Raw genomic sequence first — 115,343 nt, 5'->3', positions numbered from 1 at the left:
GGTAGCTATAAGCGTAATAATGCTAGTTTGGTTTACCGTGATTTGATTTTTCTTGACTATGATGAAATAGAAACAGGCGTAAACCTACCTAAAATCGTTTCTGAGACACTTTGGGAGTACAGTTATATTATTTATCCAACGATTAAACACACACCCAAGAAGCCCCGTTATCGTCTTGTTGTGAAGCCTAGTGACGTAATGACTGAAGCGACTTATCAACAAGTGGTCAAGGAGATAGCCGATAAGATTGGACTGCCTTTTGATTTAGCTAGTCTTACCTGGTCGCAATTACAAGGCTTACCCGTTACAACAGGCGACCCAGAGGACTATCAGCGCTCTGTGAACCGTGGTCTTGATTATCCTGTTCCTAAAAACGGTAGCACACCAAACAGACAGGTTGTTACTACTTACACGCCACGCCCTAGAAGTCAGCGTTCTATTACCATGAGGGTCATAGATACCTTGTTTAATGGTTTTGGAGACGAAGGCGGGCGCAACGTGGCCTTAACTAAGTTTGTTGGCTTGCTATTTAATAAGTGGGTTGATTGTGATATAGAAACAGCTTATGAGTTGGTACAAATAGCTAACAGCGTGACAACTAACCCCCTACCAGAGAGGGAGCTAGATAGGACTTTTGAAAGTATAGCAAGAGCAGAATTTAGAAAGAGAGGATAGAATCATAGAAAAGGAAGAATTGAAAAGCCTGGAAAGTAAAATCTTAGAGGCGCGTGAGAATGAGCAACCGCCCAAGACCATGAGAGAGCTAGAAAACCGTATCTTTCAAGCTGGTGAACAATGGCGGGAAGAACACACGGAAACCAAAATAAATGAAAGTACAGGGGACGTTACCGAAAAGGTGGCCATGCCCCAGGTTTTCACAGTTGCCAAAATGCTAAGCGAAATTATCACCTTTACTTTTATCAGTAAAAGCAACGTACCTGATTATAGCCTACTCTATATCTATGATTTAGATGAGGGCATATATACGGCTAGTAATGACCTATTTAACCGATTTTGTAAGACTTTTGACGTGAGGATTAAGCCTAGGGAATGGCCCCAGATTAAGCTAATGGTTAGGACATTGACAAGGATAAAGAAACCGCTGGAGAGCGCCTACTTTATCCCTGTACAGAATGGCATTATTGACTTAAGGACTAAGGAGCTACTTCCTTTCAGTCCTAAATATGTGATTACAAGTAAAATCAGTACAGCTTACCACGCGCCTAAGCGGGTCCCAACCGATAGGGAAGGGAAGACATTTGACGATTGGTTAAACTCAATCGCTTGCAATGATAGTGAACTAGTAACCTTGTTTTGGCAGATTATCCTGGAGGCTATCAATCCAAACCATACACGGAATAAGTTTGCTATCTTTTACGGGGACGGTAACAACGGAAAAGGGACGTTTCAGCGGTTTCTTATCAATCTGATAGGAGAAAGTAACGTATCAGCATTGAAGCCCGTCCAGTTTGCTGAAAAGCATAACCTGGAAACGCTAGTAGGTAAAGTTTGCAATATTGGAGACGAGGCACCTAATGAATACTTAAAAAATCCGTCTGACCTAATGAGTATTACCAGCGGGGACACCGTGCTAGTCAATCCAAAGGGGCGCCCAGCTTTTGAAGCGACCTTCAAACTCTTTAATGTCTTTTCAGGAAACTATATTCCCAACGGTGGAAATAAGACAAAGGGCTGGTATAGGCGTATTATGATTGTCCCATTTAATGCTGACTTTAACGGTGAGAAAGAAAAGCCCTGGATTAAAAATGATTTTTTAGGCGAAAAAGAGGTGCTAGAGTATGCCCTTTATAAAGCTATCAACCAGGAGTCGTTTACTCATTTTATCGAACCGCAGGCAGTCAAAGGCCTGTTAGAGGAATACCAGGAAGATAATGATTACTTGTTATCTTGGGTAAAACATGAGTACATGGAAAGAGGTTGGCACGAGCTGGACGTAGTCCCCGTTTTTATCGCTACAAGATCCTTGAAGCATTATGCTGAAGATATGGGAATACCTAAGCCAAATGTTTACGGTGCTGGTAAGGAGACAATCAGGCACTTACAACAGCTAACACAAAATAAGTACCAACTCAAAAAAGCGCGTGTAAAGGTTGAAGATCTTGACAAGTTAGACCCTTTGGAGTTTGAGAGACCGAAACTGGGGAGAGTAAATCACGCTATAACAAAAAAAGAATAATGTTGACCTTCTTTTGATGATCTAAACCCTTGTGGCAGTAAGGCGGGGCTATGTTACCTAGAAGGTAACAAAATCACTAAAGAAGGTAACAAATTGAAAAAAAGGAGCTAAAAAATGAAAATCAAACTATTTTATCAAAAACACAATGAATCACTAGATGATTTTGAATATCGGGTCAATCTCTTTACTCTATCAGTATCTGTAATAGATATCAAATTTTCAGAAGCAACTTATGGCAATTATGAGGATATGAGTACTACAACTTCTTTATTGGTCTCGTACAGGTAACTAGTATGAAACTAAAACTACACACACGAGGTGGTAACACCATCACCGTACAAGGAGACCGCACCCTTTATGATGAATTGGTTGAGATTCTCCTATCTGGCCGACAACCTAACTGGGTAAAGACTCCTTCTGGCACCATCAATTTATCAGAAATTATAGCAATCACAAAGGAGAAATAACATGAGAACATTTTCAGATACACCTAAAACATTTACATTTCACTATACTTTTAGAGACTTTGACACTGCACAAGTAGCTTGTCATGCTATCTTAGGTTACATGACTGGTACTTATGAGCAACCAGTGATTGACGCAACTTATCACAATGATGATCAAGGTGGTCATGCTAATCAGTTAGTCTTAAAATATGTTGAAGACAGAAAGTTAAGCAAGGTCTTCAAGCGTATCTGTGACAGCTTTAAGGACTATTACAACCAACCTGAGGATATGACGGATGAAGAACTTGATGACGTAGCTCAAGAAACTGAGTTACTAAAGGAGGTTGAAAGTACTGACAAGAAGCGCGTGGTTCCTTTATTTGACAATAGCCAAGAGAAAGCGGACAAACAAGACATATTCATGGCTTTCATCTCAGACCACAACCAACTCGCCGAACACGTTTCCATGAATTATAAAAAGATGACTCAAGAGGATTTAGGAGCTGTACTTGAATCTATCAGCCAAGGCTTTAATTATTTGTATGATATGGCTATTGAGGGTGAGTTACTGGTTAAATAAACAATCAGAGGGATTTCCCTCTTTTTGTCGTTTATCAATAGTTTTGGGTTATTTGAATACTAAGGAGAAAAGATGTTAGAACTAGCTATTGAGAGTATCATTAAACCAATGAAGAAACAGGAAAAGACTAGAGTTACAGGAACAATAAATGACCAATCTATCACCATAGACCTAGATAACCTAATCGTCCATTATGAGGGGCAAGAATTCTTACTTGAAACGATACCAGGAACTTATGGTGGTAAGCGCTACTTCTTCCTGTGTCCTGACTGTGAGAGACGTTGTAGAAAGTTATTTAAGGCTTCTCATGCCTTTGCTTGTGGTACTTGTCAGAAGCTTCATCAAGCGACACTCAATCGAAGTAAGACAGATTGTCAATACTATTGGCAACTAGCCTTTAAAGAGTGTCTGAAAGTAGATTCAAAAGCAAAACACAAACATGGTTATTATAGTTATGATGACTTTCCTAAGCGTCCAAAGTACATGAGAATGACTAAATACTTATATCATTGGAAGAGATTCCATTACTATATGGATAAGGGGGACAAATACTGGCTATAACATTCGGAAAAACAGATAGCTGTTATCAAAGCTAGATACGTGGATGACTTATCATGGGATGAGATACCCGACAAGCTAGGTTATTCAAGGAATACTGCATTCAAATTACATAGAGAAGCTTTAGAGGTATTAGATGAGCAAGAAGAACGCTATTCGTAAATTAAAAGAGTTTCATAGATGGCAACGTATCGCCAATAGCCTTGATTTAAGCTATAACGAGCGTTACCAGTTTGATATAAAATATCATCCCACGCGCAGAGAACACCTTGAAATAAGCCGAGAATGTGCCTTAGAGGAGCTAGACGCTATCAAGTATGCTATCAACCAACTGTCTAAGATAGACTACAGAAAGATATTGATTGAGTGTTACTTGATTAGTGAGAAAAAAACTCAGCAAGACATCATAGCAGAACTTAACAAAAGTCAAAGTTGGTACTACGAGACTAAGAAAAGAGCTTTGCTTGAATTCGCCCAGAGTTATAGGAATGGTGTGTTAATAACAACAGCATAGGCTCTTGGATATATGCAACTATACAGGTATAGTTTAAAGTGTTATAATAACTAAAAGGAGGTGCTACTATGCACGCTTTAGAAAAAAATACGCAGGTCAACTTTAAAACCAACAGTGATTTACTAGAGAAAGCTAAAGCTATTATCGCAGCCCAAAACCTTGACATGACAGCTAGCTTTAATTTGTTTTTAGAAAACATTGTACAAAATAAAGCCTTACCTTTTGAGACTGACACCGATAAAGAACGAGCTGAACTACTTGCAGGTTTACGAGCTGAAATTGCTAAAAGTTTTGACGATTTAGAGCATGGGCGGGTATACAACGCTAGTGAAGTGAGGGCTAACCTTGGTATCTGATAATAAAACCCATAGCCTTATTATCCCTGAAACCGTACAAGAACAATTACAGGAGATAAAAAGCTATATTGAAACTACTTACTTTTCGGAGCAGGCAGGGGCTAACACCGTCAACAATATTCTTTACGGGCTAGAACGTCTTGAATTTTTCCCAGAAGCAGGATTTAACGCAGATGACAGAGTAGGTGAAACTATTTACCCGCCACATAATACTCGTTGTATTGTTTTAGGGGACTACCTAGCTTTTTATCACATTTTAGAAGACAGAAAAGCCGTTTTTGTATCTTATATTATCCATAGCAAACAAGACTATATCAAACTGTTTAAGAAAAAATAAAAACGCAAGATTTACAGCAAACTAAAAAGCACCTTTATTGGGTGCTAGTTCTTGCCTGCTGAACTCATTGATTGACAGAGTTGTAAATTAAATTTTTGCTTACTTTTTGCTAACTTTGAAGGAAATTTTAATGTCAACTAATGTTGACAAAAAAAGTTTAAAATGTTGATTTAAAGCTATAAAGACTTGTAAAGCAACCTTAAGGAAGTCTCAAAAATACAGTACAACAAAATGCTTTAATTATTACATTACATACTTTAAAAGCCTATTTGATAGGCTTTTTTGTTATATACTTTTTAGTGAGTCATTATATTTAATGAACCAAAAAGATTTTAAACTAACACTAGAATAAAAATCAACACTGTCAGTTTGTAATGAGTAATTTTTTACTTTGTAAAAAGGATATAGTAGAATTAATGTTACAAATACTTGAGAATGATAACTTATCTCGTCGAATCTTATATAACTAAGGAGATTTTATTATGGATCTAAATGATAGATTAAAAATAGAAGAAATGGAAGAGAAATATGATAGCTTCAAACCTAGAATCAATGCATTAGTAGAAGCTATAGATGATTTTCAAAAGCACTATGAAGATTACGTGAAATTAAGAGAATTTTATGGTAGCGAAGACTGGTTTAGACTATCAGAACAAACAGAAAATAATCTCAAATGCGGTGTACTGAGTGAGGATCAGCTCTTTGATTTTATAGGAGAACATAACGAGCTTGTAGGCCAATTTTTAGACATGTCTTCTCAAATGTATCGTCATTTATAATGTCAGTCCTTATTAGTGTTGTTATCCTATAATGAAGACAAAATAAACCTAACTAAAAATGACCAGCCTATAAGGAAGGCTGGTTTTAAGTTTGAGGTAATAAACTGAGTAGCACTTGTGTAATTTGTTGAGGGCTTTCTTTTTTTCCTCGTGTTATCCACATTTGATAGACTCCAAAAATAGCATGACTGAGATAGACACTATAATACAAACGATTGATATCAGACTTTGTTGCATCTGGATTGACCTCAGGTAATTCTTTAGAAAGCATTAATTGTAATTTATTAAGGATGTAGGTCTGAATTTCTTTTGTTCCATTTTGGGTTAAGAGAGCAGCAAATAATGATTCTCTATCTAAGAATTGAAAAATTTCGAGCAAGGCATCTTCTTTTTTAAATTGATTGCGATCAAAAATATATTCGACTTTATTGAAGAGTGACTGTTGGTATTGATCAATCATTTCATATTTATCTTTATAATGAGTATAAAAACTAGAACGACTGATTCCAGCTGTTTTAGTTAGATTAATCGTTGAAATTTCATCGAAGCTCTGATCTTTTAATAACGTAATCATAGCTACTTCAATAGCTCTTTTTGTTTTTTCTCTCCTCGTATCGTTTACCATATTAATTACCCCTTAATATTTTTGTACATTTTTAAACACAGTGTCCAAAAACGAGATTTTTATCTTGAAATTATCTATCATCACTGTATAATATATTTTATCAAAAAAATGAACAATATGTCCAAAATAGGAGAAAAAATGTTAGACGAATTAAAAGCAATCATAAAAAGCCCAAAATTATGGATTACGATGGCTGGGGTTGCACTGATTCCAACGCTATATAATGTTATCTTTCTAAGCTCAATGTGGGATCCTTATGGGAATACTAAAAATTTACCTGTGGCAGTCGTTAACCAAGATAAATCGGCTAAATTAAATGGAAAAACTATTTCAATTGGCAAAGATATGGAGGACAATTTGTCTAAAAATGATAGCTTAGATTTCCATTTTACAACAGCTAAAAGAGCAGAAAAAGAATTAGAAAAGGGTCACTATTATATGGTTATTACCTTTCCTAAAGATCTTTCTAGAAAAGCGACAACTCTCATGACAGAAAAACCAGAAAGGTTAAATATTACTTATAAAACTACTAAGGGGCGTAGTTTTGTAGCTTCAAAAATGAGTGAGACAGCAGCTAATAAACTAAAAGATGAGGTAGCAGAATCTATTACAGGGACTTATACTGAATCAGTTTTTAAAAATATGGGTTCTATGAAAACAGGTATCAATAAAGCTGCTGATGGGAGTCAAGAATTATTAAATGGTTCTAATAAGCTACAGGATGGCAGTCAAACCTTGACAAGTAATTTAGATGTTTTAGCAAGTTCTAGTCAAACTTTTTCTGGAGGAGCTAATAAACTAAATAGTGGAATAAACCTTTATACAGATGGTGTGGGGACCCTATCTAACGGGTTAGAAACATTATCAGATGGTGTTACTGCTTACACAACAGGTGTGCATAAGTTGAGTGAAGGTAGTCAAAAATTAGATGATAAGTCTCAAGCATTGGTGGAAGGATCAGAAAAGTTGATGGATGGTTTACAACAATTGTCACAAGCAACTCAACTAAAACCAGAGCAAGAACGTACTTTGCAGAACCTTTCAGATGGATTAAAGAATCTAAATCAGATTATTACAAATTTACAATCGACAGCAACTACTGATAGCGATACTAATAGTAAGTTATTTAATTTTTTATCAACTATTGAATCAAGTACAAAGGCTTTGATGAATACGGCTGCTGCTGATAAACAAAAGCAAATGACTGCGGTACAATCAACGTCAGCTTTTAAAAGTTTAACCCCTGAACAACAATCTCAAATTACCTCAGCGGTTACTGGAACACCTACTTCAGCTGAGACAATTGCAGCAAATATTTCTTCAAATATAGAAAATATGAAAACTGTGCTTAGTGAAGCATCTAGTTCAACCCCTTCTAATAATAACTCACAAAATCTTCAAACTTTGTCAGGAACAGCTAACAATTTAGTATTAAAAGCTATCTCAGATTTAGATAAAATTCAAAAATTGCCAACGGCTACTAAGCAGTTATATCAAGGTAGTCAAACCTTGACAAAAGGAATCACGGATTATACGAATGCTGTAGGGCAATTACGCAAAGGTGCAGAAACTTTAGATAGTAAATCCAATCAATTGATTTCAGGAACACAAAAAGCAAGTCAGGGAGCTCAAACTTTAGATAGTAAATCGGATCAATTGAGAGATGGAGCGGGGCAATTAGCTAGTGGTTCTGATAGAATTGCAGATGGTTCTAATAAGCTTGCTGGGGGAGGACATCAGTTGACAGATGGGTTGACAGAGTTGTCAGGTGGTGTTTCTCAATTATCAAGTTCTTTGGGGAAAGCTGGGGACCAGTTGTCCATGGTTTCTGTAAATAAAGATAATGCCAATGCAGTATCTAGCCCAGTCACTATCAAGCATGAAGATTATGATAGCGTTGATACGAATGGTGTTGGAATGGCACCATACATGATTTCAGTTGCGTTGATGGTGGTAGCTTTATCAGCCAATGTTATTTTTGCGAAAGCTTTATCTGGCAAAGAGCCAGCTAATCGTTTTAGTTGGGCTAAAAATAAATTATTAATCAATGGATTCATTGCAACTCTAGCAGCAACTATCTTATTTTTTGCAGTTCAATTCATAGGTCTTAAACCAGATTACCCTGGAAAAACCTACTTTATTATCCTATTGACAGCATGGACTTTGATGGCATTAGTAACTGCTTTAGTGGGATGGGATAATAGGTACGGTTCCTTCTTGTCGTTATTAATATTATTATTCCAGCTTGGTTCAAGCGCAGGAACTTACCCAATAGAATTGAGTCCTAAATTCTTTCAAACAATTCAACCATTTTTACCGATGACTTACTCTGTTTCAGGATTAAGAGAGACCATCTCGTTGACGGGAGACGTTAACCATCAATGGAGAATGCTAGTAATCTTTTTAGTATCATCGATGATACTTGCTCTTCTTATTTATCGTAAACAAGAAGATTAATAGAAAGTATCTAGTGATAGACTAACAGTATGATATGGTATGTCAAAGTATTTAGGAGGAGAAGATATGTCTACTTTAACAATAATTATTGCAACATTAACTGCTTTGGAACATTTTTATATTATGTATTTGGAGACGTTAGCCACCCAGTCAAATATGACTGGGAAGATTTTTAGTATGTCTAAAGAAGAGTTGTCATATTTACCCGTTATTAAACTTTTTAAGAATCAAGGTATATACAACGGCTTGATTGGTCTATTCCTCCTTTATGGGTTATATATTTCACAGAATCAAGAAATTGTAGCTATTTTTTTAATCAATGTGTTGCTAGTTGCCGTTTATGGTGCTTTGACAGTTGATAAAAAAATCTTATTAAAACAGGGTGGTTTACCTATATTAGCTCTTTTCACATTCTTATTTTAATACTACTTAGCCGTTCGATTTAGTTGAACGGCTTTTAGTAATCATTTTTTTCTCATAATACAGGTAGTTTAAGTAATTTGTCTTTAAAAATAGTATAATATAACTACGAATTCAAAGAGAGGTGACTTTGGTTATGACTGAGAACTGGTTACATACTAAAGATGGTTCAGATATTTATTATCGTGTCGTTGGTCAAGGTCAACCGATTGTTTTTTTACATGGCAATAGCTTAAGTAGTCGCTATTTTGATAAGCAAATAGCATATTTTTCTAAGTATTACCAGGTTATTGTTATGGATAGTAGAGGGCATGGCAAAAGTCATGCAAAGCTAAATACCATTAGTTTCAGGCAAATAGCAGTGGACTTAAAGGATATCTTAGTTCATTTAGAGATTGATAAAGTTATATTGGTAGGCCATAGCGATGGTGCTAATTTAGCTTTAGTTTTTCAAACGATGTTTCCAGATATGGTTAGAGGGCTTTTGCTTAATTCAGGGAACCTGACTATTCATGGTCAGCGATGGTGGGATATTCTTTTAGTAAGGATTGCCTATAAATTCCTTCACTATTTAGGGAAACTCTTTCCGTATATGAGGCAAAAAGCTCAAGTTATTTCGCTTATGTTGGAGGATTTGAAGATTAGTCCAGCTGATTTACAGCATGTGTCAACTCCTGTAATGGTTTTGGTTGGAAATAAGGACATAATTAAGTTAAATCATTCTAAGAAACTTGCTTCTTATTTTCCAAGGGGGGAGTTTTATTCTTTAGTTGGCTTTGGGCATCACATTATTAAGCAAGATTCCCATGTTTTTAATATTATTGCAAAAAAGTTTATCAACGATACGTTGAAAGGAGAAATTGTTGAAAAAGCTAATTGAAAAAGTCAAATCACTGACTTCTGTGATTAAAATTGTATTTTTTATATCTGTTTTAGTACTTATTATTGTTGAAATGATTCATTTGAAACGAACTATTTCTGTTGAGCAACTAAAGAGTGTTTTTGGGCAATTATCTCCAATGAATCTTTTCTTAATTATCCTTGTGGGGGTTATCGCTGTCTTACCGACAACCGGATATGACTTTGTACTGAATGGACTTTTACGTACAGATAAAAGCAAAAGGTATATTTTACAGACTAGTTGGTGTATCAACACTTTTAATAACTTGTCAGGATTCGGTGGCTTAATCGATATTGGGTTGCGCATGGCTTTTTATGGTAAAAAAGGTCAAGAGAAGAGTGACCTAAGAGAAGTGACTCGTTTTTTACCCTATCTTATTTCTGGTCTGTCATTTATTAGTGTGATTGCCTTAATCATGAGCCATATTTTTCATGCCAAAGCTAGTGTTGATTACTATTATTTGGTATTAATTGGTGCTAGTATGTATTTTCCTGTTATTTATTGGATTTCTGGTCATAAAGGAAGCCATTATTTCGGAGATATGCCATCTAGTACTCGTATAAAATTAGGTGTTGTTTCTTTTTTTGAATGGGGATGTGCAGCCGCAGCATTTATAATTATCGGTTATTTAATGGGCATTCATCTACCAGTTTATAAAATTTTACCACTATTTTGTATTGGTTGTGCCGTGGGGATTGTATCTCTTATTCCCGGTGGATTAGGAAGTTTTGAATTAGTTCTATTTACAGGGTTTGCTGCCGAGGGACTACCTAAAGAAACTGTGGTTGCATGGTTATTACTTTATCGTTTAGCCTACTATATTATTCCATTCTTTGCAGGTATCTATTTCTTTATCCATTATTTAGGTAGTCAAATAAATCAACGGTATGAAAATGTCCCGAAAGAGTTAGTATCAACTGTTCTACAAACCATGGTGAGCCATTTGATGCGTATTTTAGGTGCATTCTTAATATTTTCAACAGCATTTTTTGAAAATATTACTTATATTATGTGGTTGCAGAAGCTAGGCTTGGACCCATTACAAGAGCAAATGTTATGGCAGTTTCCAGGTTTATTGCTGGGGGTTTGTTTTATTCTCTTAGCTAGAACTATTGATCAAAAAGTGAAAAATGCTTTTCCAATTGCTATTATCTGGATTACTTTGACATTGTTTTATCTTAATTTAGGTCATATTAGTTGGCGACTATCTTTCTGGTTTATTTTACTATTGTTAGGCTTATTAGTCATTAAGCCAACTCTCTATAAAAAACAATTTATTTATAGCTGGGAAGAGCGTATTAAGGATGGAGTCATTATCGTTAGTTTAATGGGAGTTCTATTTTATATTGCAGGACTACTATTCCCTATCAGGGCTCATATTACAGGTGGTAGTATTGAACGCCTGCATTATATCATAGCATGGGAGCCGATAGCATTGGCTACGTTGATTCTTACTCTCGTTTATTTATGTTTGGTTAAGATTTTACAAGGAAAATCTTGTCAGATTGGTGATGTGTTCAATGTGGATCGTTATAAAAAACTACTTCAAGCTTATGGTGGCTCTTCGGATAGCGGTTTAGCCTTTTTAAATGATAAAAGGCTCTACTGGTACCAAAAAAATGGAGAAGATTGCGTTGCTTTCCAATTTGTAATTGCCAATAATAAATGTCTTATTATGGGTGAACCAGCCGGTGATGACACTTATATTCGTGAGGCTATTGAATCGTTTATTGATGATGCTGATAAGCTAGACTACGACCTTGTTTTTTACAGTATTGGACAGAAGTTGACACTACTTTTACATGAGTATGGTTTTGACTTTATGAAAGTTGGTGAAGATGCTTTAGTTAATTTAGAAACGTTTACTCTTAAAGGGAATAAGTACAAACCTTTCAGAAATGCCCTAAATAGAGTTGAAAAGGATGGTTTCTATTTCGAAGTTGTACAATCGCCACATAGTCAAGAGCTACTAAATAGTTTGGAAGAGATTTCTAATACTTGGTTAGAAGGACGTCCTGAAAAAGGTTTCTCATTAGGATATTTTAATAAAGATTATTTCCAACAAGCCCCAATAGCTTTGGTAAAAAATGCTGAACACGAAGTTGTTGCTTTTGCTAATATTATGCCAAACTATGAAAAGAGTATTATCTCTATTGATTTAATGCGTCACGATAAACAGAAAATTCCGAATGGCGTTATGGATTTCCTCTTTTTATCATTATTCTCTTATTATCAAGAGAAGGGATACCACTATTTTGATTTGGGGATGGCACCTTTATCAGGAGTTGGTCGCGTTGAAACAAGTTTTGCTAAAGAGAGAATGGCGTATCTTGTCTATCATTTCGGTAGTCATTTCTACTCATTTAATGGTTTACACAAGTATAAGAAGAAGTTTACACCATTGTGGTCGGAACGTTATATTTCTTGTTCTCGTTCGTCCTGGTTAATTTGTGCTATTTGTGCCCTATTAATGGAAGATAGTAAAATTAAGGTTGTTAAATAAGCTTTATTTGGCAATTAAAAAGAGCATGTCATGCGACATGCTCTTTTTAAATCATTTAATACCATTGACTGCTTGAATCTACTTTATAATATGATGTGCTTTTAAATATTGTTTAGCTACTGTAGCTGCTGATTGATGCTTTACAGCTACTTGGTAGTTCATTTCTTGCATTTCTTTTTCAGTGATATGACCAGCAAGTTTATTGAGAGCTTTTTTTACTTGAGGGTATTTTTTAATCGTATCTTGCCTTAGTAGCGGTGCTCCTTGATATGGCGGAAATAGATGCTTATCGTCTTTGAGAATTTGAAGTTGATACTGGATTAATTCACTATCGGTAGAGTAAGCGTCAATAATATTGACATCTTTACTATTGATAGCTTGGTATCGTAAAGCAGGTTCTAAGGTTGAGATATCAAGGTTTAAACCATAATGTTTCTGTAAACCAATACTCCCATCCTCTCTATCCTTAAATTCTAAAGTGAAACCAGCTTTTAGTTTATCTAATTTTTTTAGGTCACTGATATTTTTGAGTTGATTAGCTTCAGCGTAATCTTTTTTAACAGCTACAGCGTAGGTGTTTTGATAAGCCATAGGTGACAAAAGTGACAACTTATCTTGTTTTAAAATACCGTTTTTGGCTAAGTTGTAAACCTGTTTAGGGTTATTACTTACTTTAGGAGGATTTTTAAGTAAACTTGATGTAATAGTACCTGTAAACTCTGGGTAAAGATCAATGTCACCAGATTTTAGGGCTTGATATAAGAAAGTTGTTTTTCCGAAATTAGGTTTAAGCTTAACTTTGATATCTGTCTGATCCTCAATAAGTTCTTTGTACATATTAATTAAAATATCTGGTTCAGTTCCTAACTTCCCTGCAACAGTTATCGTTGCAGTATTTGTTCCAGGCATCCATTTTGGAGCATAGGATAGTCCTAAGCCTGCTAGTAAAAGTATACCAGAAACGGCTATGGTTCGTAATCTAGCCTTTTCTAGTAATCCAATTAAACCACTAAATATAATAGCTAAGACAGCAGAAGAGATTGCCCCTATGAGAATTAGAGAAGGATTGTTGCGATCAATCCCTAACAAAATAAATGATCCAAGGCCACCAGCTCCGATAAGACTAGCTAATGTAGCTGTACCAATAATCATAACAGAGGCAGTTCTAATGCCTGAGATGATAACAGGCATACTTAAAGCTAACTCAAACTTTTTAAGCCTTTCCCAACGTGTCATTCCAAAAGCAGTTGCTGCCTCAATGAGATTAGCATCAATTTGCATCAGTGCTGTTACAGTATTTTGTAAAATTGGAAATAGAGCGTAAATAATTAGTGCAACGACAGCTGGTACAGTTCCAATTCCCATAAAAGGTATAAATAAACCAAGCAAGGCTAAAGAAGGAATTGTTTGAAATATCCCAGTTATCTGAAGGACAACATGACTGATTTTTTTATAATGACTAATGATGATACCGAGTGGAATAGCAATTAAGGTTGCTAAAATAAGTGTTAGTAGTGATAGCTGGAGGTGTTCAATAAGACTTTGAGTCCAATCTCCAAAACGCTCTTGAAAGGTAGTGATTAGTGTTGTCATACTCAGTTCTCCTCTTCAAATAGGGTTCTAACAAATTGGTCAGAGGGATTATTTTGAATTATTTCTGGTCTATCCAATTGCACTATCTTACCTTCCTTAATAACACAAATTCTATCTGCAAGACGCATAGCTTCTTTCATGTCATGGGTGACAAACACTAATGTAATACCCAATTCAGACTGTAATTGTTTGGTGATATCTTGCAATTGACGTCTTGAGATAGGGTCTAAAGCAGAAAATGGCTCATCCATAAGTAGTACCTTAGGTTTAGCAACGATTGCTCGTAAGATACCTATGCGTTGTTGTTCACCACCAGAGAGCTCATGAGGATAGCGATTAAAGTAGTCCTTAGCAGGTAAACCCACCTTATCAAGAAGGTCGCTAGCGGCTTTTTTTTGGTCACCTTTTGACCAGCCCTTCATTTCAGGGATAAGTTCTATATTTTCTCCAACTGTTAAATTAGGGAAAAGTGCAATTTGTTGCAAGACATAACCAGTTTCTAAGCGTAATTGTCGCAAATCAAGTGATGTAATGTTTTCCCCATCTAAAGTAATAGCGCCTTGGCTTGGTTCGATGAGACGATTAATCATCTTGAGGATGGTAGTTTTACCACTGCCACTGGCCCCCACAAGGACAAAGAATTCTCCTCTTTGAATATGGCAACTAATATTATCAATGATGGTATGATCACCATATGATTTACTAACATTTTCAAATGAAATCATGTAATTTACTTTCTAGTGCGTAACGAGTGTAGGTCGTATGATATTAGGGTTATATTAGCATAAAGTAGACATTCAAACAACTATCTGACATTTAAATTGTCAGAAACGATAAACTAGAAGCAAAAACAAACACCTTGCGGTAGACAAGGTGTTTGTTGGAGATTTATGAAAAGAAAAGTTTTAGGATGGTTATAGTATATAAGGCCATGCTTAAACAAGTCTTAAAACGTTTTACTCTGTAAAATAAGTTCATCGAAAAAACGTTTAAGTGAAATTTTACCACCATACATGCTTTTTCCTTGAATAAGTTGTGCCTCATTATGGATATTCTGAAATCCAAACAATGCATTAGCATATTGCAGTGTTAATTCATTTTCAAAATCATCAATGTACAGATGAGCCATATTTATCATAGCTTTTTTAACGGCACGACGAATACGTTGTAAAATGATTTTTTGTTGGTGTTCATCGATAGAAAGTTCTTTTTGAAAATCAAATTGGGCAAAATTTAATTCTTGTTTTAATAAAAGTTCACAGATGTTAAGAATATCTGTGTAGGCTGTCTCTGAAGTAATACCTAAATAACTGAGTATTGAACGGATTTTAGTGAGGTTACTAGTTGTTATAGGCTTTTGATATGATGGCGTATTTTCTAGGAGATTTTGGATTGTATTTAATTTTTTTTGCATTTCGATAGTATCAGTGACACGTTTCACGACGCTTTTTACTTCAATAATATTAATGGGTTTATTAATAAAAAATTCGATTCCTGCTTTATATGCTTCTTGTCGTAAATCATTATCTTTGACTTGGGAAATCATAATAAATTTTAAATCGGAACGCTGTTTATAGATTTTTTGGACTAATGTTACACCGTCTAATATTGGCATTAATAAATCAATCAATACGATATCAACATCTGCAATCAGCAATTCGTTGTATGCCTTACTGGAGACATTATTCACTCTGACTACTGTATTATTGAAATCTTCTTCAATAATATCTTGTAAAATCATAGTGATAGTGGGGTCATCATCAATAATATAGAATTTCACGTATTATCTCCTAACTTAAATCGATTTTTACGGAATAACAGTGTAAATGTTGTTCCATTTGGCTGATTAGGACAAACAGTTATCGTTCCTTGATATTGCTCTTCCATTAAAATACGCACGTGGGATAGCCCGATTCCTCGATAGATATCACCATTAGCATCAAATTTAGTCGAAAATCCAGGTTTGAAAATCATGTGTTTCATTTTATCAGGTATTCCTGGTCCGTTATCACTAATCTCAATTTTAATAAAATCTTCTAATTCTTCTGTGTGAACACTGATTGTACCCTTTTTTTGTTTATCAATAGCTTCTACTGCATTTAAAACGATATTGGAAATAATGGTTAGTAAATAGTAATAGTTTGATATTATCAAATTACATTTATTATTTTCGAGAATAATGATATCTTGATGCCGAAATTGAATAATACTCCTAGTATAAGATAAAACAATTTGAAAGATATCTTTCAATGCCATAGTTGATTCATTTTTTACACTAAAATAGGTTCCTAAGCCTTTAATAATATTTTGGTAATCTTTCTTAACTTCGTGAACGTCCCGCGAAATATCTAGAGAGAGGTGTTGGTATTCTTTAGGTAGGTGATATTTGGATAACTCTTTATCTAATAAATAAGCATTTTTCATGATGTTTTCAATTTCAATGATATTTTTTTGCATAAAATAAACCTCGCTTTTGACGGCTGAAGTTGACCACATAAAATAATAGTATCGACGTTCGTGATCGTCTTTTTGTAAGAGAAGTGATAGATAACTATAAGTATAAGCCACAGCGCAACTAATAAAAGCTCGCAAAAGTGCTATGGCAAATAAAGTAGCGAATATAGTTATAGTATAATTGTTAAACTTTATGAGAAAACTAATTTCTACAAGGTTGGCAAAATAATCACAAATAATGATAGAAAAGAAAAAAGTACCTTTATTACGGTAGGAACGATGCCAATAAATAGTATAAAAGGTGATGCTATAACAAATATAAAACGCCATATCAGTTAAAACGAATTCAATTATTTGATGAATCTCAGCCTCGCCAGCGATACTTAATATGATTCCTCTGAAGATAGGAGAAGCAAAAGTAATTCCTAGACAGAGAAGAATTGGATTAATGTCGTCATTAAAATATAAAAAGACAGGCAAAATGAACAAAGATAAGGTCATAATAAACCCATCAGCAAGTATTGAGATATTTATTTGAGCAGCTAAGGCGATAACTATTGCAGAGATAATAATACGCTGCCTTCTTTCTAGATGTTTTTCTGATAATATATCTAGCATACAAATGTCCTTAAAGTTTTTTTGAAGATTTTTGATGAATTTTGATTTTTTTTGAAAGCGCTATCTACAATAAGAGTATAAAAAAAAAGGAGGCAATAAGCAATGAAAAATTTACGTAACCGTAGTTTTCTTACTTTATTGGATTTTAGTACAGCAGAAGTTGAATTTCTTTTAAAACTTTCAGAAGATTTAAAACGTGCTAAATACGCAGGAATTGAACAACAAAAACTTGTTGGTAAAAATATCGCTTTGATTTTTGAAAAAGATTCTACACGGACACGTTGCGCTTTTGAAGTTGCTGCTCACGATCAAGGAGCTAATGTTACTTATTTAGGTCCAACAGGCAGTCAGATGGGTAAAAAAGAGACCTCAAAAGACACTGCGCGTGTGCTAGGTGGTATGTATGATGGTATTGAGTATCGTGGATTTTCTCAAGAAACAGTTGAGACTTTAGCCGAATTTTCAGGAGTTCCTGTGTGGAATGGTTTAACCGATGCTGATCATCCCACGCAAGTACTAGCCGATTTTCTGACTGCTAAGGAATGCTTACATAAGCCCTATAAAGATATTCGCTTTACGTATGTGGGTGATGGACGTAACAATGTCGCTAATGCCTTGATGATCGGTGCTTCTATTGTAGGCATGACTTATCATTTGGTTTGTCCTAAAGAATTAGAGCCAGATCCTGAACTACTCTCTAAATGTCAAGAAATTGCGAAAACTACTGGTGCTTCTATTGAAATCACTGATGATATTGCAGAAGGTGTCAGAGATTCAGACGTCCTATATACAGATGTTTGGGTTTCAATGGGAGAACCGGATGAAGTTTGGAAAGAAAGAATAGCTCTTTTAGAACCCTATCGTATTACCCAAGAAATGCTTAATATGACAGAAAATCCAAACGTTATTTTCGAGCATTGCTTGCCCTCATTTCATAATATAGATACTAAAGTTGGATACGACATTTATGAAAAATATGGTTTGAAGGAAATGGAAGTATCAGATGAAGTTTTTGAAGGCCCTCACTCAGTTGTTTTCCAAGAAGCTGAAAATCGTATGCATACTATTAAAGCAGTTATGGTAGCAACTTTAGGTGATTAGGAGGAATTTTCATGGCAAAAATTGTTGTTGCACTAGGAGGAAATGCCTTAGGAAATTCTCCAGAAGAACAATTAAGATTAGTAAAACATACTGCAAAATCATTGGTAGCCTTGATAAAAAAGGGACACGAAATTGTTGTAAGTCATGGTAATGGACCACAAGTTGGTGCCATTAATTTAGGAATGAATTTTGCGGCTGAGAGTGGTCAAGGAACTAATTTTCCTTTTCCAGAATGTGGAGCAATGAGCCAAGGATACATAGGCTATCATCTCCAACAGAGCCTTTTAAATGAATTACGTCAAGAAGGAATAAATAAGGAAGTTGCTACAATTATTACCCAAATTGAGGTGGATGAATCAGATCAAGCATTTAGCGCACCTACCAAGCCTATAGGTACCTTTTATGATAAGGAGACATCAGAAAAGATTGCTATAGAGAAAGGGTATACTTTTGTAGAAGACGCTGGACGAGGGTATCGTCGTGTTGTTGCTTCACCTGAACCTAAAAAAATCATCGAAATTAATAGCATTAAAACACTTATTGAAAATGATACCCTAGTTATCGCAGGTGGAGGTGGAGGCATCCCTGTCATTAATAAGGGAGGTTATGAAGGTATTGCAGCTGTTATTGATAAAGACAAATCTAGTGCACTGTTAGCAGGAGAACTAGCTGCGGATCAATTGATTATTCTCACTGCAGTTGATTATGTTTATACTCAATTTGGTAAAGAAAATCAAAAAGCTTTAACAGAGGTTAATGAGAATCAAATGATTGATTACGTTAACCAAGGTGAGTTTGCAAAAGGAAGCATGTTACCTAAAGTAATAGCCTGTATGAGTTTCTTAGATCACAATCCGAAAGGAACAGCCTTAATCACCTCATTAAATGGTTTAGAAGATGCATTAGATGGGAAATTAGGAACACGTATAACTAAGTAATCTCAGATAAGTGCAAAGAAATGATTATTTAACCTTCATCTTTGCACTTTTTCTGATGAAGTCAATCTATTTTTATTATAGAGGAGGCGTGTCATGCCAGAAAAAATGACAAACAGTGAAAACAAAAAGAGTAAAGGTTTTCGAATGCCAGGTGCCTTTACAATATTATTCATTTTAACAATCTTTTCGGTTTTGGCTACATGGTGGATACCTGCTGGGTCCTATTCAAAATTACAATTTGATACAGCATCATCCAAACTAGTAGTAACAGATCCAAATGGTAAGACAGTTCATGTTCCAGCAACGCAAACACAGTTGGATAAGATGAATGTCAAAATTAAAATTAAAGAATTTACTTCTGGTGCTATTAGTAAGCCAGTTTCAGTTCCAAATACTTACAAACGTTTGAAGCAAAATCCGGCAGGCATTGGCTCCGTGACGACTAGTATGGTAAATGGAACCATTGAAGCTGTTGATATTATGGTATTTATCATGGTACTTGGAGGCATGATAGGAGTAGTTAGAAAGAGTGGCGCTTTTGAGTCTGGTCTTCTAGCTTTAACAAAGAAAACCAAAGGTAGAGAGTTTTTATTGATATTTTTAGTTTCCTTATTGATGGTTTTAGGCGGTACTCTATGTGGTATTGAAGAAGAAGCAGTTGCTTTTTATCCTATTTTAGTTCCAATCTTTTTAGCCATGGGTTATGATTCTATCATTTGTGTAGGTGCTATTTTCTTAGCAAGTTCTGTTGGGACATCATTTTCAACAATTAATCCGTTTTCTTCTGTTATTGCTTCAAATGCAGCTGGTATTAGTTTCACAGAAGGCTTATCATGGCGTACAGTAGGGTGTATTGCAGGTGCTATTTTTGTTGTGGTGTATCTATATTGGTATGCTAAAAAAATAAAAGCGAATCCAGAGTTTTCATATTCCTATGAAGATAGAGTAGAATTTAATGCTAAATGGGGCATGACAACTAACCATACCCCCTCACTCTTTACTGTCAGACAAAAAATTATTTTAAGTTTATTTGTTATTTCATTTCCTTTGATGGTTTGGGGAGTAATGTCACAGGGATGGTGGTTTCCAACCATGGCTTCTTCCTTTTTAGCTATTACAATTATTATTATGTTTTTAACAGCAACTGGGGCAAATGGTATTGGAGAAAGGGATGTTGTTGATGAGTTTGTTAATGGTGCATCAAGCCTTGTTGGGGTTTCATTAATCATTGGTTTAGCGCGTGGTATCAATATTATTTTGAACCAAGGTTATATATCAGATACGATGCTTTACACAGCTTCAAAATTAGCTTCACATGTTAGTGGCCCTGTCTTTATCATTGTTATGATGTTTATCTACTTTGTGTTAGGATTTGTTGTTCCATCCTCGTCGGGTTTAGCAGTACTTTCAATGCCAATTCTAGCACCTCTTGCAGATACTGTTGGGATTCCTCGTTCAGTAGTAGTAATGGCTTATCAATTTGGGCAGTATGCAATGTTGTTTTTAGCACCTACTGGACTAGTTATGGCAACCTTGCAGATGTTAGATATGAAGTACTCCCATTGGCTAAAATTTGTGTGGCCGGTTGTTTTATTCCTCCTAATATTTGGTGGCGGTTTGTTAGTTCTACAAGTTTTAATACTTTAAAGATTTCAGCTATTAGTCTCAAAAATATCTGAAGAGATATAATAAATTGAGTTTAAGTTAAATAAAAAAACGATAGGTGTAATCTATCGTTTTTTTATTTCCTTTCTCTAGTCTTTCTTCAATTTTGGAAAGGTGAGCGTAAACTGACTGCCATCATCAGGTTTAGAATCAACCCATATTTTAGCACGGTGTATTGTAGCGATTTGTTTTACTAAAGATAGCCCTAAACCAATTCCAGACTGACTATCCTTGGTTCGAGCAGAGTCCACTTGATAGAAACGGTTCCAAATTTCACTTTGGTCATCAACTGAGATACCTAGACCATTATCTTTAATAGAGAAGACAATTTGATTATCGGACTGTCTTAGACTAATAGAAATATGATTGTTTGTAAATTTAATAGCATTTGAAAATAGATTATCAAAAAGCCGTTTGAGTAGTGTTTGTTGACCTATAATCCAAAGGTCATCTTCGATTTGAGAGTCAAGGTGTATAGGGGTATTATCTAATAATCTACTTGAATCGGATACTAGTTGCTTCATCATAATTGAGAAATTAAGAGGTTCTAACTGAATTGATAATGGATTTTCTGCCTTAGTCAATTCTAGAAGTTGCTCAACTAATTTTTTCATTGATAGTGACTGACGGTGTATAACCTCAAAGGATTCTTTTGCTTCAATTAAATTTTCTGCGTAGTTTTTTCCGTATTCACTTTCAGAAAGTATGACTGTTACAGGAGTCCGTAGTTCATGAGAAACATCATTGTTAAATTGTTTTTCCCGAACAAATGATGATTCAATAGAAGCCAACATAGTATTGATAACAGCTGCTAGCTCAGTTAATTCATTTTCGTTATTTTTTGTGATAATTCGCTTAGTATAGTCCTCATTTTGGGTAATAAATTGAGCGGTTTCAGTAATTTCTTGAATCGGTCTAAAAGCACGCTTTAAAATTAAATAGCCACCAACAGTTATTATAATCAACATAAGAGGAAGAACGATACCCAAACTAAATAACAATTCAGTTAATTGCTTATCCAGTCTGTCAACAGTACGGATAGCACGTAACCACTGATTTTTCCTAGAAATTGGAATATCAACATACTGAAAGGTACGATTCTCCATGGAAAATAGAGATAATTTCTTTTTATGTTTATGTTGATGGTCTAAATCCTTTTTAAATCCTTTTGGAAAACCAGAATAGATAACTTTTCCATTTTGGTCATAGACTGAATAAAATATTCCATCTTCAAAAGCCTCATACCGATGACCTTTAGCTAACGCTTGACTCATTTGCACAGCTTTAGCTTCTAAATTTTTTTCAGATTTGTTTTCAGCAATGCTTTTTGAAATAAAAAATGAACCAATTAATACACCGATAACAAGGATAAAAATAAAAGAGCTGTACCAGAGGGTAATTTGAGTGATGATGCTAGACTTTTTAGGGTAATTTATTTTACTTTGGAATAACATATCCTAAACCTCGTTTAGTTTTTATTAGTGATCCGTCTCGGTTGTTATCTAGTTTTCGACGAAGGTTTTTGATAAGGACATCAATAATATTGGACTCTCCATCATAATCATAATCCCAAACGTGTTCACGAATTTGATGACGAGAGAGGACTTGGTCTCTGTGACGTGCCAAATACTCAAGGACTTCGTATTCCTTAGCTGTTAAATCAATCAAATTGTCGTTTCTCCAAACTTGCTTTGTAGATAAATTGATTGTTATATCTTGAATTTGAATATCATCAGAAGATACTTGTCTATTTGTACGTCGTAACATAGCTCGAATTCGGGCCATGAGTTCTCCAAATTCAAATGGTTTTACAAGGTAATCATCCGCACCAAAATCTAGACCTGCGATACGATCTTCAACGGCATCTCGAGCAGTCAACATGAGAATAGATACTTGACTTCCTTTGTTGCGAAGCAGTTTTAAAAAGGTGAAGCCGTCCATTTTTGGCATCATTACATCTAAGATAATCACATCATATTCTGCCACTGAAACAAATTGTAAGGCTTCTTCACCATTTGAAGCACTGTCAACACTGTAGTGTTGCTTTTTTAAAAGTTTTACAATACTACGGTTCAAGTCAAGCTCATCTTCAACAACAAGGATTTTCATTTTTTGGCCTCCGTATGGCTTTTTTCCATTATATCACAAAAGGGAATGGAGTACTGAGGTCCTATTCCCTTTAATACACTAGTATTAGTCGTGATTTTTATGAGTTGTATTAAGCTTATTTGCCTTTATAAATGATGCTTTATCACTATCAAATTGGGCAATCTTAGGAGTATTTCCATCAAGTAGTTTTACTTTATAAACTAGCTTATTTGATTTGTTATTCGCAAGAGAAATTTCTTTTATTTTTGCATTTTTATATTTTGCTTGAATAGCTTGTAATGCAGTCTGAATATCTTTACTTGGTTGTTTTAATTGGGCATCTTTTGAATTGAGTTGGTTATCTGATGTTGTTGAAAGGATCTTCCCAGAATTAGCATCAATTTTATATTTTTTAGCTATTTTATTATCAATAACTTTGATTTCATAAAAAGGTGTATCACCTTTGGTCTTTAATTCAATTTGTGAAATAAAGCCTGAGCGAGCTTCTTTTTTGGCAGTTTCTAAGGCAGTCTTATAATCGATTTTTGTCGAGATATTCTTTAATGTTTTTAGTGAGTGTTTTTCTCTATGATCGTGATGTTTATCGTGTCCTTCATGCTTATGTTCAAAAGACATGTGTTCTGAGTGATGGTTATGCGCTAATGCAGCTCCGCTTACTCCTATAGCTCCCCAAATACCAAGTAGCGTAATGGAAGCTAACCCTACGTATAATTTATTGCTCATGAATTTTTTAAAGTTGTTTTTATAGTTTGTCATACTGACTTCCTTCTTTCTTTTTTCAAACCTTGGATTAGGTTTGTTACTTCTGAGTATATAGTCGTAAAATGAATCTAAAATGAATTTTTAAAATTAAGAACAATATTTTCAGTTATAAAAAAGTGAGTTTTAAAAGAATGACTAACTACCTGAAGGTAAGAGGTAAATTTATACTTTTTTGTCAGATTTTATTTTTAAAAATAAAAAGCCCAGAAATATTGATTTCATAGGCTTTTTTATATTCAATTATTTAACTTCAGTGAGGGTCTAATAATGTCTATTTTAGCTATTGAAAGCCTTGATATAGCAAGACTTTTATGAATTGTCTTCAAAAGTGTAGAGAAAAATGTAGAGATAACTTAAGCTGTTAATTTAGCAACTTTATCAAGATAAATATTAACTGCTTCAAATTTTCGTTTTGGAGCGATTTCTGCATAGGTATCCATAGTAGTGGATATAGACTGATGCCCCATTCTAGTTTGTAATTCTTTCCAGTTTGCTCCTGCATTCAACATCAAAGAAGCATGAGTGTGACGGAATAAATGAAAACCATAATCAGGTAGTCCAAGTGAGGATAGACGTTTCTTAAGTGTGGCACGCTCATTTCTATCACACATATAATTACCATAAATTGTTGGGAATATCAGGTCGGACTTAGGCAATCCATGCTTTTCAAAATAAGTATTCATCTCGTTATGAAATTCGACGAGTGAAGCAATTGTATCTGAAGGTACAGGGATTCTCCTATTTCCAGCATCGGTTTTGGGAGTTGATTTACAAACCATTTCCCCGTTATTCCTAACTTCTTATTCGCTCTTTTCCATATCAGAGTCTTATTTACAATAATTTCACTTGTTTCTAAATCCAAATCATGAATTTCTAATGCTAGTAATTCATTGATACGGCAAGCTGAAGCGAGTAGAATGTTACAAATGACTTTAAATCTACGATTAGCTCGAGTATTGGTTAAATTTGATAAAAAATTTAACCAACATGCTAAATCGTCATCATGAAGTACCATAATTCGTTTTTTATTGGCTTTTGCCTTTGGAGGTATTTTAACAGTGGATACTGGATTTTTTGACAATCCATAGTTCGTTATTCCGAAGTCGAAAATATCTCTCAACTTATGAATCACAGCTCCGAAATCTTTTGCACTTCCTTTTTCTGCTCGCTTCACCCCAGATTCAACAGATTTCTTAGATTTCTCGGCTAATTCATTAACCCACGACTGAATCTCAGCTGACTCTATTTTATTTGGGCTATAATCGCCAAAACGTGGAATGATGTAGGTGTCAAGATAACCTCTAACACGGTTGAGTGTATTTTCGGATGATACCCAATTTTGATAGTTTTTAAACCACTCTTCAGCAATCTCTTCTAAAGTATTGATTCTTATAACTTCTTTTCGGGCGCTTCCTTGCTCCTCAAAATCCAGTTTAGCTTGAATATACTTTCTATCCAATTGGCGAAGAGTTTTAGCGGTAATAGAGGTAGTGACCTGTTTACCAGTTTTTTTCATCAAGTCCTAGATAAACACCTCTTAAAACGTAGTTGATATCACCATTGTTTTTGGTCTTCTTAATTACTTTTTATTTTTATAGATAATTATTTCAGTTTTCATAATGCCTCTTCATGCAGACAATGAAAAGGCTAAAATAGACTATCCTCTTTTCCTAATTAGATGAATCTATTTTAGCACATTCTTACCTAGTTTTCCAAAAAATCAAGTACATCTGATAGTTTATAATATACAGTTCTAGTACCTTCAATTGGGGGGGCAAGTCGTGGCAAGCCTTTTTTCTCCAACTTTTCAAAGTATTAGGAGAAATATCTAAGAGAACTAATAGCTCCTTTTGTGTCACAATTCCAAATGTAATACGTTGTTTTACCTGTTGCTGAATCAAGCTAACTAGCAGAGTCAGCAGAGTTTCAATATGATTTATTCTTTCAGAGTTCATTTGTATTATCCTTTTTCTTTTAAATATGAGATAATAACAATAGAGATAGGTTTGTTATTTATCTCACTGATTTAGGTCATCACTCCTGCTTTGGTCGGTAGTAGTGATGGCTTTTTTTAGATGTTTAATCGGATTCATTGTGGATAAAAATGCATCTGTCTCAAAGTTATAGTTAAGGATATTTGGATTGGCTTTGTCAAACTGATAGGCAAATTTCTCAATTTGTTCTATTGTATGGCGATTAAAATCTTCTATTGAAAAAGAAATAGATTTGTATTGCACCTTGCCTTGATTTTTAACTTTGAAATGATAGACTACTTTTCTTATCCGCAACATCATTTGGTCCATTGTATCAGTTGCTCTTAGCGAATCACTAACCATTAACTTATACAGTTCCTTGGGTGGGAATATCGAACTGATATGTACTTTTCCCACAAAGCATAGATGTTAGTAAATCGGGCGTGAAATTGCTGAACGTAGGAGTCTGTCACACGAAGAAATTCTTGGTAAGATAATTCTCCCTTGAATTCTTCCATGAAAAGGATTTTTTCTCCCAGATATGTATCAAGCCCACCATTTTGATAGTCACTCCAGACATAGACGTTGTCCACTTCATATTCATCCATCAAGCGGATTTGCTGATAAGACTTTTCACTCCGAGATGCTCCGACGTGATACACCACTTCCATACTTTCCTTAAATCTTGGAGTCGTCCGCAATCGCATTTGATAGTAATGTTCCTTTATGATAAATCTGAGGAACTTGAAGTTATAGTGAGACAATTTTCAAAAAATCTTCATGGTGATTTATATTTAGAAGACCAGTTAATTGATGCTATTAGGAATTTAGAAGTTTATTCTAGAAATTTTAAGAATTTTAAAATTCCACAGTGTCTATCTGATGATGAAGAAAAAGATAGAAAATCGTTGGTTGATTTTATAAATACACATATTTTAGAAGAAATCAGAAGAAAATTTAGAAACAAATTGAAATTTAAGAAGAAAGAGCCTAGTCTTTCCGAACGCCTCAAAAATTTATTTGATTTAATAGGTGAGCTTAATCAGACTAAAATTTTTTCGGACTGTGATAGAGAATTATTAATAACAAAATTAGCTCAAACACGAAATTACTGTACTCATGGTGATTCGAAAGATAAATACCCAAAAATGATAACTGATGTCCATGAGATGTATGAGGCTAAATTGCTTCTTCAAGAAGTTCTGAGATATTATATCTATCAAGAATTAGATATGAAATATAGATACAAAAATTTCTAAAAATAAAATTTTTTCCTAGCGTTATGTAGTTCTGAAAGTAAATTCTTTCCATGCTCGTCGGCTCATTGAAGATTTAAAGGTAACAGTTGGCTTTGGGGAGCGCTCAATGGTATTCCTCGTGAAGATGGATTTGATATTACCGTGGCTTCTGAAATCATGGCGATTTTGTGTTTGGCGACAGACATCAATGACTTGAAAGAACGTTTGGCAAATATTATTATTGCTTATCGTTTTGACCGCAGTCCTGTCTACGTGCGTGATTTGGCGGTGGAAGGTGCTTTGACCCTTATTTTGAAAGATGCTATCAAACCAAACCTTGTCCAAACCATCTATGGCACGCCTGCCTTTGTCCATGGTGGTCCATTTGCTAATATTGCCCACGGATGTAACTCAGTTCTCGCAACAATTACAGCTTTGCGATTGGGCGGCTACACGGTCAAAGAAGCAGGTTTCGGAGTTGACCTCGGATCAGAGAAGTTCATCGCCATTAAGGTACCGAACTTGCTTAAGGCTCATGATGTTTCCGTGGATTTGTGCCAAAATTGGGTGCAGGCTTTATCGTTGCCTTAACAGGTGATGTCATGACCATGCCTGGTTTGCCAAAAGATCCCGCAGCTCTCAACATGGATGTGGCAGCAGACGAGACAGCTATCGGCTTGTTCTAACAAGAATGAATATAAAAAATCCACTCAAAGGCGGATTTTTTGTCTATTCAGATAGTTTCTCAATCGTTCGATAGGCAAGTAAGCCAAGTAGAATACTCAAGATAGGGAACACTGTCTGGAAGATACCAGTGTTGAATGGTGAATTAAAGAGAAAATGGATTCCAAAGCTTGCACCAATCCAAAATACTCCCTGTGCTTTTGACATACCTGTATTTTTCGTGAGAAGGGCTACTAAGCCAATGGCAAAGAGAAGCGTGAAAACCCAATGAACCCAACCAGCTTGACCAACGCGTTCAAGAATGGTTTCAAAGCCGTCTAACTTATTCATGAACATGTCTCTAAATACAAAGGTGATGTCTTCCATGATTTGGAAGCCTAATCCAACAATCATTCCGCTTACCAATGCATTTTTTAGTGTCATTTTTCTACAAATAAGTAGTACAAGTAGAACAGTTAGCCCTTTACCGATTTCTTCTGCCAATGGACCTGAAATAGCTGCGCCCCAGTCTTTTAGGAAATTATCACTAGCTTTAACAATTTCGAGTAGGAAATATCCAATAGCTGTATGTCCCAGTTCAGAAAAAGAGATGCTACCTGTTAAGCCTAAAAGCCAGCTAAGACCTATAACTTGTTTAGAAATGTTATAGCGTTTAGCTAAGTAATATGTCAGTACTAGTAGGGGAATGAGGTAGATAGCGACCAAGGAAATGGTTAGGAGAAAGAGAGGATATTTAGCTTCCATGCCATTTGGCTTACCTAATTCTCCAAAGATAATTTTGCAACCGTTGACAAATCCAATCGTTGCTAAGACGACTAGAAGATAGGTTTTACACATTTGAAATTTTTCTTTCATAGTTTGACCTTTCTGTATTAATAAACTAGTGTATAGATACATTGTATCAAAAAAAAGTACATTTCGTCTATTATTCACCTATTTTTTATCTAAACCTTCTCAGTTATTGTAATGTTTTTTCTGCAACTTGGACTCCATAATAGAGCCGTAACGGAATTGTGTCTAAAATTTTCTTTTTTGCTAGACTAAGGTTGAAAAAAAGAAAAGGAGCATGTTATAGAACAATATGATTTACTGGTCATTGGTTTTGGAAAGGCTGGTAAGAGCTTTGTAGGTAAGCGGCTTTAAAGATTATGAACTAACCCAAGAGGAAGAAGACGCTTTAGAGTTATTTGATAAACAATACTGGCAAGAGTTTCGCAGGGGTGATTTATTTGATAGAGTTAAAATCAAGAAAAAACCCTCTAATCAATTGATTAGGGGGCTTTTTGCATATCCGAATTTCTAAATTTATTTCACAAAAAATGTAGTCATTCGGCTGATTTTTATTGCAATCTACTGAAATTTAAAATTTCAAAAATCGCATGAAATCAATGTTTTTCGTCTCAACTGACGTGTGTTGAATGTCTACTTAACCTCAGTGAAAACAACGTGTTTACGAAGTTTTGGTGAGTATTTTTTCAATTGAAGACGGTCTGGAGTGTTACGTTTGTTTTTTGAAGTAAGGTACAAGCGTTCACCAGATTCTTTATGTTCAAGTGTAATATTTACGCGCATGGTATCTCCCTTCTATTATTTAGCTTCGTTAGCTTTAGCGATTTTACGTCCTTTGTAGTATCCTTTGAGTGATACACGGTGTGAACGTGAGTAATCTCCAGTAGTTTCGTCGAATTGTACAGATGGAGCTGTCAATTTGTAGTGTGTACGACGTTTGTTTTTCTTCGCTTTTGAAGTGTGACGTGCAGGTACTGCCATTTTCTTATTCTTCCTTTCGATGTGTAAGTTTTGATTTTCATCAACTTCACTATGATAACATATCTTTTTTGTAAAGTAAAGTTACTTGACAAAACTTTTTATTTTTACAATTTCATGGTGAAAATACTATCAAACTAAAGCAAATGATATATGCTTGTTTAAAATATAAGAAAAAATGGTAGAATGTTTAAAGAGAAAACTAATCGAAGAGGTAAACTTATGAAACTTCAAAAACCAAAAGGGACTCAGGATATCTTACCTGGAGAATCAGCAAAGTGGCAATACGTTGAAAATGTTATACGCAATCTCTTTAAACAATATCATTATGATGAAATTCGTACACCAATGTTTGAACATTACGAGGTTATTAGTCGCTCAGTTGGGGATACAACGGATATCGTTACAAAAGAGATGTATGATTTTCATGATAAAGGAGATCGTCACATTACGCTTCGTCCAGAAGGAACAGCACCTGTTGTACGTTCTTATGTTGAAAATAAACTATTTGCACCAGAAGTTCAAAAACCAACCAAAATGTATTATATTGGATCAATGTTCCGATATGAGCGCCCACAGGCTGGTCGTTTACGAGAATTTCATCAAGTAGGCGTTGAGTGCTTTGGATCAAATAATCCAGCAACTGATGTCGAAACAATCGCAATGGGACATCATCTATTTGAAGATTTAGGTATCAAAAATGTTAAACTTCATCTTAATAGTTTAGGGAGTCCAGAAAGTCGTCAAGCCTATCGCCAAGCTCTTATTGATTACTTAACACCCATACGTGAACAATTGTCTAAGGATAGTCAACGTCGTTTGAATGAAAATCCATTGCGCGTACTAGACTCTAAGGAGCCAGAAGACAAACTAGCAGTTGAAAATGCTCCTTCTATTTTAGATTATTTAGATGAGTCAAGCCAAGCCCACTTTGATGCTGTGTGTCATATGCTTGATGCTCTAAATATTCCATACATCATTGATACTAATATGGTTCGTGGTCTTGATTATTATAACCATACTATTTTTGAGTTTATCACTGAGATTGAAGATAATGAATTAACGATCTGTGCTGGAGGCCGTTATGACGGCTTAGTATCCTATTTTGGTGGACCAGAAACACCAGCATTTGGTTTTGGATTAGGATTAGAACGCTTGCTCTTAATATTAGATAAGCAAGGGATTTCTTTACCAATAGAAAATACTATAGATCTGTATATAGCTGTATTAGGAACAGAGGCTAATCTAGCTGCCTTAGATTTGGCACAATCAATACGTCATCAAGGTTTTAAAGTAGAGCGTGATTATTTGGGTCGTAAAATCAAAGCACAATTTAAGTCTGCAGATACTTTTAATGCTAAAGTGATTATGACATTAGGTAGCAGTGAAGTAGATTCGAAAGAGGTCAGTTTAAAAAATAATCAAACACGTCAAGAAGTTAAAGTTAGTTTTGAAAACATTAAAACAGATTTTTCATCTGTGCTTAAACAATTAGGATTGTAAAACAGTTCCTAAAAACTCTCCTTAATGGGTGGGGTTTTTAGGTGCTTTTTGTTATAATAGGTTGGAATGAATATTTTAAATGGAGAAAATAGATGAAACGTAGTATGTATGCTGGGCGTGTTCGTAGTGAGCACATAGGAACATCGATTACTTTAAAAGGATGGGTTGGTCGTCGTCGTGACCTTGGAGGCCTTATTTTTATTGATCTTCGCGATCGCGAGGGAATCATGCAATTAGTTATTAATCCTGAAGAAGTATCAGCCTCAGTTATGGCAACCGCAGAAAGTCTCCGTAGTGAATTTGTTATAGAGGTTAGTGGTGTAGTGACAGCACGAGAACAAGCTAATGATAATTTACCAACAGGAGAAGTTGAATTAAAAGTGCAAGAATTATCGGTTCTTAATACCTCGAAAACAACACCATTTGAAATTAAAGATGGTATTGAGGCAAATGATGATACACGCATGCGTTACCGTTACTTGGATCTTCGTCGTCCGGAAATGCTTGAAAATTTCAAATTACGTGCGAAAGTAACACACTCAATCCGTAATTACCTTGACAACTTAGAGTTTATTGATGTCGAAACTCCGATGCTAACAAAATCAACTCCAGAGGGGGCACGAGACTATTTGGTTCCATCACGTGTCAACCAAGGACATTTTTATGCCCTTCCACAAAGCCCTCAAATTACAAAACAGCTATTGATGAATGCAGGATTTGATCGTTATTATCAAATTGTCAAATGTTTCCGTGATGAGGATTTACGTGGAGATCGTCAACCTGAGTTTACACAAGTTGACTTGGAGACATCATTCCTTAGTGATCAAGAAATTCAAGACATTGTTGAGGGTATGATTGCTAAAGTAATGAAAGACACTAAAGGTTTAGAGGTTTCTTTACCATTCCCAAGGATGGCATATGATGATGCAATGAATAACTACGGGTCTGATAAGCCTGATACAAGGTTTGATATGCTTTTACAAGACTTGACAGAAATTGTAAAAGAAGTTGACTTCAAGGTGTTCTCAGAAGCTTCAGTAGTTAAAGCGATTGTTGTCAAAGATAAGGCGGACAAGTACTCTCGAAAAAATATTGATAAATTAACAGAAATTGCAAAACAATACGGTGCCAAAGGTTTAGCATGGCTAAAATATGTAGATAATACTATTTCAGGTCCGGTTGCTAAGTTCTTGACAGCTATTGAAGGTAGGTTGACAGAAGCTTTGCAGCTAGAGAATAATGACTTAATTCTATTTGTAGCAGATAGTCTTGAAGTAGCTAACGAGACTTTAGGAGCGCTTCGTACACGCATTGCAAAAGAACTTGAACTCATTGATTATTCTAAATTTAATTTCCTATGGGTTGTTGATTGGCCAATGTTTGAGTGGTCAGAAGAAGAGGGACGATATATGTCGGCTCATCATCCATTCACCTTGCCAACAGCGGAGACAGCGCATGAGTTGGAAGGGGATTTGGCTAAAGTACGTGCAGTTGCCTATGATATTGTTTTGAATGGATATGAGTTAGGCGGTGGTAGCCTACGTATTAACCAAAAAGATACACAAGAGCGTATGTTCAAGGCTTTAGGATTTAGCGCTGAATCAGCTCAGGAACAGTTTGGTTTCTTACTTGAAGCTATGGATTACGGCTTCCCACCACATGGTGGATTGGCAATAGGCCTTGACCGCTTTGTTATGTTGTTAGCAGGCAAGGACAATATTCGAGAAGTTATTGCATTCCCTAAAAACAATAAGGCTAGTGATCCAATGACTCAAGCTCCTAGTCTCGTTTCAGAACAACAATTAGAAGAATTATCACTTACTGTAGAAAGTTATGAAAACTAGACGAACCCCTTTAGAAAAAAAGGTAAAATATATTATCAGTGTATGGGCTAAAAAATTTGGTCTCTTACACACTTTAAAAAGTATCTCACGAGAAAAATATGCAGAGAAAATTTCGGCTTCACTACTGTATGGTATTCTATCCAGTGTTGCTGTCAATTTCTTTTTTCAACCTGGACATGTTTATTCAAGTGGAGCAACTGGTTTAGCTCAGGTTATTTCAGCTGTCAGTAAACACTGGTTTTCTTTTGAAATACCAGTTGCTTTAGCTTTTTATGCCATTAATATCCCTTTGCTGATATTATCTTGGCGTAAGATTGGACATAAATTTACTATTTTTACGTTTATCACAGTAACTGTAAGCTCTATCTTCATTCAACTAATGCCTCAAATCACCCTTACAACTGATCCCTTAATCAATGCTATCTTTGGTGGCTTAATTATGGGAGCTGGTGTTGGTTTTAGCTTTAAGTCTAGAATTTCTAGTGGGGGAACAGATATTATCAGTTTGACAATTAGAAAGAAAACAGGCAGAGATGTAGGTAGTATTTCTTTTATTATTAATGGTATTATTTTATTATTTGCAGGTCTTTTATTTGGTTGGAAGTACGCTTTGTACTCGATGGTGACCATTTTTGTATCAAGTAGAGTTACAGATGCCATTTTTACAAAGCAAAAAAAGATGCAAGCGATGATTGTTACCAGTAAGCCTGATTGCGTCATTAAACGTATCCATCGTGATTTACATCGTGGTGTAACCTGTATCAATGATGCTGAAGGTACTTATAATCATGAGAAAAAAGCAGTTTTAATAACTATATTAACACGTGAAGAATTTAGTGATTTTAAATATTTAATGCTAAAAGCAGATCCAAAAGCCTTTGTTTCCGTTGCAGAAAATGTTCATATTATTGGACGATTCGTTGATGATGATTAACTGTATATATGACTTTTGGTCAACCGCCACTAAGGAAACATTATGATGTTATTAAGCTAAGTTGTTTAAACAACTTTAGCTTTTTTGAATAAGGAAGGATTAAGCCTATGTTGAAACTGGATTTAAAAACAAAGATAAAAGAAGCTATTTTAATTGCCTTTGGTGTGGCTCTCTATACTTTCGGATTTGTCAAATTTAATATGGCTAATCATTTGGCTGAAGGAGGTATTTCCGGTGTCACCTTGATTATCCATGCACTTTTCGGAGTTAATCCAGCACTTTCATCACTTCTTCTTAATATCCCGTTATTTATATTAGGGGCTAGGATTTTAGGGAAAAAATCCTTATTGTTAACTATATATGGTACAGTGTTAATGTCTTTTTTCATGTGGTTTTGGCAACAAATCCCTGTAACAGTCCCTTTGAAAAACGATATGATGTTAGTTGCAGTAGCTGCTGGAATTTTAGCAGGAGCTGGTAGTGGTTTAGTATTTAGATATGGTGCAACTACAGGTGGTGCAGATATTATTGGTCGTATTGTAGAGGAAAAATCTGGAATAAAATTAGGGCAAACCTTATTGTTTATTGATGCTATAGTTCTAACGTCTTCACTTGTTTATATTAATTTACAACAGATGCTATATACGTTAGTAGCTAGCTTTGTATTTAGTCAAGTGTTAACAAATGTCGAAAACGGGGGCTACACTGTTCGTGGAATGATCATTATTACCAAAGAATCAGAATCTGCAGCAGCAACCATTTTGCATGAAATTAATAGGGGTGTAACTTTTTTACGGGGCCAAGGTGCCTACTCAGGTAGAGAGCATGATGTCTTGTACGTAGCTCTTAACCCAAGTGAAGTGCGTGATGTGAAAGAAATCATGGCTGATTTAGACCCAGATGCTTTTATTTCTGTTATAAATGTAGATGAAGTTATTAGCTCAGATTTTAAAATTCGACGAAGAAATTACGATAAATAAAAATACAGGCTGTCTGGCCTGTATTTTTATTTTGGTCCTCTACTTAAGAAACTACCAAGCATAATAGCTGAGATAGCAGTTCCCTTGTAATGGCTAGCTTTTGTTTTTACCAAGCGACTAAGATCAAATATGCTTTTAGGAGCATCAAATTGATGTGTTAAGACGTATTGATTGATAAGTGAGTCAATTTTTGTAGCTAGGAGTGAGTTCATCCCCTCTTTTTCAAGTTGACTAGCAAGCTCGAAAATAGCTTGACGAAAATAATCATCTGCTTGTATTACTTCTTCGCTATAAACTTTACTAAGAGCATCTAATATTTCTTTTTCTGATGGCATGGCATTCTCCTGTAACTTGTTGTGCTATTATTATAATATAAAAAATTAAGACTGTCATAAATTTGACAGTCTTAGTAGTGTCATTTCTTACATTTCATTTGGAGCATCAACTCCTAGGAGGCGAAGAGATTCTTTTAATACTGTAGCAGTTGCATAGCAAAGTGCTAGACGACTACTGATTTCAGCGTCTTCATCTAAAATACGTGTGTGGGCGTAATATTTATTGAAGCACTGAGCTAAATTGATAGCGAATTTTGCAATAATAGAGGGCTCAAAATTATCTGCCGCACGTACAATAATACGAGGAAAATCTTGGATGAGTTTGATGATTTCCCAGCTTTCAACATCGTTGAGACTGTAATTATCGCTATTAGATGGGTTAAAGTTAGCTTTACGTAAGATTGATTGAATACGAGCATGTGCATATTGTACATATGGCCCAGTTTCACCTTCAAATGATACCATTGCTTCTAAGTCAAAGTCATAACCATTTGTACGATCAGTTTTCAAATCGTAAAATTTAATAGCACCTACACCAACTGCTTGAGCAACTTTATCTTTATCTGCTAGGTTAGGGTTTTTAGCTTCAATCTGAGATGCCGCACGATTAATAGCTTCTGCAACAGTAGGTTCAAGGAGAATTACATTTCCTTTACGAGTTGATAATTTTGCTCCTCCTTTTGTTACAAGGCCAAAAGGAACATGAGTCATATCATCGGACCAATCGTAGTCCATTTCTTTAAGAACAGCTTTTAGTTGTTTAAAGTGTGCAGACTGTTCGTTTCCTACAACGTAGATTGATTTTGCAAAATCGTAGGTACGTTTACGGTAAAGTGCAGCAGCTAAGTCGCGTGTAATGTAGAGAGTTGCTCCATCGGATTTCTTAATGAGAGCAGGATGTTCAATACCGTATTTTTCTAGGTTAACAACTTGTGCACCTTTAGATTCGACCAGGAGGTTTTTAGATTCTAGCAGTTCAAGCACTTCCTCCATTTTGTCGTTGTAGAATGCCTCGCCGTTATAGCTATCAAATGTAACATTCATTTTATCGTAAAGACGGTTGAATTCTAATAATGACTCGTCACGGAACCATTGCCATAATTCAGTTGCTTCAGGATCGTTAGCTTCAAGTTTACGAAACCACTCACGTGCCTCTTCATCAACGCTAGGGTCTGTCTCGGCTTCAGCATTAATACGGACATAAAGTTTTAAAAGTTCATCGATGGGATGAGCACGGACAGCCTCTTCATTGCCCCATTTTTTATAAGCAACGATTAACATTCCAAATTGTTTACCCCAGTCGCCAAGGTGATTAATTTTAACAGGATGATAGCCAATTTTATCAAAAATATTAGCTAAACTATCACCAATAACTGTTGAACGAAGGTGTCCAATTGAGAATGGCTTAGCAATATTTGGACTAGACATGTCAATGGCAACATTTCGTCCTTCACCAATATTTTGAGTAGCATAGGCAGAACCATCAGATAAGACTTGTTTTAGAACTTGACTTGAGATTGCGGCTTTATCAAGGAAAAAGTTAACGTAAGGTCCAACAGCTTCCACCTTTTCAAATTGGTCGCTTTTAATTTGTTCAGCAATGTCACTAGCAATTATTTGAGGTGCTTTGCGTAGAGTTTTAGCCAAAGAGAATGCTGGGAAAGCTAAATCTCCCATGCTCGAATTTTTTGGGGTTTCTAATAAAGAAAGAATGGCCGATTGTTCCATATCTGGAACAACTTTTTGAATTTCACTCGCAATTAGATGTTTTGTATCCATGGTATCTCCTATTTTAATTAGTAATATAGTCACCCTATTTTAACATAATTATGAAAAATAGACGAGAACTTGTTGATTAAATTCATAATGCATTCTGTAAAGAACTAGCCTACTTTATAGCTTTTTTACAGAATGATTACGATATCACTACTAAGTGAAAAAGACAATTTTTTTTGATATAATTTGGTAAGCATAATTCTAACTAAAAAGGATTGAATAACATGAATAAAATAGAACGCCAAAAACGTATTAAACGTTTAATCCAATCAGGGCAGATTGGCACACAAGAAGAAATTAAATTACATTTAAAAAATGAAGGAATCGATGTCACACAAGCGACTCTGTCAAGAGACTTGCGTGAGATTGGTCTTTTAAAATTACGTAGCCCAGAAGGTAAGCTATATTATAGTTTATCAACAGCTACTTCAAATCGATTTAGCCCAGCCTTACGCTCATATATTTTGAAAGTATCGCGAGCAAGTTTTATGTTAGTTTTAAATACTAATTTAGGGGAGGCTAGCGTTTTAGCAAACTTTATTGATGAGAAAGGGCTGCCAGAGATTTTAGGAACAATGGCAGGAGCAGACACCTTGTTGGTGATTTGTCAAAATGAAGATATTGCCAAAGTTTTTGAAAAAGAACTATCAGTAGGTTTATAAATATAATGATTGAGGAGCTGAGCATGGCAGCCAGCCCCGTTAGTTAGGAGTGAGAAATGGCCAAGCCAACGATATCACCGGGAATGCAACAGTATCTGGATATAAAAGAGAATTATCCAGATGCTTTTTTGCTTTTTAGAATGGGTGATTTTTATGAATTATTTTATGATGATGCGGTAAAAGCAGCACAAATCCTGGAAATTAGCTTGACTAGTCGAAATAAGAACGCAGAAAAGCCAATCCCAATGGCAGGAGTTCCCTATCACTCAGCTCAACAGTATATTGACGTTTTAGTTGAATTAGGTTACAAAGTAGCCATTGCTGAGCAGATGGAAGATCCTAAAAAAGCTGTGGGAGTGGTCAAGCGTGAGGTAGTGCAAGTTGTTACCCCAGGAACGGTTGTGGAGTCAACGAAGCCGGATAGTGCTAATAATTTCTTAGTAGCGATTGATTCGCAAGATCAACAAACATTTGGTCTAGCATATATGGATGTCTCAACTGGAGAGTTTCAGGCAACCCTTTTAACAGATTTTGAGTCCGTCCGTAGTGAAATACTAAATTTAAAAGCTCGTGAGATTGTAGTAGGATATCAATTGACGGACGAAAAAAATCACCTACTGACGAAGCAGATGAACTTGCTTTTGTCATACGAAGACGAACGACTTAATGATATTCATTTGATTGATGAGCAGTTAACTGATTTGGAAATATCTGCTGCGGAAAAACTTTTACAATATGTGCATAGAACACAAAAGCGTGAACTTAGTCATTTACAGAAAGTAGTTCATTATGAAATAAAGGACTATTTACAAATGTCATATGCAACGAAAAATAGTCTAGATTTACTGGAGAATGCTAGAACAAGCAAGAAGCATGGAAGTCTTTACTGGTTGTTAGATGAGACTAAAACAGCGATGGGAACTCGAATGCTGAGAACTTGGATTGACAGGCCTTTGGTAAGTATGAATCGAATCAAGGAACGTCAAGATATTATTCAAGTGTTTCTTGATTATTTTTTTGAGAGAAACGATCTCACAGAAAGTTTAAAGGGTGTATATGATATTGAACGCCTAGCAAGTCGAGTATCTTTCGGAAAAGCCAACCCTAAAGATCTATTGCAACTCGGACGGACCTTATCACAAATTCCTCGGATTAAAATGATTTTACAGTCCTTCAATCAACCTGAGCTTGACATTGTTGTCAACAAGATTGACACTATGCCTGAATTAGAAAGTTTAATTAATACGGCGATAGCCCCAGAAGCACAGACTACTATCACTGAGGGAAACATTATCAAGTCTGGGTTTGATAAGCAATTGGATAATTATCGAACAGTGATGCGTGAAGGTACAGGTTGGATTGCTGATATTGAAGCTAAGGAAAGAGCAGCAAGTGGTATCGGTACCCTTAAAATTGATTATAATAAAAAAGACGGCTATTACTTCCATGTGACCAATTCCAATTTATCACTAGTACCGGAGCATTTTTTCCGTAAAGCGACATTAAAAAATTCTGAACGCTATGGAACAGCAGAACTAGCCAAAATTGAAGGTGAAATGCTCGAAGCTCGCGAGCAATCTTCAAATTTAGAATATGATATTTTTATGCGTGTTCGTGCTCAAGTAGAATCTTATATTAAACGTCTTCAAGAGTTAGCAAAGACTATTGCAACCGTTGATGTTCTACAGAGTTTGGCAGTAGTTGCAGAAAATCATCACTATGTTCGTCCCAAATTTAATGATGAACATCAGATTAAGATTAAGAATGGGCGTCATGCAACCGTTGAAAAAGTGATGGGAGTGCAAGAATATATTCCCAATAGTATCTATTTTGATAGTCAGACAGATATCCAGTTGATTACAGGACCAAATATGAGTGGTAAGTCGACCTATATGCGCCAGTTAGCTTTGACAGTTATTATGGCACAAATGGGAGGTTTTGTATCGGCAGACGAAGTTGATTTGCCTGTATTTGATGCAATATTTACTAGGATTGGTGCTGCTGATGACTTAATTTCTGGGCAATCAACCTTTATGGTAGAAATGATGGAAGCGAATCAGGCTGTAAAACGAGCCAGTGATAAATCTTTGATTCTTTTTGATGAATTAGGTCGAGGGACAGCCACTTATGATGGTATGGCATTAGCTCAATCGATTATAGAATATATTCATGACCGTGTTAGGGCAAAAACAATGTTTGCAACTCATTACCATGAGTTGACAGATTTATCTGAACAATTGACAAGGCTTGTCAATGTACACGTGGCTACTTTAGAGAGAGATGGAGAAGTTACCTTCTTACATAAAATTGAACCTGGACCTGCGGACAAGTCTTATGGGATACACGTCGCAAAAATAGCTGGTTTACCAATTGACTTATTGGATAGGGCAACTGATATTTTATCACAGTTGGAAGCTGATGCAGTACAGTTGATCGTATCAGCCCCCCAAGAAGCTGTTACTGCTGACTTAAATGAGGAACTAGATCCTGGGAAGCAACAAGGACAATTATCGCTTTTTGAAGAACATTCAAATGCAGGTAGGGTTATTGAGGAGTTAGAAGCGATAGATATAATGAATCTAACTCCAATGCAAGCTATGAATGCTATATTTGATTTAAAGAAATTATTATAAAATAGCCTTTAGGCAACAAAAAAGAGACTAAATAATTCATTTAGGCTCTTTTTTAATTATTTAACAAGATTGATATTTGTTGCTTGTGGTCCACGTTGACCATCTTGAATATCAAATGTTACTTTTTGTCCTTCTTCAAGAGTTTTGAAGCCATCAACTTTAATCTCTGAAAAATGAGCGAAGACGTCTGTTCCAGTTTCGCTAGAAATAAAGCCAAAACCTTTTTCTGAGTTAAACCATTTCACTGTACCTTGTGTCATTTGTTTATTACCTTTCTAAAAATGTTACTGTAAAAAATAAAAAAGGTAAAAATGTTAAACAAAAATACAACTTCAAAACTTATTACGCTCCCTAAGTCTAACAGGTAATAGGAGTGATGTCAACTAAAAATTGTGTTATTGTCAAATTAATATTTTGAATATGGTATAATGGCTAAGATATCACAAAAAAAGTTACAAAAAATCATAAAAAAAGGAGGGATGAACTTGTCTAAAATTATTGAATTACCGGATATATTAGCTAACCAGATTGCTGCTGGTGAGGTTGTTGAAAGGCCTAGTAGCGTCGTTAAAGAATTAGTTGAAAATGCCATAGATGCAGGAAGTAGCCAAATTACCATAGAGGTTGAAGAATCTGGTCTTAAAAAGATTCAAATAACGGATAACGGTGAAGGGATGACTAGTGAGGATGCCGTTCTCAGTTTACGACGTCACGCTACATCCAAAATCAAAAGCCAGAGTGACCTTTTTCGTATTCGGACCTTAGGTTTTCGTGGTGAAGCTCTACCATCAATCGCTTCGATTAGTTTAATGACAATAAAAACAGCTACAGAGCAAGGGAAACAAGGGACGTTACTTGTTGCTAAAGGGGGAAACATTGAAAAACAGGAAGTTGTTTCAAGTCCTCGTGGAACAAAAATTTTAGTTGAAAATTTATTCTTTAATACGCCTGCCAGATTGAAATACATGAAGAGTTTACAGTCTGAACTAGCTCATATTATTGATATTGTTAATAGACTCAGTCTAGCGCATCCGGAAGTTGCTTTTACACTGATAAATGATGGTAAAGAAATGACTAAAACTAGTGGGACTGGCGATTTGAGACAGGCGATTGCAGGTATTTATGGTTTAAATACTGCAAAAAAAATGATTGAGATTTCAAATGCAGATTTAGATTTTGAAATTTCGGGTTATGTAAGTTTGCCTGAATTGACACGAGCTAACCGAAACTATATTACCCTATTAATTAACGGTCGTTACATTAAAAATTTTCTTTTAAACCGCTCAATTCTAGATGGTTATGGTTCAAAGTTGATGGTTGGAAGATTTCCAATTGCTGTCATTGATATTCAGATAGATCCTTATCTAGCAGATGTCAACGTTCATCCGACTAAGCAAGAGGTGAGAATTTCTAAGGAACGAGAATTAATGAGTTTAATAAGCTCAGCAATTTCTGAGAGTCTGAAACAATATGATTTGATTCCGGATGCTTTAGAGAATTTAGCGAAAACTAGTACCCGAAGTGTAGATAAGCCTATACAAACAAGCTTCTCACTAAAACAGTCTGGTTTGTATTACGATAGGACTAAAAATGACTTTTTTATAGATGCAGATACTGTATCTGAACCTATTGCTAACTTTACAAACCTTGACAAAAGTGACGGTTCAGTTGACAATGATGTAAAAAACTCTGTTAATCAAGGAGCAACGCAGTCTCCTAATATAAAGTATGCTAGTAGAGATCAAGCTGATAGTGAGAACTTCATTCATTCTCAGGACTACCTTAGTAGTAAACAGTCACTTAACAAACTTGTTGAAAAATTAGATTCGGAAGAAAGTTCGACTTTTCCAGAGCTCGAATTTTTTGGTCAAATGCATGGGACCTACTTATTTGCTCAAGGGAATGGTGGGTTGTATATTATTGATCAACATGCAGCTCAAGAGCGTGTAAAATACGAGTATTACCGTGAAAAGATAGGTGAGGTTGATAATAGTCTTCAACAATTGTTAGTACCATTTCTATTTGAATTTTCAAGTTCAGATTTTCTTCAATTACAAGAAAAAATGTCATTATTACAAGATGTTGGTATTTTCTTGGAACCGTATGGTAATAATACTTTCATTTTAAGGGAACATCCAATTTGGATGAAAGAAGAAGAGGTAGAGTCTGGCGTTTATGAAATGTGTGATATGTTGTTGCTCACTAATGAAGTATCAGTGAAAAAATATCGCGCAGAGTTAGCTATTATGATGTCTTGCAAGCGATCTATTAAAGCAAACCATACGCTAGACGATTACTCAGCACGTCATTTATTAGATCAGTTAGCGCAATGTAAAAATCCTTATAATTGCCCTCATGGAAGACCTGTTTTAGTTAATTTTACAAAAGCTGATATGGAGAAAATGTTTAAACGAATCCAAGAAAATCATACAAGCCTCAGGGATTTAGGAAAATATTGATAATTACTTGTTAGGGAAGAAGGGAGAAAAAGTGAAAGAGTTTTTTGCTTTGCCAAAACAGCTACAGTTAAGAGAATTATTGCGTTTTATTTCCATTACGGTTGGTTCAGCTATTTTTCCTTTTATGGCAATGTATTATGTTCAATATTTTGGAAATCTAGTTACAGGAATTTTGATCATCATAACTCAACTATCAGGGTTTGTAGCGACCTTATATGGAGGCCATTTGTCAGATGCTATGGGGAGGAAAAAAGTTGTGATTATAGGTTCACTGCTGGCAACCATTGGTTGGGCTATAACTATAGCTGCAAATGTTCCAAATCATATTACGCCACACTTGACCTTTGTAGGTATCCTTATCATTGAAATAGCTCACCAATTTTATTTCCCTGCCTATGAAGCTATGACCATTGATTTGACGAACGAACAGAATCGTCGCTTTGTTTACACTATAGGTTATTGGTTGGTTAACATCGCTGTAATGCTAGGTTCTGGGATTGCTGGGATTTTCTATGATCACCATTTTTTTGAATTATTAATAGTTCTTCTTATTATTTCAGCGATTTGTTGTTTCGTGGTTTACTTCAAGTTTGATGAGACAAAACCACAGGAGGGAACCTTCAAGCATGATAAGGGAGTTTTAGGAACTTTTAAAAATTATAGTCAGGTTTTAGTGGATAAAGCGTTTGTTGTTTATACTTTAGGAGCAATTGGTTCCAGTGTTGTCTGGCTCCAGGTTGATAATTATTTCTCGGTCAATCTCAAGCAAAATTTTGAAGTAGTGTCTGTGTTAGGACATACAATCACAGGTGCTAAAATGCTTAGTTTAGCAGTCTTTACGAACACTCTATTAATTGTCTTACTAATGACAACTATAAATAAATTCATAGAGAATTGGCCTTTGAAACGTCAACTAATATTAGGAAGCTTGATTTGTGGTTTTGGAATGCTTTTTAATATTTCTCTAAACACTTTTGGAGCTATTTTGATTGCCATGACGTTTTTCACCTTTGGCGAAATGATTTATGTTCCAGCTAGTCAGGTTCTAAGGGCGGAGATGATGGTGGAGGGAAAAATTGGATCATATTCTGGATTTTTAGCTATCGCACAACCTGTTGCAAGTGTATTAGCAGGTGCCATGGTTTCGCTCAGCTATTTTACAGGAAAAATAGGTGTTCAAATAACATTGACCATTTTTATGTTAGCAGGTCTGGTTTTAATCTTATACGCTACCAAAATGAAAAATATTGAGATAGGAAAATAGAATGTACGATTATATTAAAGGAAAATTGAGTAAAATAACGGCTAAATTTATTGTTGTGGAAACAGCTGGATTGGGATACGTGATATATGTGGCAAATCCCTACTCTTTTTCAGGTTACGTTAATCAAGAAGTTACCATCTACTTACATCAAGTCATTCGCGATGATGCACATCTTTTATTTGGTTTTCATACGGAAAATGAAAAAGAAATTTTTCTTAATTTAATTTCAGTATCAGGAATTGGTCCAACGACCGCTTTAGCAATTATTGCAGTCGATGACAATGAAGGTCTCGTAAGTGCCATTGATAATAGTGATATTAAGTATTTGACTAAATTTCCAAAGATAGGAAAAAAAACAGCACAACAGATGATCCTTGATTTGTCAGGGAAGTTTGTAGAAGCTTCTGGTGAGAGTGCGACTAGTCGTAAGGTTAGCTCTGAGCAGAATAGCAATCTTGAAGAAGCTATGGAAGCTTTGTTAGCGTTGGGGTATAAGGCGACTGAATTGAAAAAAGTAAAAGCCTTTTTTGAAGGTACGAACGAGACTGTGGAGCAATACATCAAATCTAGTTTGAAGATGTTGATGAAATAATTTAGAAGTAATGAGGTTTCACATGAAACGATGTTCTTGGGTGAATTTAGATAATCCATTATATGTAGCTTACCATGATAAAGAGTGGGGGAGAGCTGTTCATGACGATCATGTACTCTTTGAGTTACTATGTTTAGAAACTTATCAATCGGGTTTATCTTGGGAAACAGTATTAAATAAACGTCAGGAGTTCAGACAAGTTTTTCATCACTATAATATTGAAAAGGTAGCTGCAATGTCAGATGCGGATTTAGAGATAATCTTACAAAATCCTAGGGTTATTCGTCATCGTCTAAAACTTTTCTCAACACGACAAAATGCTAGGTCAATTATATTAATTCAGAAAGAATTCGGAAGTTTTGATCGCTACATTTGGTCTTTTGTAGATAATAAAGTACAGGTTAACTCAGTTAACAACTACAACGATGTGCCTGCAAGTACTACCTTATCCGAACGCTTATCTAAGGATTTAAAAAAACGCGGTTTTAAATTTGTTGGTCCAACTTGCCTCTATTCTTTTATTCAGGCCGCAGGTATGGTTAATGACCATGAAAATATATGTGATTTCAAGTAATATCAATGTGATATGTTTTAAGTAGCACTTCTGCTACTTTTTTTGCTAAAATGTAGTCATTATTTCGAATAGATAAGAGGGTGAAGTTGTGAGGGCTGAAATTATCGCTGTAGGAACAGAAATTTTAACAGGACAGATCGTTAATACAAACGCACAATTTTTGTCGGAGAAAATGGCAGAATTAGGAATTGATATTTATTTCCAGACAGCTGTAGGAGACAATGAGGAACGTTTATTATCGCTTTTAGATATAGCTAGTCAGCGCAGTCAATTGGTTATCCTATGTGGTGGACTTGGACCTACAGAGGATGATTTAACGAAACAAACTTTGGCTAAATTTTTAGGTAAATCATTAACAGTGGATTTATTAGCTAGTCAAAAATTGGATCGTTTTTTTGCAAGTCGTCCTCAGTTTGCTAGAACACCAAATAATGAACGACAAGCTCAATTGGTTGAAGGCTCAATACCTCTACAAAACCTTACTGGTCTAGCTGTTGGTGGTATCGTTACATCTAAGGGAGTCCAATATATGGTTTTACCAGGTCCGCCTAGTGAATTAAATCCAATGGTTATGGAGCAGGTGGTACCTATTTTGTCAAATAATGGTACAAAATTATATTCACGTGTATTGAGATTCTTTGGTATCGGTGAGAGTCAGTTAGTCACAATCTTAGAAGACATAATTAAGAATCAGACAGATCCAACTATAGCACCATATGCAAAGGTTGGTGAGGTAACTTTAAGGTTATCAACGAAAGCTGAAAATCAGGATGAAGCCGACTTTAAATTAGATAGCTTAGAAAAAGAAATACTTGCTCTTAAGACATTAGATAACCGTAAATTAAAAGATTTATTATATGGTTATGGTGATAATAATAGTATGGCACGTACTGTTTTAGAATTATTGAAAGTACAAAATAAAACGATTACTGCCGCAGAGAGCTTAACAGCAGGGTTATTTCAATCTCAGTTAGCAGAATTTTCTGGTGCTTCGCAAGTTTTTAATGGTGGTTTTACGACCTATAGTATGGAAGCAAAATCACAACTTCTCGGCATCCCTAAGAAAAAATTGCAAGAATATGGAGTTATCAGTCATTTTACAGCTGAGGCAATGGCTCAGCAAGCTCGCCAACTTTTAAAAGCAGATTTTGGTATCGGTTTAACGGGAGTTGCTGGTCCTGATGAGTTGGAAGGATACCCTGCAGGTACAGTTTTTATTGGGATTGCAACCCCTGAAGGCGTTTCTTCTATTAAAGTATCGATTGGAGGGAAGAGTCGCTCAGATGTCCGTCATATCAGTACTTTACATGCTTTTGACTTGGTGCGTAGGGCTTTATTAAAGATATAATATTTGTTATAATTAGTAGAACGATTTCTAAATTTGAATCAACCTAGATTCATAGAAATATAAGGAGAAGACATTGGCTAAAAAAACGAAAAAAGCAGAAGAAATTACTAAGAAATTCGGTGATGAACGTCGAAAAGCCTTAGATGATGCTTTGAAAAATATTGAAAAAGATTTTGGTAAGGGCGCAGTGATGCGCTTAGGTGAGCGAGCTGAACAAAAGGTTCAAGTAATGAGTTCAGGTTCTCTTGCTTTAGATATCGCTTTAGGAGCAGGTGGATATCCTAAAGGACGTATCGTCGAAATTTATGGACCAGAGTCATCTGGTAAAACAACGGTTGCCCTTCATGCCGTAGCTCAAGCCCAAAAGGAAGGTGGGATTGCTGCCTTTATTGATGCTGAGCACGCTCTTGACCCAGCCTATGCTGCGGCTCTTGGAGTTAATATTGATGAGTTACTCTTGTCTCAACCTGACTCAGGTGAGCAAGGTCTTGAAATTGCAGGTAAATTGATTGATTCAGGCGCAGTTGATTTAGTTGTTGTCGATTCAGTTGCAGCCCTTGTTCCTCGTGCTGAGATTGATGGTGATATTGGTGACAGCCACGTTGGTTTGCAAGCTCGTATGATGAGTCAAGCAATGCGTAAATTGTCAGCATCCATTAACAAGACAAAGACAATCGCAATTTTTATCAACCAGCTAAGGGAAAAAGTAGGCGTTATGTTTGGTAACCCTGAAACAACACCTGGTGGTCGTGCTTTGAAATTTTATTCATCGGTTCGTCTAGATGTTCGTGGTAATACTCAAATCAAGGGGACTGGTGAGCATAAAGATCATAATGTTGGTAAAGAGACAAAAATCAAAGTTGTTAAAAATAAAGTTGCTCCACCATTCCGTGAAGCTTTTGTCGAAATTATGTATGGTGAAGGTATTTCTCGCACGGGTGAGTTAATTAAAATTGCTAGTGATTTGGATATTATCCAAAAAGCAGGTGCATGGTACTCATATAATGGTGAGAAAATTGGACAAGGTTCTGAAAATGCCAAAAAATATTTAGCAGATAATCCAGCAATTTTTGATGAAATTGACCATAAAGTGCGCGTGCACTTTGGAATGACTGAAGATGATTCGCCAGTTCAGTCTGAGCTCGTTGAAGAAAAAAATGAAGCTGATGATCTTGTTTTAGATTTGGACAATGCTATTGAAATTGAGGAATAAAATAGCAACTATACATCTTGAACTTGAATAAATGTAACTAAAATAAGTTCTGACAGTGGTTGGAACTTATTTTTATACTAAAAATAAGCTTAAAAATCCCTAAAATCTATTTATTTTTATTAGTAAATTGATAAAAAATAGGTCTTAAGTCCCATGTTTGATTTTTGTGACTATGTTAAACTATAACTATCATGGGATAGAAAGTGAGAAGGCACATGATTAAGATTTATACTATTTCAAGTTGCACAAGTTGTAAAAAAGCAAAAACTTGGCTAAATGCTCATCAACTTCCATATAAAGAACAAAACCTAGGTAAAGAATCACTAACACGTGATGAAATTTTAGAAATATTAACAAAAACTGAAAGTGGTATTGAAAGTATCGTTTCTTCTAAAAATCGTTATGCTAAGGCGCTCAATTGTAATATTGAGGAGTTGAGTGTAAATGAAGTTATTGATCTTATTCAAGAAAATCCACGTATTTTAAAGAGTCCAATTCTAATTGATGACAAACGTCTTCAAGTAGGTTATAAGGAAGATGATATTCGTGCTTTTCTACCTCGCTCTATTCGTAACGTTGAAAATGCAGAAGCTCGTCTTCGTGCAGCACTTTGAGCTTTAGATAAGCATAAGTGAGAGTCACACGATAACCTGTAAAAATCACCTATAAGGTAGGGAGTAAAGAAATCAAAGAATCACCTCTTGGTTTCTTGTGCTCCCTTTTTGATTTTCTAATATAGTGTTTATCAATTTCTTGTACAAATACTTTATTTAAGTTATAATAAGTGAAAGAATTAAAGGAAAGAAGGTGTAGGTATGGGATTTACAGATGAAACTGTTCGTTTTAGATTAGATGATAGTAACAAAGTAGAAATTAGTGAAACATTAACAGCTGTTTATCGTTCATTAGAAGAAAAAGGTTACAATCCCATCAATCAAATTGTTGGTTACGTATTGAGTGGGGACCCTGCTTATGTACCTCGTTACAATGATGCTCGCAATCAAATTCGTAAATATGAACGTGATGAGATTGTAGAAGAGCTCGTTCGTTATTATTTACAAGGAAATGGAATAGATTTGTAATGAGAATAATGGGACTTGACGTCGGCTCGAAAACTGTTGGCGTTGCAATTAGTGATCCACTCGGTTTCACTGCACAAGGTCTTGAAATCATTAAGATTGATGAAGAATCTGGAAATTTTGGTTTTGACCGCTTAGCAGAGTTAGTAAAAGAGTACAAAGTTGATAAATTTGTAGTTGGTCTACCTAAAAATATGAATAATACAAGTGGTCCTCGTGTAGAGGCTAGTCAGGCATATGGTGATAAAATCACTGAATTATTCAATCTTCCAGTTGAATATCAAGATGAACGTCTAACGACTGTTCAAGCAGAGCGTATGCTAGTTGAGCAAGCTGATATTAGTCGTGGTAAGCGTAAGAAAGTTATCGATAAATTAGCAGCTCAACTAATCTTACAAAATTATTTAGACCGCATGTTTTAAGCATTCGGCATAAAAAGGAGAAACAATGGCACATAATCATAACCACGATCATAACCATGAACATCAACATGAAGTAATCACTCTTGTAGATGAGAATGGGAACGAAACACTTTTTGAAATCCTACTAACTATTGATGGACGTGAAGAGTTTGGCAAAAACTATGTTCTCCTCGTTCCTGCAGGTGCAGAAGAAGACGAACAAGGTGAAATTGAGATTCAAGCTTACTCATTTACAGAAAATGCCGATGGAACTGAAGGAGACCTTCAGCCTATACCAGAAGATTCAGATGCAGAATGGGACATGATTGAGGAAGTTTTCAACAGCTTTCTAGATGAAGAATAATATTGAAGCGATTGAGCAATTGTTCAGTCGTTTTTTTTTCGAATAATAATAGTGATGATGTAGTAAAAGGAGGTGATGTTAATGTCAGATACTCAGCTAACATTAGAAGAACAAGAATTTCTCAAACAATATATGTCTAGAAAATACCACTACTTTAGGGATATTATTCGTTACGGTCAAGTGTTGGCTAAATTGACTAAATAAGGTTTTCTGATATACTGGTAGTATGTAAATATGAGGAGAAAAATAGTGGTAGAAAACCTAGAAAAACCAATTGGAGTGAGCTATAAAAATAGCCCATCAATGAGTAAACGAACGGCTATCAGAATGAAGAAATCTAGTCGATTTTCAATTTTACTATATAGTGTTTTGTCAACTCTCTTAGCAATTGCAAATCCTTTATTGACTTATTTTGCAAATGGTTTGCAGACTCAGAATCTCTATACAGGTTTGATGATGACCAAAGGACAGATCCCTTATAGTGATGTTTTTGCTACAGGAGGATTTTTATACTATGTAACGATTGCTCTAAGTTACCTTTTAGGGTCTAGTATCTGGTTACTTATTGTACAGTTTATTGCTTACTATGTATCTGGAATTTATTTTTATAAATTAGTTTATTATGTGGCACAAAGTGAAATTGTCTCGATAGGCATGACGTTGATTTTCTATATAATGAATATTGTCTTAGGATTCGGTGGTATGTACCCAATACAGTGGGCATTACCTTTTATGCTCATTTCGCTATGGTTTTTAATTAAATTTTGTGTCGATAATATCGTTGATGAAGCATTTATATTTTATGGTATTTTAGCAGCATTCTCACTATTTATAGATCCCCAAACACTGATTTTTTGGCTTTGCTCTTTTGTTCTCTTAACAGCAACCAATATTAAGCAAAAGCAGTCACTACGAGGATTTTATCAGTTTTTATGCGTTGTTTTTGGTATGATTTTAATTGCTTATACTGTTGGTTACTTTATGTTTAATCTACAGATTATCTCTTCTTATATTGACAAAGCTATTTTTTACCCCTTTACGTATTTCGCTAGGACAAACCATTCATTCCTTCTTAGTCTAGCAATTCAAATTGTTGTCCTTCTAGGGTCAGGTTGTCTCTTTGGACTATGGGATTTTATTCAAAATCGTAAAAAAGCATCTTATCAAATAGGCTTGAACTTTATTGCCTGTATTTTTATTATTTACGCTATAATGGCCATTTTTTCAAGAGATTTTAACCTTTACCACTTTTTACCTGCTTTACCATTTGGTCTTTTGCTAACGAGTAATAAAATTACTATTCTTTACCAAAAAGTGATTGACAGGCGTTCACATAGACGTCAGTATTTCTCTGGTAAATCTCTTATCGTAGACCTTTTTGTAAAGAAAACATATTATTTGCCCCTCTTACTAGTTTCCTTATCGATAGGGTTACTTGTTTATAATACTTATCAAAATGTTACTCTTAGTAAAGAAAGGCGTGACATTTCACATTATTTGACTACAAAAATTGATAGAGATGGTAAGATTTATGTTTGGGACAAAGTTGCTAGCATTTATAGCCAGACTCGGTTAAAATCTGCTTCTCAATTTGTTTTGCCACATATTAATACAGCGCAAAAAAATAATGAGAAAATTTTGAAGGACGAGCTGCTTCAGCATGGGGCTAAATACTTTATCTTAAATAAAAATGAGAAGTTACCAAATGAACTGAAATCTGATATTAAGAAGCACTACCAAGAAGTTCCTCTATCAAATATCACTCATTTTGTTCTATATCGTTTCAAATAGATTAAAAAATCAATATATTGTGTCTGAGCAAAAAACTTGACACAATATATTGATTTTTTTTCTTTGCATGCTATAATTGTCACTGGAGGATATTTCACATGATGGTATTGGAAAGAGAACGATTTATGACAGAATCTGATATCAAAGTGATTAAACGTGACGGGCGTTTGGTCAGCTTTGATAAGTATAAAATCTACACGGCTCTATTAAAAGCTAGTAATAAAGTTATCAAAATGTCTCCTTTAGTTGAGGCTAAACTTGAGATGATTGCAGATCATGTCATCGCTGAGATCTACAATCGTTTTAAAGATAACATCAAGATATATGAAATACAAAATATCGTTGAACATAAATTATTGGAAGCTAATGAGTACGCTATTGCACAAGAATATATCAATTATCGTACCCAACGCGATTTTGAGCGTTCACAGGCTACAGATATCAATTTTTCTATTGGAAAATTAATTAATAAGGATCAAACTGTTGTTAATGAGAATGCTAATAAAGACTCTGATGTGTTTAATACCCAACGTGATTTAACAGCAGGTATTGTAGGGAAATCAATTGGTCTGAAAATGTTACCTTCTCATGTAGCAAATGCACATCAAAAGGGTGATATCCATTATCATGATTTAGATTACAGCCCATACACTCCCATGACAAATTGCTGTTTAATCGATTTTAAGGGAATGCTTGCAAATGGTTTTAAGATTGGTAATGCAGAAGTTGAGAGTCCAAAATCTATTCAGACAGCAACTGCTCAGATTTCACAGATTATTGCGAACGTTGCTTCAAGTCAATATGGTGGCTGTACAGCAGATCGCATTGATGAGTTTTTAGCTCCTTATGCACAGTTAAATTATCAAAAACATTTAAAAGATGCAAAAGAATGGGTTATTGAAGATAAACAAGAAGACTATGCGCGCGCTAAAACACAAAAAGATATATATGATGCCATGCAATCTTTGGAGTATGAAATTAATACTTTATTTACTTCAAATGGGCAAACGCCATTTACTTCGCTTGGTTTTGGATTAGGAACTAATTGGTTTGAACGAGAAATTCAAAAAGCGATTTTGAAAATTCGGATTCAAGGTTTAGGAAGCGAGCATCGTACTGCTATTTTTCCAAAATTAATTTTTACGCTTAAAAAAGGTCTTAATTTAGAAGAAGATAGCCCCAATTATGATATTAAACAATTAGCATTAGAGTGTGCGACAAAACGGATGTATCCAGATGTCCTTTCTTATGATAAAATTATTGACTTAACGGGCTCTTTTAAAGCCCCTATGGGCTGTCGTTCTTTCCTACAAGGGTGGCGAGATGCAAATGGTCAGGATGTAACATCTGGTCGTATGAATCTTGGAGTTGTAACAGTTAATCTACCGCGTGTTGCCATGGAGTCTAACGGTGATATGGATAAATTCTGGGAGATATTTAATGAACGTATGAGTATTGCTAGAGATGCCTTGGTTTATCGTGTGGAACGTGTCAAAGAGGCTATCCCAGCAAATGCGCCCATTCTTTACCAGTATGGAGCATTTGGAGAACGTTTAGGAAAATATGACAATGTTGATCGACTCTTTAATCACCGCCGTGCAACGGTGTCTCTTGGTTATATTGGTTTATATGAGGTGGCGAGTGTTTTTTATGGTGGTGACTGGGAAGATAACCATCAAGCTAAAGCATTTACTGTAGACATCGTTCGTAAGATGAAGCAGTTATGTGCAGATTGGTCTGATGAGTATGATTATCATTTTTCAGTTTATTCGACACCATCGGAGAGCTTGACTGACCGGTTTTGTCGTTTAGATACTGAAAAATTTGGTATAGTAACTGATATTACTGATAAGGAATACTACACTAATTCATTCCATTATGATGTGCGTAAGAATCCAACACCTTTTGAAAAACTAGATTTTGAGAAAATCTATCCTGAAACGGGTGCATCAGGAGGATTTATTCACTACTGTGAATACCCTGTTTTGCAACAGAATCCAAAAGCTTTAGAAGCAGTTTGGGACTATGCTTATGATCGGGTAGGTTATCTAGGTACTAATACACCGATTGATAAGTGTTACCAATGTCAATTTGAAGGGGATTTTACACCGACAGATCGAGGTTTTACTTGTCCAAATTGTGGTAACAGCGACCCTAAGACAGTAGATGTTGTCAAACGTACATGTGGTTACTTAGGTAATCCACAGGCTCGTCCGATGGTTAATGGTCGTCATAAGGAAATCTCTGCTCGTGTAAAACATATGAACGGATCAAGTATTAAAAATCAAGGTAATTAATTAAAACCTCTGGTCTATTATATGTTAAAATAAGAAGATAAAATAGAAGGAGTTATTAAGATATGGGGAAATACCAATTAGATTACAAAGGGCAAGCACAAGTACAGAAGTTCCATGAGAAGCACTCTACTGGAGAGAATGCTAATCAAAAATCACGTCTAAAAGATTTAAGGAAACAATTTTTGGAAAGGGCAAAGAAAAAATAGAAGGAGGATGCTATGTTGCAACTTGGAATTGTCGGTTTAGGAGGTATTTCACAGAAAGCTTATCTACCTTATATGCGTCAAGTGACAGGTGTGCACTGGCATCTTTTTACACGCCAAAAACAGATTTTAGAAGAAGTTAATATGCTTTTTGGTTCTTCTACAGCTTATGACAGTTTAGATAGTCTAGCCGAGCATCCTTTGGATGGAGTCTTCATTCATGTCGCGACTAGTGCTCACTTTGATATAGCAAAGCTTTTTTTAAAAAAGGGTATTCCAGTTTTTATGGATAAGCCTTTGACAGAAGATTATACTTCAACTAAAGCATTGTATGATTTGGCGAAGGATCATAAAACATTTTTAATGGCAGGTTTTAATCGTCGCTTTGCACCACGTATTATGGAAATGAAAAAAGTAGAAGATAAAAACCATATTCGCACCTTTAAAAATGCTGTCAATGCACCAGCGGATTTTCAATATAAGCTTTTTGATATGTTTATCCATCCTTTAGATACGGCGCTATTTTTGACAAATAATGTTGTTAAAAGAGGATACTTTGTGACTAAACGTGATGGGAATAAGATATTACAAGTATCAGTAACACTAGAAACAGACAGTGAGATAATAGAAGCAAGCATGAACCTGCAGTCGGGGTCTCGTCGAGAAATAATTGAAATAGAGTCGCCAGAAGTAACCTATTCATTAGATGATTTGTCAAATCTTTCTGTTATTGATGGCTTTGACCGTCGTGCTATCGGTTTTGGTTCTTGGGCAAGCACTCTAGAGAAACGTGGTTTTGAACCAATGATTGATGCTTTTATTCAAGCTATCACTACAGGTGTCAATCCTATATCACCAAAGTCTAGTTTATTGAGTCATTTTATTTGTGACCAGATTAATAAAGCGAATGCTCCTTTTGGAATGCTTAACTTGAAGATAATGGAATAGGAAACAATATGAAATTACGGCGCCCAGTGTTAGAAGATAAAGAAGAAATTTTAGCCATGTATAAAGAGTTTCAAAAAGAAAGTAGTTCAATGGATGGTGGTTTTTATGAACCAACTACGCATTTTGAAGACTGGCTAGATCATAACCTAAATATGGAGTTAGGGATAGGTGTTCCTGATAATTTTGTTCCATATATTCAGTTTGTGTCTTTTGACAATGACAATAATGCTATAGGTTTCTTAAATTTACGTTTAAGACTAAATGATACTCTTTTAGAAAAAGGTGGACATATTGGTTATTCCATACGACCTCGCCAGCGTGGTAAAGGTTATGCTAAAGAACAGTTGAAGCTAGGAATTGAGCAAGCACATCTAAAAAATATCAATGAAATACTTGTGACATGCCATGTAGACAATGATGCCAGCAAGTCAGTAATATTAGCTAACGGTGGTATTTTAGAAGATTGTCGTCATCAGATAGAGCGTTATTGGATAACCTAAAATAGTACTTTAAGATAATAATAAAAAGACCAGTTAGTTCTGGTTCTTTTCATATCAATAGAGAGGTTAGAAATGTCAGAAGAAGCAAGTTGGAATACTCCAAAGCCTGGGGAGTGGAAAAGCGAAGAATTAAGTCATGGCCATATCATTGATTATAAAGCTTTTAATTTTGTAGATGGTGAAGGTGTTAGAAATTCACTCTACGTAGCTGGATGTATGTTCCACTGTAAAGGGTGTTATAATACTGCTACATGGTCCTTTCGAGCCGGAATCCCTTATACAAAAGAGCTTGAAGATCAAATTATGACAGATTTAGAACAACCTTACGTCCAAGGTTTAACGTTATTAGGTGGAGAGCCGTTCTTAAATACAGGTATTTTGTTGCCACTTCTTCAGCGTATCCGACGTGAATTGCCAGAAAAAGATATTTGGTCATGGACGGGGTATACTTGGGAAGAAATGATGCTGGAGACTCAAGATAAATTGGAGATGTTATCTTTGATTGATATTTTAGTGGATGGTAGGTTTGATCAAAGTAAGCGAAATTTAATGCTACAATTTAGAGGATCTTCAAATCAAAGAATCATTGATGTACAAAAATCTTTAAAAGAAGGTGAAGTCGTGATTTGGGAAGGATTAAACGATGGTGACAATAGTTATGAACAAGTCAAACGAGATGATTTACTTTAGTGTCAAAAATTAACTTTTAAATAGAAATTGAAAGTTATGTTTATCCACAGCTTGTTTATAAGTATTTGACAGTCTGTGACAAGATGTTGACGTTTATTATTGTTAATTTAACAAGTATTTTTGAAATCTAAAGGTATATACAATGACATTAATGTTAAGTAATCAACTTTATATAAACAGATTATCCTCTGTCTATCCCCATAGTTATCCACAAGTTGTTGATAACAATTATTTTTTGTTAATATTATTTGAAACCTTGATATAGAGAGGTTTTTAGACCTTACAAGTTTGTCAAAAAGCAAGAGATACGATTATCTCTTGCTTTTTGTGTGAATAAATTGTGGATAAATAGTTACTTAAGTTTGTTTTTTAACAAAAGTTAATTGCTTAGAGTCTGAGAGTTCATTATCATAACAGAAGCCATCAAAGCGTAATTGCTTTAAGTGTTCTAGAGTTTGGCAATTATTTTCCATCATAGCAGTTAAACACTTTCCTCTTGCTTTTTTTGATATGGTAGAGTGGGTTTTTAATTGGCCATCTCGATCTTCAATAAAGTTAAGATGTATTAGTTTTTGACGCTCTTTAGGAGAAAAGACGGTTTCAAATTCATTAGAAAGCAAAGAAACCATAATGTTATCTGACTGCATAAAAGTATCGTAATTTTCACGCCAAAAAACTTTAAGAGAGTTATTGTTGATTTTGATTTTAGTGTTAAAATCTAAACGATGAGGGGATATTAGTGTCATAGCAGGAATGATGCCATAAAGAGCACTAGTAATAAAAACAGAATTTTCCATAAATTGTGCTTCACTTATGGATAAGTTGTGCCTTTTGATATTGCGGTACATAAGACCGTTGAATAACTTAATAGCAGGATTCAGAGTAAGTTGTTTAGATTTAAAATCTTGCCATCTTTGAGCCTCACAACGAGCTGCACTTGTATTAATTCTGTAGATATCCTCTAAGTCTGAAACAGTTAAAGTAGAAAAATAATCAATTATAATTTTCGTTTGAGCACTCAGTTTAGGTCTTGCAATGTTTTGACACACTTTCATTTCTTTTGCAGTTGGGATCAAAATTTTTATCATATTGACATTATGTAAAATGAAGAGGCAAAAGTCAAGTAATGGTTAATTCTCTGGTTTTAGAACAACTTTAATTCGGATGCCATCAAAATCTTCAATAATATAATAATGATCTTGTTTTTCAAGGAAAGTCAGTTGGTAAAGTTGCGCTTTTTTTAAGCTATCTCTAAAAAGGTTGTCATCATTGTAAGCAATTGTCAATAAGGAAATTCCGGGTCTATCTTCTTGGTTTTTAGAAAGATTTGGACCAGCCCAATTATTAAAGGCTAGATGATGATGGTAGTTGCCGGATGCAATCCAACGAGCTGTCGGGATTGCAAATTTCTCATCAAAGCCAAAAACATTTTGATAGAGTTTTGAGCTAATCTTAGCATCTTTAACACTCAAATGAATATGACCAATACGAGTTTTTTCAGAAAGCTTATAATTATTAGGAACGTTGACAAGGCTGTCAAGTAAATTGTCAATATCTAGTCTTTCAGTAATACCAATAATTTGTCCACTCTCTCTGATATCCCACATAGAGATATCCTTATCATTATAAATTTCGATTCCATTACCTTCAGGATCACTTAGATAGATAGCATTGCTATAGCCATGGTCAGCTCCACCCTCTAGAGGGATATGCTGAGATAATAAATGATTTAGAGCTAGACTGAGATGGTATTCATCTGGTACTAAAATAGCAGTGTGATAAAGGCCATAGGTACTATGCTTTTCAAGTTCAGTTTTTTCAAGGATAATAAGAGGGATTTTTTGATTTACCCCTAGTAAGGCTCTAGTGCTTGATTTGTCAATAACAGTTAACCCAATGATATCGCTATAGAAGTTTACGAGGTTTACGAGGTCATTTACTTTCAAGGTGATTGATTCAATGGAATGATTGGCTTTGTATGGATACGGCATAGTTAATCCTCCTATTATTACTATATAGTAACATATTACACCGTTCATTGAGAGAAATAAACTAATTTGTTTTGAAATATAGCTTATATTAGTAGTCTCATTAGACCAGACGAAGTTTATTTGCGAAACAAAAATTTAAGTGTTAGACTAAAGTAAGCGCGTACAATTATATTTTGGAGGATAATATGGTGAGGCTAATATTTAGTGATATTGATGGTACTTTAATTAACAGTAATTTTAAAGTAACACCTAAGACACGGCAAGGAATTAAACAAATAGTAGCTCAAGGGGCTACTTTCGTTCCCATATCAGCTAGGATGCCTGAGGCAATTACTCCGATTATGGAACAAATTGGAATAGATTCTTATATTATTTCCTATAATGGGGCTTTAATACAAGATATGCAACAAAATACAATTGCTTCCCACACAATGGATGGTCAAGTTGCCTTACAAGTTTGTTCTTATGTAAGCAAGCATTATTCGAAAATTGCATGGAATGTCTATCGTTATCATGAATGGTATTCCTGTGATAAAGAAAATGAGTGGGTCCAAAAAGAGGAGGAGATTGTTGGTTTACAATCTAAAGAGATGAGTTTGATGGAGTTAGAGAAGCAAGATAGGATTCATAAACTTCTCTTGATGGGAGAACCATCTCTGATGGGAGGATTGGAGAACACTTTGAAAGCTCAATATCCACATTTATCAATCGCACAATCTGCTCCTTACTTTATTGAAATAATGGCTCCAGGTATTGAAAAAGGAAAATCTGCTAAAACTTTAGCAGACTATTTAGATATTTCTCTTGCAGACTCTATTGCGTTTGGTGATAACTATAATGATTTAAATCTGCTTGAAATTGTGGGTAAAGGTTTTGTCATGGCGAATGCTCCTAAAGATTTACAAGAGAGAATTGGAAATGTAACTCAGGATAATGATAACGATGGTATTTATTATGCTTTAGTAGAGTATATGGAAAATAAAGGATAGCAAATCTAAATTTCCTTAAAAGCGTGTTATATCAACGAATGACTGTTATTTAAATTATCTATCTAACAAGAATTTTCAAAAAAATCAAATTTAACTATTGACAATTATTTTTAAATGACGTAAACTTATAGGCAACCATAAACAAGGAGAGAATAATATGTTAATCAAATCGTCTATTATTAAACAAACAAATACTTATTATTACTTTAGTTTCTTTAGATAGACGTTTGTAGCCTCAAGGATACAAACGTCACGCAAAGTTTGTATCTATGAAGCTAAAGCATTTTATGATGAAAGCAGAGCCGATTAGATCATTTCAATAATCTAGTTGGCTAAGGCAATATTTTTTCGTCCTCCCGTGCACAGAGGAATTGAGAGAAATAATTAACCAACTAGATGTAGGGTCTAGTTGGTTTTTTGTTTTATGGAAAATTTGATGGTATTACAAGGAGATAGTAATGAAAAAAATAACAAAGATGGTAATTGGCAGCGTTTTAGCAACTGTTCTGATGACAGCTTGTTCACAATCTTCTCAAAATGGTCAATCTGATGTTCTACATATTGGTATTTTACAATATGTAGAACATCCCTCTCTAACTGCCACTAGAAAAGGATTTATAAAAGAATTAGCTAAAGAAGGCTATAAAGATGGCAAAAATATCAAAATTGAGTATAAGAATGCTCAAGGGGATCAGTCAAATATCCAATCAATTTCTGAAAAACTCATTAAAGATAATAAATTAGTATTGGGAATTGCGACTCCGGCGGCTCAATCGTTGACAACTGTGTCAACAGAAACACCTATTTTGTTTACAGCAGTGACAGATCCGGTATCAGCCGAATTAGTAAAATCAATGAAAAAACCTGAAGGTTTAGCAACTGGTACAAGTGACATGTCTCCAATTAAAAAGCAAGTATCCCTTTTGAGAAAAGTAATGCCTAAGGCTAAACGTGTTGGTATTATGTATACCACTAGCGAGCGTAACTCAGAAGTTCAGGTAAAACAAGCAAAAAAGATCTTCCAAGAGGCGGGGATTAAAACAAGTGTTAAAGGCATTTCTTCCACTAATGATGTACAAGATACTGCTAAGAGTTTAATGTCTAAAACAGATGTTCTTTTTGTACCAACAGATAATATTATAGCTAGCTCAGTAACGCTGTTAGGGAATTTATCGAAAGAATTAAAAGTGCCTGTTGTGGGAGGTTCAGCAGATATGGTACCAAGTGGTTTGCTCTTTTCTTATGGGGCTGATTATGAGGCTTTGGGTCGTCAAACGGCAAGACAAGCTGTTAAAATCCTCAAAGGTAAAGACGTCGCTAACATTCCTTCAGAATATCCTCAAAATCTAAAAGTAGTAGTTAATGAAGATATGGCAAAAGAGCTTGGAATTGATGTTTCAAGTATTAAAAATAATAAATAATCAGAAAGGTATTGTATGTTAGATATTATCTTATCCGGAATTTCGCAAGGATTACTTTGGTCAATTATGGCAATTGGCGTGTTTATCACTTTTCGTATCTTAGACATAGCCGATCTCTCTGCAGAGGGTGCTTTCCCTATGGGGGCTGCAGTTTGCGCCTTATGTATCGTTAATGATATTAATCCAATTGTGGCTACCATAGCGGGCATGTTAGGTGGTATGTTGGCAGGACTAGTATCGGGTTTTCTTCATACTAAAATGAAAATACCAGCCCTCCTCACAGGTATTATTACGTTGACAGGACTTTACTCTATTAATTTACTTGTTTTAGGAAGATCAAACGTCTCTTTTGCTCTCAAAAATACTTTGGTTACAATGGTAACAAGATTAGGTTTAAATAAACTTTCAGCAGTTTTATTAATTGGAATTGTTTGTGTAGGTTTGGTTATCTTAATTTTGTATCTCTTTTTAAATACCCAACTAGGATTAGCTTTAAGAGCGACAGGTGATAATGAGGCTATGGGACAAGCCAATAGTATTAAAGTAGATCGGATGAAAATGCTAGGATATATGATTGGGAATGGTCTGATTGCTTTATCTGGTGCACTTTTAGCGCAAAATAATGGCTATGCAGATTTGAATATGGGAGTGGGTACAATCGTTATTGGATTAGCTTCAATTATCTTGGCAGAAGTAATGATAAAATACTTACCTCTTGGTAAAAGGTTATGGTCAATTGTATTAGGTTCTGTTTTATACCGTATGATTATTGTTTTCATATTAACAACCGATATTGATGCACAGATGATAAAGTTGGTTTCAGCAATTTTGTTGGCTCTCATTTTGTATGTCCCAGAATTACGAGCTAAATTAGGAGTAAAAACCTCTAAATCGCTTACAAAGGAAGGATAAGAACATGTCATTACTTGAATTAGTCAATCTGCACAAAACTTTTGAAAAAGGAACTGTCAATGAGAACCATGTTTTACGTGGTTTAGATTTAACGATTGAAGACGGTGATTTTATTTCAGTAATTGGAGGTAACGGTGCAGGAAAATCAACCCTCCTTAACTGTATTGCTGGTCTGATCCCTATTGATCAGGGGGCAATCACATTAGACAACCAATCAATTACTAAAGACTCTGTAGAAAAACGATCTAAGGATATTAGTCGAGTCTTTCAGGATCCTAGAATGGGAACTGCAACAAATTTGACGATTGAAGAAAATATGGCAATTGCACATAAAAGAGGCAATAAGCGTCACATTTTTAGACAGTCAGTGACTGACGATGACTGTCAACTATTTAAAAAGTCTCTATCACAATTAGGTCTAGGCTTAGAAAATCGAATGAAGACTGATGCTGCATTTTTATCTGGCGGTCAGCGTCAAGCCCTCACGTTAGCTATGGCAACTCTTGTTCGTCCCAAATTATTATTACTGGATGAACATACAGCGGCTCTAGATCCCAAAACTAGCGATATGGTTATGGAATTAACACAGAAAGTGATAGAAGAACAACGATTGACAGCCTTAATGATTACACACAATATGGAACATGCCATTGCTTATGGTAATCGTCTTGTGATGCTCTACCACGGGAAAATTGTTGTTGATGTTAAAGGAGAAGCAAAGAGAAACTTAACAGTTGCAGAATTAATGGAACTTTTCCATAAAAACTCAGGTCAACAGTTGATAGATGATGCCCTTGTCTTAGGTTAAAATATAAATTTCTCTAGTGAATGGACAGGATAACTAGGGAAATTTTTCTTGTTTGAAACATGCCTTTTCTCTTGACTAATTCTGACCAAGTGATAGAATAGTTTTTGTAGTTAGCACTCTCTGTATGGGAGTGCTAAAAAATCAAAATATATCTCGTATGGAGGTTCGTTTATTATGTTAAAACCATTAGGTGATCGTGTGATCATTTCGTTTGTTGAAACTGAAGAGAAATCTGTCGGTGGTTTTGTTCTTGCAGGAGCAAGCCATGATGCGACAAAGACAGCCAAAGTTCTTGCTGTGGGTGACGGTATTCGTACCTTAACAGGGGAATTAGTTGCACCTAGTGTTGCAGAGGGTGATACTGTTTTAGTCGAAAATGGTGCTGGTCTGGAAGTTAAAGACGGTAACGAAAAAGTGACAGTTGTTCGCGAAAGTGACATTGTTGCTGTCGTTAAATAGGTTTTATTAAGCAAGAAAGGATATAGGCCTATTAGAGAAAAGTTGCTTTGTAAAGCAAAGTAGGCTTTGTTAAATTTTAGGCCTGGGTATTAAATTATGGCAAAAGATATTAAATTTTCAGCGGATGCCCGCTCAGCAATGGTGCGTGGTGTTGATATTTTAGCTGATACAGTCAAAGTAACATTAGGTCCTAAAGGCCGTAATGTTGTTCTTGAAAAAGCATTTGGTTCTCCTTTAATTACAAATGATGGTGTGACAATTGCTAAAGAAATTGAGCTAGAAGATCACTTTGAAAATATGGGAGCTAAACTTGTGTCAGAAGTGGCTTCAAAAACTAATGATATTGCAGGGGATGGCACTACAACTGCTACTGTTTTGACCCAAGCTATTGTACGGGAAGGTCTTAAAAATGTAACTGCAGGGGCAAATCCGATTGGCATTCGTCGTGGTATTGAAACAGCTGTTTCAGCAGCAGTTGAAGAGCTAAAAGAGATTGCACAACCAGTTTCAGGCAAAGAAGCTATTGCTCAAGTTGCGGCTGTGTCTTCACGTTCTGAAAAAGTTGGGGAATACATTTCTGAAGCTATGGAGCGCGTGGGTAATGATGGTGTTATCACTATTGAAGAATCGCGAGGTATGGAAACAGAGCTTGAAGTTGTGGAAGGAATGCAGTTTGACCGTGGGTACTTGTCACAGTATATGGTAACTGATAACGAGAAAATGGTCTCTGAACTTGAGAATCCGTATATCCTTATTACAGATAAGAAAATTTCAAATATCCAAGAAATTTTACCATTATTAGAAGAGGTTCTTAAAACAAATCGTCCATTGCTAATCATCGCTGATGATGTTGATGGAGAAGCTCTCCCAACGCTTGTTCTTAATAAAATTCGTGGAACTTTCAATGTCGTAGCTGTTAAAGCGCCTGGATTTGGTGATCGTCGTAAAGCCATGCTGGAAGATATTGCTATCCTAACAGGAGGAACTGTCGTTACTGAAGACCTTGGTTTAGACTTAAAAGATGCTACTATGCAAGTTTTAGGACAGTCTGCTAAAGTAACAGTAGATAAAGATTCTACTGTTATTGTCGAAGGTGCCGGTGACTCATCAGCAATTGCTAATCGCGTAGCTATCATTAAGTCACAGATGGAGGCTACAACTTCTGATTTTGATCGTGAAAAATTACAAGAACGACTTGCCAAGTTAGCCGGTGGTGTAGCAGTAATTAAAGTTGGTGCAGCGACTGAAACAGAATTAAAAGAGATGAAACTTCGCATCGAAGATGCGTTAAATGCAACGCGTGCTGCAGTTGAAGAAGGTATTGTTTCAGGTGGAGGTACGGCTCTTGTGAACGTTATTGAAAAAGTAGCGGCACTGAAACTTAATGGTGATGAGGAGACTGGACGTAATATTGTTCTTCGTGCTCTCGAAGAGCCTGTTCGTCAAATTGCTTACAATGCTGGATATGAAGGTTCAGTTATTATTGAACGTTTAAAACAGTCTGAAATTGGTACAGGATTTAATGCGGCTAATGGAGAATGGGTAGATATGGTTACCACAGGTATCATTGACCCTGTCAAAGTAACACGTTCTGCACTTCAAAATGCGGCATCTGTAGCAAGTCTTATCTTGACTACAGAAGCAGTAGTAGCAAATAAACCTGAACCAGAAGCTCCTACAGCTCCTGCAATGGATCCATCTATGATGGGTGGCTTCTAATCACTAACTTATCACAACATAAAACTCCCCTTTAACAAAGGGGAGTTTTATGTTGTGATAATAGAGATATGATAGTCACTACCACTTGCGGTAAGAAGATCATAAGGATAGGCCATCCAATATTTGCCAGTAGTGGGAGGAAAAAAAGTAGCAAAACAATGATTGCTATTATCTTAGATTGAGATTGATAAGCTAAGAATTGAATTATGGCTAATAGAATTAAGTAACTAATAAGTATAAATAACATAGCAAAGAGCATTCCGTACCCAGCACCCATTGACGGTTCCTTTGGAGGGGCTAGAAAATAACTTAACTTAAAATAAGCGCCAACTATTAGGCCCATAATTAATTCGGTAAAAGTTATGAAAAAAGCAACTTTTAATAGTCTATTTTGCATAGGCTTGTCTCCTTAATGAGAGGTAATGGACAATTCAAAGTGCTCAATGGGAACGTAATGCTTATTACACATTAGTATTTTCTCTTGGTTAAAAATTGTTTCTTGTATTAATATGAATTGTCCATGATCGGATAGGGTATATTTGGTTGCTGAAAAATTGCCAGATGTCGCATATCCCAAATGGCTTTGTGAGTGGCTTGATATGCCTTCTTGATAGATACCTTCTTCAATGAAGTTTAACAACTGTTTAGTATCATGTAAAGAAATCTCAGCATCTGAAATAAGTTCGATAGGGATAAAAGAAAGTGTGTAAGCTAATGGTCCATCATCGGTGTGGTACCAACGATCAGCAATAACAACTACAGGGGTTTCTTGTTTAAGTGAAGCTGTGATAGCTTCTGCAGGAACCTCTACACGAAATTCTAATTCCACTTCTGTAATTTTGGAAGTTAGACAAGTTTTAATAGGGTGTTGTCTATTTTCGTAACCGTTTTCAGACAAGTTGCTAGAATTTTCTCTAATGAAATTACCTTTTCCTCTGATATTTTTAACCAAATGGTCTTCTTGTAATAGTGCTAATGACTTTCGTAAAGTAGCTCGACTAACATTAAGTTGCCCTGCTAATTCGGGCTCAGAAGGCAATTGCATTCCAGGAGAATAAGTACCGTCTTGAATCATGTTAAAAATCTTATTGTAGACTTGCACATGCTTTAGTTTATTTAGTTTATTATTTAGTTCATTTTTAGGCATTGTAACCTCCGTATACAAGTTAGTTTAATTGAAAAAATTAGAAAAATCAAGTTAAAAAATAAAACGTTTTCTTTCGATAAAAGCGTTTACAAAGGTTGTCTTGTATGTTATTATACAAGTGTAAAAAAAATAGACAAGACATTAAGGAGGTCTTTATCATGCAGAATTATTCAGGTGAAGTCGGATTGCAATATCACCTACAGATTCGTCCAGGTGATGTAGGTCGTTATGTTATCATGCCAGGTGATCCAAAACGTTGTGCAAAAATTGCAGAACATTTTGATAATGCAGTTCTTGTAGCAGACAGCCGTGAATATGTTACTTATACAGGTACATTAAACGGTGAAAAAGTCAGTGTTACTTCAACTGGTATTGGTGGTCCATCAGCGTCTATTGCGATGGAAGAATTGAAACTCTGTGGCGCTGATACCTTTATCCGTGTTGGAACATGTGGTGGTATTGACCTTGATGTTAAAGGCGGAGACATCGTTATTGCAACTGGAGCTATCCGTATGGAAGGTACAAGTAAAGAATATGCTCCGATTGAATTTCCTGCTGTAGCTGACTTGGAGGTAACGAATGCTCTAGTTAATGCAGCTAAAAAGCTTGGTTACACAAGTCACGCAGGAGTAGTTCAATGTAAAGATGCATTTTATGGACAACATGAGCCAGAACGTATGCCAGTTAGTTATGAATTATTAAATAAATGGGAAGCATGGAAACGTCTGGGAACAAAAGCGTCTGAAATGGAATCTGCAGCTCTTTTTGTAGCAGCAAGTCATCTAGGAGTTCGTTGTGGATCAGATTTCCTTGTTGTTGGTAATCAAGAACGCAACGCTTTGGGTATGGATAACCCAATGGCTCATGACACAGAAGCAGCTATTCAAGTTGCTGTTGAAGCACTCCGCACACTTATTGAAAATGATAAATCACAATAAGCGAGGTTTTGGAAGTCATCATGCAATTTATTTATAGTATTATTGGTATTTTATTGGTATTAGGAATTGTGTATGCAATTTCTTTCAATCGTAAGAGTGTTTCTCTAAGTTTAATTGGAAAAGCTCTTATCGTTCAATTCATTATTGCGCTAATCTTAGTACGTATCCCACTAGGCCAACAAGTTGTTAGTGTTGTTTCAACTGGAGTTACTAAAGTAATCAACTGTGGTCAAGCTGGTTTAAATTTTGTGTTTGGTTCATTAGCAGATAGTGGAGCAAAAACTGGTTTTATTTTCGCCATTCAAACGCTTGGTAATATTGTTTTCTTATCTGCCCTAGTTAGTCTACTTTATTATGTAGGAATCCTTGGATTTGTAGTAAAATGGATAGGTAAGGGTGTTGGTAAAATTATGAAATCCTCAGAGGTTGAGAGTTTTGTTGCCGTAGCTAATATGTTTCTTGGTCAAACAGACAGTCCAATTTTGGTTAGCAAATACCTAGGTCGTATGACTGATAGTGAGATAATGGTTGTGTTGGTATCAGGTATGGGAAGTATGTCAGTTTCTATTCTTGGTGGCTACATTGCATTAGGCATTCCAATGGAATATCTCTTGATTGCTTCAACAATGGTTCCTATTGGCAGTATTCTCATTGCTAAAATCTTATTGCCTCAAACAGAACCTGTTCAAAAAATTGATGACATTAAGATGGATAATAAAGGTAATAACGCCAATGTGATTGATGCAATCGCTGAGGGTGCAAGCACAGGTGCACAAATGGCTTTCTCAATTGGTGCTAGTTTGATTGCCTTTGTTGGTTTAGTTTCTTTGATTAATATGATGTTAAGTGGATTGGGAATCCGCTTAGAACAAATCTTCTCATATGTTTTTGCTCCATTTGGTTTTCTTATGGGATTTGACCACAAAAACATTCTTCTAGAAGGAAACCTTCTTGGAAGTAAGTTGATTTTAAATGAGTTTGTTTCGTTCCAACAATTGGGTCACCTAATCAAATCTTTAGATTATCGTACAGCATTGGTAGCAACTATTTCACTTTGTGGTTTTGCTAATTTATCAAGTTTAGGTATTTGTGTTTCAGGTATTGCTGTTCTTTGTCCAGAGAAACGTGGCACCCTAGCTCGACTTGTTTTCCGTGCAATGATTGGTGGTATTGCTGTAAGTATGCTTAGCGCCTTTATCGTCGGTATTGTAACTCTATTCTAAAAGTTGACAAAAGAAAGAAGGATAGTAACGTGGAAGTAAAAGATATTTTAAAAACGGTAGACCATACTTTGCTAGCAACAACAGCAACATGGCCAGAAATCCAAACAATTTTAGATGATGCAATGGCTTATGAAACAGCTTCAGCATGTATTCCAGCCTCTTACGTCAAAAAAGCAGCAGAGTACGTTTCAGGTAAATTAGCTATTTGTACTGTTATTGGGTTCCCAAATGGCTATAGTACAACTGCAGCGAAGGTTTTTGAATGTCAAGATGCTATTAAAAATGGTGCTGATGAAATTGACATGGTCATTAATTTGACAGACGTTAAAAATGGGGATTTTGATACTGTTGAAGAAGAAATTCGTCAAATCAAGGCTGCATGTCAAGACCATATCTTAAAAGTTATCGTTGAGACATGTCAATTAACTAAAGAAGAACTTATCGAACTTTGTGGAGTTGTCACACGTTCAGGTGCAGACTTTATTAAAACCTCTACTGGTTTTTCGACAGCAGGTGCTACATTTGAAGATGTTGAAGTGATGGCAAAATATGTCGGCGAAGGTGTTAAAATTAAGGCAGCAGGTGGAATCTCATCATTGGAAGATGCTGAAAAATTTATTGCTTTAGGAGCTTCACGCTTGGGTACTAGCCGTATCATCAAGATTGTTAAGAACCAAAAAGTTGAAGAAGGCACTTATTAAATAATATAAAGGAAATAGGAAGGATGCTGGTCTGACTTCCTATTTTCAATTGATAAAGGAGAAGTTATGTCACAATTTGATCGCATTCACTTAGTTGTCTTAGATTCAGTGGGTATTGGAGCGGCACCAGATGCCAATGATTTTGTCAATGCAGGAGTTCCTGATGGTGCTTCAGACACGCTTGGCCACATTTCAAAAACAGTTGGACTTGCGGTGCCAAACATGGCTAAAATCGGACTTGGTAATATTCCTCGTCCCCAAGCGCTTAAGACCGTCCCTGCAGAAGAAAATCCAAGTGGCTACGCGACGAAGTTACAAGAAGTATCACTTGGTAAAGATACAATGACAGGGCATTGGGAGATCATGGGCTTAAATATTACAGAGCCATTTGATACTTTCTGGAATGGTTTTCCAGAAGATATCATCACAAAGATTGAGGATTTTTCAGGACGTAAAGTTATTCGTGAAGCGAATAAACCTTATTCAGGGACAGCTGTTATTGATGACTTCGGACCACGCCAAATGGAAACTGGTGAGCTCATCATCTATACCTCAGCTGATCCAGTCCTACAAATTGCAGCTCATGAGGATATCATCCCTCTAGAAGAACTCTACCGTATTTGTGAATATGCTCGTAGTATCACAATGGAGCGTCCAGCTCTCCTTGGTCGTATTATCGCTCGTCCATATGTAGGTGAACCAGGCAACTTTACGCGTACAGCCAACCGTCACGACTATGCAGTATCACCATTTGAAGATACCGTATTAAATAAACTAGATCAAGCTGGCATCGATACTTATGCTGTTGGTAAAATCAATGATATTTTCAATGGTTCAGGCATTAATCATGATATGGGACATAACAAATCAAATAGTCATGGTATTGATACTTTGATAAAAACAATGGGGTTATCAGAGTTTGAAAAAGGCTTCTCCTTTACTAATTTGGTTGACTTTGATGCTCTCTATGGTCACCGTCGTGATCCTCATGGCTATCGTGATTGTCTTCATGAGTTTGATGAGCGTCTTCCAGAGATCATTTCAGCAATGCGTGACAAAGACTTACTTTTGATCACTGCCGATCATGGTAATGACCCAACTTATGCAGGCACAGACCATACAAGAGAATACATTCCTCTCTTAGCCTATAGCCCATCCTTCACAGGAAACGGACTTATCCCAGTAGGGCATTTCGCAGATATTTCAGCAACAGTTGCGGATAACTTTGGTGTTGATACTGCGATGATTGGAGAGAGCTTCTTGCAGGACTTGGTATAATCATAGACAAAAATTTTAGAGGTTGAAATCGGATTATGGTTTCAATCCTTTTTTCGTTTTGTTATAATAGAAAAATAGCGGTTACAAGTACAAATACAGCTGTTTTATCAGTGTTGTAACTTTTCTTTAAGCAATTTACTTTAATATAAAGTGAATGAGAGGATAAGGTATGTTTGATTTTTTTAAGAAAAAAGTTGTTAAAGTGTGCTTAGTTATTTTTGGTATAGTTTTAGTATCACTTCTGAGTCTAGGATTCTTTTATTTTTCAAAGGGACAAGTACTTAGTCGTTTTGTAGCAGCACGTTCTCGTACGTCAGGTCAAGCGTTTGATAATATTAAAGAATACATGGTTTGGTCAGATACGGGAGAATCTATCACAAATGATGAGGCCAATTACGCTAATTTTGAGCCCCTGTCTAAAAGTGAGGCGCGTAAATTAGGGCAGGAAATAAAAGAAGGAAACAAAAATGATTCAATGTATCTAAAGCGTGTAGGTAGTCGCTTAGGTATATTCCCTGATTATCGTATTGCTAATAAGCCTATGTCTTTGACCTTGAAAACCAATGTTCCTAAATTGGATGTTTTGTTGAATCAAAAAAAGGTCGCAACAAGCAATTCAGATCATTTTTCAGTAACGGTGGAACGTTTACCTAGAACCCATTATACTGCTAGCCTTGAAGGGACTAGTGACGGAAAAGAGATTAAACTCAAAAAAGATTATGATGGTAAAAACCAAACTATTGATTTATCGGTCGCTTTTAAATCTTTTACAGTAACAAGTAATCTTATGGATGGTAATCTTTATTTTGGTGATAATCGTATTGCTAAATTAAAAGATGGTAGCTATTCCGTAGAGAATTATCCAGTGACTGATGGTTCAAAAGCTTATATCAAAAAGGTTTTTAATGATGGTGAGATAACCTCTCATAAACAAAAATTAATCTCTATCGCTGATAATCAGACAATCAAATTAGATGTTGATGGTTTATTAAATGAAAAAGAAGCTGGACAGAAATTGATAACTGCTTTCAATCAATTGATACTTTATGTATCAACTGGGCAAGACCCTCAGACTTTAGGAACAGTTTTTGAAAAAGGTGCCGAAAATGATTTTTACAAAGGATTGAAAGAAAGTATTAAAGCAAAATTTGTAACTGATAATCGTAAAGCGAGCCATTTCACTATTCCTAATATTGTCCTTAATAAAATGACACAGGTTGGGAAAGAAAGTTATCAAGTTAATTTTGCTGCCGATTATGATTTTAATTATGATAAATCAACAGATCCTGATAAGAAAACATATGGCCACATTATTCAGAATTTAACTGGTAATTTTATTATGAAAAAATCAGGAAATAGTTACCTTATTTCTAATGATGGTAAAAAAGATATCACAGTAGCTAAGGAAACTAATAAAGTTAAGGCTGATCCCGTTTCCATTTTTCCAGAGAACCTTGTAGGAAGTTGGAAAGGTGAAGTTGAGGACGGTACAGTAACGATGACTTTTGATAAGGATGGTAAAGTTACTCAGAAAAAAGTTTACAAGGATAGTAAATCTAAGGAAAGTAACCATTCTGCTAAAGTTACGAAGTTGGAGGATAAGGGAAATGGGCTCTACCTTTATCAATATGAATCAGGTACTGATACTACAACTTTTGTAACAGGAGGTATCGGTGGTCTTAAAGTTAAATACGCCTATGGAATAAAAATTGAAGGGAATAAGATCATCCCAGTAATCTGGCAGACATCTAGTGATGGAGAATTTGATTACCATAAACCACTACTCAGTAAGCCATTAACTAAGCAATAATGATTAAAAGGAGTTGGATAATTATTATCCAACTCCTTTTTTATAATTGTTTAAAATCTTCTCGAAAGTAGATGAAGGGGCCTCTACGCTAATAGTTTCGCAAGTTAGTGGATGAGATAGAGTCAATCGGTGAGCGTGTAGCATTAACCTTTCATTATTAGAAGAAGGGTTGTAGAGGGGATCTCCTATTAAAGGATGTCCGTGATGAGATAAGTGAATGCGAATTTGATGGGTTCTTCCGGTTTCCAGTCGGCATTTTATGAGACTACTATTTTGGGTATACTTCAAAACGTCAATGATTGTCATAGCATGTTGACCGTTTTTAGAATCAATGATTCGTTTACGTCTGTCATGACGGTTCCGTCCAATTTTGTCTCTCAAGACTTGATGCTTAGGTGAAAATTTTCCTTCAACTAAAGCCCAATATTCACGCCAAATTTCTTTTCGTTCTAAGCGTTGATTGATAAGGGGAAGTATAAATGGATTTTTAGCAAATAAAACAGCTCCACTGGTCTCCATATCTAGGCGATGAACAACATAGCATGTTTGTCCAGAATAGGCAGATACATGATTTAACAGTGCTATTTCATTTGGTTGGTTACCGTGAGTTTTCATACCTTCAGGTTTATTAACGATAATAAGATGTTCATCCTCATAAAGACAATCAATAAGCTCTGCTCTGCCCAGAGGAATTTTTTTAGTAGGGTAATCCTCATCATCAAAGATTAAGGTAATAGTATCGTTTTCTTGGACGACAGTTTGCCAATTAATGAATTCATTGTTTATAAGTACATGTTTTTTAACACGCAAAAAATGTCTAATCTTACGTGGAATCAAAAAATAATCTTCAAGGAGTTCTTTAACGGTATGTTCACCGTATGGATTTCTAATTTTTAATGAAAATGACATGGTTTTATTATAGCATTTTATTGAAAATTGATATAATAAGTCTATGAAATTATTTGATAAGTTTATAGACTTATTTCGTGTTGACGAAGACAACGACGAAATGACAAGAAAAAATGAACAAGAAACTAGAGAAGAAACTAGTAATTTGGATGGCGAAGAAGTCTATGATATTGATGATATTACCCGACCTAGTAAATCCCAGTATCAGCGAGGCATTCGTCACCAAAAGAAAAATGCTAAATCTCGACCTGAATGGCTACAAAAAGTTGATCGTTACCTCCCTTCTCCTAAGAATCCTATCCGTCGTTTTTGGCGGCGCTATCGTATTGGGAAGTTGCTTTTTATCGCCTTAATGGCTTTTATTCTTATATTTGGTAGCTATCTTTTTTATCTTTCTAAAACTGCTACAGTTAGTGATTTACAGAGTGCTCTAAAAACAACTACCACCATTTATGATAAGAATAAAGAATACGCTGGAAAACTTTCGGGACAAAAGGGAACTTATGTAGAGTTAAATGCTATTTCTGATCATCTCAAAAATGCTGTTATAGCAACTGAAGATAGAACTTTTTATGAAAATAATGGTGTAAACTTTAAGCGATTTTTTTTGGCAGTAGCTACACTTGGGAAATTTGGCGGAGGCTCAACTATTACCCAGCAATTAGCAAAAAATGCTTACTTGTCACAGGACCAAACGATTAAACGCAAGGCGCGTGAATTCTTTTTAGCGCTAGAATTGACTAAGAAATATAGCAAGGCTGAGATTCTGACCATGTATCTTAATAACTCTTATTTTGGTAATGGTGTTTGGGGTGTGGAAGATGCTAGTAGGAAATATTTTGGAACCAGTGCTGCTAATTTGACAGTAGATGAGGCTGCTACACTTGCTGGAATGCTTAAAGGGCCAGAAGTTTATAATCCTTATTATTCTGTTGAAAATGCAACTAACCGAAGAGATACTGTTTTGGCAGCGATGGTTGATGCAGGTAAACTAACCAAGTCTCAAGCTAAAGAAGCTGCTTCAATTGGTATGAAAAATAGATTAGCAGATACCTATGCTGGTAAAATTAATGATTACAGGTACCCATCCTATTTTGATGCTGTTGTCAATGAAGCCATTGATACTTATGGTATTTCAGAAAAAGATATTGTCAATAATGGCTATAAGATTTACACTGCATTAGATCAAAATTATCAATCAGGAATGCAAAAAACATTTGATGATACTAGCCTCTTCCCTGTATCTGACTATGATGGTCAATCTGCCCAAGGTGCTAGCGTAGCTTTAGATCCAAAAACTGGTGGTGTAAGAGGTTTAGTTGGACGTGTTCAAAGTACTAAAGATGCACAGTTTAGAAGTTTTAACTACGCGACTCAATCAAAGAGAAGTCCAGCCTCAACCATAAAACCTTTAGTTGTTTATTCACCAGCTATTGCTTCAGGATGGTCAATAGATAAAGAACTTCCTAATAAAGTTCAAGATTTTCATGGTTATAAACCAAGTAACTATGGTGGGATTGAGACTGAAAGTATCCCGATGTATCAAGCACTAGCTAATTCTTATAATATTCCTGCTGTTTATACTTTAGACAAACTAGGAATCAATAAAGCCTTTACTTATGGCAGGAAGTTTGGTCTAAATATGTCATCAGCAAACAAAGAGCTAGGAGTGGCGCTAGGTGGAAGTGTAACCACTAATCCTTTAGAAATGGCACAAGCTTACTCAACTTTTGCAAATGACGGTATAATGCATCGCGCTCATTTGATTACTCGAATTGAGACAGCTAATGGAAAATTAGTAAAGCAATTTACAGATAAGCCTAAGCGAGTTATTAGTCGCTCAGTGGCTAGTAAAATGACTAGTATGATGTTAGGAACATTCTCAAATGGTACAGCTATTAATGCCAATGTTTATGGTTATACAATGGCAGGTAAAACTGGAACAACCGAAACAGATTTTAACCCCAATTTGTCTGGAGACCAGTGGGTAGTCGGCTATACGCCTGATGTCGTTATTAGTCAATGGGTTGGGTTTAAGAACACAGATAAACACCATTATTTGACAGATTCTAGTGCAGGTACAGCTTCAAATATATTTAGCACTCAAGCTTCATATATACTACCGTATACTAAGGGGTCTAGTTTTACTCATATTGAGAATGCTTATTTCCAAAACGGTATTGGTTCAGTTTATAATGCACAAGATGCTAGTAATACAACGAACCAAGAATCACGCTCAATTATTAATGATTTAAAAGATTCGGCAAGTAAGGCTGCACAAGATATTTCTAGAGCGGTGGAAGATTCAAATTTCCAAGAGAAGGTAAAAGATGCTTGGAATAGTCTAAAGGACTACTTTAGATAGCTTGCAGGATTATACAAATCATGTTAAAATAGCATTTATGGAGGCGTTATGGCACAAAAGAAAGCAAGCCTAGCGTGTACAGAATGCGGAAGCCGAAATTACTCAATCGGAGTAAGTAGCACCCCCAAGCCAACACGACTAGAAGTAAATAAATTTTGTAAATATTGTAAGAAATATACAATACACAAAGAAACGCGTTGATATAGCGTAACAAACTGCAAAAAGGAGAACTGATAATGTTTGTCAAAGGGATTTTTCAAGTATTGCGTGACACTACTTGGCCAAATCGAAAACAACGTTGGAAAGATTTTATTTCCATCTTGGAATACACTGTATTTTTCACAATCGTTATCTACATCTTTGACAAACTGTTAGCCGCAGGAGTCATGGACTTGATTAATCGATTTTAATAATAGATTATTTTAGATAGAAACAACCCAAACCCTTAGATTTTACTAAGGGTTTTTTGTGTGGAAAATAACATATATATCCGATTAGATTATAAAAAAATAATCTTTTGATTGTTTTTACTAGATTGTTGAGCAAAAAAATATTAAAAAAAAAGATATTTATTTTAATAAAATATAAATAAATTAAAGAAAAGTGTTGAAATAAAAAGCTACAAGATATATAATTAGTTAAGGAACTCAAATTAAATTAAAATAAACGTGGTCCTATCCTAATAAATTAGGATTTTTAACTAACTATATAAAGGAGCGAATATGAATAATAACGAAAAAAAAGTAAAATACTTTTTAAGAAAAACAGCTTATGGTTTGGCCTCAATGTCAGCAGCGTTTGCTGTATGTAGTGGTATTGTACACGCGGATACTAGTTCAGGAATATCGGATTCAATTCCTCATAAGAAACAAGTTAATTTAGGGGCGGTTACTCTGAAGAATTTGATTTCTAAATATCGTGGTAATGACAAAGCTATTGCTATACTTCTAAGTAGAGTAGATGATTTTAATAGAGCATCACAGGATACACTTCCACAATTAATTAATAGTACTGAAGCAGAAATTAACAATACTTTACCTCAGGGACGAATTATTAAACAGAGTATACCAGTCGTAAGATTAAAAGTTGAGAGATTGGGAAGTGGTGCAATTAAGGCTGAGTCGATTAATAATATTAAAGCTGAATCAATTAATAAAATTCAGGGTAAATCAACTAATACAATTAAGGCTGAGTCCATTAATAAAATTAAAGTAGAGTCTATTAATACAATCAAAGCCGAATCAATTAATAAAATTCAAGCTAAGCCAATTAACACAATCAAAGCCGAGTCTATTAATACAATTAAGGCTGAATCAATTCATAAAATTAAACCTCAATCAATAAAAAGTACTAGTGCTACACATGTTAAAGTTAGTGATCAAGAACTAGCTAAGCAGTCAAGACGTTCTCAAGATATCATTAAATCATTAGGTTTCCTTTCATCAGACCAAAAAGATATTTTAGTTAAATCTATTAGCTCTTCAAAAGATTCGCAACTTATTCTTAAATTTGTAACACAAGCCACGCAACTGAATAATGCTGAATCAACAAAAGCTAAGCACATGGCTCAAAATGACGTGGCTTCAATAAAAAATATAAGCCTCGAAGTCTTAGAAGAATATAAAGAAAAAATTCAAAGAGCTAGCACTAAGAGTCAAGTTGATGAGCTTGTAGCAGAAGCTAAAAAAGTTGTTAATTCCAATAAAGAAACATTGGTAAATCAGGCCAATGGTAAAAAGCAAGAAATTGCTAAGTTAGAAAATTTATCTAACGATGAAATGTTGAGATATAATACTGCAATTGATAATATAGTGAAACAGTATAATGAAGGTAAGCTCAATATTACTGATGCAATGAATGCTTTAAATAGTATTAAGCAAGCAGCACAGGAAGTTGCCCAGAAAAACTTACAAAAGCAGTATGCTAAAAAAATTGAAAGAATAAGTTTAAAAGGATTAGCGTTATCCAAAAAGGCTAAAGAAATTTATGAAAAGCATAAAAGTATTTTGCCTACACCTGGATATTATGCAGACTCTGTGGGAACTTATTTGAATAGGTTTAGAGATAAACGAACTTTCGGAAATAGAAGTGTTTGGACTGGTCAAAGTGGACTTGATGAAGCAAAAAAAATGCTTGATGAAGTCAAAAAGCTTTTAAAAGAACTTCAAGACCTTACCAGAGGTACTAAAGAAGATAAAAAACCAGACGTTAAGCCAGAAGCCAAACCAGAGGCCAAACCAAATATTCAAGTACCTAAACAAGCACCTACAGAAGCTGCAAAACCAGCTTTGTCACCAGAAGCCTTGACAAGATTGACTACATGGTATAATCAAGCTAAAGATCTGCTTAAAGATGATCAAGTAAAGGACAAATATGTAGATATACTTGCAGTTCAAAAAGCTGTTGACCAAGCTTATGATCATGTGGAAGAGGGAAAATTTATTACCACTGATCAAGCAAATCAATTAGCTAACAAGCTACGTGATGCTTTACAAAGTTTAGAATTAAAAGATAAAAAAGTAGCCAAACCAGAAGCTAAGCCAGAAGTTAAACCAGAAGCCAAACCAGATGTTAAGCCAGACGTTAAGCCAGAAGCTAAGCCAGAAGCCAAACCAAATATTCAAGTACCTAAACAAGCACCTACAGAAGCTGCAAAACCAGCTTTGTCACCAGAAGCCTTGACAAGATTGACTACATGGTATAATCAAGCTAAAGATCTGCTTAAAGATGATCAAGTAAAGGACAAATACGTAGATATACTTGCAGTTCAAAAAGCTGTTGACCAAGCTTATGATCATGTGGAAGAGGGAAAATTTATTACCACTGATCAAGCAAATCAATTAGCTAACAAGCTACGTGATGCTTTACAAAGTTTAGAATTAAAAGATAAAAAAGTAGCCAAACCAGAAGCTAAGCCAGAAGTTAAACCAGAAGCCAAACCAGATGTTAAGCCAGACGTTAAGCCAGAAGCTAAGCCAGAAGCCAAACCAGAGGCCAAACCAGAAGCCAAACCAGAGGCCAAACCAGAAGCCAAACCAGAGGCTAAGCCAGACGTTAAACCAGACGTTAAGCCAGAGGCCAAACCAGACGTTAAGCCAGAAGCCAAACCAGACGTTAAGCCAGAGGCTAAGCCAGAAGTTAAACCAGACGTTAAGCCAGAGGCCAAACCAGACGTTAAGCCAGAAGCCAAACCGGACGTTAAGCCAGAAGCTAAGCCAGACGTTAAGCCAGACGTTAAGCCAGAAGCTAAGCCAGACGTTAAGCCAGAAGTTAAACCAGAGGCTAAGCCAGAAGCCAAACCAGAGGCTAAACCAGAAATTAAACCAGACGTTAAGCCAGAGGCCAGACCAGAGGCTAAGCCAGAAGTTAAACCAGACGTTAAGCCAGAGGCTAAACCAGAAGCCAAACCAGCAACCAAAAAATCGGTTAATACTAGCGGAAACTTGGCGGCTAAAAAAGCTATTGAAAACAAAAAGTATAGTAAAAAATTACCATCAACGGGTGAAGCCGCAAGTCCACTCTTAGCAATTGTATCACTAATTGTTATGTTAAGTGCAGGTCTTATTACGATAGTTTTAAAGCATAAAAAAAATTAAATTTATTTTTAAACATAAACCGAAAGGTCTATCCTTTCAAAATCTTAAGGCAAACCTCATCAGAACTTTGCCTTTTTTATTTGAATTTTAGAATGATTTAGTCGGTACTTTAATTGACAGCTTATTTTATTTTCTTTATAATATATATTGAAAATAGCAGTCCAATAAGCCGTAAAAGGCTTTTTTATTAAGGAAAGGAAAACTTATGTTAGATTCTTTTGATAAGGGTTGGTTTGTACTCCAAACCTACTCAGGTTATGAAAATAAAGTAAAGGAAAATCTTTTGCAACGTGCGCAAACTTATAATATGTTAGACAACATTTTGCGTGTGGAAATCCCTACTCAAACTGTAAATGTTGAGAAAAATGGGAAAACAAAAGAAATTGAAGAAAATCGCTTCCCAGGTTATGTACTTGTGGAAATGGTAATGACTGATGAAGCCTGGTTTGTTGTTCGTAATACTCCAAACGTTACTGGATTTGTTGGATCACACGGCAATCGCTCTAAACCAACACCGTTGTTAGAAGAAGAGATTCGTTCAATACTCATCTCAATGGGACAAACCGTTGATGTCTTTGATACTAATATCAAGGAAGGTGATGTTGTTCAAATCATTGATGGTGCTTTCATCGGACAAGAAGGACGTGTAGTTGAGATTGAGAATAACAAAGTTAAATTAATGATCAACATGTTCGGCTCAGAAACACAAGCAGAACTTGAGTTGTACCAAGTTGCAGAATTATAAAACAAAAAGGCTATGTTAGACGGTTGTTTATCATGGCTTTTTAGTTAACATGATCTAAACTTTATATTCTTTTTCAGAAAAAATAGCTATATTTTGCTATACTTTAATCAAATATCAATATTAGAAAGTGATTGCCTATGTTGTCTGTTGGTTTAGTTTTAGAGGGTGGCGGAATGAGAGGTCTTTATACTGCTGGAGTTTTAGATGCTTTTCTAGATGCAGGAATAAAAGTAGATGGTATCGTATCTGTCTCTGCTGGTGCATTGTTTGGTGTTAATTTTGTATCTAGACAACGAGAGAGGGCTTTGCGATACAATAAAAAGTATTTATCCCATCCTAAATATATGAGTCTAAGATCATGGCTTCGAACAGGGAATTTTGTTAATAAAGATTTCACCTATTATGAAGTTCCTATGAAATTGGATGTATTTGACGATGAAGCATTTAAAAAATCAAATATTGATTTTTACGCAGTTGCTACAGAGATGACATCTGGTAAACCTGAATATTTTAAAATTGATAGTGTTTTTGAACAAATGGAAATTTTACGTGCTAGTTCAGCATTACCAGTAGTCTCAAAGATGGTTGATTGGCAGGGGAAAAAGTACTTAGATGGTGGTTTATCTGATAGTATTCCCGTTGATTTTGCCCGTGGTTTAGGATTTGACAAGTTGATTGTTGTGATGACTAGGCCGCTCAATTATCAGAAAAAGCCTTCAAGTGGACGATTGTATAAAACTCTGTATAGGAAATATCCTAATTTTGTAAAGACAGCCTCGAATCGGTACCAACAGTATAATAATAGCCTTGAAAAGGTCATGAGCCTTGAAAAAACAGGCGATCTATTTGCAATTAGGCCGAGTAAAAGCTTGGTTATTGGCCGCTTAGAGAAGAATCCGGATAAACTTGATAGTATTTATCAGCTTGGTATGAAAGATGCTAAAAGTATGATGCCTGAGCTGAATAGCTATCTAATGAAATAAAGAAAACAGTATTTCTCAATTGAGGAATACTGTTTTGTAATATCAGTCAGTTGGTTTGACATCTAATTGTGTTAAATTAGTGTGATATTTTTGACGTTTTAATTGCTTAATGCTTAGCATTGATAAGAAACTAACGATATAGAGACTTGCTAAGAAAAGCATGACCATAGAGACATTTGAAACGTCTAGGATCATTCCGATGATAACAGATGAAAAGCCACCTATTGCACGACCAACATTTAAGATAAGATTGTTAGCTGTTGAACGAATATGATGTGGATAGAGACGTGTAATCATGGCACCATAACCTGCAAACATACCATTAACAAAGAATCCGACAATTGCCCCGCCTATAATCATAGAAGGCATTGTTGTTGCGAATTGAAAGAGATAGACACAAATTGCAGATGAGAGAAGGAAACACCCGTATACTAAACGCGGTCCAAATTTATCTAACAATTGACCAAATACTAGCATGCCAAGACACATTCCAAGAATGGTTGCAATCATCCATAATGATGAATTCTTGATAGAAACGTTTAAGTTGGTTTGGATAATAGTTGGTAACCAGTTCATCATGCCAAAGTATCCAGCAATCTGAACAGTTGTCATAACCATTAGTGCTAGGCTCTGTGTGGCTAATACAGGAGTATCAAATAAAGCTTTTATACTGATATCTAGAGGTTCATCATCTGCGTCTGTATTATATTGATCTAAGATATCTTTATCATCAATAGCAAATTGCATCCATAGGACGAGAACTATAGGGAGAAGGCCAAAGAGAAAAAGTCCCCGCCAACCGAGTGCTGGGGCTAGCCATCCTGCTAAGAGTGCTGAGCTAATAGATCCAACTTGACCAGCTATACCATTTAGTGAAGAAATCCGGCCCATTTTATTAGCTGGGACAATTCCTGCCATAATGGCAATAGCGATACCATATTCGCCACCAACACCAATTCCTGCAATGAAGCGCATGATATAGAGATATGATAAATTAGTAGTGAAGAAAACTAAACCAGTTGCGATTGAAAAGATTAGAATCGTCCATTTGAAAACTTTAAATTTATTGTAGCGATCAGCTAATAAACCAAATATTAGTCCTCCCACGAGCATTCCCAAGTTGGTAATTGTCCCAATCCAACCAGCCTGTGCCGCAGATAAATGAAGATCAGTAATGATAGTTGACATAGAAAATGCAAGGAACATGATATTTAAATCATCGGTCCCGGATGCGACAATGGCAGCGATTAGGGCGCGCCAATTATTCTTATTGATATTTAATGGTGACATAAGTCTCCTCCTTTAATGATGGCTCACAGACCACCGTTATTAAATACTGTCAATAGAAAAAATTCTAAAACAGAGATGTCATAGCTGCTTCAACTCATTATAATGTAAAAGAAAAAACTCAAGATGCTACCCTTGAGTTCTATAAACGCTCGCAAAAATAGTAGGATTTCTGTATAGAATCCTATTTTGGTCGCTTATATGTCTCACAGGACACGGTTAAAGCATTATGTCATTTGGAAATAGTATAGAGTAAGTTTAGTTTATTGTCAAGGATAAGTGGGGAGAGAACCTGCTGTTGAGGGTATTTTCACCTTTTTTATTGCTATTTTTCGTGTTATAATAAGAAGACTATACTTTTTTGACATGGAGAAGTGCGATGACATTCTATAATCACAAAGAAATCGAACCCAAATGGCAAGCCTTTTGGGCAGATAATCATACTTTTAAAACAGGAACAGATGCATCAAAACCTAAGTTTTATGCCCTAGATATGTTCCCATACCCATCTGGAGCTGGTCTCCACGTTGGTCACCCAGAAGGCTATACAGCAACTGATATTCTCAGCCGTTTCAAACGTGCCCAAGGTCACAATGTCCTCCACCCAATGGGTTGGGATGCCTTTGGACTTCCTGCTGAGCAGTACGCTATGGATACTGGTAATGACCCAGCCGAGTTTACAGCTGAAAACATCGCTAACTTTAAGCGCCAGATTAACGCTCTTGGCTTCTCATACGACTGGGATCGCGAAGTCAACACAACTGACCCTAACTACTACAAGTGGACACAGTGGATCTTTACTAAGCTTTATGAAAAAGGCCTAGCCTATGAAGCTGAAGTTCCCGTTAACTGGGTTGAAGAATTGGGAACGGCCATCGCCAACGAAGAGGTTCTTCCAGATGGCACATCAGAACGTGGCGGCTACCCAGTTGTCAGAAAACCAATGCGCCAATGGATGCTCAAAATCACTGCCTATGCAGAGCGCTTGCTAGAAGACTTGGAAGAAGTTGACTGGCCAGAATCAATTAAGGACATGCAACGCAACTGGATTGGTAAATCAACTGGTGCCAATGTAACCTTCAAGGTTAAGGATACAGATAAGGACTTCACTGTCTTCACAACACGTCCTGACACCCTTTTTGGTGCAACTTACGCAGTTCTTGCTCCTGAACATGCCTTGGTTGATGCTATTACAACAGCTGACCAAGCAGAAGCTGTTGCCGAATACAAACGTCAAGCAAGTCTTAAATCAGATCTTGCCCGTACAGACCTTGCTAAAGAAAAAACAGGTGTCTGGACAGGTGCCTATGCTATTAACCCAGTTAATGGTAAAGAAATTCCAGTTTGGATTGCGGACTATGTCCTTGCCAGCTACGGTACAGGTGCTATCATGGCTGTTCCAGCCCACGATGAACGTGACTGGGAATTCGCAAAACAATTTAAGCTAGACATCATTCCAGTTCTTGAAGGTGGTAATGTTGAAGAGGCTGCCTTTACAGAAGACGGTCTTCACATCAACTCAGACTTCCTAGATGGTCTCGATAAAGCGTCAGCTATTGCCAAAATGGTCGAATGGCTTGAAGCAGAAGGTGTTGGTAATGAGAAAGTCACTTACCGTCTCCGCGACTGGCTCTTCAGCCGTCAACGTTACTGGGGTGAGCCAATCCCAATCATCCACTGGGAAGATGGGACATCAACAGCGGTTCCTGAGAGTGAATTGCCACTGGTTCTTCCAGTAACCAAGGATATCCGTCCTTCAGGTACTGGTGAGAGCCCACTTGCTAACTTGACAGACTGGTTGGAAGTGACTCGTGAAGATGGTGTTAAAGGTCGTCGTGAGACTAACACCATGCCACAATGGGCAGGTTCAAGCTGGTACTATCTCCGTTACATTGATCCACACAACACCGAAAAACTGGCTGATGAGGAACTTCTCAAACAATGGTTGCCAGTTGATATCTATGTCGGTGGTGCAGAGCATGCCGTGCTTCACCTTCTCTACGCTCGCTTCTGGCACAAGGTTCTTTACGATCTCGGTGTCGTACCTACCAAAGAGCCATTCCAAAAACTCTTTAACCAAGGGATGATTTTGGGAACAAGCTACCGCGACAGCCGTGGTGCACTTGTGGCAACTGACAAGGTTGAAAAACGTGATGGTAGCTTCTTCCATGTGGAAACTGGGGAAGAGCTTGAACAAGCACCAGCTAAGATGTCTAAATCACTTAAGAACGTTGTCAACCCAGATGATGTTGTTGAACAGTACGGTGCTGACACCCTTCGTGTTTACGAGATGTTCATGGGACCACTTGACGCTTCAATCGCTTGGTCTGAGGAAGGTCTTGAAGGCTCACGTAAGTTCTTGGACCGTGTTTACCGTTTGATCACGACTAAAGAGATCACTGAGGAAAATAGCGGAGCCCTTGACAAGGTTTATAACGAAACCGTTAAGGCAGTTACTGAGCAAGTTGACCAAATGAAATTCAACACAGCTATCGCTCAACTCATGGTCTTTGTCAATGCAGCCAACAAGGAAGACAAACTCTTTAGCGACTATGCCAAAGGCTTTGTTCAATTGATTGCACCATTCGCACCACACTTGGGTGAAGAACTCTGGCAAGTCTTGACAGCTTCAGGTGAGTCAATCTCTTACGTGCCATGGCCAAGCTATGACGAAAGTAAATTGGTTGAAAACGAAATTGAAATCGTTGTCCAAATCAAAGGTAAGGTCAAAGCTAAACTCGTCGTTGCTAAAGACCTTTCAAGAGAAGAATTGCAAGATCTTGCTCTTGCTAACGAAAAAGTCCAAGCCGAAATTGCAGGCAAAGACATCATCAAAGTCATCGCAGTACCAAACAAACTGGTTAATATTGTGGTGAAATAAGATAAAGATTTTACTAGAAATAGTGATATTTACGCGTATAAAATCCCAAAAGTTTATGAACTTTTGGGATTTTTCTATTTTTAGCTAAATCAGTCAGCTCGTACTGTTTTTTTAGCATAGTAAGTTTTTAATACCTCTTTTGTAATACCATGTTTTTGATAGATTTTTTCTATTTTTGACGTTAATATTTTTAGTTCTTTATTTTGGTTTTCAATAGAGTTATCAAATTTTTGATAGCGGTCGTTCAACCTTGTCTCAAGGTAAGCACGTTGTTCAAAATATAATTTTAATCTATTTTTTTCGTTAGTGGATAGGTTTGTCTTATCAATCAATTTTTTGACCTCACTTGTGCTATCCCATGTTTGATTATCAATAGAAGTATAGAATTTAGTTAGTAGACGTTTATTTTGCTTCTCTAGTTGGTTGATATCTTTGTTAATATACAATTCAATAACTTTTAAATCTTTTGCTTTTTTGACTTCAATATGTCGTTGGATATGGTCGATTTTAGCGTAGAGAGGAGCAGCTTCTTTATCTGCAACTTTTAACTTATGTTCAATAGTTTTTTGACTCATATGAACAGTTGATGTTTTTTGTGATTGTTCAGCCGTTACATGATTTGGTTGTAAACTCGTATATGTTGCTAAAGAGAGAACGGCAATAAGCGATAAGGAATGTATTTTTTTAGAATGTAACATATAAAAACTCACTTTCTTTTAGAATAACTTTTTGATCTATAGGTATTATAGGTTAAAAAAGCAATAACTTCTTTGAATTTTTGTAGGAAAAGTTAGGCAATTTTGTGGCAATTGAAATAAATCGTAAAAGTTGTTGAGGTTGAATCACTCTCAGCGATGATATTACCATGATGTTGCTTGATAATTTCTTTAGTCATTGCAAGTCCAATACCTGTTTGGCCGCCATGTCCTTTATAGAAGCGATCGAAAATATAAGGTAAGTCTTCTTTTGAAATGGCTGGTCCGTCGTTTGAGATAGTCAGTTTTTGATTTGTGTAAGAGATTTCAATATGAGAAACAGCATAGCGTAGTGCGTTACTAAGGATATTATTGATAGCTCGTTGAATCAACTCTTCGTTACCTTTTAGTAACTTTTCATGCTCGTCTGGTCTATAAGTGATACTAATTTTTTGTTTATTAGCTAGGGGTTTGAAATAAGCAATAATACTATTAAGTAATTCATTTAAAGAAAATTCATCTTTTTGATCACTTAAGTTACTGTCTAATTTAGAGAGTAAGATAATATCGTCTACGAGCTGTTTCATTTTTTTGCTCTCTTGCAGAATAACAGAGTGTGCGAGCTCGGCATCAATAATACCCTCTTGAACTCCCTCAGTATATCCTTGGATGGACATTAAAGGTGTCCGTAACTCGTGGGAGGCATTTTGAAAGAAGTTTCTTTGGCTCTCTTCTGCCTGGTAGATTCGATTTGCCATTTCTTGGCTCTCAAGTAGAAGAGGATCGAAATCAGAAAAGACAATTTCTTTTTGACTAGATTGATGATTGCCTTGATTTTTCCAAAGGTTGGAAATATAAGTTTGTACTGATTGAATAGATTCTCTAATTCCAGTGAAAGTCTTCCTCATAATAAATAGCATGGGAATATAGGTTAGTACTAAGATAACTATAAGAAAATGATTAATTTTAGTAATTAGATGCTGGGTGTAAGTAATGTCTGAAAAGTTAATCACATGAAAAAGTTGCGACTGTGCTTTAGGAACTTTTTTTATGCTACCATCAACAAGGATACCAGAGTAGTCTTTGCTCATTACATAATAGGTTTTTTTCTTGATGGTTACAAACATACCATCTTTTTCCTTGGAAATTTGCCACAATCTTTTTTGGGTAAGATAGCGAATAATATCATGGCTCTCTTTTTTATGATTATCAGTGCCATATTTCATACGATAATGCTGGTCAAAAATAGCATAGTAAGACCAAACAAAGATGCTATCTTGGTTAACCATATTTTCATCTGGTATTTTCTTGTTGTTATAGATACTATCTAAAATGGTGAAATTCGCCTGCATGGAATTCCTTGTCATTTGATGGACATAGTCTTTAATGACATAGTTGACAGAAAAATAGATGAGGTAAAAACCAAGAAATAGAGTGATGCTATTAATAAGGATAAGATTGCTAATTAAACTTTTCTTTTTCATTTGTCCTCTTTGATTAATTTGAAGCCGTAACCCCAGACAGTTTTGATACTAACTTGACTGTGGTATTGCTTAAATTTTTTACGTAATCGTTTAATAGTGTCATCAACTGCTCTGCTTTCAATATCATCAAATCCCCAAATACGATTAAGCAGTGTTTCCCTAGAAAAAGCAGTTTCAGGTTTTTCAATTAATACTAAAAGAAAATCAAATTCTGTCTTGGTTAAGGGCATTTCTTCATTTGATAATAGGGCTATTCGCTTTTCAGTATCCAGAGTTAAATCTAGGAACTGATACTGAGTGTCATTTTTGATTGCTTTTTCATCAAGGCGTTTGAACAATGCTTTAACATGTAGGCTAAGTTTTATAGGTGAAAAAGGCTTGGTGAAGTAATCGTCAGTTCCTAAATTAAAAGCCGTAATGAAATCAACATCAGAATCTCTAGCTGTTAACATGATAATAGGAACATTATCATATTGGCGGATGCTTTTCATAACATCTAAACCATTAGTTCCAGGCATCATTATGTCTAATATAACTAAATCGGGTTTTTGGTTTTTATAGGCTTCTAAGAGAAGGTCTCCAGTTTCAAATGCTCGAACAGTGAAACCATCATGTTCTAAAAAAGGAACCACCAAGTCACGAATATTCTTTTCATCATCAGCGAAATAAATTATTTTTGTCATGTATACCTCAATACCCATAGTTATAATTTGACTTTTAGCTAGCTGTTTATGTCATATCAAATATAACAAAAAAAGAGTTTTTTTCCTATTCTTTGAAGTGTTATAGTGTTATAAAACAAGATACTGCAGAGAAAAGGTCTTTAGGAACATCATTTTAAGCTCCTCAAAAAGGCACCCGTCACTAACTATTAATAGCTAGTAATTGATGCCTTGCTCTATTTTTTAAAGTATTTTATTCTCTTTTGATAGACTTTAGTTTGATTGTTGCCAGACCTAGCATAGAGAGACTAAATAGCAATATTGTATAGGTTATTTTAGGAGTGCTTTCGCCTGTTTTAGGAAGCTTGTTTGTCTTTACCTTTTGATTATCGGTTTGACTAGTCACCCCTAAGACACGCTTCTGAGCAACCTCACTTTCTTTAGTCATGCCTTTTTTGAATATCAACGCCTGGGGCTGATTTGGCGGATTGATAGGTGTGGTATTGAGAGAGTCATTATCATTGAGTGATTGACTATAATTCTCTGCGGAAGAAACTCTATCGCGACCATCAAGCTCTTGTTCGGTTGCTTTTATTTGGTTTAATAACTCTTCAACTTGAGCTTGTGTAGCTTGTCTATTGGAAAGCAGCAATTCTGCTTTCTTGATAAGGTTATTATAATTTTCTTTAGCAAATTGACTGGCGTTCTGATATTTAGATGATGTTTGTTTCAGAACATTTGCTTTAATTATCATATGGTGTAAACCAGAGTAATCAGTTTCATGACCATTTAATTGATTTTTAGCAATATCAAGATTTTCTAAGGCTTTGTCTACTTCTGATTGAGTGACGTTAGGTTTTTGTAGAAGGTTTTTCGCCAATTGGACTTGATTGATATAAGTTGATTGGCTTAATGGACTAGCATTAACAAATTGATAGTTTCCCTTGATTTCTGTTTCAGCTAAAATAGCTTTTGCCAGTAAAGAAGTATCTGTTTCTTTACCGTTAAGAGCTTGGCGACTTTCTCTCAAAGCAGCAATAGCATTATCAATACTTGTTTGTTCCACTCTATTTTTAATTAAAGTTTGTGCCTTTTCAAGATTAGCTAGGTAATTATTTTTTAAGTGAGTTCCAGCATTATAAAACACAGGTTGGGTAATAATGTCAGTTTGTTCTGCTAGGGCATTAATCAGAGGAGCTTTATTAATCAGCGTCAATTTTGTTAGGTTTACTTGACCTTCTTTTACGGATACAAGTAAATCATCTAAGTTCTCTAAAGTGCTATACCCACTAGGCAGAGTTACGTTTAAACGATAGTCTCCTACAGGTATGTTTTTACCATAGTCAGTAGGAGAATAAGTTGCTTTTGGTAGATCAACAACAGTATTTGTCTTAGTAACCAACTGGACTGTTGCTCCTTTTGGTAAAAGCTTGTCAAATTCAACGAGTAAGGCTGCTTTCTTGAGTAAGTTAACTTTAAATAAGACGTCTTTAAGGCTATCTTTTTCAGAAATAGTTACAGTGACACTTTTGGGACTGATTAGATTTGCTCGTTCCTCATCGTATAAGAATAGATCAAACGTATAGGTACCAAAAGGCAATTTCAGTAAATTGAGGTCTTTCCCGTGATGTTGCTTTTTGATGACATTACCTTTGTCATCTTTGACAGAGTAAGAGAAATCAATATCGACATTACTGTTAAGCTCAGGGCTAAACACTTTGACGTTTACTAAACCATTTTTATTGCCAATATTGATCAAATCTTCGAGTTTTGCTGATACTAGATTGCCTGCATAATCTTCAACAGTGTAGTAGACATGAGAGAAATCGTTAACCTCTTTAGGTAGAATAAAGCTACCATCCTTTTCTTGTTTGATAAATACTTTGTTATCTTCAACAAGGATACCGTCTTCTCCTTTTTGACGTAAGACGCTATTATAATGACCATCTTTATCTTTTTTTAAGTAAAAAACTTGTTCTCTAAAGATATCAGATTCCCCGTGTTCTACTGCAGGACGAGCTTTGAAGATACGTCTATCTTTGTCATAAGTTGCTGTTGTTAGTGTAGGAGCTTGTCTATCCAAAGTGATATCAAACACCATTTGTTGTGGCTTAGAGCCAGGGACATCAGAGTAATAAGTTAAAACGTATTTGTATTTTCCATCTTCTAAAGGAATACCATCAGTAGTGGTTCCTTTCCATTCTGTGTCATATAAAAATGTAGATTTTGGATTTTCAGTATTTCCGCTGTAGTAATTTTTATCTCCTGCTTGGGGAGCACTTACCCATAGTGGTTTTTGTAAATTAACATCATCTGCACGATAGACTTTGGCTCTTAAATTATTGAAATTACGTAAGAAAACACCTTTCACTGCAACGGCATCTTGATTTTGGTCATCATTAGGTGAAATGGCTAGATGAGGCTGGCCTTTTTGATCTAGTTGTAAGATCCATTTTCCATCTATAGACTTATAGCTTCCCAAGGCTTTCAATTGGATAGGACTAGTACCGTCTGTTGAGTAGATAGGTTCTGAACTTGTAGTCATTAAGGCAGTATAATCTTCTGAACCAGGAACTTCGTTTGTTTGTTTTGGTTGGAAATAAAATCCCTTTTCTTTGTTAGCAACAAGCTTATAAATGGATTTTTCTAAAACTTCTAAGTTTTGGAATTCTCCCTTAAATCCAACATAAGGAATACTAAGAACTTCCCCACCATCAACAGGGTCTGTAAAACGTACGTAGCCTTCTAGGAAATAGCCGTTTGGCATTACTTTTTTTAACATGTCATGGTATTTCGAAACATCTATATCAATTGTAATCGTTTTAGTTTGCCCTGGTTCAATCCGTATCGTTTTCCCTGTAAATGTACCAAGTTGTTGAGGAGCCAATGTGACAAAGCCATCTTTAACTTGATCAGTATTCAAATAGGTTGTATAGTGTAAATCTTTTGCAACTTTATTGATATTATGAACAGTAACATCAAAGGAAATTTTATCTTTAATATTTCCTAATGTAACGCTACCATAGTTGTTTTCCCCACCAGTTAGGTATAATCCTGTCTGAACTGCTGCTGCGACATCGATAATACCTGCTCCTTGTTGGCGTGGTGAGGTGTAAGCGCCTGTATCTTTGTTTAGGTGTGCTTTAGCAGTACTCATAAGAAGGTATTTGACAGTTCTTTCAATGTCACCTTTTTTAAGTTCTGGATGTTCTTTCAATAAGTATTGTTTAACTAGAGCAGTAGCACCAGCGACATGGGGAGAAGCCATACTTGTCCCACTCATCATATCATATTCATTATCATTGATAGCGGCGTAAATAGAGCCTCCAGGAGCAGATAAGTCAGGTTTTAATTGTCCGTCTGCTGTTAATCCCCAGCTTGAAAAGTCAGATAGGACACCTGCATTAGGGTTAGCTTGTTTATTTTTGATATTGTTAAATACAATTTTATAGCTTTTTTGAGCTAAAACATCTCCAAACTCTTTTTGGGTAAAAATGGCAGGAATAGCACTTGCTTCAGGATCTAAACTCATTGTTAGGTTAGCTTCCCCAGCTTTGTTATTAAAGATAATAGCTCCCACAGCACCGTGATTAATAGCATTGACGACTTTTTTTGTAAAAGTAATATCTCCACGTTCAATTAAGGCGATTTTACCATTTAAAGTTTTGTCCTTATAATCATTGTCGTTTCCTTTTCCTACGAAAACATAATCATATTGCTTCCCTACTTCAAAGGTCTTATCACTAACTTTAGGATCTGCATAAGCAGCTAATCCGTTGTTGAGATTTTTGTTGTTTTCTAATCCGATAATGTTAAAGACTTTATTAACCAGTGTTGTATTATTATATGATGCTACAGAAATGGCCTCACGAGCTGTTGATGGACTACCAACTAAACCATAATCAGGATAAAGAGCAGAAGGCTTTGATGCTCCACTCCCAAATGTACCGTCGTTACCTGCTGCTATAACAACAGAAACGCCAGCGAGTCTAGCCATCTCTAAAGCTTTTATAAGTCGGTCATCGGCATTAACTAAAGAGCCATTAGCTCCACCTAAACTTAAATTAATGCTATCAGCACCGAGTTTAACGGCATCTTCAATAGCTTTAACATAAAGGGCTGGTCCAGTTCCTCTTTTTTCATCAGAGAAGACTCTCATAAACATTACTTGTGCTTCAGGAGCAACACCATAGATTAATTCATTTGTATCTTTCTTGCTAGGATTAGCTGTTGCGATACTGGTTACGTGCATACCATGAGAAGTGCTTTTCACCTCTTTTAGCTCTGTATTGACATCAACATAGTTGTGACCAAAGATTACTTTGTTGTTATACCATTTTCCATAGTTTATACCAGCTTTTGCTTTAGCAGCATTCATTTGCTGTTCGTTTTGGTATTTTGCTTTTGTCGAATCATTTAGTTGGAGAGCATCGTGATTGGTATCTAGTCCTGAGTCAATAATTGCGACAACAGTTCCCTCTCCTTTGTAACCTGTGTTCCATACTTTGGGGACAGTGATAATTTTATTACTATCAATGTTTTGAGGGGTTTCTTTAGAAATAGCTGGTGTAGGTTTGACTGCTAAATTTTGTTTGGTTAAAGGAGTTTTAGAAACTTCTTGAGTGCTTTCAACCGGTTGATTTGCGACTGGGGAAAATGTCTCGGTGGCTTGAGAGTGAGACTCAGCTACTGGTTGTGTTTCTGTTGGACTATTATTAGCCTTTGTAACAAGATTGTCTTGAGCTGTCGACGCAAGGGCTGATGACGTGTTGTTAGTAGGTGTCTCATTTGCTATGCTCGTTGGACTGTCTTTTACTTGCTGTTCAACTGCAATATCAGATGGCTTATTTATGACAGAATCAGCAGCTACATTTGTGATACCACCTAAAAAAAATAGGGTTCCCAAAAGTACAGATACGGCACCTAACTTATATTTCCGGATTGAAAAACGCTGTTTTGTGTTCATAAAAATCTCCTTTTCTTGTAACATAATAATTACAAAAACTATTAAAACATAAAAAATCAAAATTTTCTATAATTTTCTGAATTTTCATTACAAATTATTTTGTGGTAAATTTAATACCATACCTAAAGCATTTTTTTAAAATCATTCTATGAAAATAATAATATTATCCAACTATATGGCTACAATATCAAAGGTTTATAGAATAATTATAGGATATTTATTAGTCTAATTGCTGGCAAAGCTAAATAATCGTTCCCCTTCTTTCTTAGTAATCACCGTTGTGCTATAATAACTGAATATACTGAAAATTTAGGGGGATATGATGGAAAAAGGATTTAAAGATGGAGTGAAAGATGCCTTGCCCACAGCTTTAGGGTATATCTCAATAGGCTTGGCGTTTGGGATAGTTGCTTCAGCATCAGATTTATCTGCAATAGAAGTTGGTCTTATGAGTGCCTTGGTATATGGGGGATCTGCTCAATTTGCTATGTGTGCGCTATTATTAGCAAAAGCAGACTTGATGACTATTACGATGACAGTATTTTTAGTTAATTTGAGAAATATGTTAATGAGTTTACATGCGACTACTATCTTCAAGTCCGCTCACCTAATGAATCAATTAGCCATAGGAACTCTAATAACAGATGAGAGCTACGGCGTTTTACTTGGAGAAGCATTACATCACAAAGTCGTATCGCCTAGTTGGATGCATGGTAATAATGTGATGAGTTATTTGACATGGGTAATCTCAACGATAATAGGAACTTTACTGGGGAGTACTATTCCTAATCCAGAAATGTTTGGTTTAGACTTTGCATTAGTCGCCATGTTTATAGGTCTCTTTGTATTTCAGTTGTTTGGGATGTTATCTGATGGAAAGCGACTTGTTGTATATGTTCTTGCTTCTGTAGGTTTAAGTTACTTTTTATTAGCCACTTTTTTGTCAGGAGCCTTATCAGTATTGCTTGCGACTGTTGTTGGATGTAGTGTAGGAGTTGTTTTAGATGATAAATAGTACCGTTTTTCTTGCTATTCTTTTAGGTTTTGTTGTTTCTTGGGTGCCAAGAGTCGCTCCATTCATATTTGTAAAATACAAAGGGCTACCAAATAGTCTTGTGAAATTTTTAAAATTTCTTCCTCTTTCTATTTTATTTGCTCTAACATTCTCTAGCTTTTTTTCAGTTAAATTAGGACAATTGCCAACACTAAAATGCTTAGATTTATTGGCTGGCATACCAACTCTAGTTGTCACTATTCGATATCGAAATTTATTTTACACTGTTCTTACTGGTATCGTTACTATGGCTTTATTGAGATTACTATTTTAACGTGTAGGAATGAAAGATTAATAAAAACACAAAAAACGCATCTATTTCTAGATACGTTTTTTGTGTTTTTGTCTAGACAGGAACTTTTGATAGCCGATGTGTAATAGTTTGACTAATTGTTAATAATATCAACAGATTTTTCTGTATCTTGATAATATGAGTTGATTGTAAGATTGCTTTTTAAAGATATCTACATGCTGCTGTTTTAAAATTTATAAAAAGGTCCATAGTGGTTTATATAGTTTAAAACTATATAAATCGCTAAAAATATAAAATATTAAAAGCTATTGATATTATAGTTTTCATGGACTAAAATAATTCATAAAACTAAAAGGGTTAGTTATTAGCTATAACTTGATGGAGGAAATTATGGTAAAAGTTTCAAATTTAGGGTATCCACGTCTTGGTGAACAGCGCGAATGGAAGCAAGCGATTGAAGCTTTCTGGGCAGGGAATCTTGAACAAAAAGATTTAGAAAAACAACTAAAACAATTACGTATCAATCATTTAAAGAAACAAAAAGAGGCAGGTATTGACCTTATTCCAGTGGGGGATTTTTCTTGTTATGATCATGTTTTGGATTTGTCATTTCAATTTAATGTGATCCCAAAGCGTTTCGATGAGTATGAGAGGAATTTAGAACTTTATTTTGCTATTGCAAGAGGTGACAAAAATAATGTCGCATCATCTATGAAAAAGTGGTTTAATACCAACTACCACTACATAGTCCCAGAATGGGAGGTTGAGACTAAACCTCACTTGCAGAATAATTACTTACTTGATCTTTATCTAGAAGCTAGGGAAGTAGTTGGTGATAAAGCAAAGCCGGTTATCACTGGTCCAATAACCTATGTTTCCTTATCATCAGGAATTATTGACTTTGAAGCGACTGTTCAGCGGTTATTACCACTTTATAAGCAGGTCTTTCAAGATCTGATAGATGCAGGCGCCACCTATATTCAGATTGATGAGCCGATATTTGTAACTGATGAAGGTGAACTTTTAGTAGATATAGCTAAGTCTGTCTATGATTTTTTTGCAAGAGAAGTACCACAAGCCCACTTCATCTTTCAAACCTACTTTGAATCAGCAGTCTGTTTAGATAAACTCTCTAGGCTGCCAGTAACGGGATTTGGCCTTGATTTTATACATGGTAGGGCGGAAAATTTAGCTGCTGTTAAGCAAGGTCTATTCCGCGAAAAAGAATTATTTGCAGGAATTGTTAATGGTCGAAATATCTGGGCAGTAAATTTAGAAGAAACGTTGGCTTTATTGGAAGAGATAGGTCCCTTTGTTAAACGATTGACCCTTCAACCTTCTTCAAGTCTTTTACATGTACCGGTGACGACTAAATACGAAACACATTTAGACCCTGTGTTAAAGAATGGCTTATCATTTGCTGATGAAAAACTAAAGGAATTAGAACTATTAGCTAGTGCTTTTGATGGTAATAAAACAAAGGGATATCACGAAGCTTTATCTCGTTTTTCAGCTCTTCAAGCTGCTGATTTTCGTCATGTAGCATTGGAATCATTAGCAGAAGTAAAGCTTGAACGAAGTCCGTATAAATTACGCCAAGCTTTGCAAGCTGAAAAATTACAGTTACCGATTTTACCAACAACAACTATTGGGTCCTTTCCTCAATCACCTGAAATTAGGAAGAAACGCCTTGCTTGGAAAAGAGGAGATCTATCTGACTCAGATTATAAAGATTTCATAAAAACTGAAATTAGAAGATGGATTGCTATTCAAGAAGATCTTGATCTTGATGTGTTAGTACATGGCGAATTTGAGCGCGTGGATATGGTTGAATTTTTTGGTCAAAAGTTAGCTGGTTTTACGACAACCAAATTAGGCTGGGTACAGTCTTATGGTTCAAGGGCGGTCAAACCACCTATCATTTATGGTGATGTCAAACATATTCAACCCTTAAGCCTTGAAGAAACGGTTTATGCCCAAAGCTTGACTAAGAAACCTGTTAAAGGCATGTTGACAGGTCCTATTACTATAACGAACTGGTCATTTGAGCGAGATGATATTAGCCGATCTGATCTTTTTAATCAAATTGCTTTGGCTATAAAAGATGAGATTCAACTTTTGGAACAATCAGGTATTGCTATTATACAAGTGGATGAAGCAGCTCTTCGAGAAGGTTTACCCTTACGCCAGCAAAAGCAACAGGCTTACTTAGATGATGCTGTTGCGGCCTTTAAAATTGCAACTTCATCTGTGAAAGATGAGACACAAATTCATACACATATGTGTTATTCAAAATTTGACGAAATTATTGATTCTATCCGTGCACTAGATGCAGATGTTATTTCTATTGAAACGAGTAGAAGTCATGGGGACATCATTGAAAGTTTTGAAACAGCAGTCTATCCTCTAGGAATTGGCCTGGGTGTTTACGATATTCATTCCCCTCGCATACCTACTAAGGAAGAAATTATTGTCAATATTCAACGATCACTAAAATGTCTATCAAAAGAGCAATTTTGGGTAAACCCTGATTGTGGCTTAAAAACACGCCGTGAAGCAGAAACAATTGCTGCCTTGGAGGTTCTTGTTTCAGCTACCAAAGAGGTTCGTCAGCAATTAGATAATTAATAGGTTAATCAGTAAAGGATTGCCATGAGGGAGGAGTAAAGAAGATGTCCAAGTTTTTAGAGAAATTAAAAACAGATATTCTAGTAGCTGACGGTGCAATGGGAACTCTCCTTTATACTTATGGGCTAGATACTTGTCATGAATCCTACAATGTAACACATCCAGAAAAGGTTCTAGCCATTCATCAAGCTTATATTGAAGCGGGTGCAGATGTTATTCAGACGAATACCTATGGAGCTCAACGTCATCGATTAAAGAACTACGGTTTGGAAGATCAGGTTGTCTCTATCAATCAAGCAGCAGTTAATCTAGCTCATCAAGCGACTTTGGGTAAAGAAACATTTATTTTAGGTACTGTTGGAGGTTTTCGTTCTCAAAGACAATGCGATTTAACATTGGATAATATTGTAGAAGAAACTTTGGAACAAGTTGAGGCTTTATTGGCGACTGGACAGCTAGACGGATTATTGTTTGAAACTTATTATGATATTGAGGAGATAACGACAGTTTTAAAAATTGTGAGGGAGATGACTGATCTACCAATTATTACTAATATTTCTCTTCATGAAGCAGGGGTAACATCAAATGGAAAGCCTATTGTAGAGGCGCTCAGCCAATTAGTTATGCTAGGTGCAGATGTGATTGGCTTAAATTGTCACCTTGGACCCTATCATATGATCCAATCATTGAAGCAAGTTCCTTTATTTGCCCAGTCTTATTTGTCAGTTTATCCTAATGCAAGTCAGTTATCTTTAGATGGTGAGAATAGTCAATACCAGTTTAGTCAGAATTCAGAGTATTTTGGAAAATCTGCAGAACTTCTCGTAGCAGAAGGAGTTAGGCTTATTGGTGGTTGTTGTGGGACAACTCCAGATCATATTAGAGCTGTGAAACGATCTATTAGAGGATTGAAACCTATTGAACGAAAGGTTGTTACTCCTATAATACCTGTAAAAGATTTTGTTAGGCGTATCAGACGAACAGATACTCTAGTGGATAAGGTAAAAAAAGAAGTAACAATTATCGCAGAATTAGATCCTCCAAAGCATTTAGATATCGTTCAGTTTCAAAAGGCTATACGAGCGATTGACCAAAAAGGTATTGCAGCAATTACTTTAGCAGATAATTCACTATCTAATACACGTATTTGTAATTTAAGTATAGCTAGCTTGCTTAAAGACGAAATTAGTACACCCTTTTTACTACATATAGCTTGTCGTGACCATAATTTAATTGGTTTACAGTCTAGACTGTTGGGCATGGAATTATTAGGTTTTAACCATATTTTAGCCATAACAGGAGATCCGACTAAACTTGGTGATTTCCCAGGAGCGACTAGTGTTTATGATGTGACTTCCTTTAAACTCCTTTCTCTGATTAAACAACTTAATCAAGGTTTATCTTATAGTGGTGCTAGCTTGAGACGTCCAACCGATTTTACAGTTGCTGCTGCCTTTAATCCTAATGTGAAAAACCTTACTCGAACCGTAAAATTGATTGAGAAAAAAGTAGCTTCTGGTGCGGATTATTTTATGACACAACCAATATTTGATCACTCTGTGTTAAAGGAATTAGCTGATCTTACTAAAACAGTTGAACAACCCTTTTTTATCGGAATTATGCCAATAACAAGTTATAATAACGCTGTTTTTCTACACAATGAAGTTCCCGGTATTAAACTTTCTGAGTCATTTTTATCTGCTCTTGAAAAGGTAAAGGACGACAAAGAAGCTTGTTTAACTTTGGCCTTAAACGAGAGTAAGTCCTTGATTGATGAGGCCTTGAACTATTTTAATGGTATCTATTTGATTACTCCCTTTTTACGCTATGATCTGACTCTTGAGTTAATTGACTATATACAAAAAAAGCAAGTAAGAAAGTCCTCTTAACTTTCTTACTTTTTAGTTGGTCGTTTATTATTATAATAAAAGTTACGTACCAAAACAGAGGTTAAACTAGATTTTTAAGCCACCTTCTATACTAAGATAAATTAGTTAATTTAAGTTTTCTTTAAGTTTATAGACTTAGAATAAAGCGTTATTTTGATGGGTAGCATAAAATCAAGGCATAATATGGATGTCAGCGATTTTTTTAGACTAACGAAATAACGATGTAAAGCTTAATAGGGGTGTATCAAATACTCACTTATATAGTACCAAAAGCCTATAGCCTGTTGGCTAGCTTGACCGTATTCAAATATTGAATAAATCTTGGTTGAGAAAGGGAGGTATAAAAATGGTATGTGTCGATTTTATTGATCAAAAAGTTTATAGTGAAGCAGAAGGTCTATTTGTTTCCGATTTAGACTTAGGCATTAAAGGTTTAATAAGAGCACGTTATCCTTTTGCTCTGGATAGTGACTTTATTTCGTATGGAAATTTAAGTCATTATTGTATGAATTATCTTGATGAAATTGTTCAGCGAGCGAATCAGAAAAATGAGAAGATAAAATATAATGTGACTACCTTGATGAAAGAAGAAGAGAAGCCCTTCAACGTTGAAGAGCGTTTGAACAAGCAAGCAACTATCGGTCAACGAATTGCTGATGATGTTGCACGTTTTGGCGGATCTTGGACTTTTATTATCGTTTTTGTATCCATTATGGCTATTTGGATGTTGGTTAATATCATGAAGCCTTTTGGTATTCAATTTGATCCTTACCCATTTATCCTGTTAAACTTAGCTTTATCAACGATTGCTGCAATCCAAGCACCACTTATTATGATGAGTCAAAATCGTGCTGCTGATTATGATCGTTTGCAAGCTCGAAATGACTTTAATGTCAATAAAACCTCTGAGTTAGAAATTAGATTATTGCACGAAAAGATTGACCATATGGTACAACAAGATCAGTTTGAATTGTTAGAAATTCAAAAGTTACAGACAGAAATGCTAGTATCATTGGGAAATCAGTTAGCACAATTGAAACAACTACAAAAATAATCTTTTAGCAGTTATTTAAAAATACTGATACAATACTAAGAATTTAAATTAATACTGCAACCTCCTATAATGGAGAGCAGTATTTTTACTTTATTAATAACAAAAACCCCTTAGATGATGTGTCTAAGGGATTTTTGTATCGGAATAATTGAGTTGGTGAATTATTAGGCTAGTGTCTGTCCGAAAGCGTCTGCTGCTAAAATAGCTTGAGCAAACATTTTGGGATCGAAAGGGGTATTTTTGTATTCATTAGTAGTCATTGCAATTTCAACAATTTTTGGAATATCTTTTTCTGATAAAGAGACGTCAGCTAGAGTTGTTGGCAAACCTAGTGACTTATTAAAACGAGCTACTTTTTCAAGTTCTTCTAGTTCGTTGAAATAAGCATGTAAAACTAACACACCAAACGCAACTACAACGCCATGTAAGAATTCACCTTGTCTTTGAATAGCGGTTGTACCATAGTAAAATGCATGCGCGTGACAAGAATTGTAGTAGAAATCAGGTTGATTAACTAAATTAGAAGCATAGCCAGTTGAGATTAAGATATCAAGCGCAATTTCTTCAACTGCACGCGAAGCTAAATTAGCTTCAACGTCTTTTAGACCTTGTTCACCAAATTGATAAAAAGCTTCCTTTGAAGATAGAGCGACTGCTTGTCCTAATACTGCAGTATGTGGTAGTTTATTGGTCTTAGCCTCTAAGGTAGCACGTTCTACTTCAGGGGCTTTTGAAATACCGTCCCCAATACCAGCCCAAAAATATTTGCTTGGTGCCTGTGCAATGATCCGTGTATTGATAAAAATATGAAGTGGAGACTCGGGATAGCCGTATCTTAAGAAAGAATGGTCATCATTATATACAACTGCAATGGCAGTACCTGCGGAGCAATTAGAACAAATAGTTGGGATAGTAAAGCTATTTTTACCTAACTCTTTTGCTACCATTTTAGCTGTGTCTAAAGCTTTTCCGCCGCCAAAACCTAAGATAGCATCAGCGGCTTGAACTTGTGGGTTGGCTACTAACTTGTCAATGTTAGATTGTGTTGAATCCGTTCCATAGACAAAGCTTCCTGTGACTTTAATATTTGCTTCCTCTAAAATAGAGCGAACCTCGGCTTCTGAGCTGTCTAGGGCACGTTTGCCACCGACGAAAGCAATGCTTTGAATACGGTAAGTTGCCAAAACGCTAGGAATTTCTTTGAAGCAATCTTCTCCGTAGCTATAATTTGCCATTACATTTGTTGTCATTCAGTGTCCTCCTCTATTCCAAAGGTCGATTAGAGACAGCTATTTTCTAAAAGTGAATAGTTTTTTGTCTCTTGACCAAGTGATTATCATATTATAGCAGAATATTCAGAAAATTGGAACATGAAAAACAATTTAATTTTCAAGAATAAGAATAGAAAAGGTAAAGCGAGATATACGAGTAAATACTGTCAGTATAATAATTATAAGCTCTTGAGAGGGTCTGTATTGGATGCAACAGGGAGTTCTTTTAGGTATTGCTCAAGATCGCGTTGGTGTTTTAGAATCTTTATTTTTTGAGGGTAGTTCTCAATAACTTGCTTATAATTTGATTTTTGTTTATCAGAGCGACCGTCTTTAAGAATCCAACTGATAAATTCAAAATCTAATTTTTCCGGGCATCCATTGGCCATATCAGGTCGAGTCTTACCACGAAACTTACAGTAACGTTTGAATGCTCTCCACAAGCAGTTGAAGCGATTAAAGTCAAAAAAAATAATCTCATCTGCATCTGCTAGACGTTCTTGATATAGCAGTTTTTTGTAGTTACCTTCTATAATCCATGTTCTTCTTTCTAACATGCTGCTGACATCGTCAATCATGTCATCATATTTTCTCTCTTCCCAATTTGGGGCGAAGTGAATACTATCAAGGTGTAATACATTGCAATTATAGTAATTTCCCAATTTTCTCGCTAAAGTGGACTTACCCGACCCACTATATCCGATTATTGCTATTTTCATATACTACCTCCGTTAAATTGTTTACTTGAAGTTAATGCTGTACTTAGGATTTACTTATTTTATAAGGGTTATTCACTTTTTTAGATTAATATATTTTTGATATAAGTTATCCATACACATGGTAACATAATTACCAGTAAATGTAATCTAGATATCAATACTATGGTTGACGATATTGTTAACTTTTGGTTCAAAAAATTGGGTAAAAATCATCGGAGGGAACTGCCAAACAAACTCACAGTTTAAAATACTAAGTAATAAAAAGTCTTGAACTTATTATGTTTAAGGCTTTTTAAGCGTCTAAACTACTTGGTCTAGTATGAATTTCTAAACAGAAAGTAAAAATAATGAGTTTTAGTATGGTTTTTTGGGCATAATGGAACGATTTTATCTAAAATAGTACGTTTCTTATTAAATTTATTTTTTAAGAAAAACATTAGGCTAATCTATTTGATAAAAATAGTGATAAGTAGAAATTTTCTAAAATATTTAGATTTATATAAGGTGGTAAATTCTCGTTATGGTTTTTTACATGAAAAATTAAATTAAATTATCAGAAATTAACAAAAGGATAGGCGCAAGTATATTATAGCAAAATGATAATATTAGTTTTATGAAAAAAATGCAGTTTATTTGTAATAATGTAAAATATAGGGGAAAAGAAAGCGCTTGACGACCTTTTGGACAAGTAGTAAGATACAAACATGGGCCCTGTAAATTAAAAATACTGCAGTAAAAGTGATTTTAGTTTAAAGGAGGAAATTCATTATGAACGTTAAACATATGATGTATCTATCTGGAACTCTAGTGGCTGGTGCATTGTTATTTTCACCAGCTGTATTAGAAGTACATGCTGATCAAGTGACAACTCCACAAGTGGTAAATCATGTAAATAGTAATAATCAAGCCCAGCAAATGGCTCAAAAGCTTGATCAAGATAGCATTCAGTTGAGAAATATCAAAGATAATGTTCAGGGAACAGATTATGAAAAACCGGTTAATGAGGCTATTACTAGTGTTGAAAAATTAAAGACTTCATTGCGTGCCAACTCTGAGACAGTTTATGATTTGAATTCTATTGGTAGTCGTGTAGAAGCCTTAACAGATGTGATTGAAGCAATCACTTTTTCAACTCAACATTTAGCAAATAAGGTTAGTCAAGCAAATATTGATATGGGATTTGGGATAACTAAGCTAGTTATTCGCATTTTAGATCCATTTGCTTCAGTTGATTCAATTAAAGCTCAAGTTAACGATGTAAAGGCATTAGAACAAAAGGTTTTAACTTATCCTGATTTAAAACCAACTGATAGAGCTACCATCTATACAAAATCAAAACTTGATAAGGAAATTTGGAATACACGTTTTACTAGAGATAAAAAAGTACTTAACGTCAAAGAATTTAAAGTTTACAATACTTTAAATAAAGCAATCACACATGCTGTTGGAGTTCAGTTGAATCCAAATGTTACGGTACAACAAGTTGATCAAGAGATTGTAACATTACAAGCAGCACTTCAAACAGCATTAAAATAATATTTGTATTTTTCGTGTGATGCTGTCGACTTCGTGATTTTGTACTACCATGATTTTTATGATTAAAAGGTTTACGACAATAGTCATAATAGTAGAACGATGTCACCATTTTAAATAATAAAGTGATTAGTCATTTGACTAAATTTGCCAAGTATCAAAGGAAATAAAGATTATGACTAAAAAGATAACTGTTGTAGCATTAGAAACATTGATTGCCCAGCATAATAATATCCATTTGATAGACGTTCGTGAAGAGCATGAGTATCGTGGGGGGCATATTCCAGGTGCGATAAATCTTCCTTTGAGTCAACTCAGTCATAAGTTTGAACAGTTAGATAAAAATAAGGAATATTATCTTGTTTGTCAACGAGGGGGAAGATCTATTAGAGCATGCCAATTTCTTGAGTTGAAAGGCTACAAAGTAATCAATGTAGATGGCGGCACAGAAGCGTGGAGAGGAAATCTAGAAGTGTAAATATGTCCTGTGTAGTCTACCATATTTGATAATAAAAAAATTGACATTATCTCACTATTAATGACCTTTTAGTAAACATAAAGAAAAGTATGTGTTTTGAAAAGGAGGATGATTATCCTTTTCAAAACCATACTTTTTGTGTCTTGTGGCTTGGTCTTAATTAATAGTTGTTAGGACAATGTCGTAAATGACAAGGAGAATAAAAGGCCAACTAGTAAGTAATAATTTTGTGTGTTGTTTAGAGTTTATTGAGTCAGCCTCTCGAACGTTAGAGTGCAGACTTATACGACGGCGAGCAGTATTCCTATGAGTAAAAAGGTAATATAATATAAATAAGATTGCTAAAATTAGCAATATATTTTCAAAATAAGTCCCGTATAACTCGTTTACTGTTGATAGCTGGGTGAAAATTTCTACGATAAAGTTATTGCAGATATGAAGGAGTAGGGCTACCTTAAAGGAATAATGGTAAGCGATAAAACCCATTATGATACCCGCAATAGATGTAGTCAATAGCTGAGAAATGTCTTGGTGCATTAAACCAAATAGGATGCCAGAAGTGATAATGGCAAACCATTTACCATACTTGGATAATAAATTCAATACTATTCCTCGGTATAAAACTTCTTCAAAAAAAGGACCTACAACAACAGAATAACTAATCATAAGTATACTGAATGTGGCATCATAATTTTGACTTTCCGATTCCATAATATTGAGATGATTTAGCACAGCATCCCATATTGTGGAGACTATATTATTAGTAGTATATATAATGCTTAACAAGAATAAAATAGTGGTGAAAGTGATTGTATGATGAGTTGCCGTTAGATGTTTTTTTAAATTTTTAAAACCCATAAAAAAACAAGGAATGAGTAAGGCGATTAAAGTACTTGCTATACCTATCCAGACATCATTTTGTAAGATTTCAGCAAATAGTGTAGTCGCCAAACTTAAAACAATAGCCTGAGCTAAAAGTATCAGCCCGATTAGGTTAAGTCTCTTTTTTTCTTGATTCAATTGATTACCTCCTTATTAATAACGGTAACGACAAAGAAATATTATAATGTATAATGTATAGGTTTCTAAGTCATTAGTCAATAGGGACGGGCACTTGGATACTTCTAATAAGATAAAATACATAGACAAGACTATGGTTTTGGCTTCTCTAAAGATTACCTAAAAATTTATAAGTTCTCGATCAGAAAGGATGAGTTTGGATATTGAGAGGAGGGGCTTGACCAGCTGAAAGAAAAATGAACCAAGGGTAATCGCTTCGAAAAAAGAAGGAAATTTCAATTAGAAACTTCCTTTTTTTATCAATCTAGTATTGGCGCGTGCTAGGGACTTTATAATTCGTTATAAAATCTTCGATTTCAGCAATATCATCTGAGAATAGGACATTTTCTCTATCTTCCAGACTAAGAAAACCCTCACCAACCATATGATCAAACATATTTTTTAAATCATTAAAGTAGCCATTAACATTATATAAAATGCAAGGATTATCATTTTGACCGATGCGAGACCAAGAGATAACTTCGGAAATTTCTTCAAGGGTACCAGGTCCACCAGGTAGAGCGATAAAGGCATCTCCAAGTAGCATCATTTTTGCCTTACGTTCAGGCATATTATTTACTATGATAAGCTCTGATAAATTTTCATGTGCAATTTCACGATCTCTTAAAAATGCCGGAATAACACCAGTAGTATAGCCACCATTTGCAATCACAGTATCAGCCATGACTCCCATTAAGCCAACTTTTCCTCCACCATACACCAGAGAATGTTTGTTTTGTGCCATCCATTGTGCTAAGGCAACTGTTTTTTCACTATAAACAGGATTTTCCCCAGTACTTGCTCCACAAAAAATAGTTATTCTCATGTTTCAAACCTCTTTTCTAATTTAGTGCGATGTGCGCTGATAATCTCTTCTAGTGAGATATTATACTGATCAGCAAGTATGAAGATATTATCTAAGACATCTCCTAGTTCTTCTTTTATATCATTTAAATTTTCCAAATCAGTTTGTTCGGTTTCGTCAGGTCTGTCACGTCCAATTTCATATTTGCGAATGGCTTGAGCCAATTCGCCGACTTCTTCTGAAAGAAAATTACTTCTAATAAAAGAATTGTATTGATACCAGTTTCTTTTTTTATAGAATTCGCTCACCCATTTTTGATAATCTGTAATATCCATTGTTCCCTCCGTTTCAAGTATATTGTAGCAATATTGCTTTATTAATGAAAATTTGAACGCTAATTAATAGGAAAAGTTCGTATTTGGTATTTCTTCTAGTTTGTGAATAGTCATATTTAAACCTAAAAGGTTAGCGCGTGCTTTAAGCATTTTTTAAATATTTTAAACCATAATGTATGAAGATTTATCTCTTTATTAAAGTGAGGTTATGTAGTGAACAAGAAATCCTTTTTCCAGTGTGTTATACTACTTGTTTCTTTTTTAGTGTTAACATTAGCAGTTAAATCTCAAAGTGATATGATAAGTTATTTGGATAATATCACTTCAGCTTTTTTTCAAAGCATACGAAATTCCGATTTAACTAACTTAATGACGATAATATCAACAGTTGTCAGCCCTTTGACAACGTCATTAATAGCACTTGTTATCCTTGGGTATCAATATTTTTTAAACCAAAGAATAGCTGTGTGGCTATTTATGTTATTTTTTGGTACCAATGCTTTGGCATTGCTTTTAAAAGATATCATCGCACGTCATAGACCTATGAATCAACTTGTTTTTGATTCGGGTTATAGTTTCCCCAGTGGACATACGATATCAACGTTTTTATTAATGATTCTTGTTTTAGTGGTTGCGAGACAGAGATTGAGAAGAGTGTTGTCACAAGTAGTTTTCGTAATATTTGCATTAGTGATCCTTGCATCAGTTATTTTTTCAAGAATCTATTTAGAAAATCATTTTTTAACGGATATTTTAGGGTCGTTGTTACTAGGAGCATCGTCATATTGTGGTTTGTCTGCTATTGTATCTTTGAAAGAGTTACAATAAAAATAGTAGTTACCAATGAATTATAAAAGAGCCTTTCTTAAGGACTCTTTTATAATTCATTATTTTTCAATGACAAATATTAGTGAAGTTAATTTTTATTTAACCATTGTTATTATTAATAGGTTATTTCCATCTCTAAAAGGTATTTTCTTTTCCTTGTTTTTTAGTTTATTTATAGTCTGATTATCTGGTTATTATAGAAAGCTTTTCAAACCTAGTATCTTTTAATCTTATTTTATATTGGCGTGGCTACTTTGTACAGAGTATCATTCATCTGAGTTATTATCAGCGCTTCAGCAATGACATTCTTAGAAATGACTTTGGCTAATTCCAATAAAGGTTTCAATAAAAACTTTTGGTAAAAGGAATAATATGACAAAAACACTATATTTTAGATGTAATGTTTAGTCCAACTATGACAACCATGATAACTTATCTCGTGAGTTAAGCAAGATAAGTATTGAGTGAGGCAAACAGTCGAATTGTAATTGGAGGGAAACCTTAATTTACACAATAAGGTTAGTCTAAAAGATTTTCCTGAAGACAGTATGAAAATTATTTGGAAGAACAGTTACTCTCAATTGGATTCTGACAAGGAGAATATTCTGATACTATCAAGTATGGCATATTAAGAGATGAATAGGAGAGCCTTAAATTTAGTTATTAGTTTGAAAAATATCTTGCCATGATTAGTTTTATCTTATCTGTCTGACTAAAAATCAAGCATTATTAATCAACGAAAAAGTTTCTTCTAGGGAAACTTTTTTATATTATATTTCCTGATAGGAACTTTTATTTTTGATTTAGAAACTCTATAATGGACGTGAAAGGAGATTGACCGATGCTTGGAGAGAATATCTATTTACAACGTACTCAGATTGGTATGACGCAAGAGAATTTGAGTGATTATTTGCATTTAACAAAAACTACAATTTCAAAGTGGGAAAATAATCAAGCTAAACCGGATATTGACTATCTTATTTTGATGGCTAATCTTTTTGATATTAGCTTGGATGACTTAGTTGGTTATCAAAAAACATTGTCAGATGATCAAAGAAATCAGCTCATTAAGGATCTAAAAATAAAAGCAAATGTATTGTCTGAGAGAGATTTCTTTCAGGAAGTTAAGGAATTATCAAAACAGTTCCCTAACGATTTTAAGACTCTGTTGATAATGATTAATATGGTCTTGAGCAACCTAACCAACCTTAATGATTCAGAAATGAAAGAGTGGTCACTAAGTACACTAAATAAAATTATTAGTAAAACAGTAGTTGAGTCTGACCTCCAGACGGCGATAATGTTCAAAACGGTCGTTCTTTTTCACAACCTTGAATATGATGAAGTGATAAACCTTTACCAGAATAGTCCCTATAAATTAGGTGAAGAATTACTTTTAGCTAATAGCTTTTTTGCAAAAGGCGATGTTTACCGAGCTAAGCAAGTATTACAGGTTGAAATTTATCAGCAGATTCTACTTGTATGCGAGTATCTATTGAGTTTATCAACTTTTGAAGTTGAAGAAAACAAAGGCGATATTTTTGAAAGGCTTGAACATATGATAGAAGCGTTTCAATTAAACTCTTTGCATCCCAACACAGTCATCAAGTGTTATTATAGTTTAGCTTGTCATTATAGTAAAAGTGATGATGATAAGGCATTAGGATACTTAAAACAATGTTTTAAATCTTTAAAACAATTGCTCCAAAGATTTGAATTACACGGTGATACTTTCTTTTATACCATCGATGATTGGTTAGAGACAATACCTACTGGTATTGCACCACCGACGAGTCAATTACAGGTAATAGAACGAGTTGAGGACTTATTTCAAAATTCACAATTTAAAGAACTATCAGGGCGTAAAGAATTTCAACAAATGATTCAAAAACTTAACGATTTAAAAAAGGATCACTAATATGAATACAGAAATACCAAATCAATTATTACCATTCCTAGTTCCGTTGATTATGTTGCAAGGAGCTTTAATTATCATTTCTCTAGTCAAACTAAGTAAACTTAAGATGACTAAACACCTTTCAAAGCCAGTTTGGTTTTTGGTCATTATATTTCTTAATATAATTGGGCCAATTGCATTTCTTATTTTGGAAGGGAATAATAAATGAAAGCTATCTCATTTCAAAACGTTACAAAATCTTTTGGTCCTAAAAAAATATTAAATAATGTTTCTTTTGATTTAGAAGAAAATATGATTTATGGATTCGTAGGACCAAATGGAGCAGGTAAAACAACGACAATAAAAATGATTTTAGGACTGTTAAAATTTGATACGGGTTTCATAACAATTTTTGGTAAAAAAGTTAATTTTGGAAAAACAGATACCAATCAACTGATTGGCTATCTCCCAGATGTTCCCGAGTACTACGATTATATGACAGCTCTAGAATATCTTGATTTATGTTCTGGTTTAGCGAGATCAAAGCATAAGCTTTCTAACAAAGAACTACTTAGGTCAGTTGGACTTGACGATAATCACCAAAAGATTGCTACTTATTCTCGAGGAATGAAACAGCGTCTTGGATTAGCCCAAGCACTGGTCCATGATCCTAAAATTATTATTTGCGATGAACCAACCTCTGCATTAGACCCGAAAGGTCGCCAAGATATTTTAGATATTATTTCAAATCTTAGAGGAGAAAAAACTGTGATTTTTTCTACCCATATTCTCTCTGATGTCGAAAAAATATGTGATCACGTTCTGGTGTTAACTAAGTGTGGGATTTATTCTCTTGAAGAGTTAAAAGGAAAAAAATCAGAGGAAAATTATTCGGTTCGTATTTTAATAAAAGTGACAAAGTCTGAAGCTAAGGTACTATCTCATAACTATCAGATAGAAAAGAAAGATAATGAGTATGCACTGACTCTCAAAGGCTCTAAAATGGATAACAAAGCAGATTTACTAGCTGGTTTTTACCAAGATTTAGTTTCTTTAAAGATTAGCCCATCAGCTATTGAAGTCATTGACAATAGTTTAGAGGAGCTTTATTTGGAGGTTACCAAATGAAATCTTTAGCAGTAATGTTAAAAAAAGAATGGATGGAGAATGTTAGGACATACAAAGTTATATCTATTCTGATTACTTGTTCAATATTTGGTATATTAGGTCCCTTAACTGCACTTATGATGCCTGATATTATGGCAGGAATTTTACCTAAAAAACTACAGGGAGCGATACCAGAGCCTACCTATATTGATTCTTATATTCAGTATTTTAAAAATATGAATCAGCTTGGTTTAGTTATTTTAGTATTTTTATTTAGTAGTACACTGACGCAAGAATTTTCAAAAGGAACCTTAATTAATCTAGTTACGAAGGGATTAGCCAAAAAAGTTATAATTCTTGCTAAATTTATAGTAATTACCCTTCTATGGACAGTGTCATACTTATTAAGTGTTGTCATCCATTTTAGTTATACGTTATATTACTTTAATAACGAAGGAAGTCATAAATTAATGGTTTATGGTGCAACATGGTTTATCGGTATCCTTTTCATAAGCTTAATACTCTTTTTTTCAGTTCTTTTTCGTAAAACTTTAGGGGTTTTGTTAGGTTGTCTTTTTATGGTGGTGTTATGTGTAGTATCTGGATTTTTTAAAATCAGTAAAAGCTATAATCCTATGCTTCTTATCCAAAAACAAGGAGAAATGTTAAGTGGAAAGTTTAAAGTTCAGGACTTAATGGAACCGAGCATATTAGTGTTTTTGCTTATTATAATGACGTTATTACTTAGCATGTACATTTTTGAAAAAAGTGAAGTTTAATTTTGATAAGATATCAATAAGGCGATAGCTACTTTTTGAAAAAATAAAACCGAATTAAGAGTCCTGCTGCTATTTGACTTATCTAGATCAATATTTCCAACTAATATGATATCCTATGCATACCTCATTGCAGAAATATACTTTAAAGTCAAAATAAGGAAATATATTATGGAAATTAAAGAATACGAGAATAATCCGTACCATTTAGCACAGCTAGTAGATTTAATTAATTATTGTCAGAATATAGAAGCTAAACTTGATATAAAGATGGCTGAACAAGACGATATTTTTCAAATAGAAAATTATTATCAAAACAGAAAAGGTCAATTTTGGATTGCCTTAGAAAATGAAAAAGTAGTTGGTTCGATTGCGTTACTGCGTATTGATGATAAAACAGCTGTTCTAAAAAAATTTTTTACATATCCAAAATATAGAGGAAATCCTGTTCGACTTGGTCGAAAATTATTTGAAAGATTTATGCTTTTTGCTCGAGCTAGTAAATTCACAAGAATTGTCCTGGATACTCCAGAAAAAGAGAAAAGATCTCACTTCTTTTATGAAAATCAAGGATTTAAGCAAATAACAAGAGATGAACTAGATGTAGACTACATTTTTCCAGATAGAGATTCAAGGATATATGTAAAACTTCTTGATTAATTGTGAAGAAAACTAGCCAAACAGATGAATAAACCCAAATAACGATTATTTTAGATAATACATTGGAAAAGTGGTTGTAGAATATAGAAAAAGAAATTTTTAGGATTACTGTTATCATTGGTTATGGTAGCTTATTCAAGTAATATCATAAGAGATGAATCAATGGATATAAATTGAATAAAAAATAATAGAGGCCAGAGTGATGAACTCTAGTCTCTATTATTAATTTTAAAAACTATTGTGTTTATGAGGAGGTATTTTAACTGTATAGATTGGATAAGAAGTTATAATTAAAGGTATTAAGATCAGGATGAGATGAATAAACAACAGTACTATAGTCAATAGATTATAAAAAACTATAGTACTTTTGAGAAGTTACGACTAAAATAAAAAACTCCAAACGAATAATTGGATAGGCTATCTGTTCTTTTCTTTTTAATAAGTTTAAATATACAGTTGACTTATATAGTTATATTATATAGAATAACTATATAAAGTTTAACTGTATAGAAAGAAAATTGATGAAAAGGAATAAACATTTACCGTTAACAGAAACTACCTATTATATCTTATTAGCTTTGTTTGAGGAAGCACATGGCTATGCTATTATGCAAAAAGTTGAAGAAATGAGTGGCGGTGATGTTAGAATAGCCGCAGGGACAATGTACGGTGCCATTGAAAATTTACTTAAACAAAAATGGATAAAGTCTATCCCAAGTGACGATAGAAGAAGAAAAGTTTATATTATTACTGAGATAGGAAAAGAAATAGTGGAACTTGAAACGAATCGATTAAGAAAGTTACTTAATACTGCTAATCAGTTGGGTTTTGGGGGAGATAGTTATGATACAGTTTAAATTATTTTTTAAATCCACAGAAAAATATGGAGAAATATGACAACAATTATTTATTTTATACGGCATGCTGAGCCTAATTACAATAATCACGATGATATGTTAAGAGAGTTAACTGAAAAGGGTGTAGATTCAAGTAAAAAATTAGTTAATCAATTTTCATCTGTTTCAATATCTAAATTTTACTCAAGCCCTTATAAACGATCAATAGATACTATCAGACCACTAGCTGAAAGTAAAAATAAAAAAATAATAATAATTGACGAACTAAGAGAGCGTAAACTTTCTGAAGGATGGATTGATAATTTTAATGAAGTGGCAAGAAAACAGTGGGAAGACTTTAGCTATAAGTTGGAAAAGGGAGAAAGTTTACGAGAAGTTCAACAAAGAAATATCAAAGCCATAAATGCTATCTTGGAGAAGACTTCAAGTGATGAGACAATTGTTATTGGAACACATGGGACAGCACTATCAACAATAATTAATTATTATCAAAAAGACTTTAAGTTTGAAATGTTTGATAAATACAAACATAAATTCCCATGGATTGTAGAAGCAGAATTTGATGGAAATACTTTGATTAAGATAACTTGTTAACTGAAAAAAATAACCAAATATAAAATGGCTATTTTTACGTTTCGATTACAATATCAGCATCTTTTTCAAATGGTTGGTAATAATAGTTATATTGTTCTCTTCGAGATTCATGTGTATTATGAATAAATTTTAAATCACGACCTCTTTCTTGAGTATCTCTAATAGATCTTCTTTTAAATTCAGTTTCAGAGCTTGTTTTTAAACAAATAGATAGGTCAAAAATTTCTTTGGGTAAGAATGCCGAAGACATTCCTTCAACAATCAAAATAGGTTTTTCATAATTTAAAATCACGCTTTTACACCAAGGTTCTTCAATTGTTAAAACGTCTAGTCCCTGTTGTAATGCAAGTATATCTCTTTTTAAAGAATTTAGTTCATGTGAAACTGGTATATTCGCAGTTACTTTCTGATTTGGAAATAACTTAGGTTGAACTAAAGTACGGTAGTTTCCGGATATAATATAGGGGTCGGTTTCTAATAAATTAACTTGGTCAAGGTTAAGTTGTTCAACTAATAGTTTACAAAAAGTAGATTTACCGGAAGCACCATGGCCATAAATTCTAATAGCAACTTTTTCTTTATTGTTAATAAATGTTTTTATGTTAGTTATATATTTATCAAATGTTTTCATTAGGATCCTTTTCTACTAACAATTATATCATAAAAAAGAAAAATATTTCGGTGACAAATGGTGGGACAATTCCTCGTTAGACATGCAAAAAAGCCTTTAAGCAAAGGCTTTTTTATGTATAATATGATGCCCCCTACAAGTTGGAACAAAGTTCTTTAAAGTATGAAAAGTCATAACATTAAACGGTTGAAAATATTTTGAATCATAATCAGTTGTTCAGAAAAATTTAAAATTGAATCCTTGGAGGTCGTAAAGGTATATCCATGCTAATTTAAGTTTATGATTACATGCTTAGAGAAAAATACAAGGGTAATATAAAGGTATTAGAAAAAATATGGTAACATAAAGTGAAGTAGGAGGTAGCCATTATGAGAGATGAGCAAGAAATATATAATTTGGTTTTAAACATAGCAAATCGAGATAAGAGAATCGAAGCTGTACTATTGAATGGATCTCGGGCTAACCCAAATGTACCGAAAGATGATTTTCAAGATTATGATATTGTTTTTGTTACTAATTTTATAGAAGATATTATTTCTGAAACTAATTATCATAAAAAATTCGGTGATATTCTTATAATGCAGAAACCAAATGAGTTTAGAAATAAGACGGAATACAATTGCTTTGCTTACTTAATGCAGTTTCAAGATCTGACGAGGATTGATTTAAGACTTATTAAACCAGAATTCTTGGAGGATTATTTAGATGATGCTTTTTCAAAAGTACTTTTAGATAAAAAGAATAAATATCTTGATTATAATTTTGAAAGAAGTTCTCTGTACGAAACAAAGCAATTGTCAGAAGATGAAATCAACAAAATTCTTAATGAAATATATTGGGTTAGTACTTATGTAGTCAAGGGGATAGCAAGAAATGATATTATTTATTCAGAGTTTATGATATCTAATCCTATTAAAAATGCTTTTATTAAACTTCTAAAACAAAAAATATTAATAGAAAAAGAGCTTGATTCATTATCTTTTGGAAAGCTCGACAAGGATATCTTGCAATATATTACAGATAAAGATCAACTATTGAAAATTTTTTCAAATAAATCTTTAAAAGACATTGAGGCTAATTTGCGATTTTTATTGGATGAAACAAATCAAATGGCGAAATATATTTCTATTAATAGGAAACTTAATCTGAACCAAGGAGAATATCAATCAGCAATGAAATTCATGAATAATGTTTTGACAAATTCATATCAAGATTTCAACTAACATTATTGTGTATAAAGATAATAGGCTGTGATTGTCTAAACTCAATTACCATTCATAAAGATTTTCAAGAAAAATAATAACTAATTTCGGGGACAAATCCTCTTTAGACAAGCAAAAAAGCCTTTATTTAAAGGCTTTTTTATGTATAGTTATATGCCCCCTACAGGGCTCGAACCTGTGACCCATAGATTAAGAGTCTACTGCTCTACCAACTGAGCTAAGGAGGCTAGGAAGCTGTATTGGCACCGATGATCCACTTTTTGTATTGATCCCGCACAAAATAAGCAGGTGGGTAACTCGCACCTCTTTAAGTGGCTTCCGCGTGTTAACGGCTTGCGCACTAGAGATGACTTCGTTTCCCGAAATACAAAGAAATAGTCGGTCAACACTTAGATGTGGATTCGTATGCCACAGCAATGTTTCTATGTCTTTATGATACCACTTTTTATAAAATTTTCAAGCAAAATTATCGATTTTTGAAATCGATTGCGATTTTTAAAACTAGCAATCAGTCTGAGAGCTTATCAATGCGCTCTTTATTTGAACCAAGTGCGCGTTCGTATTTACCAGTTTCATTGGCTTCAAAATAATTATGTCCTACTAGTTTATCTGGTAAGTATTGTTGTTTAACCCATTTTTCAGGATAGGCGTGAGGGTACTTGTAATCCTTTGCATTGCCCAAGGTTTTACTACCGCTGTAATGTCCATCTCTTAGGTGACGTGGAATAGGTAAATTTCCTGAACGACGTAAATCAGCTAAGGCTGCATCCATAGCCAAATAGGCTGAATTTGATTTAGGTGATAGAGCTAAATCCACAACAATGTTAGCAATAAGAATACGAGCTTCTGGAAAACCAATGCGTTGGGCAGCTTCCAATGCAGTCACAGTATGTATTTGTGCTTCGGGGTTAGCTAAGCCGATATCTTCATAAGCAATAATGGTCAAACGTCTTGCTAAACTAGGTAAATCTCCAGCTTCTACTAAACGAGCGGCATAGTGCAGGCTGGCATTGACATCAGAACCTCTAATTGATTTTTGTAAGGCTGATAGGACATCATAATGCCCATCTCCGTTTTTATCCATTGTAATATAACTACGCTGCAGACTATTTTCCATTGTCTCTAGACTAATATGACGGCTACCATCTTCATTAGGAGAAGTAGACATGACTGCTAGATCCAAGGAATTATAAGCAGATCGTAGGTCTCCATTTGTGGCGGTAACAATGAAATCTAGCGCCTCATCATCAATTGTCACTAAAAAAGGAAATCCCCGTTCTTTATCGGAAATTGCTAGTTGAATGGCTTTTTTAATATCCTCGTTAGAAAGAGGTTCTAACTCAAAAATTTGTACCCTACTTCTAATGGCAGGAGTTACTGAAAAGAAAGGATTTTCAGTTGTTGCTCCAATCATAATAATATTGCCATTCTCAAGTAAAGGTAAAAGAAAATCTTGTTTTGTCTTGTCAAGTCTATGGATCTCGTCAAGTAATAAAACTAAGCCACCAGAAAATTTAGCTTCTTCTGCAATTTCTTGAAGACGTTTTTTACTATCAACAGTGGCATTAAAAGTACGAAAGGCATATTTAGTAGTACCAGCAATAGCAGAAGCAATAGAAGTCTTCCCGATACCTGGTGGTCCATATAGGATCATGGAAGATAACATATTAGCTGCAACCATTCGATCAATAATTTTGCCATTACCAACGAGATGTTGTTGTCCGATAACTTCATTAATATTGCGAGGACGCATACGTA

At 35.1% G+C, this 115,343-nt stretch carries 108 protein-coding genes, 1 tRNA gene, 1 other RNA gene and 5 pseudogenes (2 of these 115 running past the window's edge); 78 read left to right on the top strand and 37 right to left on the bottom strand.

The genetic code is table 11. The features are described from left to right. The 11 genes and pseudogenes from QOR44_RS09940 to QOR44_RS09890 form a co-directional block, all read left to right on the top strand. Window positions 1–675, top strand: partial view of a primase alpha helix C-terminal domain-containing protein gene (locus tag QOR44_RS09940; protein WP_001029300.1) — the 3' portion only. Its footprint begins 183 nt before the window's first position; only the last 675 of its 858 coding nucleotides appear in the window; the start codon falls outside the window, past its left edge; its stop codon occupies window positions 673–675. A gap of 19 nt (window positions 676–694) precedes the next feature. Continuing rightward, window positions 695–2,197 (top strand): DNA primase family protein, encoded by a 1,503-nt coding sequence (locus tag QOR44_RS09935; protein ID WP_000838185.1) that lies wholly within the window; start codon window positions 695–697, stop codon window positions 2,195–2,197. Window positions 2,198–2,311: 114 nt separating this feature from the next. Beyond that, window positions 2,312–2,485 carry a hypothetical protein gene (locus QOR44_RS09930; protein WP_000694578.1) on the top strand — a complete coding sequence of 58 codons (174 nt, stop codon included), beginning with the start codon at window positions 2,312–2,314 and terminating at the stop codon, window positions 2,483–2,485. A gap of 5 nt (window positions 2,486–2,490) precedes the next feature. Next, a complete protein-coding gene (locus QOR44_RS09925; RefSeq protein WP_000768928.1) occupies window positions 2,491–2,664 on the top strand; it encodes a hypothetical protein in 174 nt (57 codons plus the stop codon). A 1-nt stretch (window position 2,665) separates the two neighbouring features. Further along, window positions 2,666–3,223, top strand: a complete 558-nt coding sequence (locus tag QOR44_RS09920; protein ID WP_001258771.1) for a hypothetical protein — start codon at window positions 2,666–2,668, stop codon at window positions 3,221–3,223. Window positions 3,224–3,295: 72 nt separating this feature from the next. Beyond that, window positions 3,296–3,784, top strand: coding sequence for a hypothetical protein (locus QOR44_RS09915; RefSeq protein WP_000891152.1), 489 nt, complete (start codon window positions 3,296–3,298; stop codon window positions 3,782–3,784). A 6-nt stretch (window positions 3,785–3,790) separates the two neighbouring features. Next, window positions 3,791–3,943, top strand: a pseudogene (locus QOR44_RS09910) (DUF1492 domain-containing protein); the annotation flags it as partial. Continuing rightward, on the top strand, window positions 3,918–4,295 hold the full coding sequence (locus QOR44_RS09905) for an ArpU family phage packaging/lysis transcriptional regulator (protein WP_000038826.1): 378 nt from the start codon (window positions 3,918–3,920) through the stop codon (window positions 4,293–4,295). The pseudogene QOR44_RS09910 and the gene QOR44_RS09905, both read left to right, overlap by 26 nt. Before the next feature lie 68 nt (window positions 4,296–4,363). Continuing rightward, complete coding sequence (locus QOR44_RS09900; protein ID WP_000543070.1) at window positions 4,364–4,651, top strand: type II toxin-antitoxin system RelB/DinJ family antitoxin; 288 nt, start codon at window positions 4,364–4,366, stop codon at window positions 4,649–4,651. After that, window positions 4,641–4,988, top strand: a complete 348-nt coding sequence (locus tag QOR44_RS09895; RefSeq protein WP_000253104.1) for a type II toxin-antitoxin system RelE/ParE family toxin — start codon at window positions 4,641–4,643, stop codon at window positions 4,986–4,988. The genes QOR44_RS09900 and QOR44_RS09895 overlap by 11 nt, the downstream gene beginning before the upstream one ends. 482 nt (window positions 4,989–5,470) lie before the next feature. After that, window positions 5,471–5,767 carry a DUF4298 domain-containing protein gene (locus tag QOR44_RS09890; protein WP_000365227.1) on the top strand — a complete coding sequence of 99 codons (297 nt, stop codon included), beginning with the start codon at window positions 5,471–5,473 and terminating at the stop codon, window positions 5,765–5,767. An 85-nt stretch (window positions 5,768–5,852) separates the two neighbouring features. Here QOR44_RS09890 and QOR44_RS09885 read toward each other — a convergent pair whose 3' ends face one another. Beyond that, window positions 5,853–6,392 (bottom strand): TetR/AcrR family transcriptional regulator, encoded by a 540-nt coding sequence (locus QOR44_RS09885; RefSeq protein WP_000245863.1) that lies wholly within the window; start codon window positions 6,390–6,392, stop codon window positions 5,853–5,855. Window positions 6,393–6,530: 138 nt separating this feature from the next. Here QOR44_RS09885 and QOR44_RS09880 point away from each other — a divergent pair, with 138 nt between their 5' ends. The 4 genes from QOR44_RS09880 to mprF all read left to right on the top strand — a co-directional run bounded on the left by QOR44_RS09880 (window position 6,531) and on the right by mprF (window position 12,673). After that, window positions 6,531–8,849, top strand: a complete 2,319-nt coding sequence (locus QOR44_RS09880; RefSeq protein ID WP_000883422.1) for a YhgE/Pip domain-containing protein — start codon at window positions 6,531–6,533, stop codon at window positions 8,847–8,849. A gap of 66 nt (window positions 8,850–8,915) precedes the next feature. After that, a complete protein-coding gene (locus tag QOR44_RS09875; protein WP_000105933.1) occupies window positions 8,916–9,272 on the top strand; it encodes a DUF1304 domain-containing protein in 357 nt (118 codons plus the stop codon). A gap of 133 nt (window positions 9,273–9,405) precedes the next feature. Continuing rightward, window positions 9,406–10,149, top strand: a complete 744-nt coding sequence (locus QOR44_RS09870) for an alpha/beta fold hydrolase (protein WP_000138567.1) — start codon at window positions 9,406–9,408, stop codon at window positions 10,147–10,149. Next, on the top strand, window positions 10,133–12,673 hold the full coding sequence (gene mprF / locus QOR44_RS09865) for a bifunctional lysylphosphatidylglycerol flippase/synthetase MprF (RefSeq protein WP_000733244.1): 2,541 nt from the start codon (window positions 10,133–10,135) through the stop codon (window positions 12,671–12,673). Before QOR44_RS09870 ends, mprF begins: the two co-directional genes overlap by 17 nt. Window positions 12,674–12,751: 78 nt before the next feature. On the opposite strand, the gene QOR44_RS09860 is transcribed toward mprF, so the two are convergent. From QOR44_RS09860 to QOR44_RS09845, 4 genes are all read right to left on the bottom strand, one after another. Continuing rightward, a complete protein-coding gene (locus QOR44_RS09860) occupies window positions 12,752–14,266 on the bottom strand; it encodes an ABC transporter permease/substrate-binding protein (protein ID WP_000209280.1) in 1,515 nt (504 codons plus the stop codon). 2 nt (window positions 14,267–14,268) lie between these two features. Further along, a complete protein-coding gene (locus QOR44_RS09855; RefSeq protein ID WP_000622721.1) occupies window positions 14,269–14,991 on the bottom strand; it encodes an ABC transporter ATP-binding protein in 723 nt (240 codons plus the stop codon). Between the two features lie 221 nt (window positions 14,992–15,212). After that, complete coding sequence (locus tag QOR44_RS09850) at window positions 15,213–16,046, bottom strand: DNA-binding domain-containing protein (protein ID WP_000675242.1); 834 nt, start codon at window positions 16,044–16,046, stop codon at window positions 15,213–15,215. Beyond that, window positions 16,043–17,338, bottom strand: coding sequence for an ATP-binding protein (locus QOR44_RS09845; RefSeq protein ID WP_000884298.1), 1,296 nt, complete (start codon window positions 17,336–17,338; stop codon window positions 16,043–16,045). Before QOR44_RS09845 ends, QOR44_RS09850 begins: the two co-directional genes overlap by 4 nt. Window positions 17,339–17,440: 102 nt before the next feature. Here QOR44_RS09845 and argF point away from each other — a divergent pair, with 102 nt between their 5' ends. The 3 genes from argF to QOR44_RS09830 all read left to right on the top strand — a co-directional run bounded on the left by argF (window position 17,441) and on the right by QOR44_RS09830 (window position 21,024). Beyond that, on the top strand, window positions 17,441–18,439 hold the full coding sequence (gene argF / locus QOR44_RS09840) for an ornithine carbamoyltransferase (protein WP_000793626.1): 999 nt from the start codon (window positions 17,441–17,443) through the stop codon (window positions 18,437–18,439). Window positions 18,440–18,450: 11 nt separating this feature from the next. Next, window positions 18,451–19,377 carry a carbamate kinase gene (gene arcC, locus QOR44_RS09835; RefSeq protein ID WP_001074357.1) on the top strand — a complete coding sequence of 309 codons (927 nt, stop codon included), beginning with the start codon at window positions 18,451–18,453 and terminating at the stop codon, window positions 19,375–19,377. A gap of 93 nt (window positions 19,378–19,470) precedes the next feature. After that, window positions 19,471–21,024: a YfcC family protein gene (locus tag QOR44_RS09830; RefSeq protein ID WP_016503348.1), complete on the top strand. Its 1,554-nt coding sequence runs from the start codon at window positions 19,471–19,473 to the stop codon at window positions 21,022–21,024. A 107-nt stretch (window positions 21,025–21,131) separates the two neighbouring features. Here QOR44_RS09830 and QOR44_RS09825 read toward each other — a convergent pair whose 3' ends face one another. The 7 genes and pseudogenes from QOR44_RS09825 to QOR44_RS09795 all read right to left on the bottom strand — a co-directional run bounded on the left by QOR44_RS09825 (window position 21,132) and on the right by QOR44_RS09795 (window position 26,593). Continuing rightward, a complete protein-coding gene (locus QOR44_RS09825) occupies window positions 21,132–22,496 on the bottom strand; it encodes a sensor histidine kinase (protein ID WP_000898849.1) in 1,365 nt (454 codons plus the stop codon). Next, a complete protein-coding gene (locus tag QOR44_RS09820; protein WP_000699622.1) occupies window positions 22,480–23,151 on the bottom strand; it encodes a response regulator transcription factor in 672 nt (223 codons plus the stop codon). Before QOR44_RS09820 ends, QOR44_RS09825 begins: the two co-directional genes overlap by 17 nt. 84 nt (window positions 23,152–23,235) lie before the next feature. Further along, window positions 23,236–23,907, bottom strand: a complete 672-nt coding sequence (locus QOR44_RS09815) for a PepSY domain-containing protein (RefSeq protein WP_000186295.1) — start codon at window positions 23,905–23,907, stop codon at window positions 23,236–23,238. Window positions 23,908–24,266: 359 nt separating this feature from the next. Beyond that, window positions 24,267–25,531, bottom strand: a pseudogene (locus QOR44_RS09810) (tyrosine-type recombinase/integrase). Window positions 25,532–25,617: 86 nt separating this feature from the next. Then, window positions 25,618–25,868 (bottom strand): annotated as a pseudogene (locus QOR44_RS09805) (helix-turn-helix transcriptional regulator). Between the two features lie 63 nt (window positions 25,869–25,931). Next, a complete protein-coding gene (locus tag QOR44_RS09800) occupies window positions 25,932–26,249 on the bottom strand; it encodes a hypothetical protein (protein ID WP_141444617.1) in 318 nt (105 codons plus the stop codon). Beyond that, complete coding sequence (locus QOR44_RS09795; protein WP_141444618.1) at window positions 26,249–26,593, bottom strand: hypothetical protein; 345 nt, start codon at window positions 26,591–26,593, stop codon at window positions 26,249–26,251. The genes QOR44_RS09800 and QOR44_RS09795 overlap by 1 nt, the downstream gene beginning before the upstream one ends. Window positions 26,594–26,611: 18 nt before the next feature. Here QOR44_RS09795 and QOR44_RS09790 point away from each other — a divergent pair. From QOR44_RS09790 to QOR44_RS10330, 3 genes and pseudogenes are all read left to right on the top strand, one after another. Further along, window positions 26,612–27,145 (top strand): annotated as a pseudogene (locus QOR44_RS09790) (HEPN domain-containing protein); the annotation flags it as partial. 90 nt (window positions 27,146–27,235) lie between these two features. Further along, window positions 27,236–27,673: pseudogene (locus tag QOR44_RS09785) on the top strand (formate--tetrahydrofolate ligase); the annotation flags it as partial. A gap of 5 nt (window positions 27,674–27,678) precedes the next feature. Continuing rightward, window positions 27,679–27,810 (top strand): formate--tetrahydrofolate ligase, encoded by a 132-nt coding sequence (locus QOR44_RS10330; protein WP_051072819.1) that lies wholly within the window; start codon window positions 27,679–27,681, stop codon window positions 27,808–27,810. Between the two features lie 43 nt (window positions 27,811–27,853). Here the strand turns inward: QOR44_RS10330 and QOR44_RS09780 are convergent, their stop codons facing one another. The 3 genes from QOR44_RS09780 to rpmF all read right to left on the bottom strand — a co-directional run bounded on the left by QOR44_RS09780 (window position 27,854) and on the right by rpmF (window position 29,578). After that, a complete protein-coding gene (locus QOR44_RS09780; protein WP_141444619.1) occupies window positions 27,854–28,663 on the bottom strand; it encodes a PrsW family glutamic-type intramembrane protease in 810 nt (269 codons plus the stop codon). A gap of 567 nt (window positions 28,664–29,230) precedes the next feature. Continuing rightward, window positions 29,231–29,380 (bottom strand): 50S ribosomal protein L33, encoded by a 150-nt coding sequence (gene rpmG / locus QOR44_RS09775; protein ID WP_001265622.1) that lies wholly within the window; start codon window positions 29,378–29,380, stop codon window positions 29,231–29,233. Between the two features lie 15 nt (window positions 29,381–29,395). Next, complete coding sequence (gene rpmF, locus QOR44_RS09770) at window positions 29,396–29,578, bottom strand: 50S ribosomal protein L32 (RefSeq protein WP_000290414.1); 183 nt, start codon at window positions 29,576–29,578, stop codon at window positions 29,396–29,398. A gap of 219 nt (window positions 29,579–29,797) precedes the next feature. On the opposite strand from rpmF, the gene hisS reads away from it, so the two are divergent. The 4 genes from hisS (at window position 29,798) to QOR44_RS09750 (ending at window position 34,836) form a co-directional block, all read left to right on the top strand. Continuing rightward, the gene (hisS, locus tag QOR44_RS09765; protein WP_000775905.1) at window positions 29,798–31,078 is read left to right on the top strand and encodes a histidine--tRNA ligase; all 1,281 of its coding nucleotides are present in this window, start codon (window positions 29,798–29,800) and stop codon (window positions 31,076–31,078) included. A 92-nt stretch (window positions 31,079–31,170) separates the two neighbouring features. Further along, complete coding sequence (gene aspS / locus QOR44_RS09760; RefSeq protein WP_000830931.1) at window positions 31,171–32,922, top strand: aspartate--tRNA ligase; 1,752 nt, start codon at window positions 31,171–31,173, stop codon at window positions 32,920–32,922. Continuing rightward, window positions 32,912–33,856, top strand: coding sequence for a YitT family protein (locus QOR44_RS09755; RefSeq protein ID WP_000857770.1), 945 nt, complete (start codon window positions 32,912–32,914; stop codon window positions 33,854–33,856). Before aspS ends, QOR44_RS09755 begins: the two co-directional genes overlap by 11 nt. 107 nt (window positions 33,857–33,963) lie before the next feature. Beyond that, the gene (locus QOR44_RS09750) at window positions 33,964–34,836 is read left to right on the top strand and encodes a YitT family protein (RefSeq protein WP_000915473.1); all 873 of its coding nucleotides are present in this window, start codon (window positions 33,964–33,966) and stop codon (window positions 34,834–34,836) included. Window positions 34,837–34,862: 26 nt separating this feature from the next. Here the strand turns inward: QOR44_RS09750 and QOR44_RS09745 are convergent, their stop codons facing one another. Both QOR44_RS09745 and argS read right to left on the bottom strand, forming a co-directional pair. Beyond that, on the bottom strand, window positions 34,863–35,171 hold the full coding sequence (locus tag QOR44_RS09745) for a bacteriocin immunity family protein (protein WP_001138861.1): 309 nt from the start codon (window positions 35,169–35,171) through the stop codon (window positions 34,863–34,865). A gap of 87 nt (window positions 35,172–35,258) precedes the next feature. Next, window positions 35,259–36,950 (bottom strand): arginine--tRNA ligase, encoded by a 1,692-nt coding sequence (argS, locus tag QOR44_RS09740; protein WP_000379862.1) that lies wholly within the window; start codon window positions 36,948–36,950, stop codon window positions 35,259–35,261. Between the two features lie 221 nt (window positions 36,951–37,171). Here argS and argR point away from each other — a divergent pair, with 221 nt between their 5' ends. Then, complete coding sequence (gene argR, locus QOR44_RS09735; RefSeq protein WP_001033152.1) at window positions 37,172–37,609, top strand: arginine repressor; 438 nt, start codon at window positions 37,172–37,174, stop codon at window positions 37,607–37,609. Between the two features lie 56 nt (window positions 37,610–37,665). Next, window positions 37,666–40,242 (top strand): DNA mismatch repair protein MutS, encoded by a 2,577-nt coding sequence (mutS, locus tag QOR44_RS09730; RefSeq protein WP_001118381.1) that lies wholly within the window; start codon window positions 37,666–37,668, stop codon window positions 40,240–40,242. A gap of 56 nt (window positions 40,243–40,298) precedes the next feature. On the opposite strand, the gene QOR44_RS09725 is transcribed toward mutS, so the two are convergent. Continuing rightward, complete coding sequence (locus QOR44_RS09725) at window positions 40,299–40,502, bottom strand: cold-shock protein (RefSeq protein WP_000191849.1); 204 nt, start codon at window positions 40,500–40,502, stop codon at window positions 40,299–40,301. A 225-nt stretch (window positions 40,503–40,727) separates the two neighbouring features. Between QOR44_RS09725 and mutL the strand changes: the two genes are divergently transcribed. The 17 genes from mutL (at window position 40,728) to nrdG (ending at window position 55,965) form a co-directional block, all read left to right on the top strand. Then, entirely contained in the window at window positions 40,728–42,701 is a 1,974-nt protein-coding gene (mutL, locus tag QOR44_RS09720; RefSeq protein ID WP_000034615.1) for a DNA mismatch repair endonuclease MutL, read from the top strand. 31 nt (window positions 42,702–42,732) lie between these two features. Continuing rightward, a complete protein-coding gene (locus QOR44_RS09715; protein ID WP_000657478.1) occupies window positions 42,733–43,965 on the top strand; it encodes an MDR family MFS transporter in 1,233 nt (410 codons plus the stop codon). Window position 43,966: 1 nt separating this feature from the next. After that, a complete protein-coding gene (gene ruvA / locus QOR44_RS09710) occupies window positions 43,967–44,557 on the top strand; it encodes a Holliday junction branch migration protein RuvA (protein WP_000272490.1) in 591 nt (196 codons plus the stop codon). 22 nt (window positions 44,558–44,579) lie between these two features. Then, window positions 44,580–45,131, top strand: coding sequence for a DNA-3-methyladenine glycosylase I (locus tag QOR44_RS09705; protein ID WP_000817341.1), 552 nt, complete (start codon window positions 44,580–44,582; stop codon window positions 45,129–45,131). Window positions 45,132–45,219: 88 nt separating this feature from the next. Further along, window positions 45,220–46,479, top strand: coding sequence for a competence/damage-inducible protein A (locus tag QOR44_RS09700; RefSeq protein WP_001200975.1), 1,260 nt, complete (start codon window positions 45,220–45,222; stop codon window positions 46,477–46,479). A 73-nt stretch (window positions 46,480–46,552) separates the two neighbouring features. Then, on the top strand, window positions 46,553–47,692 hold the full coding sequence (gene recA / locus QOR44_RS09695) for a recombinase RecA (RefSeq protein ID WP_001085741.1): 1,140 nt from the start codon (window positions 46,553–46,555) through the stop codon (window positions 47,690–47,692). A 215-nt stretch (window positions 47,693–47,907) separates the two neighbouring features. Further along, entirely contained in the window at window positions 47,908–48,306 is a 399-nt protein-coding gene (spx, locus tag QOR44_RS09690; protein WP_000591161.1) for a transcriptional regulator Spx, read from the top strand. Window positions 48,307–48,507: 201 nt separating this feature from the next. After that, a complete protein-coding gene (locus QOR44_RS09685; protein WP_000507056.1) occupies window positions 48,508–48,774 on the top strand; it encodes an IreB family regulatory phosphoprotein in 267 nt (88 codons plus the stop codon). Further along, complete coding sequence (gene ruvX / locus QOR44_RS09680) at window positions 48,774–49,193, top strand: Holliday junction resolvase RuvX (protein WP_001222109.1); 420 nt, start codon at window positions 48,774–48,776, stop codon at window positions 49,191–49,193. The genes QOR44_RS09685 and ruvX overlap by 1 nt, the downstream gene beginning before the upstream one ends. 25 nt (window positions 49,194–49,218) lie before the next feature. After that, a complete protein-coding gene (locus tag QOR44_RS09675) occupies window positions 49,219–49,536 on the top strand; it encodes a DUF1292 domain-containing protein (RefSeq protein WP_000940932.1) in 318 nt (105 codons plus the stop codon). An 81-nt stretch (window positions 49,537–49,617) separates the two neighbouring features. Continuing rightward, on the top strand, window positions 49,618–49,740 hold the full coding sequence (locus QOR44_RS09670) for a hypothetical protein (protein ID WP_001285711.1): 123 nt from the start codon (window positions 49,618–49,620) through the stop codon (window positions 49,738–49,740). A gap of 45 nt (window positions 49,741–49,785) precedes the next feature. Then, entirely contained in the window at window positions 49,786–51,327 is a 1,542-nt protein-coding gene (locus QOR44_RS09665) for a membrane protein (protein ID WP_000230040.1), read from the top strand. Between the two features lie 98 nt (window positions 51,328–51,425). Continuing rightward, complete coding sequence (nrdD, locus tag QOR44_RS09660) at window positions 51,426–53,624, top strand: anaerobic ribonucleoside-triphosphate reductase (protein ID WP_000989500.1); 2,199 nt, start codon at window positions 51,426–51,428, stop codon at window positions 53,622–53,624. Between the two features lie 62 nt (window positions 53,625–53,686). Beyond that, entirely contained in the window at window positions 53,687–53,830 is a 144-nt protein-coding gene (locus tag QOR44_RS09655; protein ID WP_000521646.1) for a hypothetical protein, read from the top strand. A gap of 12 nt (window positions 53,831–53,842) precedes the next feature. Next, the gene (locus QOR44_RS09650) at window positions 53,843–54,775 is read left to right on the top strand and encodes a Gfo/Idh/MocA family protein (protein WP_000939688.1); all 933 of its coding nucleotides are present in this window, start codon (window positions 53,843–53,845) and stop codon (window positions 54,773–54,775) included. Window positions 54,776–54,783: 8 nt separating this feature from the next. After that, a complete protein-coding gene (locus tag QOR44_RS09645; RefSeq protein ID WP_000776872.1) occupies window positions 54,784–55,275 on the top strand; it encodes a GNAT family N-acetyltransferase in 492 nt (163 codons plus the stop codon). Window positions 55,276–55,347: 72 nt separating this feature from the next. Further along, entirely contained in the window at window positions 55,348–55,965 is a 618-nt protein-coding gene (nrdG, locus tag QOR44_RS09640; RefSeq protein ID WP_001287943.1) for an anaerobic ribonucleoside-triphosphate reductase activating protein, read from the top strand. A 356-nt stretch (window positions 55,966–56,321) separates the two neighbouring features. On the opposite strand, the gene yaaA is transcribed toward nrdG, so the two are convergent. Both yaaA and QOR44_RS09630 read right to left on the bottom strand, forming a co-directional pair. Further along, window positions 56,322–57,053, bottom strand: coding sequence for a peroxide stress protein YaaA (gene yaaA, locus QOR44_RS09635; RefSeq protein WP_000590607.1), 732 nt, complete (start codon window positions 57,051–57,053; stop codon window positions 56,322–56,324). A gap of 42 nt (window positions 57,054–57,095) precedes the next feature. Next, window positions 57,096–57,956, bottom strand: a complete 861-nt coding sequence (locus QOR44_RS09630; protein ID WP_017647263.1) for a VOC family protein — start codon at window positions 57,954–57,956, stop codon at window positions 57,096–57,098. A gap of 185 nt (window positions 57,957–58,141) precedes the next feature. Here QOR44_RS09630 and QOR44_RS09625 point away from each other — a divergent pair, with 185 nt between their 5' ends. The 6 genes from QOR44_RS09625 to groL all read left to right on the top strand — a co-directional run bounded on the left by QOR44_RS09625 (window position 58,142) and on the right by groL (window position 64,264). Beyond that, window positions 58,142–58,945: a Cof-type HAD-IIB family hydrolase gene (locus QOR44_RS09625; protein WP_000251910.1), complete on the top strand. Its 804-nt coding sequence runs from the start codon at window positions 58,142–58,144 to the stop codon at window positions 58,943–58,945. A 458-nt stretch (window positions 58,946–59,403) separates the two neighbouring features. Then, window positions 59,404–60,366 carry an ABC transporter substrate-binding protein gene (locus tag QOR44_RS09620; protein WP_283572698.1) on the top strand — a complete coding sequence of 321 codons (963 nt, stop codon included), beginning with the start codon at window positions 59,404–59,406 and terminating at the stop codon, window positions 60,364–60,366. A gap of 15 nt (window positions 60,367–60,381) precedes the next feature. Beyond that, a complete protein-coding gene (locus tag QOR44_RS09615; RefSeq protein ID WP_000884162.1) occupies window positions 60,382–61,278 on the top strand; it encodes an ABC transporter permease in 897 nt (298 codons plus the stop codon). 4 nt (window positions 61,279–61,282) lie between these two features. Next, window positions 61,283–62,086, top strand: a complete 804-nt coding sequence (locus QOR44_RS09610) for an ABC transporter ATP-binding protein (RefSeq protein WP_000054428.1) — start codon at window positions 61,283–61,285, stop codon at window positions 62,084–62,086. Between the two features lie 174 nt (window positions 62,087–62,260). Then, the gene (gene groES, locus QOR44_RS09605; RefSeq protein WP_000917302.1) at window positions 62,261–62,545 is read left to right on the top strand and encodes a co-chaperone GroES; all 285 of its coding nucleotides are present in this window, start codon (window positions 62,261–62,263) and stop codon (window positions 62,543–62,545) included. A gap of 96 nt (window positions 62,546–62,641) precedes the next feature. Next, window positions 62,642–64,264 carry a chaperonin GroEL gene (groL, locus tag QOR44_RS09600; protein ID WP_001029978.1) on the top strand — a complete coding sequence of 541 codons (1,623 nt, stop codon included), beginning with the start codon at window positions 62,642–62,644 and terminating at the stop codon, window positions 64,262–64,264. 31 nt (window positions 64,265–64,295) lie between these two features. Here the strand turns inward: groL and QOR44_RS09595 are convergent, their stop codons facing one another. Further along, a complete protein-coding gene (locus QOR44_RS09595; RefSeq protein ID WP_001181224.1) occupies window positions 64,296–64,661 on the bottom strand; it encodes a hypothetical protein in 366 nt (121 codons plus the stop codon). 12 nt (window positions 64,662–64,673) lie between these two features. Next, the gene (locus QOR44_RS09590; RefSeq protein WP_001125582.1) at window positions 64,674–65,411 is read right to left on the bottom strand and encodes a GntR family transcriptional regulator; all 738 of its coding nucleotides are present in this window, start codon (window positions 65,409–65,411) and stop codon (window positions 64,674–64,676) included. A 158-nt stretch (window positions 65,412–65,569) separates the two neighbouring features. Between QOR44_RS09590 and udp the strand changes: the two genes are divergently transcribed. The 5 genes from udp to QOR44_RS09565 all read left to right on the top strand — a co-directional run bounded on the left by udp (window position 65,570) and on the right by QOR44_RS09565 (window position 71,361). Continuing rightward, window positions 65,570–66,349: a uridine phosphorylase gene (gene udp / locus QOR44_RS09585; RefSeq protein ID WP_001182060.1), complete on the top strand. Its 780-nt coding sequence runs from the start codon at window positions 65,570–65,572 to the stop codon at window positions 66,347–66,349. Window positions 66,350–66,369: 20 nt separating this feature from the next. Next, window positions 66,370–67,572: a NupC/NupG family nucleoside CNT transporter gene (locus tag QOR44_RS09580; protein WP_001159688.1), complete on the top strand. Its 1,203-nt coding sequence runs from the start codon at window positions 66,370–66,372 to the stop codon at window positions 67,570–67,572. A 29-nt stretch (window positions 67,573–67,601) separates the two neighbouring features. Beyond that, on the top strand, window positions 67,602–68,273 hold the full coding sequence (deoC, locus tag QOR44_RS09575) for a deoxyribose-phosphate aldolase (protein WP_000453154.1): 672 nt from the start codon (window positions 67,602–67,604) through the stop codon (window positions 68,271–68,273). Between the two features lie 66 nt (window positions 68,274–68,339). After that, window positions 68,340–69,551: a phosphopentomutase gene (locus QOR44_RS09570; RefSeq protein WP_000077187.1), complete on the top strand. Its 1,212-nt coding sequence runs from the start codon at window positions 68,340–68,342 to the stop codon at window positions 69,549–69,551. Window positions 69,552–69,720: 169 nt separating this feature from the next. Beyond that, window positions 69,721–71,361, top strand: a complete 1,641-nt coding sequence (locus tag QOR44_RS09565; protein WP_000459240.1) for a zinc ribbon domain-containing protein — start codon at window positions 69,721–69,723, stop codon at window positions 71,359–71,361. Window positions 71,362–71,385: 24 nt separating this feature from the next. Here QOR44_RS09565 and QOR44_RS09560 read toward each other — a convergent pair whose 3' ends face one another. Beyond that, on the bottom strand, window positions 71,386–72,270 hold the full coding sequence (locus QOR44_RS09560; RefSeq protein WP_000010477.1) for an RluA family pseudouridine synthase: 885 nt from the start codon (window positions 72,268–72,270) through the stop codon (window positions 71,386–71,388). Between the two features lie 43 nt (window positions 72,271–72,313). On the opposite strand from QOR44_RS09560, the gene pbp2a reads away from it, so the two are divergent. The 6 genes from pbp2a to QOR44_RS09530 all read left to right on the top strand — a co-directional run bounded on the left by pbp2a (window position 72,314) and on the right by QOR44_RS09530 (window position 79,959). Beyond that, window positions 72,314–74,635, top strand: coding sequence for a penicillin-binding protein PBP2A (gene pbp2a, locus QOR44_RS09555; protein WP_000764814.1), 2,322 nt, complete (start codon window positions 72,314–72,316; stop codon window positions 74,633–74,635). 48 nt (window positions 74,636–74,683) lie between these two features. Next, window positions 74,684–74,836: a 50S ribosomal protein L33 gene (gene rpmG, locus QOR44_RS09550; RefSeq protein WP_000057521.1), complete on the top strand. Its 153-nt coding sequence runs from the start codon at window positions 74,684–74,686 to the stop codon at window positions 74,834–74,836. A 35-nt stretch (window positions 74,837–74,871) separates the two neighbouring features. Then, entirely contained in the window at window positions 74,872–75,045 is a 174-nt protein-coding gene (secE, locus tag QOR44_RS09545) for a preprotein translocase subunit SecE (RefSeq protein ID WP_000497678.1), read from the top strand. Window positions 75,046–75,357: 312 nt separating this feature from the next. Continuing rightward, window positions 75,358–78,231 (top strand): YSIRK-type signal peptide-containing protein, encoded by a 2,874-nt coding sequence (locus QOR44_RS09540; protein ID WP_161515407.1) that lies wholly within the window; start codon window positions 75,358–75,360, stop codon window positions 78,229–78,231. Between the two features lie 205 nt (window positions 78,232–78,436). After that, window positions 78,437–78,976, top strand: coding sequence for a transcription termination/antitermination protein NusG (nusG, locus tag QOR44_RS09535; protein WP_000887149.1), 540 nt, complete (start codon window positions 78,437–78,439; stop codon window positions 78,974–78,976). A 137-nt stretch (window positions 78,977–79,113) separates the two neighbouring features. Further along, window positions 79,114–79,959: a patatin-like phospholipase family protein gene (locus QOR44_RS09530; protein WP_000953631.1), complete on the top strand. Its 846-nt coding sequence runs from the start codon at window positions 79,114–79,116 to the stop codon at window positions 79,957–79,959. 42 nt (window positions 79,960–80,001) lie between these two features. Here QOR44_RS09530 and QOR44_RS09525 read toward each other — a convergent pair whose 3' ends face one another. Further along, complete coding sequence (locus QOR44_RS09525; protein WP_000074728.1) at window positions 80,002–81,249, bottom strand: MFS transporter; 1,248 nt, start codon at window positions 81,247–81,249, stop codon at window positions 80,002–80,004. 376 nt (window positions 81,250–81,625) lie between these two features. Here QOR44_RS09525 and leuS point away from each other — a divergent pair, with 376 nt between their 5' ends. Further along, complete coding sequence (gene leuS, locus QOR44_RS09520; RefSeq protein ID WP_000145174.1) at window positions 81,626–84,127, top strand: leucine--tRNA ligase; 2,502 nt, start codon at window positions 81,626–81,628, stop codon at window positions 84,125–84,127. 89 nt (window positions 84,128–84,216) lie between these two features. On the opposite strand, the gene QOR44_RS09515 is transcribed toward leuS, so the two are convergent. The 4 genes from QOR44_RS09515 to QOR44_RS09500 all read right to left on the bottom strand — a co-directional run bounded on the left by QOR44_RS09515 (window position 84,217) and on the right by QOR44_RS09500 (window position 91,934). Beyond that, on the bottom strand, window positions 84,217–84,825 hold the full coding sequence (locus QOR44_RS09515) for a hypothetical protein (RefSeq protein ID WP_000903269.1): 609 nt from the start codon (window positions 84,823–84,825) through the stop codon (window positions 84,217–84,219). 92 nt (window positions 84,826–84,917) lie between these two features. After that, a complete protein-coding gene (locus tag QOR44_RS09510; RefSeq protein WP_000730414.1) occupies window positions 84,918–86,306 on the bottom strand; it encodes a sensor histidine kinase in 1,389 nt (462 codons plus the stop codon). Continuing rightward, the gene (locus QOR44_RS09505) at window positions 86,303–86,989 is read right to left on the bottom strand and encodes a response regulator transcription factor (protein ID WP_000161343.1); all 687 of its coding nucleotides are present in this window, start codon (window positions 86,987–86,989) and stop codon (window positions 86,303–86,305) included. Before QOR44_RS09505 ends, QOR44_RS09510 begins: the two co-directional genes overlap by 4 nt. A 232-nt stretch (window positions 86,990–87,221) precedes the next feature. Continuing rightward, on the bottom strand, window positions 87,222–91,934 hold the full coding sequence (locus tag QOR44_RS09500; protein WP_001093384.1) for a S8 family serine peptidase: 4,713 nt from the start codon (window positions 91,932–91,934) through the stop codon (window positions 87,222–87,224). A 322-nt stretch (window positions 91,935–92,256) separates the two neighbouring features. Here QOR44_RS09500 and QOR44_RS09495 point away from each other — a divergent pair, with 322 nt between their 5' ends. The 5 genes from QOR44_RS09495 (at window position 92,257) to QOR44_RS09475 (ending at window position 98,812) form a co-directional block, all read left to right on the top strand. Further along, the gene (locus tag QOR44_RS09495; protein ID WP_000410675.1) at window positions 92,257–92,949 is read left to right on the top strand and encodes an AzlC family ABC transporter permease; all 693 of its coding nucleotides are present in this window, start codon (window positions 92,257–92,259) and stop codon (window positions 92,947–92,949) included. Continuing rightward, window positions 92,939–93,262 (top strand): AzlD domain-containing protein, encoded by a 324-nt coding sequence (locus QOR44_RS09490; RefSeq protein WP_000610952.1) that lies wholly within the window; start codon window positions 92,939–92,941, stop codon window positions 93,260–93,262. Before QOR44_RS09495 ends, QOR44_RS09490 begins: the two co-directional genes overlap by 11 nt. A 369-nt stretch (window positions 93,263–93,631) precedes the next feature. Next, window positions 93,632–95,869 (top strand): 5-methyltetrahydropteroyltriglutamate--homocysteine S-methyltransferase, encoded by a 2,238-nt coding sequence (metE, locus tag QOR44_RS09485; RefSeq protein WP_000241570.1) that lies wholly within the window; start codon window positions 93,632–93,634, stop codon window positions 95,867–95,869. A gap of 44 nt (window positions 95,870–95,913) precedes the next feature. After that, on the top strand, window positions 95,914–97,758 hold the full coding sequence (locus tag QOR44_RS09480) for a bifunctional homocysteine S-methyltransferase/methylenetetrahydrofolate reductase (protein ID WP_000032994.1): 1,845 nt from the start codon (window positions 95,914–95,916) through the stop codon (window positions 97,756–97,758). A 346-nt stretch (window positions 97,759–98,104) separates the two neighbouring features. Continuing rightward, window positions 98,105–98,812 carry a DUF1003 domain-containing protein gene (locus tag QOR44_RS09475; protein WP_000227144.1) on the top strand — a complete coding sequence of 236 codons (708 nt, stop codon included), beginning with the start codon at window positions 98,105–98,107 and terminating at the stop codon, window positions 98,810–98,812. A gap of 164 nt (window positions 98,813–98,976) precedes the next feature. Here QOR44_RS09475 and QOR44_RS09470 read toward each other — a convergent pair whose 3' ends face one another. After that, complete coding sequence (locus QOR44_RS09470; RefSeq protein WP_000210838.1) at window positions 98,977–100,062, bottom strand: iron-containing alcohol dehydrogenase family protein; 1,086 nt, start codon at window positions 100,060–100,062, stop codon at window positions 98,977–98,979. Window positions 100,063–100,262: 200 nt separating this feature from the next. Next, entirely contained in the window at window positions 100,263–100,802 is a 540-nt protein-coding gene (locus tag QOR44_RS09465) for a DNA topology modulation protein (protein ID WP_000684245.1), read from the bottom strand. A gap of 768 nt (window positions 100,803–101,570) precedes the next feature. Here QOR44_RS09465 and cfb point away from each other — a divergent pair. Further along, window positions 101,571–102,338, top strand: coding sequence for a CAMP factor pore-forming toxin Cfb-I (gene cfb / locus QOR44_RS09460; RefSeq protein ID WP_001101135.1), 768 nt, complete (start codon window positions 101,571–101,573; stop codon window positions 102,336–102,338). Between the two features lie 172 nt (window positions 102,339–102,510). Then, complete coding sequence (locus QOR44_RS09455) at window positions 102,511–102,813, top strand: rhodanese-like domain-containing protein (RefSeq protein ID WP_000162433.1); 303 nt, start codon at window positions 102,511–102,513, stop codon at window positions 102,811–102,813. Window positions 102,814–102,969: 156 nt separating this feature from the next. On the opposite strand, the gene QOR44_RS09450 is transcribed toward QOR44_RS09455, so the two are convergent. The 3 genes from QOR44_RS09450 to QOR44_RS09440 all read right to left on the bottom strand — a co-directional run bounded on the left by QOR44_RS09450 (window position 102,970) and on the right by QOR44_RS09440 (window position 105,012). Then, window positions 102,970–103,833 (bottom strand): CPBP family intramembrane glutamic endopeptidase, encoded by an 864-nt coding sequence (locus QOR44_RS09450; RefSeq protein ID WP_001071068.1) that lies wholly within the window; start codon window positions 103,831–103,833, stop codon window positions 102,970–102,972. A 304-nt stretch (window positions 103,834–104,137) separates the two neighbouring features. Further along, the gene (locus QOR44_RS09445; protein ID WP_001223114.1) at window positions 104,138–104,698 is read right to left on the bottom strand and encodes an LOG family protein; all 561 of its coding nucleotides are present in this window, start codon (window positions 104,696–104,698) and stop codon (window positions 104,138–104,140) included. Then, on the bottom strand, window positions 104,695–105,012 hold the full coding sequence (locus QOR44_RS09440) for a MazG nucleotide pyrophosphohydrolase domain-containing protein (protein WP_000355472.1): 318 nt from the start codon (window positions 105,010–105,012) through the stop codon (window positions 104,695–104,697). The genes QOR44_RS09445 and QOR44_RS09440 overlap by 4 nt, the downstream gene beginning before the upstream one ends. 213 nt (window positions 105,013–105,225) lie before the next feature. On the opposite strand from QOR44_RS09440, the gene QOR44_RS09435 reads away from it, so the two are divergent. The 8 genes from QOR44_RS09435 (at window position 105,226) to QOR44_RS09400 (ending at window position 111,731) form a co-directional block, all read left to right on the top strand. After that, window positions 105,226–105,840: a phosphatase PAP2 family protein gene (locus QOR44_RS09435; RefSeq protein ID WP_001036320.1), complete on the top strand. Its 615-nt coding sequence runs from the start codon at window positions 105,226–105,228 to the stop codon at window positions 105,838–105,840. Window positions 105,841–106,681: 841 nt separating this feature from the next. Beyond that, window positions 106,682–107,758: a helix-turn-helix domain-containing protein gene (locus QOR44_RS09430; RefSeq protein WP_000900241.1), complete on the top strand. Its 1,077-nt coding sequence runs from the start codon at window positions 106,682–106,684 to the stop codon at window positions 107,756–107,758. 1 nt (window position 107,759) lies between these two features. Continuing rightward, entirely contained in the window at window positions 107,760–107,966 is a 207-nt protein-coding gene (locus tag QOR44_RS09425; protein ID WP_001090963.1) for a PLDc N-terminal domain-containing protein, read from the top strand. Then, a complete protein-coding gene (locus tag QOR44_RS09420; protein WP_000644453.1) occupies window positions 107,963–108,865 on the top strand; it encodes an ABC transporter ATP-binding protein in 903 nt (300 codons plus the stop codon). The genes QOR44_RS09425 and QOR44_RS09420 overlap by 4 nt, the downstream gene beginning before the upstream one ends. Further along, window positions 108,862–109,623, top strand: a complete 762-nt coding sequence (locus QOR44_RS09415; RefSeq protein ID WP_000838136.1) for an ABC transporter permease — start codon at window positions 108,862–108,864, stop codon at window positions 109,621–109,623. Before QOR44_RS09420 ends, QOR44_RS09415 begins: the two co-directional genes overlap by 4 nt. Before the next feature lie 168 nt (window positions 109,624–109,791). Continuing rightward, on the top strand, window positions 109,792–110,280 hold the full coding sequence (locus tag QOR44_RS09410; protein ID WP_000403109.1) for a GNAT family N-acetyltransferase: 489 nt from the start codon (window positions 109,792–109,794) through the stop codon (window positions 110,278–110,280). A 521-nt stretch (window positions 110,281–110,801) separates the two neighbouring features. Further along, the gene (locus tag QOR44_RS09405) at window positions 110,802–111,137 is read left to right on the top strand and encodes a PadR family transcriptional regulator (protein WP_000827863.1); all 336 of its coding nucleotides are present in this window, start codon (window positions 110,802–110,804) and stop codon (window positions 111,135–111,137) included. A 36-nt stretch (window positions 111,138–111,173) separates the two neighbouring features. Beyond that, window positions 111,174–111,731: a histidine phosphatase family protein gene (locus QOR44_RS09400; protein WP_000207508.1), complete on the top strand. Its 558-nt coding sequence runs from the start codon at window positions 111,174–111,176 to the stop codon at window positions 111,729–111,731. Window positions 111,732–111,765: 34 nt separating this feature from the next. On the opposite strand, the gene QOR44_RS09395 is transcribed toward QOR44_RS09400, so the two are convergent. Then, complete coding sequence (locus QOR44_RS09395; protein WP_000846439.1) at window positions 111,766–112,362, bottom strand: uridine kinase family protein; 597 nt, start codon at window positions 112,360–112,362, stop codon at window positions 111,766–111,768. Between the two features lie 368 nt (window positions 112,363–112,730). On the opposite strand from QOR44_RS09395, the gene QOR44_RS09390 reads away from it, so the two are divergent. Further along, entirely contained in the window at window positions 112,731–113,585 is an 855-nt protein-coding gene (locus QOR44_RS09390; RefSeq protein WP_001204139.1) for an aminoglycoside 6-adenylyltransferase, read from the top strand. A gap of 154 nt (window positions 113,586–113,739) precedes the next feature. Here the strand turns inward: QOR44_RS09390 and QOR44_RS09385 are convergent. The 3 genes from QOR44_RS09385 to QOR44_RS09380 form a co-directional block, all read right to left on the bottom strand. Further along, window positions 113,740–113,812: transfer RNA gene (locus QOR44_RS09385), tRNA-Lys, on the bottom strand. Next, window positions 113,813–114,005, bottom strand: a non-coding RNA gene (gene ssrS, locus QOR44_RS10325) — 6S RNA. A gap of 88 nt (window positions 114,006–114,093) precedes the next feature. Further along, window positions 114,094–115,343 carry the 3' portion of a replication-associated recombination protein A gene (locus tag QOR44_RS09380; RefSeq protein WP_000774763.1) on the bottom strand. It continues 19 nt past the right edge of the window, so only the last 1,250 of its 1,269 coding nucleotides appear in the window; the start codon falls outside the window, past its right edge; it ends in the stop codon at window positions 114,094–114,096.

Origin of the sequence: Streptococcus agalactiae (genome assembly GCF_949788565.1) — a bacterium.
Lineage (GTDB): Bacteria > Bacillota > Bacilli > Lactobacillales > Streptococcaceae > Streptococcus > Streptococcus agalactiae.
Note: the sequence above shows the minus strand (reverse complement) of the source record. Positions and strands in the feature narration are given on the sequence as shown.

Excerpts from the sequence above, each read along its gene's own strand:
- QOR44_RS09875 (WP_000105933.1), top strand. The coding sequence starts at position 8,916 with ATGTCTACTTTAACAATAATTATTGCAACATTAACTGCTTTGGAACAT.
- QOR44_RS09530 (WP_000953631.1), top strand. The coding sequence starts at position 79,114 with ATGTTGTCTGTTGGTTTAGTTTTAGAGGGTGGCGGAATGAGAGGTCTT.
- leuS (WP_000145174.1), top strand. The coding sequence starts at position 81,626 with ATGACATTCTATAATCACAAAGAAATCGAACCCAAATGGCAAGCCTTT.
- QOR44_RS09650 (WP_000939688.1), top strand. The coding sequence starts at position 53,843 with ATGTTGCAACTTGGAATTGTCGGTTTAGGAGGTATTTCACAGAAAGCT.
- QOR44_RS09490 (WP_000610952.1), top strand. The coding sequence starts at position 92,939 with ATGATAAATAGTACCGTTTTTCTTGCTATTCTTTTAGGTTTTGTTGTT.
- QOR44_RS09905 (WP_000038826.1), top strand. The coding sequence starts at position 3,918 with ATGAGCAAGAAGAACGCTATTCGTAAATTAAAAGAGTTTCATAGATGG.
- QOR44_RS09500 (WP_001093384.1), bottom strand. The coding sequence starts at position 91,934 with ATGAACACAAAACAGCGTTTTTCAATCCGGAAATATAAGTTAGGTGCC.
- QOR44_RS09880 (WP_000883422.1), top strand. The coding sequence starts at position 6,531 with ATGTTAGACGAATTAAAAGCAATCATAAAAAGCCCAAAATTATGGATT.
- groL (WP_001029978.1), top strand. The coding sequence starts at position 62,642 with ATGGCAAAAGATATTAAATTTTCAGCGGATGCCCGCTCAGCAATGGTG.
- metE (WP_000241570.1), top strand. The coding sequence starts at position 93,632 with ATGGTAAAAGTTTCAAATTTAGGGTATCCACGTCTTGGTGAACAGCGC.
- QOR44_RS09750 (WP_000915473.1), top strand. The coding sequence starts at position 33,964 with ATGTTGAAACTGGATTTAAAAACAAAGATAAAAGAAGCTATTTTAATT.
- QOR44_RS09395 (WP_000846439.1), bottom strand. The coding sequence starts at position 112,362 with ATGAAAACATTTGATAAATATATAACTAACATAAAAACATTTATTAAC.
- secE (WP_000497678.1), top strand. The coding sequence starts at position 74,872 with ATGTTTGTCAAAGGGATTTTTCAAGTATTGCGTGACACTACTTGGCCA.
- QOR44_RS09400 (WP_000207508.1), top strand. The coding sequence starts at position 111,174 with ATGACAACAATTATTTATTTTATACGGCATGCTGAGCCTAATTACAAT.
- QOR44_RS09515 (WP_000903269.1), bottom strand. The coding sequence starts at position 84,825 with ATGTTACATTCTAAAAAAATACATTCCTTATCGCTTATTGCCGTTCTC.
- QOR44_RS09580 (WP_001159688.1), top strand. The coding sequence starts at position 66,370 with ATGCAATTTATTTATAGTATTATTGGTATTTTATTGGTATTAGGAATT.
- QOR44_RS09625 (WP_000251910.1), top strand. The coding sequence starts at position 58,142 with ATGGTGAGGCTAATATTTAGTGATATTGATGGTACTTTAATTAACAGT.
- QOR44_RS09465 (WP_000684245.1), bottom strand. The coding sequence starts at position 100,802 with ATGAAAATAGCAATAATCGGATATAGTGGGTCGGGTAAGTCCACTTTA.
- QOR44_RS09820 (WP_000699622.1), bottom strand. The coding sequence starts at position 23,151 with ATGAAAATCCTTGTTGTTGAAGATGAGCTTGACTTGAACCGTAGTATT.
- QOR44_RS09780 (WP_141444619.1), bottom strand. The coding sequence starts at position 28,663 with ATGAAAGAAAAATTTCAAATGTGTAAAACCTATCTTCTAGTCGTCTTA.
- rpmF (WP_000290414.1), bottom strand. The coding sequence starts at position 29,578 with ATGGCAGTACCTGCACGTCACACTTCAAAAGCGAAGAAAAACAAACGT.
- ruvA (WP_000272490.1), top strand. The coding sequence starts at position 43,967 with ATGTACGATTATATTAAAGGAAAATTGAGTAAAATAACGGCTAAATTT.
- QOR44_RS09855 (WP_000622721.1), bottom strand. The coding sequence starts at position 14,991 with ATGATTTCATTTGAAAATGTTAGTAAATCATATGGTGATCATACCATC.
- QOR44_RS09645 (WP_000776872.1), top strand. The coding sequence starts at position 54,784 with ATGAAATTACGGCGCCCAGTGTTAGAAGATAAAGAAGAAATTTTAGCC.
- pbp2a (WP_000764814.1), top strand. The coding sequence starts at position 72,314 with ATGAAATTATTTGATAAGTTTATAGACTTATTTCGTGTTGACGAAGAC.
- QOR44_RS09475 (WP_000227144.1), top strand. The coding sequence starts at position 98,105 with ATGGTATGTGTCGATTTTATTGATCAAAAAGTTTATAGTGAAGCAGAA.
- QOR44_RS09745 (WP_001138861.1), bottom strand. The coding sequence starts at position 35,171 with ATGCCATCAGAAAAAGAAATATTAGATGCTCTTAGTAAAGTTTATAGC.
- aspS (WP_000830931.1), top strand. The coding sequence starts at position 31,171 with ATGAAACGTAGTATGTATGCTGGGCGTGTTCGTAGTGAGCACATAGGA.
- QOR44_RS09415 (WP_000838136.1), top strand. The coding sequence starts at position 108,862 with ATGAAATCTTTAGCAGTAATGTTAAAAAAAGAATGGATGGAGAATGTT.
- nusG (WP_000887149.1), top strand. The coding sequence starts at position 78,437 with ATGTTAGATTCTTTTGATAAGGGTTGGTTTGTACTCCAAACCTACTCA.
- QOR44_RS09890 (WP_000365227.1), top strand. The coding sequence starts at position 5,471 with ATGGATCTAAATGATAGATTAAAAATAGAAGAAATGGAAGAGAAATAT.
- QOR44_RS09455 (WP_000162433.1), top strand. The coding sequence starts at position 102,511 with ATGACTAAAAAGATAACTGTTGTAGCATTAGAAACATTGATTGCCCAG.
- QOR44_RS09915 (WP_000891152.1), top strand. The coding sequence starts at position 3,296 with ATGTTAGAACTAGCTATTGAGAGTATCATTAAACCAATGAAGAAACAG.
- arcC (WP_001074357.1), top strand. The coding sequence starts at position 18,451 with ATGGCAAAAATTGTTGTTGCACTAGGAGGAAATGCCTTAGGAAATTCT.
- QOR44_RS09510 (WP_000730414.1), bottom strand. The coding sequence starts at position 86,306 with ATGAAAAAGAAAAGTTTAATTAGCAATCTTATCCTTATTAATAGCATC.
- spx (WP_000591161.1), top strand. The coding sequence starts at position 47,908 with ATGATTAAGATTTATACTATTTCAAGTTGCACAAGTTGTAAAAAAGCA.
- QOR44_RS09900 (WP_000543070.1), top strand. The coding sequence starts at position 4,364 with ATGCACGCTTTAGAAAAAAATACGCAGGTCAACTTTAAAACCAACAGT.
- QOR44_RS09560 (WP_000010477.1), bottom strand. The coding sequence starts at position 72,270 with ATGTCATTTTCATTAAAAATTAGAAATCCATACGGTGAACATACCGTT.
- QOR44_RS09470 (WP_000210838.1), bottom strand. The coding sequence starts at position 100,062 with ATGACAACAAATGTAATGGCAAATTATAGCTACGGAGAAGATTGCTTC.
- QOR44_RS09725 (WP_000191849.1), bottom strand. The coding sequence starts at position 40,502 with ATGACACAAGGTACAGTGAAATGGTTTAACTCAGAAAAAGGTTTTGGC.
- QOR44_RS09410 (WP_000403109.1), top strand. The coding sequence starts at position 109,792 with ATGGAAATTAAAGAATACGAGAATAATCCGTACCATTTAGCACAGCTA.
- QOR44_RS09885 (WP_000245863.1), bottom strand. The coding sequence starts at position 6,392 with ATGGTAAACGATACGAGGAGAGAAAAAACAAAAAGAGCTATTGAAGTA.
- QOR44_RS09930 (WP_000694578.1), top strand. The coding sequence starts at position 2,312 with ATGAAAATCAAACTATTTTATCAAAAACACAATGAATCACTAGATGAT.
- QOR44_RS09390 (WP_001204139.1), top strand. The coding sequence starts at position 112,731 with ATGAGAGATGAGCAAGAAATATATAATTTGGTTTTAAACATAGCAAAT.
- QOR44_RS09620 (WP_283572698.1), top strand. The coding sequence starts at position 59,404 with ATGAAAAAAATAACAAAGATGGTAATTGGCAGCGTTTTAGCAACTGTT.
- argS (WP_000379862.1), bottom strand. The coding sequence starts at position 36,950 with ATGGATACAAAACATCTAATTGCGAGTGAAATTCAAAAAGTTGTTCCA.
- QOR44_RS09440 (WP_000355472.1), bottom strand. The coding sequence starts at position 105,012 with ATGGATATTACAGATTATCAAAAATGGGTGAGCGAATTCTATAAAAAA.
- QOR44_RS09815 (WP_000186295.1), bottom strand. The coding sequence starts at position 23,907 with ATGACAAACTATAAAAACAACTTTAAAAAATTCATGAGCAATAAATTA.
- QOR44_RS09590 (WP_001125582.1), bottom strand. The coding sequence starts at position 65,411 with ATGCCTAAAAATGAACTAAATAATAAACTAAATAAACTAAAGCATGTG.
- nrdG (WP_001287943.1), top strand. The coding sequence starts at position 55,348 with ATGTCAGAAGAAGCAAGTTGGAATACTCCAAAGCCTGGGGAGTGGAAA.
- QOR44_RS09925 (WP_000768928.1), top strand. The coding sequence starts at position 2,491 with ATGAAACTAAAACTACACACACGAGGTGGTAACACCATCACCGTACAA.
- cfb (WP_001101135.1), top strand. The coding sequence starts at position 101,571 with ATGAACGTTAAACATATGATGTATCTATCTGGAACTCTAGTGGCTGGT.
- QOR44_RS09825 (WP_000898849.1), bottom strand. The coding sequence starts at position 22,496 with ATGTTATTCCAAAGTAAAATAAATTACCCTAAAAAGTCTAGCATCATC.
- QOR44_RS09920 (WP_001258771.1), top strand. The coding sequence starts at position 2,666 with ATGAGAACATTTTCAGATACACCTAAAACATTTACATTTCACTATACT.
- rpmG (WP_001265622.1), bottom strand. The coding sequence starts at position 29,380 with ATGCGCGTAAATATTACACTTGAACATAAAGAATCTGGTGAACGCTTG.
- QOR44_RS09420 (WP_000644453.1), top strand. The coding sequence starts at position 107,963 with ATGAAAGCTATCTCATTTCAAAACGTTACAAAATCTTTTGGTCCTAAA.
- QOR44_RS09445 (WP_001223114.1), bottom strand. The coding sequence starts at position 104,698 with ATGAGAATAACTATTTTTTGTGGAGCAAGTACTGGGGAAAATCCTGTT.
- udp (WP_001182060.1), top strand. The coding sequence starts at position 65,570 with ATGCAGAATTATTCAGGTGAAGTCGGATTGCAATATCACCTACAGATT.
- QOR44_RS09705 (WP_000817341.1), top strand. The coding sequence starts at position 44,580 with ATGAAACGATGTTCTTGGGTGAATTTAGATAATCCATTATATGTAGCT.
- groES (WP_000917302.1), top strand. The coding sequence starts at position 62,261 with ATGTTAAAACCATTAGGTGATCGTGTGATCATTTCGTTTGTTGAAACT.
- QOR44_RS09870 (WP_000138567.1), top strand. The coding sequence starts at position 9,406 with ATGACTGAGAACTGGTTACATACTAAAGATGGTTCAGATATTTATTAT.
- nrdD (WP_000989500.1), top strand. The coding sequence starts at position 51,426 with ATGATGGTATTGGAAAGAGAACGATTTATGACAGAATCTGATATCAAA.
- QOR44_RS09670 (WP_001285711.1), top strand. The coding sequence starts at position 49,618 with ATGTCAGATACTCAGCTAACATTAGAAGAACAAGAATTTCTCAAACAA.
- argF (WP_000793626.1), top strand. The coding sequence starts at position 17,441 with ATGAAAAATTTACGTAACCGTAGTTTTCTTACTTTATTGGATTTTAGT.
- yaaA (WP_000590607.1), bottom strand. The coding sequence starts at position 57,053 with ATGATAAAAATTTTGATCCCAACTGCAAAAGAAATGAAAGTGTGTCAA.
- QOR44_RS09615 (WP_000884162.1), top strand. The coding sequence starts at position 60,382 with ATGTTAGATATTATCTTATCCGGAATTTCGCAAGGATTACTTTGGTCA.
- QOR44_RS09655 (WP_000521646.1), top strand. The coding sequence starts at position 53,687 with ATGGGGAAATACCAATTAGATTACAAAGGGCAAGCACAAGTACAGAAG.
- QOR44_RS09795 (WP_141444618.1), bottom strand. The coding sequence starts at position 26,593 with ATGCGATTGCGGACGACTCCAAGATTTAAGGAAAGTATGGAAGTGGTG.
- QOR44_RS09845 (WP_000884298.1), bottom strand. The coding sequence starts at position 17,338 with ATGCTAGATATATTATCAGAAAAACATCTAGAAAGAAGGCAGCGTATT.
- QOR44_RS09755 (WP_000857770.1), top strand. The coding sequence starts at position 32,912 with ATGAAAACTAGACGAACCCCTTTAGAAAAAAAGGTAAAATATATTATC.
- QOR44_RS09425 (WP_001090963.1), top strand. The coding sequence starts at position 107,760 with ATGAATACAGAAATACCAAATCAATTATTACCATTCCTAGTTCCGTTG.
- hisS (WP_000775905.1), top strand. The coding sequence starts at position 29,798 with ATGAAACTTCAAAAACCAAAAGGGACTCAGGATATCTTACCTGGAGAA.
- mutS (WP_001118381.1), top strand. The coding sequence starts at position 37,666 with ATGGCCAAGCCAACGATATCACCGGGAATGCAACAGTATCTGGATATA.
- QOR44_RS09540 (WP_161515407.1), top strand. The coding sequence starts at position 75,358 with ATGAATAATAACGAAAAAAAAGTAAAATACTTTTTAAGAAAAACAGCT.
- QOR44_RS09495 (WP_000410675.1), top strand. The coding sequence starts at position 92,257 with ATGGAAAAAGGATTTAAAGATGGAGTGAAAGATGCCTTGCCCACAGCT.
- QOR44_RS09570 (WP_000077187.1), top strand. The coding sequence starts at position 68,340 with ATGTCACAATTTGATCGCATTCACTTAGTTGTCTTAGATTCAGTGGGT.
- QOR44_RS09685 (WP_000507056.1), top strand. The coding sequence starts at position 48,508 with ATGGGATTTACAGATGAAACTGTTCGTTTTAGATTAGATGATAGTAAC.
- QOR44_RS09610 (WP_000054428.1), top strand. The coding sequence starts at position 61,283 with ATGTCATTACTTGAATTAGTCAATCTGCACAAAACTTTTGAAAAAGGA.
- QOR44_RS09675 (WP_000940932.1), top strand. The coding sequence starts at position 49,219 with ATGGCACATAATCATAACCACGATCATAACCATGAACATCAACATGAA.
- QOR44_RS09800 (WP_141444617.1), bottom strand. The coding sequence starts at position 26,249 with ATGGTTAGTGATTCGCTAAGAGCAACTGATACAATGGACCAAATGATG.
- QOR44_RS09860 (WP_000209280.1), bottom strand. The coding sequence starts at position 14,266 with ATGACAACACTAATCACTACCTTTCAAGAGCGTTTTGGAGATTGGACT.
- rpmG (WP_000057521.1), top strand. The coding sequence starts at position 74,684 with ATGGCACAAAAGAAAGCAAGCCTAGCGTGTACAGAATGCGGAAGCCGA.
- QOR44_RS09595 (WP_001181224.1), bottom strand. The coding sequence starts at position 64,661 with ATGCAAAATAGACTATTAAAAGTTGCTTTTTTCATAACTTTTACCGAA.
- QOR44_RS09565 (WP_000459240.1), top strand. The coding sequence starts at position 69,721 with ATGTTTGATTTTTTTAAGAAAAAAGTTGTTAAAGTGTGCTTAGTTATT.
- argR (WP_001033152.1), top strand. The coding sequence starts at position 37,172 with ATGAATAAAATAGAACGCCAAAAACGTATTAAACGTTTAATCCAATCA.
- QOR44_RS09505 (WP_000161343.1), bottom strand. The coding sequence starts at position 86,989 with ATGACAAAAATAATTTATTTCGCTGATGATGAAAAGAATATTCGTGAC.
- QOR44_RS09405 (WP_000827863.1), top strand. The coding sequence starts at position 110,802 with ATGAAAAGGAATAAACATTTACCGTTAACAGAAACTACCTATTATATC.
- QOR44_RS09430 (WP_000900241.1), top strand. The coding sequence starts at position 106,682 with ATGCTTGGAGAGAATATCTATTTACAACGTACTCAGATTGGTATGACG.
- QOR44_RS09525 (WP_000074728.1), bottom strand. The coding sequence starts at position 81,249 with ATGTCACCATTAAATATCAATAAGAATAATTGGCGCGCCCTAATCGCT.
- ruvX (WP_001222109.1), top strand. The coding sequence starts at position 48,774 with ATGAGAATAATGGGACTTGACGTCGGCTCGAAAACTGTTGGCGTTGCA.
- QOR44_RS09830 (WP_016503348.1), top strand. The coding sequence starts at position 19,471 with ATGCCAGAAAAAATGACAAACAGTGAAAACAAAAAGAGTAAAGGTTTT.
- QOR44_RS09630 (WP_017647263.1), bottom strand. The coding sequence starts at position 57,956 with ATGCCGTATCCATACAAAGCCAATCATTCCATTGAATCAATCACCTTG.
- QOR44_RS09480 (WP_000032994.1), top strand. The coding sequence starts at position 95,914 with ATGTCCAAGTTTTTAGAGAAATTAAAAACAGATATTCTAGTAGCTGAC.